The following is a 102,326-nucleotide window of genomic DNA, read 5'->3' as shown; positions in this document are numbered from 1 at the left end:
GATCCGGGTCCCGCGGCTCGAGCAGGCTGTCGGTCCGCGGCGCCGTGCGCGGTGCCGGGGCATCGAGATCGCGCAGTGCCGCGCGCGTGCCCGCCCCGTTGCCCAGCATCTGCCCCGGGTCGAGGCGCTGATGCAGCGCCTGCTGCACCAGATCTAGGTCGAACCGCCGCGCTCGCCCCTCGCCGGTGAAGCACCCGGCCAGCGTGCCCTGGGCGACGTATTGCGAAATGCGCGCTTTCGACACGCCAAGGCGCTGCGCGAGCGTCGTGGCATTCACCTGCACGCCGCAATCTCCCATGGTTGGCTGGTAAAGCCCGGTTGGACTTGTTAAGGCCCAGCAGGTTAAGGCTTGCCCGGTCGTTAAGCGGGCCGAAACTATCAGGGCCCGAATTACCCGTGCGACGAGGGGGGCCGGGAAGGACCCGGGCGGTTGGCGCCGACCGATCAGGAACCTTCGGCCTAGCCAAGCCGCTTGTAGAACATCTGGCTCAGCGTCCGGGACAGATGGCCCTGCAGCCGCGCCTCGAAAACCGCCATCGCCTCTTCGTGGAAGTCGAGCCGCGGCTCGTATCTCGGCACCTTGTCCGTGAGGATCGCGACGATGCCGATATTGCCCGAGGCGTCCTTGCGGTAGATCCCCGGATAGAGCCCCGACTGCGGCACGAAGTAGGTGGAGCGCTTGCGCTTGCGCCCGCTCAGGGTCGAGCGCGCCGTGGCATTCGCGGCATAGTCGCGCTGGATCTTCAGCGCCGACATCACCTGGTTGCGCTCGCCCGTCGACCAGTTTCCATAGGCATCGAGCCGCGCCTCGTCTGCCGGGATCACCGCCGAGATCAGCCCGTCATAGGCCAGCGCCCGCTGCATCTGGCCCTCGAACCCAGTCGTTCGGCGCGGCCCGCCGGCTTCCTCGACCTTCAGATAGTCGCGCGACGCCCGCGTCGGACGTTCCACCACCGCGGCCGTCAGGTCCTCGACCCGCGCCTTCTTCACGTAGAAGGCGTTCTCGGTGAACTTCGTCGGCCGGTCGAACACGACCGTCATCCGGTCCCGGATGTGGTCTTTGACTTCGTCTGCCGTGTCGTTCAGGGCCCAGGTCGCGGCGATGCGGATGTCCCGCTCGGCCATCACCGTCAGCGCAGCGACGAAGCCCGAGACGTCCAGAGCAATCTCGGCCATCTCCACCTCGCGAAACAGGAACGCCCGGTCGGGTCGTTCCCGCCGGGCGCTCGTGTAGATCATAGGAAGAGATATGCCTCCGGTGGTGATAAGCGTCAATCCCCTTTCTGCGGATACCCCCGCATCCGGTCGAGGGAGGCCACAAGCGCCGCGACAAGGCGCTTGCGATGCGTTCCGTCCACGTTCCAGCCATGCGCCGCCAGAATGCTGCTCAGGTCCATGTCTTCGAGGCAGACCGCATCCACGAGACGGCGGTCGAGGATGATCGAGGCCCCTGCCCCGCGCGCACTCGGCCGCAACCGGCGCACCACCATCGCCGCCCCGTCACCGATCCGCCGGCGCAGAAGCGCAATCTTGCGCGCGTCCTCGAGCCGCAGGTCGGTCACGTCGACGCCCCGGCCCGAGCCGCCCGTCCGGCCCTCGAGGCTCGAGAGCTTGATCGCCCCAGCCTCGTGCCGCTCGACCAGCGTCCGGTAAAGCCGCGCGATGGCGATCTGCCCGGGCGTGAAGGGCGCGGGCTTCTTCGCCGCCTGCGCCCGCGCTTCCATCCGGTCGAAGACATCGGCCGCCCGCACCGCCCTGCGCGGCTGCGCCTCGCCCGGGCCCTGATAGCCCGCATCCTCGATCGTGTTGCGCGTGCCCGGCCGGATCTGCCGCACGGTGAACACCCGGCACGCCCCGCGCGCCGGCGCCACCGGGATCTCGGGGCCGCAGACCTCGGGCGCCGTCGCTGCCTGCAGCAGTGCCGCCCGCCGCCCCGCCTCGCCCATCGTGAGCCAGCGCGTCACCGAGATCTCGGCCGGCCGCACCGCCAGCAGCTCGGCCGCCGCCAGACGCTGCGCCGCGCTCAGCCGCGCCCAGTCCTGCACCGACACCCCCACCGGCCGCGCCGCCTCCGCCATCGCGCTCATGCCGCACCTCCGGCCTGTACCAGCTCGGCAATGGCCTCGCAGCGCGTCACCGCCGCACCGCGCCGCTCCAGGAACTGCCGGTCGGCCTCGGACACGAACCGCCCCGCCGCATCCGCATCACGCACCATCCGCATGCGCCGGTCAGCGTCGCGCCCCCGCTCGCGCACCTGCTCGACGGCAAAGCCGCCCGGCCACAACCGCGTCTCGCGCAGGTGCCGCAGCAGCTCGGGCGCCCAGCCCTCGGCCAGCGCCCGCCGCCCGAGATCGGCCGCAAACACCGCCCGCATCAGGGGCGAGGCATCTTCCGGCGGCGCCTGGATCTTGCGCGCACGCTCAAGGATCTGGTTCGCAATCGGCATCCGGTCGCTGTCCTTGCGGGCGGCCTCCGCCGCCACCTCGTCGGCCAGCGCCTCGAGGTTCAGCGCCGTCATGTAGGCGAGCCGCGCGCAGAGGTCGCGGCACATCCCCGCATACTTCTCCAGCGTCAGCCTGGCCGGCCGCTCCAGCCCCAGCCGCTCCAGCGGCTCGATCAGCAATTCCCGCACCCGACGCTCGCCGGCTGCCTGTTCTGCACTGTCCATTCCACCTGCTCCGTTCTCATCGCATATTCAGAGTTATCCACAGGCGCCGTCGGTCGGATTGCGGTCCGTTCCGTGTGTTTCATTTCTTATATTTTCTTTTCTTTTCTTATAGATTGTAACAGTTACCGTTCAGTGCTGGAACGTTCCGGAACTGTTCATGAACAGTTCCGTTCTGTTACGTCACAGAATTTCAGTAGTGCGCAGGCCGGCCGAACCACCCTTCCTGCCGCGCCACCATCAGCACCCGTTCATAGGCGCTGACACGGCGCTGCCCGCTGACGTGATCGAGCAGCCACTTGTCCATCCGCTCGACCAGCACGGTGTCATCGAGGGTGCGATCGTTGACCCCGAGCGCCCGCAGCCCCTCACGCAGCCGCTTGAGCCGCATCGCCACCGCACGCTCGCCCGCCGCCCGTTCCCGTTCCTCGCGGCGTGCGAGCGCGTCCTGCAACACCTCGATCACCACCGGATGCGCCAGCCGCACCCGATCGCCACAGCGCACCCGGAACCAGCCCCGCAGCGGCCCGAAGTCCATCGCCCGCAGCTCCCGCCAACGGATGATGTCGAGCCGCAGCAGCCGCGACAGCTGCACGTCATCGTCAGGCAAAGTCCCGGTCGGCGACTGCATCTGCGCGATGTCGAAGAGCGCGCGGGCCACCCCCTGCACCTCATAGGTCGCGCACAGGTGCATCGCGCTGTTGAGCCAGCGCGAGAAGTGCCACGCCACGAAGAAGTGGTTCTCGAGACGGAGGTCGCCCAGCTCGTAGTCTGGCAGCTCTGCCGCCTCGACCAGGTTCACCTTGGGAACACCCATGATCACGCCTCCTTTGCCCGCGCGCCCTGCCCTAGATCCGCGCCGCTCGCGGCCCGATCGCCGCGCACACGGCATCAAGCCGCTTGCCCAGCACCGCCGCCCGCTCGGCGCAGTCCGCCTGAACTGCAGCGATCTCGGCCCGGATCGCCTCGATCTCCTCGTTGCCGCTGGTGGGACCAAAATCCCGCTCGCGGATCTCGGTCACCCAGCCCGGCAGGCACCAGGTGCCCACGGCCTCGGCAACCGTCTTGTCGGTGTCCGCCCCCTTGTAGCGCTTCGCCTTGCGGTCATAGGTCAGCACCAACATCTCGATGATGTCGCCGCGCTGCTCCTGCGACGGCTGCCGCAGCGCCTGTTTTGCCTCGGTCTTCTGGACCATCGTCTTCTCCTCGATCGGTTTGGGTTTTGGATCGGCGCCATGCCGGCGCCGCGTGCATCTCGGGCAGAGGTGCTTCGTTCCATCGAACTGAACCCAGCCCTTGGAACGTGCAAATCGTCCGAACGCCTTGCTGACGGTGAATGCCGCACGACCGTTGAACGCTCCTGCCTTTTTCTGGACATCAAAGGGCAATTCCGCGCAGCACTCGTCACAGGTAAGCAGCACGCGCATCCCCCCGGAATGCCACTTGACCCCGCGCATCGTCATAGCTGCCCCTCCTGCGCGCAAAGCCCCAAAGGGGCGCGGCGAGACCGGCCCGCCGCGCCAGTTGGCCGGCCTGCCGTGCGGCGCCCGTGGACAGGGTCGCAGGCCGGCGGGAAATCCGAGGCTCCGCTCGCCCGGGCGCGTTCCGCCCGCAGCTGCATGGCCCGCCGCACGATCACCTGTTGCATCGCCACGGATCGGCGGCGGCGGGCGAGGTAGATGTAGTTCACGCACAGACCCAGCTGCCGGCAGGCCTCTGCCTCAGACGGCCAGGACATGCCGCCAATCGAGAACTGCCGCCCCCGGTTGCGCACGGGCTCCCGAGGCAGGCCGAGCCTGTCTTCCCGCCCCTGCACGATCGCCTGGTAAACGGCGTTCGTCGTCACCCCAAGGGCACGCGCCGCCGCCTTCGCATCGGGGTAATCCTCGCCCCTGATGCGCACCGGCATCGGCTCACACCCATGCGGCATCCCCACACGGTCGAGCCGGCCGGCCCGTGCCGCCTGGCGGATCGCATCGGCGCCAACCCCGAACGCCTGCGCTGCGGCATTCACATCCTGATAGGTCACGCCGCGGATCGTGATCTCACCATACTTGCGCAGCCCCATCACGCACCGCCTTTCGGTGCGGTGGCCTGCGCCAGATCAAGCAGCGCCCCCCTCAGCTGCTCGTTCTCGGCGGTCAGGGCATCGTTCGCATGGCAGGCTTCGAGGAACGATTTCGTCAGATCGCGCAGCCGGAGAATTACAAAGTCGATATTTTCGTGGTGCCCTGCAAACCGCCTGTCAATCTCACCTGCAGCGCGGAGAAGGCGCGAGATGGCATCGTCCGTCGCTTCGGTGCAGGCAACCTCTGGCTCTGGTGGGTAGCAACCAGCCTCGACCTTTGCCCCGTCCTGTGCGGCGGGGAGAGTGATGGACATACGCACGAGACGGGCCAGAGCGATTGCCAGCTGACGGCGATACCATTCGGCCCGTTCCGCCCTCCATCTTTGACCGCTTCCATCACCCTCTAGGTCAAACGACTGATGGCCGATGACCAATCGCGGACACCCACACATGCCAGTCGTGGTGCAGCGGTCATACATCGCCTGCTCGTCATCCGTCAGTTCTCGCACCAGATAATCGCTGCTCATGCCTCACCCCCGATCAACTGGGGGGCAAGGCGGGCGCTCAGCGCCTCGACCTCGACCTCGCACCCAAGCTGCCACGCCTGCGCCACGACCTCGGCCAGCGTCTCGCGCCAGTCGAACCGTCCCAGAAGGTCAGGCCGGACATGCGCCACATGCGCATAGGCCGCCAGACGATCCGCCATCTTGAGCCAGCGCAGCTCAGTCTCGCTCAGGTTCGGCGGGCATCCCAGCTCCACCAGCCGCTGCGCCTCGCACGCCGCATGTGCCGCGGCGATCTTCGGGTGGGCCACCTTGAACGGCCCCGGCAGGTCCCCGCATTCCGGCTCGCCCGCATCATGGTGCAACGCCGCGTCGATCAGATGCCGCGACGGCGACGGGTGCAGCGCCAGCAGGATCTGCGCCACACGCGCATGATGCTCCGCCAGCGTCTCGCGCACATGCGCGAGGTCAGGGTTGGCGTGCCAGCGCGTGCAATATCCGCCGCGCAGGATCTCGTGCAGGTCACGCATGCAGCACCCTCCCGCCCCGCAGCGCCGCAATCCGTGCCGCCAGCGCCGCGCGCAGGTTCGCGTGCGCCTCGAGGCTCTCGTCGGTCTCGCGCAGCGCCCGCTCGCAATCCTTCAGCGACCCGCTCAGCGCCGCGCGGAATGCTGCCGCCTGCGCCTCTCCGCCTTCCTTCGCGACCACCTGACAATGCCCGCCGAGGTCCGAGACCTCCGCCTCGAGCGGCTGGAACACCCCACCGGCCAGCGCCGCGAAGTGCTCGCAGATCGCCCGCGCTGCGGCCTGGTTCATCCGCCCGAGCCGGTCGAGATAGTTCACCCCGAGCCCGCCCGGTCGGTCCTCGCGGATTTCGGTGCCATAGCTCAGCGACGAGGCCGTCACGCCGATCGCGGCGCTGACCTTGCGCAGGCCGCCCGCCGCCTCATAGGCCGCCGCAACCGCGTCCTGGATCGAGCCTGCCTCACAGGGGCGCATGTGAAACCTCCGGAAATCTGTTCGCTTGGGGATGGACCGCGCCCGTGCGAGGGTCGGAGCATGGGAAAGAGGAATTTGCAGAGAGAGGGACGGCGGGGATCATGCGGAGGCTTCCTTCCGCGTGCCGGCGTCGACCCAAGACGCGGTCGGGACCTCGCCGCAAGTTTCGCGCTCGATGGATACCGCGAGCACGAGACTGTGGCGCCGCTTCCCGCTCAGGATTTCCGACAGGTAAGACCGGCTGATGCCGATCCTCTCGGCAAATGCCGCTCTGCTCTTCCCGGACTTTGATATGAATTCTGCCAGCATAAGTTCGTTCTCTCATGGCGAACATTGCTTGGTCAAGGCAGAAGTTCGATGCCAGCGAACTGTTCGCTTCCAGCCCGTCGCGACCGAGATCGAATTCCGGCATAGTGCCGGCATGGAGATTGATCTCAAATCAGCGCTCAAGCGGCGGGGGATGTCGCAGCAACAGCTTGCCGACGCCATCGATGTAAGCAAAGGCTACATCTCTGAAATCGCGAGCGGGAAAAAGCGCCCGTCAATCGAAACGCTCGAGCAGATCCTCGATGCTATCGACGCGGATATTGCAGAGATCATCCCCACCCGCCACGTTATCGCCGTCCCTGGCTACGTCGGCGCCGGTGCTGAGGTTTACCTCTCTGACCCATACCCTAAGGGCGAAGGGATGTATAAGGTTGCCTGCCCGCCGCAGATCACGCCACACAGCGTGGTCGCCGTCGAGGTGCGCGGCGAGAGCATGGAGCCGGTGTTTTCCGAAGGCGACCTGCTGTTCTACACCCGCAACGGCGACCACGGCGTGCCGAGCGAGGCGATCGGCCGCAAATGCGTGGCCGAGACCGAAGACGGCAAGGTCTGGGTCAAGCAGTTGAAGATTGGCACCGCACCCGGCCTGTTCAACCTGCTCTCGATCAACCCCGCAGCGACGAACATGCTCGATGTCCGAGTCAAGTGGGCCGCGCCGGTGCGCCTGCACCTGCCGAAAGAGTTCGTGAAGAGAGTTGAATGATGATCCCTGAACCGGAACCCTTGGATGCGCCAGAACCAACTGGACACGTCGGCGAGAGGCATAGCCCGGAAGCGCTGAATACCATCCCCGAAGCGCGATCCTGTATCGCCGATACAATCGCCTATTTCTCAGCCGCGGAAGCGAACATCAGGATTTTCTTGCTTGGTGTTTTTGGAGACGACATCAACGCGGCCGATGCGCTGATCGAAAAAGCGAGGTCAGATCAATTTATCGATGTCCTATTACCCGTAGCCGTCTCGGTTCGAGATCGGCCGGACATGAGGCAAGCGACAGCATCATTCAGAATGGCGCGATCGAAGGTCAAACGGTATCGAGACACATTCGCACATGGGGTCTTCGCAACCAGAAGTGACCTGCCTGACAGGATCCTGCTTATGCGTGCGGATCCGTATAGGGCTGAGCATCGTGACCTATTTTCCGCGCTGAGCAGTAGTCAGATTAGCCTGCAGAATCTGAACTTTCGTTTTCAAGCATGGACATCCACGGATTTCCAACGTGCAAGTGCCATGGCAGTCGCACTCTTGAATGCATCTCATGCGATGTCAGTATGCTTCTCGCGATCTCCCGAGGAAGTCGGCGCGTGGCGTACAGCACTAGAGCTCCAGGGGCTTCTGGAAGAGCCTCCTCATTCGGAGATCTATCGTCGAGGGCAGCAGTGATCTCGTCATAGATCGCCAAGGCGACCATTACCGCGACAGAACCACAGTCAACAGCATTCTCTGCGCCGAGGGTATCCTCCGACGGTGAAACTGATCCATTCTTCATTCCAACCTCCCCGGCTGCGCCCCGACCTGATATTGCCACCACCAGCGCGGTGTTGCGACTAGGCCGGTTTGGCCGAACGCCAGCTTAAGGATCTCCCCTCGCTGCCGCCAACCGGCGCCCTTCACGGCGTCAGCTGTCGGCAGTGATTCTCGCAGATCGATGGCAGTGCCGCAAGGCAGGGTTCGCCTATAGTGAACTTTCATCTTGACTGGATGTTCTCTATTTGCGAACCATTACCCATCACCCGCCGCTGACACCCACCCCGGGCCGATCGCGGGATCACCGATGGAGGATCACATGGGCAAGCCCAACCTGCACGTCTCTGACCTGCTGCTCGCGGCGCTGATCTGCGCCGGCAGCCTGGTCATCGCCCGCGCCGCGCTCGACACCGCGCTGGCGCTGCCGCAGCTTTCCGCCGGGGCGCTGGTCTGATGGTGCTGCCCGTCTCTCCCCTCGCCCGCCTGCTCGACCGGCTCACGCCGCTCGAGCCTGAGGACCGCGTCGACGCGATCGTCGAAGAGCTGATCGCGACTGGCGACAGCAGCCTCGGCCTCGCGGAGATCGACGGGGCGCCCGCGCAGATCATTCTGCACGGCGTCCATGCCGAGGGGCCGAACCTGACGACGACCTGCGCGCGCTGGATCGCCGCGGCGGTCGATGCCGCCCCGCTGGCCGAGGCCCGTGCGCGCCTTGCGTTGACCGGCTGATTGCACAGCGCGGGCGCCGGGACCTCCCCGCCGCCGCCCGCGCAGCCGCGACCCCGGCGGTGCCACCACTCACGATGACCACAGCTGCCGCCGGGGCAGTGATCCGGGCATGTCGCCCGGTGCGGGCGGGATTTCGCTCGACTGGCACCCGCCCGCCAACCCTCGAAAGGAACCATCCCCCATGACCGACCACGTCGACAGTTCGTCGATGATCGCACGGCCAACAATGCCGTGCGCCACCAGTATCGCACCCTGAGCGAGGCCGAGAAGCAGCAGATGCAGCGCATCAAGGATCTCGGCGCTGAGTTCATCGACGCGCTTCACGAGATCGGCGGCACTGCCCCGGCCGGTGAGGCCATGGGCTCGCGCGACCTCTCGCTCGCCAAGACCCACGCCGAGGACGCGGTGATGCGCGCCGTCCGGCACATCACCGCCTGATCACCAAAGACAGAAAGGACCGACCATGTTCGGAAAACTGAAAGAGCGCCTCAGCGGCGGCAGCAAGAAGCTCTCGGGCAAGACTGACCTGCTCGAAGGGATCTGCGCCATGGCCGCGCTGGTGGCGATGGCCGATGGCGAGATCGAGGACAGTGAGGTCGAAGCGACCCTCGCCGCGCTTCAGGCGCATGCGACGCTGGGCGGCGCATTCGCGGCCTCCGAGATCGAGCGCGCCCTCGACAAGCAGCTCGCCCGGGCGAAGGGCGGCATGGCCGGCAAGCTCGCCCTCAAGCGCGAGATCGAGGAAGCCAAGGCAAAGAACGCGACCGACGAGCTCGAAATGGCGCTGATGGTGGCGATCGACGTCGCCATGGCTGATGGCGAGATGGAACCGCAGGAGCGCGTCGTGCTCGAGGACCTCGCCAAGCGTCTCGGCTTCAGCCTGTCGAGCTATCTGTGATGGCCGCGACCGGTCGCTCGGCCATCCTGATCACCACCGCCGCGGCGATCGTCGTCGCCCAGGTGATCCTGCCCGCGACGTTGGACCTGATCGGCTCGATCTGCCTGCTGGCGCTCGGTGCCTACGGCGGGTGGTCCGCAGCGAAAGCAGCCGCCTGACCTTCCGGTGACCGGCCCCGCGCGGGCCGGCATCCAGAGAGCCAGAGGAGATCGCCATGAATGCGATGATGCAGCACGAAGAACTTCAGGTCAGCATGGCCAGCCTCACTGCCATGCCGCCGGTCGACACGGGCGGGCGGATCCCGGTCAAGAACACGCCGGCCGACGTCGCAGTCAGCGACCATTCCTACAGCATCACCGCCGACGAGCTGCGCCAGTTCATCGAGCGCTTCGAGCACCTCGCGGCCGAGAAGCAGGACATCGCCGAGCAGCAGAAGGACGTGATGGCCGAGGCCAAGGCGCGCGGCTACAACACCAAGGTGCTGAAGATCATCATCGCGATGCGCAAGCGTGACCGCGACGATCTGGCCCAGGAAGAGGCCACCCTCGACATCTACAAGGCCGCCTTGGGGATGGCCTGATGGAACAGCCCCACCACCCCGCCCACGTCAGCCTCGCCCCACTCCCCGAGGCGCTGCGCCCGCGGCACAACGATCCGCGCGCCGAAACGGCGCCACCTCGTGACGTCATCTCGCCCCCACGCCGTCCGCGCCGCCGCGCTCCGGTCCTGATCGTGGCGCTGCGCGAGCTGCTTGCGGAAGAGCGCCAATGAGCACGATCACTGCGGCTGCTGACCGCTATCTCAACTACTTACATGGTCTCGCGCATTCCGTCGCAGCACAAGCATCAGAAAATATGGTGAGGGCGCTGGTGGCAGAGCGCGACGCGGTGGTGAAGCGCGCCGAGAAAGCTGAGGCCGAGGTCGCGCGATTGCGGGCGCAGGCTGAACCGATGGCGTGGCTCTGTGAAGACCAGACTTTCAAGGGGGAATACCACTTCGAGCGAAAGGCGGAGAGGGCCGCATTTTTCGAGAGCGAGGGGGACTGGGCGGTGACGCCGCTCTACGCCTCCGTCACCACCTGCCCGGAGACCGAGGTGCGCGCCTATGTGGCCACCGCCCGCGCGGCCCTCACCGAAATCGCCAGGATCAGCGGCGGTCCGATCCGCCGCATCGCGCTCGATGCACTCGACAAGATGGAGAAAAACTGATGGGAAAGCATGAGCAGATCACGATCACTCGCCCTCTGTGGGTCCGGGTGTCCGATGTCGCGCATTGGTTCGGGATTTCGCGGGCGACGGTCTACAGAGCCGCGGCGCGGGGCGAGATCACCATCCACCGGCAGCGCGGCAGCCGCGTGAACGCGGATGAGATGGATGCCTGGCTTCGGGGGGAGCCGCCTTCCAGCGCGTCGTGAGTGTGGGGCTAGATGTGGGGCCAATCAGCCCCACAAATCAAAAACAAAAACAATATCAATACACTAGGTTGACATTGTGGTGCCGACGGAGGGACTTGAACCCCCGACCCTCGACTTACAAGATCGCCGCTCTACCAACTGAGCTACGCCGGCACGCGGCCCTCGATACAGGGCGCGGCCCGATCGCGCAAGCCTCAGCGCCGGCGCAGGTTCGCCCGCGCCAGCACCACCACAGCGGCCAGCCCCACGGCGCTGACCAGCAGTGCGGGCGGCGCCGCGTCGCCGAGGTTCTCGAGGCTCGCCTTCTCGTGCACCCGCGTCGCCAGCGTCTCGTAGTTGAACGGGCGCAACAGCATCGTCGCCGGCAGCTCCTTCACGCAATCGACGAAGACCAGAAGCAGCGCCGATCCGATCGAGCCCTTCATCAGCGGCAGATAGACCGCGCGCAGCACGCCCCCCGCACTGCGGCCAAGCGAGCGCGCGGCCATCGGCAGCGAGGGCGGGATCCGGCCGAAGGCGGTCTCGGCCGAGCCCTCGGCCAGCGCGAAGAAGCGCACGACATAGGCCAGCACGATCGCGGTGGCCGAGCCGGTGAGGATCAGCCCCGGGTCATGGCCGGTCAGCGCCGCGATGGTATCGGCGATGCGGTGGTCGAGCGCCGCAAGCGGCAGCAGGATCCCCACCGCCAGCACCGCGCCGGGCGCCGCATAGCCCAGCACCGTGACCGGCAGCACCAGCCGCGGCAGCCGCCGCCCCGAGAGCCGCACGCCGTAGACGAGGAACAGCGCCGCCGCGACGGTCAGAACCGCCGCCGCGCCCCCCGTCGCCAGCGTGTGCCAGAAGGCGCGGGCAAGGCCGCGCCCGCCCCAGGCCTCGGGATGGGCGGCGGCCTGCGCGCCGAGCACCGCCACCGGCAGCACGAAGCCCGCGGCGAAGGGGATCGTGCAGGCCACCGTCGCCGCAAGCCCCGCAAGCCCCGGCAGCCGCGTCGCGATCACCGGGCGCGTGCCGCGCGCCGACTGGTAATGCCGTGCCCGCCGCCGCCCCGCCGCCTCGAGCGCGACGAGCAGCAGCACGACGCCGAGGATGACGCAGGCAATCTGCGCCGCCCCGCCCGCATTGCCGGCCTCGAGCCAGGTGGTGAAGATGCCGGTGGTCAGAGTCTGCACCCCGAAGTAGTCGACGACGCCGAAATCGGCCACGGTCTCCATCATCGCGATCGCCGCACCGGCGGCGATCGCCGGGCGCGCGAGCGGCAGGCCGACCCGCCAAAAGAGCGCCCAAGGCCCCGCGCCAAGTGCCCGCGCCACCTCGTAGCTCGCCCCCGACTGCTCTCGGAAGGCGGAGCGGGTCAGCAGGTAGGTATAGGGGTAAAGCGCCGCCGCAAGGACCAGCGTCGCCGCCCCGCGCGAGCGCACCTCGGGGAACCAGTAGTCGCGCGCCGTGGCCCAGCCCATGGCAGCGCGCAGCCCCGACTGCACCGGGCCGGAATAGTCGAGGAAATCGACCAGCGCATAGGCGCCGACATAGGCCGGCACCGCGAGCGGCAGCAGCAGCAGCCACTCGAGCAGCCGGCTGCCCGGGAAGCGATACATCACGACGAGCCAGGCCGCCCCCGTCCCCGCCGCGGCCGAAAGCGCCGCCACCCCGCCCGCGAGCGCCGCCGTATTCGCCAGATAGCGCGGCAGGGTCGAGGCCAGCATGTGCGGCCAGATGTTCTCGGTCGGGTTGAGCGCGATCCAGATCACCGCGACGAGCGGCGCGGCAATCAGCGCCGCAATCGCCAGCGCGCCCGCCGACCACAGGCCCGAGCCCGCCTGGCGCAGCGCGCCCGCCGCCGCGGGCCCTGCCGCGCAATTCCGAGTGTTCTTATCAGATTCCATGCGCTTCCTTATCCCAGAAGCGGTTTGCCTGTCCAGAAATCCGCAGCTATTCTCGCCGCCGAGCAGCAAAGGACAATTCCATGCAGGTCGTCTTTCACCTCGGCGCGCATTCCACCGACGAGGACCGGCTGATCACCACATTGGCGGCAAACCACGATGCCCTGGCCCGGGTCGGCGCGGTGGTGCCGGCACCGCGCGCCTATCGCGGCGCGCTGCGCGACGCGCTGATCGCGCTAAAGGGCCAGCCCGCCGATCCCGAGACCCAGGCGAGCCTGCTCGCCACCTGTCTGGGCGATGCCGCCCCCGAGGGCAGCCGGCTGATCTTCAGCCACCCGAACTTTCTCGGCCTTTACGACCGGGCGGTGACCGAGGCGGGGTTCTACGCCTCGGCCCCGGCCAAGCTCGAGCCGCTGGCGAATCTCTTTCCCGATGCGCAGGCCGAGTTCCACCTTGGCCTGATCAACCCCGCGACACTGGTCGCGGCGCTGGTCGCCCGCGCGCCCGAACGCAGCTACGACGACTTCATGGCGGGGCAGACGCCGGAAAGCCTCCACTGGGCGCCCGTCGTGCGCGAGATGGTCGCCGCCGCGCGCGGGCTGCGCTTTGTCGTGTGGTGCAACGAGGACCAGCCGCTGATCTTCCCCGAGGTGCTGCGCAGCCTTGGCGGCATCCCCGCCGGCGTGCCGCTGGTGGGCGAGGACAGCCTGCTCGAAGAGATCATGACGCACGAGGGAATGACGCGGCTGCGCGGCTATCTCGCACAGCACCCGCCGCAGTCGGTGGCGCAGCGGCGCAAGGTGGTCAGCGCCTTCCTCGACAAGTTCGTCCGTCCCGAGACGCTCGAGGTCGAGCTGTCGCTGCCGGGCTGGACCGAGGATCTGGTGGCGCAGATCACCCGCGGCTACGAGGCCGACGTGGCCGAAATCGCGGCGATGGAAGGCGTGACCTTCATCGCCCCCTGACCCCCGGCACCGGGCGGCCCCTCCCGCGCGGGAAGGGCCGGCCCGCATCCGTGCCCCGGTCAGGCCATGCCGAGCGCGGCCTTGTAGATGTCGAGGATCGCTTCCTCTTCAGCCAGATCATCGCGGTCGCGTTTGCGCATCGCGATGATCTTCTTCATCACCTTGGTGTCGTAGCCGCGCGCCTTCGCCTCGGACATCACGTCCTTCTGCTGTTCGGCGATATCCTTCTTCTCGGCTTCGAGATGCTCGAATTGCTCGATGAACTGGCGCAGTTCGTCGGCGGTCACATTATAGGCGGCATCATTCATGGCTCTGCTCCTGCTCGTCCTGCTCGGTCAGTGCGTCCTGACTAGCCCGCCGGCCCCCGCGCTTCAAGCGCCCGAAGGCACCCACCGGCCGGCCTTTGCTTGCCAAGCGCCGCCCACCGGGCTAGGCCGGTGGGAAAACGCGGGAGGAAGCAATGGACTATCTGATCTGGCCGGGCGCGATCATCGTCCTGGCGGGCCTTGCCGGCATCGTCTGGAGCGTGCTGACCGTTGGGCGCGCCCGCCGCGCAGGGCTCAGCGACGCCGCGCTGCGCGAGAGACTGCAACATGCGGTGCTGCTGAACATCGGCGCGCTGCTGGTCTCGGCGCTCGGGCTGATGATGGTGGTGGTGGGCGTGATCCTGCGCTGAGGCGCGGGCTCAGCCGTCAAGCTCGCCAAAGCGCCGGCCGTTGCGGATCAGCACATCGAGCAGCGTGACCGGTTCGGGCGCGCCTTCGTTCAGGAGCGCGCGCAGCCGCTTGCGCAGCGCGAGCAGCCCCATCCGGTCCGCCTGGAACAGCGGCCCGCCGCGGTGGCGCGGAAAGCCCGTCGCGGCGATCGCCACAAGGTCGACATCGCCTGCGCGATGCGCCGCGCCGGCCTGCAATGCCGCCGCCCCCGCACCGGCGATCTCGGCCAGCACCCGCGCCACGATCTCGGCCGCGCCAAGCCGGCGCACGGCGCCCCCGGCCTCGACCCGCAAGGCCTCGAGCACGGGCGCCTCGTCCGGCCAGGGCGCGGGCGGCTTGCCCGCCTCGTAAAGCCAGACGCCGCGCCCCGCGGCGCGGCCGGTGCGCCCCTCGAGCCCGAGCCAGGCGAGATAGGCGCCGCCGCTCCGCCCGGCCGCGGCAAGAAGCCCCTGCCCCGCCGCGAGCCCGATCCGGTCGAGCCGGGCGAAGGGCCCCTCGGCAAAGCCCCAGCCGGTCAGCGCCGCATCGACCACGGCCGGTGCCGCGCCGGCCATCACCGCGCGCTCGGCCGCCGCCAGAAACGCCGCCTCGAGCTGCCCCCCGAGCCCCCGCGCATGAACCACCGCACCGCCCTCGGCACGCAGCACCGCCGCGAGCCGGTGCAGCGCCGCCCCCGGCTCGGGCGCCGCCGCCCAGATCTCGGTCAGGCCCGGCCAGCGGGTGAAGGACAGCTCCGCCCCCGCCCCGCCGCCCTCGAGCGCCAGCACAACGCCTGCCGGCAGCGCCGCGCGCAGCCGCGCAAGCTCGCCCGCGCCCGGGGCCGCGAGGATCACGTCGGCGGGGCCAAAGGCTTCGGGCGCGGCCACCGGCTCGAGCCGGTCCCAATCGGCGTCACGCTTGGCGGCATTGACCCGGCCGGCCTGCAGCGCCGCCTCCTGCGCCTCGGCGATCAGCCGCACCGAGGCCTCGATCCGTGCCGGATCGGTGGCGCCGAGCTGCACCCTGAGCCCGCGCCCGAGCAGGGCGAGCGCCAGCCGGTCGGGCTGGTTCCAGAGCGCGACCGAGCCGACCCGCGCGACCTCGCCCACGACCGGCGCGCCGGCGATCTGCGCCGCCGCCCGCCGCGCCGCGGCGACATGGCGCAGCGCCGCCGAAAGCTCGGCACCGGCGAGGTCGGCATAGGCCACCGCCTCGAACTCGAGCGCCTCAGACAGCGGCAGGAGCGCTGCCGCCTCGATCACCTCGGCGGCGCGGGCGAAGACGGCAGCCAGCGGCCCCTCGGGCAGCCGCGCCCGCGCCGCCTCGAGCCCGTCGAGATAGCGTACCGGGTCCTCGACCGAACCCTCGCGCGGCGGCAGCGGCGCGGCGCCGCTGTCGGCCACCCGCAATGCCTCGGTCAGCGCGGCGGATTCGACCGCCCCCTCCGAGGCCACGGCATCGCACAGCCCGGCCCGCATCGCCGCCTGCGCATCAAGCCCCCGCCCGGCGGTCACGAAATCAAGTGCCGCAGCCGCCCCGGCCCGACGCGCGAGACGCACCAGCCCGCCGGCCGCGGGAATCAGCCCCATCCCGGCCTCGGGCGCGGCGAAACGGGTTCCCGACAGCGCCATGCGCAGCCCGGAGGCCTGGGCAAGCGCCAGCCCGCCGCCGGCAATCGTGCCGGTCAGCACCGCGACCACCGGCACCCGCGCCGTGGCGATCCGGTTTGCCAGCACGCCCAGCGTCGGCACTCCCGCGGTTTCGGCATAGTCCTCCGCGGCATCGGCCGCCACCGGCCAGCCGCCATCTCCGGCGCGCAAGACGATCGCGCGCAGATCGGGGTCCTGATCGCAGGCGGCCAGCGCCCCGGCCAGGGCCACACGCAGCCCCGCGTCGAAGCCCGCGCCCGCCGGCGCCTCGGCCGCCCCCGCCAGAGTGATGAGCGCCACGCCCTCGCGCCGCTGCAGCCTTGCCCGTTTCGTCATCGCCCGTCCGCTCCGCCGTTTCGCAGAGTTTACGGACAAGCCCTGCGCCTGCAAGGAAAAACCGTCCTTTTCCAGAGACTTGAACGCCAAGCCCCGCTCAGGCAGCGGTTTTGCGCTTCGGCGCGTGATTGCGACAGAAGGGGGTTGCCGGCAACAGATCGAGCCGTTCTTCCGAGATCTTCTCGCCACAGACGGTGCAATAGCCGTATTCGCCCTCGGCCATCCGCCGCTCGGCCGCCTCGATCATCCGCATCTCGTCCTGCGCCGAGACACCCAAGCCCCGCAGCACCTCGTCGGTCTCGTGCCAGGTCGCCTGTTCGGCCCAGTCCTTCTCGCCCTCGCTCTCCTCGAGGTCGTCGGAAATCTGGTCGACGCGCGCCAGAAGGAGCGCCTTGCGGGCTTCGAGTTCCGCCCGCCGGGTATCGAGGGATTTCATGGCTTTCTCCTCTGTTTCCGGTGTATTGTGGCCGGAAGTGTAAAAAGTGGCCTTGATGCAGGTCAATCCTGTCGGTTGGAAGGGATGAAGATGACGCGCACGATCGGTGCCTTGCTGGCGGCGGGGATCTCGCGCCGCTTCGGAGCCGAAGACAAGCTGCTTGCCCCCTTTCGTGGCCGACCGCTTGCCACCCATGCCGCCCACGCCCTGCTGGCGGTTCCGGTTGACGAACGGGTCGCGGTGATCTCCTCTCCCGCGCTGCGCCCGCTGCTGGCCGATTACGAAATCGTCGAGGTCGCACCGGGATGCCAGCAGTCGGACAGCCTGCGCGCCGCGATCGACCATGCCGAGGCGGTCGGCGCCGAGCTGCTGCTGATCGTGCTCGCTGACATGCCGCGGGTGCCGCCGTCGCTGATGCGTCAGGTGCTGGAACATGCCGCGGCCGACCGCCCGGCCTCGGCCTGGGCCGGCAGCCATGGCGCGCCGCCGGTCTGCCTGCCGGCCTCGATGTTCGACGAGCTGCGTGCGCTTGATGGCGACCGTGGCGCGGGCAGCCTGCTGCGCGGCGCGCCCGGCGTGGTGCGGGTGCCTTGCATGCCGCATCTGCTGGCTGATATCGACACGCCCGAGGATCTGGCCCGCCTGCAATAGGCCTAGCGGCGGTGGCGCTCGACCCCGTCGGTCCAGACCCGCGCGATGTTCGGCCGGCTTGCCCCGTGCAGGATCTTTTCCAGCAGCCGCTCGCCCGTCTGGCCAAAGACCCGGATCGTGCCGTCGCGCGCCGTGGTGTCGACCGCCATCGCGTCGAACTTCAGCCCCGGCATGAAGGCGCCCACCGGCAGGCCAAGCGCCTCGGCCCCGCCGCGGGTGGCCAGATGGAAGGCCGTGCGCATGTCGACGCGGGACGGCCCCGCGCCGCGCTCAGAGGGCGGCCGATCGGCATCGACGCCCCCCTCGCGCATCCGCGACGCGGCAACCGCCATCCGCGCCGCCTCGAAGATCGAGGGTGCGGGCCCGCCCGAGATGTCGGTGCCGAGCCCCACCCGCAACCCGCTCTCGAGCGCCCTGCGCAGCGGGAAGACGGCATTGGCGAAATAGGCGTTCGACAGCGGGCAATGCGCAACGCCCGCGCCACGCTCGCGCAGCAGATCCATGTCCGAGGGCGACAGATGCGTCGCATGGGCAAAGACCGAATGCGCCGGCATCAGGCCGAAATGGACCAGCGTCTCGGCATCCGAGCGGCCCATGCGGGTGCGCACGAAGCCATGTTCCCAATCGCTTTCGGACACATGCGACTGCACCCGCACCCCGGTTTCCGCGGCAAGCCGGCCCAGCCCCTCGAGGCAGGCATCGGTACACGACGGCACGAAGCGCGGGGTGATCGCGGCGGCGACCAGCCCGGCATTGTCCGGCAGCGCGGCGATATGGGCGATCACCGCGCGGCTGCCGTCGACCGCCGCCTCGGCCGAGGCGTCGCGGTAGAACTCGGGGCAGGTCTCGGGATGATCCATCGCCACCTTGCCGATCACCGCGCGCTGGCCGAGTTCAAGGCAGATCTCGGCCAACCGGTTCGTCGCCGGCACATGGATCGTGGCGAAATGCAGCGCCGAGGTGGTGCCGAGCGCCAGCATGTCGGCGATCAGCGCGCGATAGACCGTCTCGGCGAAATCCAGATCGGCAAAGCGCGCCTCGAGCGGGAAGGTGTATTCGTTCAACCAGTCCTCGAGCGGCAGGTCGAGCGCGGTGCCGAGCTGCGCATATTGCGGCGCGTGCACATGCAGGTCGACAAAACCCGGCAACAGCACCTGCCCCGCGGGCAGGCGCTCGGCGTCGGGCGCATGGCCGCCCGGTTCGACCGACAGGATCGTGCCGTCCGCGTCGAGGGTGAAGAGCGCGTCCCTCAGTTCCTCCAGCTCGCCCGAGCGGGGGGCATGGAAGGCATCGGCGATCAGCCGGCGCAGGCGCATCGCTCAGGCCGCCTTCGGGCCAAGGCTGGTGCCGTAAAGGCAGTTCTTCTCCTTCAGCCAGCGCCGATAGGCGATCGAGGAGGCATCGGCGCGGGTCGGCGTCTCGGCCCGCGGTTCGAGCGGCAACAGCACCGGGCGCTGGTTCTCGAGGATGATCTTGTCTTGCAGGAAGATCACCTGCTGGAAGGCGATCAGGTCCTGCGTCGTGCCCGTGTCATCGAGCAGGAACATCACCGGATGCGCGATCGAGACGCCGGGCTCGACCGGCTGCACGAAGAGGCAGATCACATCCCATCGCGTCGCCGAATTCGGGCAGGTCTTGTAGAGCAGCACGGTGAAGGGCGTGGTGACGCGATAGATGTAATCGGTGCGGATCGCCCCGGTCGCGGCCAGCGCCGCCTTCGGCTGGGTGAAGACGCAATCCGTCGCCCAGACCTCGTCCACGTCGCGGCGGATCTCGCAGCGGTATTTCTCGACCTCGGTCAGCGGTTCCGAGCCGAGGATGTCGGTGTGCACGAAGGGGAAATGCGCCATGTCGAGGAAGTTCTCGATCACCCGCGGCGCCGAGGCGCGCACCGGGATCGCGCCGCAGGGCACATAGCGGCGGTCGCGCTCGTCGGCCTCGGCGATCTCCGGCACCTCGCCCGCGGGCGTGCCGGTCGTCGTCCACAGATAGCCATAGCGCTCGCGCAGCGGCAGTTCCGCCTCGTCCATCCGCACCGTCAGCAGGTCACCGCGTTTCGTCACCACGAGGTCATGGCCCAGAAGCCGGGTGCCATGAGCGCCCTGCGGCATGTCCTGAATGCAGCCAAGGCAGAACCACTGGTCGTTGCTGCCATCCGTCACTTCGGGAACAAGAGCGTTCATCATCCTCTCCTCAGGCATAGATCCGCGCCATGGTCTGGCCATGTTCGGCAAGGGCGGCCTCGATGTCGAGCCGGGAGAAGCCCCGCCGCTCGATCACCGGGACACCGTTGATGAAGGAATAATCGACCGCGAAGGGACCGCACATGACGAGCGCGGCAAGCGGATCGCGCTGCGTGCCGGCAAGGCCGAGCTGGTCGCGGCGCACCGCGATCACGTCGGCGGCCTTGCCCGGCGCGAGCTGGCCGATGTCGTCACGGCCAAGCAGCTTCGCCCCGCCCCGCGTCGCCATCCACAGCGCCTCGCGCGCCGAGAGCGCCGCCGGCGTTCCGCCGAAACCGCCGCGCCCGCCGGGCTTGGCCGACAGGTATCTCGCCGGGGCGACGCGCTGCAGATACTGGGCCATGCGCGCCTCCTGGAACATGTTCGAGGTGTCGTTCGAGGCCGAACCGTCGACGCCGAGCCCCACCGTCACCCCGGCATCGAGCATCTCGCGCGCCCGCATGATGCCAAGGCCGCAACGCATGTGGGCCGAGGGGCAGAAGGTGGCGCCGGTGCCGGTCTCGGCAAACAGCCGGATCTCGGCATCGTCGAGGAAGATCGCATGCGCGAACCAGACATCAGGGCCGAGCCAGCCGACGCTTTCGGCATAGCCGACCGAGCGCATGCCATAGATCTCGTGGCAATAGAGCTCTTCGTCGAGCACTTCGGCGATGTGGGAATGCAGATGCACCCCCCGGTGCGACCGCGCCAGCTCGGCCGCCTCGCGCATCAGCCCGGGCGTCACCGAGAAGGCCGAGCAGGGCGCCAGAACGATGCGCGTCATCGCCCCCTCGCTCATGTCGTGATAGCGGTGGATCAGCCGCTCGGCGTCGCGCAGGATGTCCTCTTCCGCCTCGACGCAGCTGTCGGGCGGCAGGCCGCCCTTGCTTTCGCCGCGCGACATCGCACCCCGCGCCGCGTGAAAGCGCATCCCCATCTCCTGCGCGACACGGATCGGCGTGTCGAGGGTGCAGTCGTTGGGCATGATATACTGGTGATCCGACGAGGTGGTGCAGCCCGAGGCGATCAGCTCGGCCATCGCCATGCGCGCGGCGATCTCCATCGCCCGGTCGTCGATCCGCGCCCAGATCGGATAGAGCGTCTTCAGCCAGTCGAAGAGCGGATCGTCCTGCACCATCACCCGGGTCAGGTTCTGATAGAAATGGTGGTGGGTGTTCACCATCCCCGGCATCACGACGTGATTGCTCAGGTCGATCACCCGGTCGGCCGCGACATCCGCGAAGTCGGCCATCGGCCCGACCGCGGCGATGCGAGGCCCGTCGATCAGAAGCCCCGCATCGGTCAGCTCGCGCCCGGCCGGGCCGCCCGCATCGTCGAAGGTCGCAAGGACCGAGATGTTCTTCAGCAGGGTCTTCATCGCACGTCCCGGAAATAGGGCTCGGTCAGGCCTTCGGGCGCAGCCATCAGCCGGCGCATCCGCTGCCAGGCGAGCACCGGCACGATCATCAGCGCGATGGTGCCAAGGTAAGGCAGCATCGACAGGATCGAGGCGGCGACCGGCCAGTTCCGCGCCTGCCCGACAAAGCCGAGTGCGGTGACGAAGCCGAAAAGCAGCGCCGCAAGCACCGCGTTCACCGGCCGGAAGCCCGCAAAGATCACCAGCGCGACGGCGATCCAGCCGCGGCCCGAGACCACGCCTTCGGACCAGCTCGGCACGAAGGCAAGCGTCAGATAGGCCCCTGCCCCGGCCGCCAGCGCCGCGCCAAGCGCGGTGTACCAGAAGCGGAACTTCATCACCGGGATGCCTGCGGCATCGGCGGCGGCCGGGTTCTCGCCCACGGCGCGCATGTTCAGCCCGTGGCGGGTGTGGAACATCAGCCAGTGCAGCACCACCGGCAACACCAGAAAGATGATGTAGACGAGGATGTTGTGGCTGAAGAAGGCGCGCCCGACGAAGGGCAGGTCCGACAGGAACCCAAGGTCGAGCGGGCGGAAGGTGGCGGGCGACGGGCTGCCCGAGACGGGCTTGCCCAGCGTCGCCGCCATGCCGGTGCCGATATAGGTCAGTGCGAGCCCGCTCAGCACCTGATTGGCGCGGATCACCACGGTGGCGAAGGCATAGACCATGCCGACGCCCAGCCCGACGAGCAGCGCCGCGCCAAAGCCGAGCCAGGGATGGGGCGAGGCGACGACGGTGGTGATCGCGGTCATCGCGCCCAGTGCCATCAGCCCCTCGACACCGAGGTTGACGACGCCCACGCGCTCGGCCAGCACCTCGCCAAGCGCGGCCAACGCCAGCACCCCGCCGGCGAGGAAGGCGGTCTGGATCAGCCCTGCGAGAATATCCATCTCACGCTCCCTTCGCGAGTTTGACGATGCGGTATTTCGCGGCCTCGTCGCCGATTGCGGCATAGAGCAGGATCAGCCCGGTCAGCGCGAGCACGGTGTGGGTGGTCAGCCCCTGGGTCTGCAAGATGATGCCGCCGTTCAGGATCGTGGCCATCAGGAAGGCGGTGGCGATGGTGCCAAGCGGCGCGGCCCGGGCCAGCACCGCGACCATGATGCCGAGATAGCCGTAATTGTTCGAGATCCCGCCCTGCAGCCGGCCGACGGTGCCCGCGACCTCCATCATCCCGCCGAGCCCGGCGATGGCGCCCGAAAGCAGCATCACCGCGATCAGATGGCGCCGCACCGGCATGCCGGCATAGCGCGCCGCCCCCGGGTTCGAGCCGCCGATCCGCACCTCATAGCCCCAGCGGGTGAAGGCAAAGACCGCGGCCAGCCCCACGGCGAGGATCAGCGCGACCGGCAGCCCCCAATGCACGATGCCCCAGAATTCCGGCACCGCGACCGGCAGCCGCGCGGTGGTGGCCAGCGCATGCCCCGACGGGTCGAGCCACGGCCCGGTCGAGACCCAATAGACCAGCAGCAGCGCGACGAAGTTCAGCAGCAGCGTGGTAATGAGCTCGGACACGCCCGCATAGGCCCGCGCGAGCGTCGGCATCAGGATCCAGGCGGCTCCCGCCAGCGCCCCCGCGACCGCCATCGCCGGCAGCAGCGCCCAGTCCGGCCCCGGCACGAAGAGCGCGATCCCGGTCGCGGCAAAGGCGCCCAGATTGAACTGCCCCTCGGCGCCGATGTTCCACGCCCCGATCCGCAGCGCCACCGCCACAGCCAGCCCGCAATACAGGAGCGGCGTGAACAGAAGCGCCAGATCCTCGAGCCCGAAGCTCGAGCCGAAGGTCGATTTCAGCACCCGGCCAGCCAGCGCCAGCGGCTCCATGCCGACGAGTTTCAGCACCAGCCCCGCGGTCAGCAGTGCCAGCACCACCGAGGCGATGCGCGCCGCGAAGGCGACCGAGGGTTTCGCGACCGGCAGGCGTTGCAGACGATAGCTCATGCCGCGCGCCTCCCGCCCATCATCAGGCCGATCGCCTCGATATCCGCGCCCTCGGCAGGCACGACGCCCATGATCTCGCCATGAAACATCACGGCGATCCGGTCAGCGAGGGTCAACAGTTCCTCCAGTTCCTCGGACACCAGAACCACGGCGACGCCGGCGTCGCGCAGCTCGGTGAAATAGCGCATCATCGTGTTGATCGCGCCGACGTCGAGCCCGCGCGAGGGATAGGCCGCGACCAGCACCTTCGAGGCGATGCGCATCTCGCGCCGCGCCACAAGGCGCTGCTGGTTGCCCCCCGAGAGGTTGCGCGCCGGCATCTCGAAGCTCGGCACCATGACCTCGGCAGCGGCGGCGATCTCGCGCGCAAGCCGCGTCGCGCGCCAGGGCCGGAACAGCGGCCCGAGCGACAGCGGCGGTTTCGCGTATTCGCGCAGAACCGCGTTGTCGGTGATCGAGAGCGCCGGCGCCATGCCGGCGTGCAGCCGGTCCTCGGGGATATGGCCCACGCCCTGCGCCGCGATCCTGCGCGCGCCGGCACGGGTGACATCGGCGCCCTCCAGCCACACCCGGCCGGTCGTCGGCACCGCAAGCCCGGTCATCACCTGCGTCAGCTCGCGCTGACCATTGCCCGCGACCCCGGCGATGCCGAGGATCTCGCCCGCGCGCAGCTCGAGCGAGACGTTCTTGAGCAGTGTCACGCCCTCGGACATCAGGCTGACGCCCTCGAGCGCCAGCACCGACGCGCCGATGCGGCCCCGCTCGGTGCCGCGCATGTCGCTCAGCACGATCTCGCGGCCGACCATCTGCTGTGCGAGGCTCGTCTCGGTGCAGGCGTCGGTCCAGTCGGTCGCCACCTTGCGCCCCTGACGCAGGATGGTGACGCGATGCGCGATCTCCAGCACCTCGTCGAGCTTGTGACTGATGAAGATCACCGCATTGCCCTCGGCCACGAAGGCGCGCAGGGCGGCGAAAAGCTCGCGCGCCTCGGCAGGCGTCAGCACCGCCGTCGGCTCGTCGAGGATCAGCACCCGCGCCTTGCGGGCCAGCACCCGCAGGATCTCGACGCGCTGCTGCTCGCCGGTCGACAGCTCGGCCACCCGCGCCGCCGGATCGACGGCGAGACCGAGCCGCGCCGACAGCTCGGCCGTGCGCGTCTCGAGCGCGACGCGCGAGATCCGCCTTGGCGTCTCGCTCCAGCCCAGATGGATGTTCTCGGCCACGGTGAAGGCGCGCACCAGCTTGAAATGCTGGTGCACCATGCCGATGCCCGCGGCGATCGCATCGACCGGCGAGGCAAAGCTGACCGCGCGGCCGCCGACGATGATCTCGCCCTCGTCGGGCTGATAGATGCCCGTCAGGATGTTCATCAGCGTCGACTTGCCGGCGCCGTTCTCGCCCAGAAGCGCGTGGATCTCGCCCGGGAAGACGTCGAGATCGACATCGGCATTGGCGATCACGCCCGGAAAGACCTTGCCAACCCCGCGCAGCGAGACAAGCGGCGGCGTCCCGGGCACCAGCCCGAGACGCGACTGGATCGAAGGCGCTGCCATCGCCGCCTCAGGCGTCGAGGCCCGAGACGCCCTCGATCGACCAGTCCCAGTGATAGAGCTCTTCCTCGGTCATCTTCTGGCCTGCGGCGACCTTGATGGTGCCTTTCGAGTCCTTGATCTCGCCGACGAAGGGGCTCCAGCCCTCCTGCATCATCTTCGTGCGCGCGGCATCGGCCTTGGCGGCGACCTCGGGCGGCACCGTCTCGCCCCAGGCGTCGCGGTCGACGCCCTGCCCCATCGGCAGCAGCCCGTAGGTCGGCGTCCATTCGCCCGCAAGGCGGCGGCGCACCTGCTCGACGTAGAAGGGTTTGAAGTCGACCATGATCGAGGTGATGTAGGCCTTCGGGCCATAGCGGCGCAGATCGGTGTTCCACATCACCGCCTTCGCGCCCCGCGCCTCGGCAACCTGCAGATAGCCGGCCTCGTCCATGATCCCGAAGAGCACGTCGCAGCCATTGTCGAGAAGCGCGGTGCCGGCCTGGGTCGCCGCCTGCGGGTCGAACCAGGAGTTGATGACGATGCACTGCACGGTCGCGGCCGGGTTCACCGTGCGCGCGCCCATCAGGAAGGCGTTGGTGCCAGAATAGACCGAGGGCACCGGGAAGGAGGCGACATAGCCGAGCTTGCCGGTCTTCGACATCGCACCGGCGGCGATGCCCGCAACATAGGACGGATACCAGTGCTGCACGTAATAGGTGCCGAGGTTGTCCATGTGGGTGCGGCCGTCGCATTCGTAGAAGGCGACCTCGGGGGCGCGCCTGGCGACGTCATAGAGGAAATCGCCATAGTTCGAGGTGGCGAAGACCATGTTCGCCCCGTCGGCGACGAACTGGCGGAAGATGCGTGTGGCGTCTGCCGAATAGGGGACCGACTCGACGAAGGAGGTGCGGATGCCCGGGAAGGCCGCCTCGACCGCCTTCATCCCCTGGTCATGCGCCCAGGTCCAGCCCTCGTCCGAGACCGGGCCGGTGTGGCCGAAGGCGATCATCGCATCCTTGACGTCGACGGGGGCGAGCGGCGCCTCGGCAAAGGCGGGGCGCACGAGCCCGGTTTTCGGCAGCAGCAGGCCCGCGCCCGCGGCCGCGCCCATGTTCAGAAAGCCGCGGCGGGAAAGAGACTTGATAGAGATCATGAGGAGGCTCCCAGTGTCGGTCTGCGGCTCCGCTCTTGCCGGCGGAGGTCCGTTTCATCGGTTCTGTCGTGGCGGGGCGGCAAGACCGCGCACCGTTTGCATCTGCAGCGTGCCCCGATTCCAGCCGTTCTGGATAGCGCCAAATCCGAGACCTCAACGTTGCGCAAAACGCAACACTTGACGGGCCGGCCCGGGCTGGTCTTACTGACCCCGGACCGGCACCGGAGCGACGCCCCCCACCGTGCGTCCGGGCCCCGGCCAGACCAGTTTCCATCGCCTCAAAGGCCTGCCATGCCTGCTTCCCGGCGCCCTGCATCGCGCGCGACATTCACCTTCTTCGGGCAGATCCGCCCGGACAGCTTCGCCGAATTCGCCGCCCATCGCGCCGCGCGGCTGTCGATCGCGCTCGACACCATTGCAGTTGATGCAACGGCCGCACGGCTGCGTGTCGCCGGCGCTCCGGATCTGGTCGACGCCTTCGAGATGGCCTTGAGCCTCGGCCCGGCGGATTGCCTGGTGCGCGAGGTGGAGCGCAATGACAACGACTGAACGACCAACAGCGAGGATCGAAGAATGACTGGGACGCAATGGGTGCCGCTTGCGCTGGCCCGCGACATCGCGCCGGGCACCTCGGCGGGAACCATGGTGGAGGACGCCGAGATCGTGGTCTGGCGCGACACCGACGGGCGCGCCCATGCCTGGGAAGACCGCTGCCCGCACCGCGGCATGAAGCTGAGCTTCGGCTTCGTGCGCGGCGACCATATCGCCTGCCTCTATCATGGCTGGGAATTCGACGAGGGCGGCATCTGCCGCAAGATCCCCGCTCACCCCGATCTGGAGGTCCCGGGTTCGATCTGTGCGGCGCGCTATGGCTGCACCGAGACCGGCGGCATGATCTGGGCGGCGCTGCCGCTGGGCACCGATCCGATCGAAGTCCCTGCCCTGCCCGATGCGGTCCCGGTGCGCTCGATCACCCTCGAGGCCGGGTTGATCACCGTCGCAGACATGCTGCTGAACGAGGAAAACGCGGTGATCGAGGGGGCGCTGGCAACGCTCGACTGCGCGCACGGCCCGCTCGCCATTGGTGTGCAGCCGATCCGCCCCGGCACCGTCGCACTGCACATCACCACCCGCCCCGGCGCCTCGGCCGAGACCCTGCTGGCGATCTGTGACTGGGCGGAAACCCTGCGCCGCGCCGCCGAGAAGGAGATCGCCGCATGAGCGCACCGCTTCTGCACAATTACGACCTCGACGAGGATTGCTATCGCGCCCGGCTGGTCGCCGCCTGCACCGGGGTCGCGCTCGATCTGCGCAATGTCGACATGTTCCCGGGCGCCGAACACCGCTCGGATGCCTACATGCGACTGAACCCGCTCGGCACGCTGCCGATCCTTCAGGACGAGACGCTGGTGCTGACCCAGCCCGAGGCGATCCTGCGCCGGCTCGCGGCACTCGATCCCGAGCGGCGGCTGCTGCCCGAGGACGAGGTGATTGCCGCGCGGATCGACGACTGGCTCGCCTTCTGGGCCCAGCATCTCGCCGTGGCGAAGGCCGCGCGCGAGATTGCGCTGATGGCAACACCCGGCGACCTTGCCGCGCTCTCGGCGCGCACCGCCCGGATGCTGCGGGTGATGGAAGACCACATGACGCATCAGACGATCCGCGGCCTTGGCTTCTTCGCCGGGCCCGAGCTGACGCTGGCCGATCTGGCGCTGTTCCCGGCCTTCGCGCTCAGCCGCGACCACGGGCTCGACCACGATGCCTTCCCGGCGCTGCGGCTCTGGGCGCGGCGGGTGCGGCTGACCCCGGGCTTCATCACCATGCCGGGCATTCCGGATTATCACTGAGGGCACAGATGGACCTGCACCGGCTCGGGCTGATCTCCTCGCGCACGCATCACTTCATGCTGGTGGCGCGGCTCGGCTCGATCCGGCAGGCGGCGCTCGCGCTGAACGTCGCCCCCTCCTCGGTCAGCCGCACCATCAAGCAGCTGGAGGAGGACATCGGCACGCCGCTGTTCGAGCGCCAGAAGCAGCGGCTGAAGCTGACCTCGGCGGGCGAGCTTCTGCATTACCACCTGCGCCAGTCCGACCGCGAGCTGACCCGCGCGGTGACCGAGATCGGCGATCTTCAGGGGCTGCGGCGCGGCACCGTGACACTTGCGGTGATCGAGAGTGCGGCGCGCGCGCTGGTGCCCGACGTGCTCGCCGCCTTCTGGATCCGCCATCCCGAGATCTCGGTCGACGTGCATGTCTGCGGCTCGCAGGAGGCGGTGGATCTGGTGACGCAGGGCGAGGCCGACATCGCCATCGCCTTCGACATGCGCCTGCCGCGCGGCGCGCGCCGGATCACCGCGGTGCAGCTGCCGCTTGGGGTGATGGTCGCCCCCGGCACCCGGCTGACGCAGCAGAAGGGGCCGTTGCGCTCCTATGACCTGGCGGGCGAGCGGGTGATCCTGTCGGACCATTCGCTCACCCTCGACAGCTCGATCGAACAGGTGCTCTCGGGCAGCTTCGTCGAATTCTCGCGCCGGGCGCGGACAAACTCGATCGGGCTGATGATCGACCTGGCCAAGCGCGGCCTCGGCACGGTGTTGCAGACCCAGCTCGGCGTGCAGGCCGAGATCGCGCGCGGCGAGCTGGTGTTCATCCCGCTCTCCGATTCGCGCCTCAGCGCGCGGCGTCTGTCGCTCATTGCGCGGCCGAAGGGCGAGGCCTCGGAGGCGGCCGAGGCGCTTGGCTCCTCGCTCGGCCTCGCGCTCGAGCGACTGGCCTGACACCTGTTGCACCTTAAGCAACGACTGGTTCGAAAATCACCGTCTTTTCGGAACACCGGAAAGCTGGTTGGCTGAGCGGGAAGACAACGCAGGAAAGACTCTCCCATGCAGCAAAGCGCCGTCGACGCCGTGATCCGCGGCCTCAAGCGCGCAGGCGTCTCGATCGTCTGCTACCTGCCGGATTCGCTCTTCAAGGAGCTCTATCCGGCGCTTGATGCCGATCCCGACATCCGCACCATCCGCGTCACCAACGAGGGCGAGGGCGCGGCGATCTGCGGCGGCGTATTCCTGTCGGGCAAGCGCGCGGCGCTGGTGATGGAGAACTCGGGCCTGCGCGCCTCGGTCGAACCGCTCGCCCGGATGGGGCTCGGCGCCGGCATCCCGGTGGTGATGCTGATGAGCTATCGCGGCGACATGGGCGAGAACAACTGGTGGGCGGTGCCGCATGGGGTGACGATGGAGCCGGTGTTGCAGGCGCTGCGCATCCCCTATGTGGTCGAGCGCGAGGAAGCCCGGATTGAGCAGGCGATCGTCGACGCCTACGAGCTGGCCTATGCCAGCTATTACCACACCGCGGTGGCGCTGTCGGGGAGCATCGTGCGATGAAACGCTTTGACTGCATGACGAAACTGGCCGCGATGCTGTCGGACGAGCTGGTGATCCTGTCGCTCGGCGCCTCGGTCGACGAATGGTACAACGCCGCCCCGCACATGCGCGCGGCCAGCCTGTTCCAGCAGCAGCTGGGCTGTGTCACGCCGCAGGCCTTCGGTCTGGCGGCGGGGCTGCCGCATCGCCGCATCGTCTCGCTCGACACCGACGGCGGCATGATGTTCAACCTCGGCATCCTCGCCACGCTGGGCAACGAGCAGCCGAAGAACCTCTTCGTCGTGGTCTGGGACAACGAGTGTTACCAGTCGATCGGCGGCCCGCCGACCCACACCGCCTTCGGCCGGGTCGACATCGCGGCGATCGCGCGCGGCGCAGGCGTGCCCCATGCCTATACCGCCCGCACCCTCGAGGAGTTCGAGGACCATTGCCGCAAGGGCCTTGCCGCGGCCGAGCCCTATATCGTCGTCGCCAAGGTCGCGGGCGCCGTGCAACCCGACATCCGCCGCAAGCACTCCGACGGGCGCGAGGACAAGTACATCTTCGTGCGCCATGTCGAGGCGAGCGAGGGGATCACCATCATGGGCCCCTCGGAGCACAACTGAGACGGCACGCTGGACAGAAGGCATGGGGGCAGAAGGCACGAGGGCGATGCAGGACAGCTTCGATTTCATCGTCATCGGCTCGGGCTCGGGCGGCGCGCCGGTGGCGCGGCGTCTGGCCGAGGCGGGCGCCGAGGTGCTGGTGCTCGAGGCCGGGCGCGACCCGAAGGGCGTGCGCGAGATCGAGGACCCGTCGAGCTGGTTCGGGTTGCAGCGCAGCGCCTGGGACTGGGCGCACGACTATGCCCCCGTCCCCGAGGTGCTGGGCCGCACCATCGCCATTCCGCGCGGCAAGGCCGTGGGCGGCTCCTCGGCCACCAATGCGATGATGTGGTATCGCGGCACCCCCGCCGACTATGCCCGCTGGGACGCCGAGGCGCCGGGCTGGTCCTTCGACGAGGGCCTGCCCTTCCTGCGCCGCGCCGAGAACTGGGCGGGCGGCGCCACTGACCTGCGCGGCACCGGCGGCCCGCTGTCGATCGAGCGCTCGAGCACCGAGCACCCGCTGACCCGCGCGATGCTGGCGGGCGGGCGCGCGATGGGGCTGCCGGACCTCGCCGATCCGAACGGGCCCGAGCCCCTCGGCGTGGCGCTTGGCAATTTCAACCTGAAGGACGGGCGGCGCTGGACCTCGGCCGACGGCTATCTGCGGCCGATGCTGGGCCGCGGCGTGACGCTGATCCCCGAGACCCGGGCGCTGGACCTCGTCTTCACCGGCGACCGTGCGACCGGGGTCGAGACCACGGCCGGCCGTTTCACCGCGCGCCGCGGCGTGATCCTTGCCGCCGGCGCCTTCGAGACGCCGCGGCTGCTGACCCTTGCCGGCATCGGCCCCGAGGCCGAGCTCGCCCGCCTTGGCCTTGCCTGCCGGGTGCGGGCCGAGGGCGTGGGCCAGAACCTGCAGGACCACCCGTTGCTGCGCGCGCTGAATTTCCGCCTGACCGAACCCTTCGGCCCGATGCAGGGGAACGGCGGCGGCACGCTGACGATCTGGAAATCCGACGCCAGCCTTCCCGAGGCGGACCTGCTCGCCTTCCCGATCCAGGGCCGCTCGGGGGTGCCCGCGCTGATCGAGCACTACCGCCTGCCCGATCAGGGGCCGCTCTTCGCCATTGGCCTCGGCGTGATGCGGTCGTGGTCGCGCGGGCGGCTGCGGCTGACCGGCACCGGGGTCGACGACCCGCTCGACATCCGCCCCGGCCTGCTCACCGATCCGCGCGATCTCGTGGCGATGAAGCGCGGCGTCGAGGCGCTGCTCGACATGGTCACGGGCCCGGCCTTCGCCGGCCTCTTCGCGGGCTTTGCCGCGCCCGAGGGGCGGCTCACGGGCGACGCACTCGACACTTTCGTGCGGCGCGGCTGCTCGACCTTCTTTCACTGCTGCGGCACGGCGCGGATGGGGGCCTCGGACGAGGCCCCGGTCACCTCGCGCCTTGCCGTCCGGGGCACGCGCGGGCTGTGGGTGGCGGATGCCTCCGTCATCCCGGTGATCCCCGCCTGCCACACCCACGCCCCCGTGACCCTGATCGGCGAACGCGCGGCGACGTTCATTCTGGAGGACGCATGACCGACCTGATCCTGACCGCCGATGCCGTGGTGACGATGGATGCCGCGCTGCGGGTGATCGCCAGGGGCGCGGTCGTGGTGCGCGGCGACACCATCGCCGCCGTTGGCCCCGCCGACGAGATCCTTGCCGCCCACCCCGGCGCCAGGGTCAAGCCGATGGGCCGCGCCGTGCTGATGCCCGGGCTGATCAACGCCCATGCCCATTCGGGCTTCCTGCGCGGCACCGCCGAACACCTGCCGGTCTGGGACTGGCTGACGCTGCACATCAACCCGATGCACCGGATGCTGCGCCCCGAGGAGGCCGAGGCGGCAAGCTATCTGTGCTATGCCGAAAGCCTGCTCTCGGGCACCACCACCGTCGTCGACATGTGGCGCTTCATGGAGGGCTCGGCCAAGGCCGCCGAGGTGATGGGCAACCGGCTGATCGCCGTGCCCTATGTGGGCGAGCACCCCGATTACGACTATTTCGACCGGCTCGACATGAACGAGGCGCTGATCCAGCGCTGGAACGGTGGCGCGGAGGGCCGGGTCTCGGTCTGGGTCGGGCTCGAGCATCTCTTCTATGCCGACGAGGCCGGGCAGCAGCGCGCCATCGACATGGCGAAGAAATACGACGTGCCCTTCCACACCCACTGCTCGGAGGCCGAGATCGAGGTGGCCGAGTTCCACCGCCGCTATGGCCGCCGCCCGATGGAGGTGTTCCGCGATCTGGGCTTCTTCGAGACCCGCCACGCGATGTTCGCCCATGCCGTCTGGCTCGACCGCGACGAGGTCGGGATGATCGCGGGCCACAATGTCTCGGTGGCGCATAACCCGGTGTCGAACATGAAGCTCGCCTCGGGCATCGCGCCGGTGGCCGAGATGCTGGAGATGGGCGTGCCGGTCGGGCTTGGCACCGATGGCGAGAAGGAAAACAACAACTTCGACATGTTCGAGGAGCTGAAGACCGCCTCGCTTCTGGGCAAGCTGCGGCACCGCGACGCCGCGGCGATGGACAGCTGGACGGCGCTGCGCATGGGCACTTCGCTTGGCGCGAAGGCGGTGGGGCTCGGCGAGGTCACCGGCGCGCTTGAACCCGGCAAGAAGGCCGACATCATCGCGGTGCGCGCCGACACGCCGCGGATGACGCCCTTCCTGCCCGATGGCGAGTGGTTCAACCTGCAGCACAACCTTGTACATGCGGTGCGCGGCTCGGACGTGGCGATGACCATGGTCAATGGCGCGATCGTCGTCGAGGATGGCGAACTCAAGACCGGCGACATGGGCGAGATCATCGCCCGCATCGACCGCCTTGCCCCCGGCCTTTTCACCCGCCGCAAGGCGTGGCTCGCCGAGAATGCCTCGAAACAATGGACCGATGCCTGAGGAGGCCACGATGAGCGCCACGCAAGATCCCGTCGCCCTGAACGCCTGGTACGCGGTCGCCACGCTTGCCGACCTCGACCGGGTCGAGGACACGAAACTGCTGGGCCACCCAATCACCATCGGGCCGGGCCGGCAGGTGACATCAGGGGCGCGCGCCCTGCCGGTGCGCGAGAAATTCGGCTGTCTGTGGACCACGCTCGGCACCCCCGGGCGCGAGATCTTCGACATCGCCGAAGCCGGGGAACCCGACCGCCGCTTCGTCCCCTGCGGTTGGGTGACCATGCGGGCCTCGGGGCTGAGGGTGGTCGAGAACTTTCTCGACATGGCGCATTTTCCCTTCGTGCACACCGACATCCTCGGCTCCGAGCCGCACACCGAAGTGCCCGGCTACAAGTCCGAGATCCGCCGCGAGGTCGACGAGGTCTGGGCGACGAACTGCACCTTCTTCCAGCCGCAGATGACCAGCACCCGGCCCGAGGGCGAATTCGCCCGCCTGACCTATCGCGTGCCCGATCCCTTCGTCGTCATGCTCTATCGCGTCTGCCCCTCGGCCCCCGAGCGGCAGGATGCCATCGCGCTTTTCATCCACCCGATCGAGGCCGGGCTGTGTCGGGCGCAGCCGGTGATGTATCTGCTCGACCAGCAGGCGACGCAGACCCAGCTTCTGCGCTTCGAGCAGGTGATCTTCCTGCAAGACCGGATCATCGTCGAGAACCAGCGCCCGCTGCTGCTGCCGCTGGAACCGCGGGCCGAGATCCCGACCCGCGCCGACAGCTCCTCGATCGCCTATCGCCGCTGGCTGAAGGAGAAGGGGCTGACCTTCGGCACCACCGCCGAACCCGTCGCGATGGCCGCCGAATGAGCGTCACCCGCGCCGCGACGCTCGACGACGCGCTCGCCCGCATCGCCGCAGGGGCGCGCCCGGTCGCGGGCGGCACCGCCTTTCGTCTGGATGCGGCGGCGGGCAAACCTGTGCCCGCGGATCTGGTCGACATCGGCGCGCTGCTGCCGAAAGGCATCGCGAAAAACCGGATCGGCGCGGGAACCGATCTCGAAACCCTGCGTTGGGAGTCAGTGCCGCTTCTGAGCGCGGCGGCGGCCGATGTGGCCGCCCCGAACATTCGCCGTCTGGCGACGCTCGGCGGCACCATCGGCTGGCGGGCGGGGTGCCTTCTTCCTGCCCTTCTTGCGCTTGATGCGCAGGTCGGGACCACTCACGGCCCCCGCCCGCTCGCCGACTGGCTCGCCCGGCCCGAGGGGCTGGTGCTGTCCGTCACCGTCTTGCCGCTTGCCCGGCAGATCTGGCGCAAGACCGGGCTGAGGGCGGGCTTCTGCCCCTCGATCATCGCCGCGGCGGGCTCGTTCAGCATGGAAGACGGCCGCATCACCGCTGTGCGGCTTGCGGTCGGCGGCGGCGCGGTCGCCCCCGCGCGCCTGCCGGAAACCGAGGGCTGGCTGCTCGGCCGGCCGCTCGCCACGCTCGACCGCGCGGCGCTCGGCGCCCGGATCGAGGCCGAGATCGCCGCCCCCGACTGCGCCTTCCGCAGCGCCCGCTACCGCCGGCGCGTGGCGGCGAATGCACTGGTCGCGGGGCTGGTCGGGCTGGCGCCGCTGCGCCGCCCCGCGCGCCCGCGCCCTGCCCCGGCGCCGCTGCCAGACCTGACCGAGCTGAGCCGCACTGCCGGCGAAGACCGCTGGCACATGCGCGAGGACATGCCCGCCAAGGTGCGCGGCACGCTCGCCTACATGACCGACGTCCGGGCCGAGGGGATGCTGGTCGGCCGCATCCTGCGCGCCGCCCATCCCCATGCCGAGATCCTCGCGATCGACACCACGGCCGCCGAGACCCTGCCCGGCGTGCGCGCCGTCGTCACCCATCGCGACGTGCCCGGGCTGAATGCCTTCGGCATCCTGTTGCAGGACCAGCCGGCGCTCTGCGCCGACCGGGTGCGCTATCTCGGCGATGCGGTCGCCGCGGTGGCGGCGATCGATGCCGAGACCGCCGAGCGCGCGCTGTCGCTCATCCGCGTCGACTATCGCCCGCTGCCCTTGGTCGAGGACATGGAGGCGGCGCTTGCCCCCGGGGCGCCCGCCCTCCATGCCGCCGGCAATCTGGTGACCGAAGTCGGGCTGAGCCGCGGCGATCTGGCCGCGGGCTTTGCCGGCGCCGCGCATGTGGTCGAGGACACCTATGTCACACCGCGCCAGATGCACGGTTTCATGGAGACCGAAGGGGGCTGGGCCGCGCCCGAGGGCGAGGGCGTGATCGTCTGCGCGGGCGGTCAGCACGGCGCGCGCGACCGGATGCAGCTGGCCCGCATCCTCGCCCTGCCCGAGGACCGGATCCGCGTCGTCACCTCTCCGACCGGCGGCGCTTTCGGCGGCAAGGACGAGCTGACCGTGCAGCCGGCGCTCGCACTTCTGGCGCTGAAGGCCCGCGTCCCGGTGCGCCTGCATCTGAGCCGCGCCGAAAGCGTGCTTGCCGGGACCAAGCGCAACCCCTTCGTGATCCGCATGCGCACCGGCTGCGACGCAGAGGGGCGACTGGTGGCGCAAGAGGTCGAGGCGCTGGCCGACAGCGGCGCCTATGCCTCGCTCTCGCCGGGCGTTCTGGAAACCGCGATGGAGCACGCGGCCGGCCCCTATCGGGTCGAGAACATCCGCACTCATGGCCGGCTCGCCTATACCAACAACGGCACCGGCGGCGCCTTCCGCGGTTTCGGCGCGAACCAGATGAGCTATGCGATCGAGTGCCAGATTGACCGGCTTGCAGCACTGTGCGGGCTCGACCCGGTCGAGATCCGGCGCCGCAACCTGCGCCGGGCGGGCGAGCCGGGCTTCCTCGGCCAGAAAGTCGCGCCGACCGAGAAGCTGTCCGAGATGCTCGATGTCGCCGCGGCCTCCACTCTGTGGGCGCCCGCCGCGGTCCGCGCCGACGAGGTCACCGGCACCGGCATCGCGCTGAACTATCAGGGCAACGGTCTTGGCACGATCCCGACCGACGAGGCCCGTTTCGAGATCCGGCTCGAAGGCGGCAGGATCCGCGTCTTCACCGGGCTCGACGAGATCGGTCAGGGCATGGTGGCCTCGGTCCATGCCGCGGTGGCCGAACGGCTGCACTGCGCACGCGCGGACATCGAGGTGATCTTCGGCGACACCGGCACCGCGCCCGACAGCGGCTCGACCACCGCCTCGCGCGGCGGCTATGTCGTGTGGCGCGGCGTCGAGGAGACGGCGCCAGCGCTGGCCGAAAAGATCCTCGTGCAGGCCTCCCTGCGGCTTGGCCTGCCCGCGGACCGGCTGCGCATCGTGCCGGGCGGGGTCCAGGCCGAGGGCGGCAACCACAGCCCCACCCTCGCCTTTTCCGCGCTGGCGCCCGAGCGCGCCGAGACCTTCTTCGCCTTCCCGAAAAGCGACTACCGCGCCGGCAATGCGCGCTTCATCTTCGCCTATGGCGTCACCCTCGCCCGTGTCGCGATCAGCCGGGTGAGCGGCGCGGTGCGGGTGCTCGACCTCGAGATCCACACCGCCGCCGGCAAGGTGATCGACATGGCCTCGTATCTTGGCCAGATGGAGGGCGGGCTGGTGCAGGGCCTTGGCTTCACCCTGACCGAGGACATGCCGATGACGGGCGGGAGGCCGCTTGCGCGCAACTTCGACAGCTATCTGATGCCCACGGTGCGCGACGTGCCCGAGCGGATGCGGGCGACGGCACACGAACCGCTCGACCCCGCCGACCCCTTCGGCCCGCGCGGGGTGGGCGAGCTTGGCATCGGCGCGGTGACGCCGGCGATCGCGAATGCCGTCGCCGATGCGCTTGGCGCCTGGCCCGCGACCGCGCCCTTCCCGCCCGAAACCCTGCTTGCGATGCTGGAGGCCGCCCGATGAGCCCGCCCCTCGCCTTCACCCTGAACGGCGCCCCGGCGACGATCGACGCCGAGGAAACCCTGCTCGATGCGCTGCGCGAGCGGCTTGGCGCGACCGAGGTCAAGGCGGGTTGCGCCATCGGCCGCTGCGGCGCCTGCACGGTGCTTCTGGACGGCGCCGCGGTGAACGCCTGTCTGCTCTCGGGCTGGCAGGTTGCGGGCCGCGCGATCACCACCATCGCCGGGCTTGCCGCCCTGCCCGTGGGCGAGACGCTCGCCGCCGCGATGGAGGAGGAAAACGCCTTCCAGTGCGGCTATTGCGCGCCCGGCATGATGATGTCGCTGGCGGGGCTGCTCGCGGCCCGCCCTTTGCCCGATGACGCCCGCATTGCCGAGGCGCTCGAGGGCAACCTGTGCCGCTGCACCGGCTACCACTCGATCCTGCGCGGCGCGAGAACCGCCCGCGACCGCCTGAAAGACCTGCCATGACCCTGAGCCTCATCCCCCATGCCCCGAAGACCGAGGGCGCGCGCGCCTTTCTGCAGGGCGGCGCGAAGAAGATCCTGATCGACGGCGAATGGATCGCCACCGCCGCGACCTTCGAGACCACCGATCCGGCGACCGGAGCCCCCCTTGCCACGCTCGCCCGTGCCGGCGCGGCCGAGGCCGAGGCCGCCGTTGCCGCGGCCCAGGCGGCGCTTTCCCGCCCCGACTGGGCCCGGATGCTGCCGATGGCGCGCGGCGCGCTACTGTGGAAGATCGCAGATGCGATCGAGGCGCACGCCGACGAACTGGCCGAGCTTGAAAGCCTCGATCAGGGCAAGACCTTCGCCACCGCCCGCTTCGGCGAGATCCCGGGCGCCATCGCGCAGTTCCGCTATTATGCGGGCTATGCGAGCAAGATCCTCGGCACCGCGATCACCCCCTCGATCGGCTATGCGCCTGCCGGCAAGCAGGTGATGGCCTACACCCGGCGCGAGCCGATCGGCGTGGTGGCGGCGATCACGCCGTGGAACTCGCCCCTGCTGATGGCCGCGATGAAGCTGGCACCGGCGCTGTGCGCGGGCTGTACCGTGGTGCTGAAACCGGCCGAGGAGACCTCGCTCACCGCGATCCGGCTGTGCGAGCTGATGCTCGAGGCGGGGCTGCCCGCGGGCGTCGTCAACCTGCTGACCGGCTTTGGCGCCGAGGTGGGCGATGCGCTGGCCCGTCACCCCGGCGTCGCCAAGGTCGCCTTCACCGGCTCGACCGAGGTCGGGCGGATCCTGCTCGGCTCGGCCCGCGGCAATCTGAAGAAGCTGACGCTGGAGCTCGGCGGCAAGTCGCCCGCGATCGTGATGGCCGATGCCGACCTGTCGCTCGCCATCCCCGGCGTCGCACGCGGCATCTTCGCCAATTCCGGGCAGGTCTGCGTTGCCGGCTCGCGCGTCTATGTGCAGCGCAAGCTCTACGAGGCGATGGCCGAGGGGCTGGCGCGCGAGGCGGGGCGGCTGCGGCTTGGCCACGGGCTCGACCCGGCGTCGGACCTCGGGCCCCTCGTCAGCCCGGACCAGGCGGCGCGCGTCGCGGCCTATGTCGCGGGCGGGCGCGCCGCGGGGGCGGAGGTGCTGGCGGGCGGCACGGGCTTTGCCGAGGCACCGGCCTTCTTCGCGCCGACGGTCGTTGCCGGCGTCACCCCCGACATGGCGCTGATGCGCGAGGAGATCTTCGGCCCGGTCACCGCGATCACCCCCTTCGACGAGCCCGAGGAGGCACTGGCGCTCGCCAATGACACCGACTACGGCCTTGCCGCCTCGGTCTGGACCGAAAGCCTGAGCGCCGCGCACCGGATGGCGGCAGCGGTGCGGGCGGGCACGGTCTGGGTGAATTGCCACAGCTACTTCTCGCCCGAGCTGCCGAAGGGCGGGATGAAGACCTCGGGCTGGGGGGTGGAGAACGGGCCGAACGGGCTCGAGAACTACCTCGAGACGAAGACCGTCTGCATGGTGGTCTGAGCCCGGCTCAGGCCAAGGAGCCGCGCCGCGCCGGCGGTTTGGCCGGTGCCTCCCCGGCGTCGCCGTCCCAGTCCATGGCAAGACCGAGCGCCCCCGTGCCTGCGGTTGCGGGCGGGGCGGCGGAGCGGGCGGCAAAGGGGCTCGGCCCCGGCTCGAACGGCGGCGCGGAGGTCATCTTCAGCGGTTTCACCGCCTGTGGCGGCGCCGCCTCGTCCTCGTCGGAGGACAGCCGCAGCGCGCGGAAACCGCGGTGCTGGCCAAGTCGCGCCGGGGCAAGCCGCCGCCCCCCCGCCCCCTCGAGCGACAGCCGTTCGAGCGCATCCTCGGGCAACGGGATCTGGGTGCCGGAAGCGAAGGCCATCACCGCGGCAAGCGGCAGGGTGACGCGGTGCAGCACCGCCTCGAGCACCGCCTGCGTGCCCATCACCGTGCCCTCCATCCGCCGCGCCCAGTCGGCCGCCCCGGCCGCATCGCCGTCTGGCGCGGGGGCGACATGCGTCGCCGGCTCGGCCGCACGCCGCACCGGCTGCCGCCGGAACCGGCCCTGCGCCGGCACCGCCCACAAAAGCCCCGCCGGTCGCCCCGGGGGCGGGCCGAGCAGCAGATCAAGCTGCCACACCCGATAGCCCAGATCCTCGAGCAGCAGACCAAGCGGGCGCGGATCGTCAAGATGCGAGGCATAGCGATAGCCCCCCGCCCAGACCTGCTCCTCCATCCCCTCGAGTCCCTCCTCGACCCCTTCGAGGAAGGCATCGACGAACGCCGCGGCCATCGCCGCATCGACCCGGGTCGGGCGGCGCGGCGGTGCCGCGGCGCGCCCGACCCGACCGGTCATCTGCACCTCGATCAGCGTCGCGAGCGTCGCGGGCGGCAGGGCCAGCAGGCCGAGCGTCTCCTGCGGCCCCTCGATCAGCGCAAGCAGCGACAGCTCCTCAAGCAGTTCCGGCAGGTCGGCCAGCGTCATCCGCCGCTCGCGGATCGCGTGCACGGCGAGCGGCAAATCGAACATCTCGCCGGCCGCGCGCGACAGCGCCTGCGAGATCGCCCGCTCGGCCGTCATCGGCGGCGCGCCGGGCTCGCACCGCCCCGCCTCTGCCTTGCGCGCCAACAACGACCTGTCCTGCGCCTGCGCCGCCATCCGCCCGATCCGCCCCGCCTTTGCCCGCGCCGCACGGGCGCCTTCGCCGGCCAGAATGCGCCCCTCAGGGTTTACAAATCATTGAGAGACGACGGGATTTCGCCACCTCAGGCGGCATCGCCCTCACGCCGGCGCAGCGGCAGGGTGACGCGGAAGGCGGCCCCGCCCTGCCCCGGCAGATAGTCGATGCTGCCGCCCAGATTGGCCATGATCTCGCGGCAGATCGCCAGCCCCAGCCCCGCGCCGCCGGCCTTCGAGGTGTCGGTGAGGCGCGAAAACTTCTCGAAGATCAGCGCCTGGCTTGCCTTCGGGATGCCCGAGCCATTGTCGATGAAGTCGATCTGCACCTTCTGGCCGCGCCGCTTCACCTCGATGCGCAGCACCGCGCGCTCGGCATCGCAATACTTGCGGGCGTTCGAGACGAGGTTGATGAACACCTGCACCAGCCGGTCGGTGTCGGTGAAGATCGGCACGTGCTCGGCCGGGAAGTCGCGCTCGAGGCGGAGGTCGCGCTCGGGGCGGGTGTTCGAGGCGGCGGCGACGGCGCGGTCGATCAGGTCGTGCAGGTTGGCGACCGAGACGGTGAGCTGCGCCTTGCCATGCTCGAGCACGGAAAGGTCAAGCAGGTCGTCGAGCAGCCGGGTCAGCCGACGTGCCTCCTCGTGGATGATCTCGGCATATTGCGCGCGCAGCGCCTCGGGCAGATCCGGCTCCATCAGGATCTCGGAAAAGGCGCGGATCGAGGTCATCGGCGTACGCAGCTCGTGGCTGATCTGACCGAGGAAGGCGTCCTTCTGCACCGACAGCGAGGTCAGCTTCTCATTCGCCTCGCGCAGCGCGCGCGCGGTGCGGGCCAGCTCTTCGGACTTCGCCTCGAGGCGGGCCGAATATTCCTTGATGTCGGCGGCCTCGCCGGCCACGGCGATCAGGTCCTGCACGCTGACCGAGGCGCCGCCGATAAGCTGCGCGATCATCGCATGCGCCGTCGCCGCACCGACCGAGCCTGCCAGCTGGCGCTCGAGCCTTGCCAGAAACTCGGGCGTCGGGTCGGGCAGGAAGCCCGCCTTGCCCTGCGCTGCCGCCTGGGTCTGGAAGAACTGCTGTGCCTCCTCGGCGCCCAGGATGCGCTGCGCCATGCTGAGCAGATCCTCGGCCTCGGCCTGACCGCGCGACCAGCTGCGCGCGCCCTGGCCCTGATCGAAGACATTGACGAAGGCCACGCCCTGCAGCCGCTCCATCGGTCCCGGGAAGCTGGTCATCGAGAAGACGAGGAAGGCGAGCGTGTTCACCAGCAGCGACCAGAACAGCGCATGCAGCAGCGGGTCGAGCCCCTCGAGCCCGAAGAGCGCCTGCGGCCGCAGCCAGGAAATGCCGAAGGGCCCCTCTGCCAGCAGCCCCGCCGACATCAGCCCGCCGCCGCCGAAGGAGGGCAGGAAAAGCGCGTAAAGCCAGATCGCGAAACCGCTCACCAGCCCCACCGTCGCCCCGACATGGGTCGCGCCGCGCCAGAACAACCCGCCGATCAGCGCCGGCAGCACCTGTGCGGTGCCGACGAAGGCAATCAGCCCGATCGCCGCGAGCGCCTCGGCCCCGCCCGAAAGGTGATAATAGAGATACCCCATCGCCAGTACCGCGCCGATCGACAGTCGCCGGCTGGTCAGCACGAGGCCGCGCACGTCGCCCTGCTGCGCCCGGCCCGAGCGCAGCGCCAGCCACAGCGGCGTGACGATGTGGTTCGACACCATCGTGGCCAGCGCGATCGCCGCCACGATCACCATCGAGGTGGCCGAGGAAAAGCCACCGAGGAATGCCAGCAACGCGAGCCGCCCCTGCCCCTCGGCCAGCGGCAGCGTCAGAACGAACAGGTCTGGGTTCGCCCCCGCCGGCAGCCGCTCGAGCCCGAGGACCGCAATCGGCACGACGAAAAGGCTCATCAGCATCAGATAGGCCGGGAAGGCCCAGCTTGCAGTCGCCAGATGGCGTTCCTCGACATTCTCGACGACCAGCACCTGAAACATCCGCGGCAGGGTCAGCACGGCGGCGGCCGAGACGAAGGTCAGCCCGGCAAAGCGGCCCGGGCGCAGGTCCCAGCCGGCAATCGGCGAGGCGTCGATGCGGGCAAGCACATCGGCCGGCCCGTCGGCGATGCCCCAGACGACGAAGACGCCGACCGCGACCAGCGCCAGCAGCTTCACCACCGCCTCGAGCGCGATCGCCATGACGACGCCGTGGTGGCGCTCGTTCGCATCGAGGTTGCGGGTGCCGAAGAGGATGGTGAAAAGCGCGAGCCCCCCCGCGATCCACAGCGCCGTCGAGCCCTGATCGGGCAGCGCCCAGCCCTCGGGCGTCTCCGCGGCAAAGACCCCGAAGCTCAGCGTCACCGACTGCAGCTGCAGTGCGATATAGGGCGTGGCGGCGGCCACCGACATCAGCGTGACGATGACGCCGAGCAGGTTCGACTTGCCATAGCGGCTGGAGATCAGGTCGGCGATCGAGGTCACCCGCTGCGCCCGGCCGATCCGCACCAGCTTGCGCAGGAGCGCCCACCAGCCGACGAAGACCAGCGTCGGGCCAAGGTAGATGGTGGCAAATTCGAGCCCCGAGCGCGCCGCATAGCCCACCGCGCCATAGAAGGTCCAGGCGGTGCAATAGATCGACAGCGACAGGGTATAGACCCAGGGGCTGCGCAGGAACCGCAGCCGGCCAAGGCGCGCCCGCCGCTCGGCGACGAAGGCCACGGTGAAGAGGAGGATGACGTAACCAAGGCTGACCGCGACGAGACTGTCGAAGGGCATCTCAGCCGTCCTCGCCCGGCCCGGTGCCCAGCGGCGGCCCGCCCACCGCCTCTTCCTCGGCCTCGAGCGCCGGGCCAAGGCCGCGGGCCAGGCCGAAGGCCGCAAGGATCAGCCCGCTCCAGACGAGGAAGAGATAGATCCCGCCCGCGCCGGTGCCGGGCCAGTCGCTGCCGTCCGAATGCCACAGCCCGGGCAGCAGCAGCAGCACCGCACCGAGGAGCGGCAGCACGCGACCGCCGTCCATCATCCGCCGGCGGCGGTAGGACCGGCGGGCAAGGAACAACGGCTGGCCGGCGCCGCGCGGCATCAGCGCTGCCCCGGCCCGGCGACCGCGGCCGCGGCACCGCCCGGGGTGCCGGCCCCGGCGATCGCCTCGAGCGCGGCGACGACATCGGCATTGGCGAAGGGTTTCGCCAGAAAGGCGGTGGCGCCGGCCTGCTCGGCCGCCTCGCGGTCGCGCGCCTGACCGCGGGCGGTCAGCATCAGCACCGGCGTTGCGGCAAGGCGCGGATCGGCGCGCAGATCGGTCAGGATCTCGAGCCCTGAGCGGCCGGGCAGCATCAGATCGAGGATGACGGCCTCGGGTCGCAACTCGGCAATGCGCGCGAGCGCCTGCGCCCCGTTCGCCTCGAGCATGACCTGCCATCCCGCACGTCCGAGGATGAACCGGATCGCCTCGGCGATATGCGGCTCGTCCTCGATCAGCAGCACCTGACGTTGCGCCATCCTGTGCCTCCTCTCCCCCTCGGCCGACTATCGCGGGCCGGGGCCGTGCTGTCAAACGGCGCGCGGTCGGGGGGCTCAACGTTCGGGCAGGATCGAGGGCTCGCGTCGCCCCGGACAGCCCGCGCGCGGACAGATCCGGCACGAGCTGCCAACCGCGCGCTCGTTCCCCTCGCGCCCGGGCGGGGCGGGCAGAAGCAGCATCATCGCCTCGCGCAGCACCGGCCCGTCGAAGCCGCCGACCGGGTGCTGGGTGCACCAGGCATAGGCGAGGAAACGCGCCGGCAGCCGGCCGGCCATGTCGATCACCGCGCGCACCGGCTGCGCCGGGCGGGCCAGCGCCTCGTAGAGCGGCCAGAGCGGGCAGGCGGCGCCGAAGCGCGGCGGGGCAAAACCCGGCACCGGCCGGCGCAGGGTCAGCGTGCCCGAGCCGTCGCAGGCGACAAGCCCCGCCGGCACCCGCCCGGGCAGGCCGGGCGGCAGCGTGGCAAGGCGGCGAAAGACCATCCCGACCGGCACGCCAAAGCGCGCGGCCAGCAGCCCCGGTTCGGGCCCGAGCTCGGCCAGCGCATCGGAGAACGCCGCCAGCGGCAGCGCCCGCGCCTCGGCCGCCGCGCGGGCAACATGGGCGAGCGCCAGCTCGCGCGCCGCGGCCGAGGCGAGTTCCGGCACCCCCTCGATCAGCGCCTCGGGCGCCGGCGGGGCGTCGGTTTCGAGCTCGGCCAGATGCCAGTCGCGCCCGGCCAGCCAAGTCTCGAGCTGTTCGAGCGGCGCGGCAAGACCGGTCTCGGCAGTCTCCATTTCATCAAGATAGCCCACCAGCGATTCCGCCGTGCCCGACAGCCGCAGGCTTTCCTCGGCCATGGTGCGCAGGAAGCGGTTGCGCCATTCCGGCTCGATGTCCTCGGTCTCGGCCAGGATCGCCGCGGTCGAGCGCAGCGAGGTCACCGCCGAGAGCACCTCATGCAGATTGTCGAGCAGGAACGGGTCCTGCGCCATCCGCTCGGCATAGGCCTCGACCACGCGTTCCAGCGCGCCGACGCGGGCCTGACGATCGGCCAGGACCGCGGCCCAGCCCGGGAATCGGCCGACGAATTCCTCGATGCGTTCAAGCTCGGGCCCGGCCTTCTCGGCCCCCACCGCGGCCTCGCGCAGCCCGTCGAAGAGCACCGCCTCGGCCCCTTCCGAAAGCGCCACCGGCTCGACCCCGAGGGCGCGTGCAAGCGTCTCGAGCAGGTCATCGCCGACGCGGCGGCGGTTGTGCTCGATCAGGTTCAGATAGGCCGCGGAAATGCCGACGCTGCGGGCAAGGTCGGCCTGCTTCACATGCAGCGCCGTGCGCCGCTCGCGGATCCGCGTGCCGGTGAGGGCGGAACGGGCCACGGCCACCTCCCTTCGTGTCCATGCCCGGAATTTACAGGCAATAGACTGTCTGCAAAAGCATTTTACGCATGATGGCGGCGGTTTTCAGGCCTGCACGGGAAAATGCCGCGCCGTTGCTGGCAAGTGCAACGGAACCCCGCCCCGCCCTGCTGCGTTGCGGCGCAAAGGAGGGAACATGGGCAAGACAATGACGGCCGACCTAGAAACCCTGATCGCGCGGGCCGGGGTGTGGCTGCCCGGTTGGGCGGTCTCGGCGCTGGTGCTGGGCGCGGCGCTGATGCTGGCGCTGGCGGTCTGGCGGCTGGTCTTCGGGGCGCTGCACCGGCTGGTGGCGGGGCGGGATCTGTTCTGGCGCTCGCTCGTCGGACGGGGCGCAGCGCCCTTGCGGCTGGTCCTTGCCATCGCCGCGCTGCGCTTCGCGCTGTCGCTCGCACCACTCGGGGCAACCGTGGCGGCGGGGCTCGCGCAGCTTCTGCTGGTCGCCTTCATCCTGTGCCTCGCCTGGATCGCCTGGACCGCGCTTTCGATCTGGACGACGCTGCACCTGCGCCGCTTCAAGCTGGATGCCGAGGACAACCTGCTGGCCCGCAAGCATGTCACGCAGACCCGCATCCTGATGCGGGTCGCCAAGGTGGTGCTGATCCTGTTCGCCACCGCCGCGGCGCTGATGACCTTCGAGCCGGTGCGGCAATACGGCGTCTCGCTGCTGGCTGCGGGCGGCGCGGCGGGCATCGTCGTGGGCCTTGCGCTGCAACCCGTGCTGAAGAACCTGATCGCCGGCATCCAGCTTGCCATCACCCAGCCGATCCGCATCGACGACGCCCTCATCGTCGAGGGCGAATGGGGCAATGTCGAAGAGATTTCGTCGACTTACGTCGTGATCCGGTTGTGGGACTGGCGCCGCCTCATCGTGCCGCTGAGCTATTTCATCGAGCAGCCGTTCCAGAACTGGACCCGCGAGAGCGCCGAGCTGATCGGCACCGTGCTGCTCTATCTCGACCACCGCGCCCCGGTCGGGGAGATCCGCACCAAGGGGCGCGAGCTGGCCGCCGCCTCGCCCCTGTGGGATGGCAAGGTCTATGCGCTGCAGGTCACCGATTTCCGCGAGTGGGTGATGGAGGTGCGCGTGCTCGTCTCGGCCCGGACCGCGCCGCGCGCCTTCGACCTGCGCTGCGAGATACGCGAGAAGCTGATCGGCTGGCTGCAGGAGGACCATCCCGACGCCCTGCCCCGCACCCGCGAGGAGATCGCCGTCACCGCGGCCCGCCCGCCCTTCGCCGAAGAGCCGGGCTAATCCTCGAGGCTGCCGAACCGCGCGCCATAGTTCATCGCACGGCGGGTGCAGCGGTCGAGCGCATAATCGAACCAGGCGCGGTCCCGCTCGTGCGAAGCCTTCAGATCGGCGCCGAGCTTCGCCCGCCCGGCGACGATCGCGCGGCCCATGCCGTCGACGTCGAGCTTTCGCAGCCGGCCGATCCAGAATTGCGCCGCCTCGTCCTGCAAGCTACCGACCGGGGCGCCCGCGGGCAGGTATTCCTGAGCAACGGCCAGACAATAGCCCGCCTCGACCGCCTCGGTCGGGGTGTCGAAAAGATACCCCGGCGGCGCGGCGAACTGGCTTTTCCACACCGCCCAGAACAGCCCCGCCACGACGACGACAAGCAGCCCGCCCCCCGTCCAGAGCAGCGGCGCCGGCAGATCCTCGTCGGTCACATAGGTGCGGGTCATCGGCGATCCTCCGGCCCCGAGATCAGCACAGAGGGGTTAAGGAATCGGCCATGAAAAAAGGGCGCCCCGAAGGGCGCCCCAGATCCGCGCGGGCCGTGCTTACTTCAGCGCCGCGTCGGTGATCTCGAGCGTATAGGCCCCTTCCGGCGCCTTCGAGATGACCGGGTCCGAGCCGCCGGCCAGCAGGATCTTCACCGTGCGCTCGTAATCCGCCGGATCGAGCGCGCCGTTCGAGCCCATGGTCAGCTTGGCGATCTCGCCCATCATCCGCTTCTGGTGCTTTTCGGTCTGCGCGCCCGACTCGTCGTTCTCGAGCACAATCTCGGCCGCCTCGTCGGGGTTCGCCTCGGCGTATTTCCAGCCCTTCATCGAGGCGCGGACGAACTTGACCATCTTGTCCTTGAAGGCAGGGTCCTTGAGCTTGTCTTCCATGACATACAGCCCGTCCTCGAGCGTGGCGACGCCCTCGTCCTCGTACTTGAAGGTGACGAGATCCTCGGGGGTCAGCCCGGCGTCGATCACCTGCCAGTATTCGTTATAGGTCATCGTCGAGATGCAGGCGGCCTGCTTTTGCAGCAGCGGATCGACGTTGAAGCCCTGCTTGAGCACCTTCACGCCCTCGGCCGAACCGTCGGTCGGGATGCCGAGCGTCGCCATCCAGCTCAGGAACGGGTATTCGTTGCCGCCGAACCACACGCCCAGCGTCTTGCCCTTGAAGTCCTCGGGCCCCTTGATCCCGGTTTCCTTGAGGCAGGTCAGCATCATGCCCGAATGCTTGAAGGGCTGGGCGATGTTGACGAGCGCGAGCCCCTTCTCGCGCGCGGCCAGCGCCGAGGGCATCCAGTCGACGGTGACATCGGCGCCGCCGCCGGCCATCACCTGGGTGGGCGAGATGTCCGGGCCGCCCGGCATGATGTCGACGTCGAGCCCCTCTTCCTTGTAGAAGCCCTTGTCCTTGGCCACGTAATAGCCCGCGAACTGGGCCTGGGTGACCCATTTCAGCTGCAGTTTGACCTCTTCGGCCGACACGCCCCCCGCCATCAGGGCCAGCGCCGCCGCACCGATCAGAAATTTCTTCATCGTCGTCTCCACAGTTGAACCCGGGTGTTTCCCCGGTGTTGAAAAACTCATTTCACGCGCTGCGAGGGGTGCCAGAAGGTCACCGCCTTCTCGATCAGCACCATCATCCCGAAGAAGCCCGACCCGGCGAGGGCCGCCACCGCAATCTCCGACCAGACGAGCGGCATATCAAGCTGCCCCACCGCGGTCGAAATGCGGAAGCCCATGCCCCGCGTCGGGCTGCCGAAAAATTCGGCAACGATTGCGCCGATCAGCGCCAGCGTGGTGGCGATCTTCAGCCCGTTGAACAGGAAGGGCATCGCCGCCGGCAGGCGCATCTTCAGCAGGCTCTGCCGGTAGGTGGCGGAATAGGTCTGCATCAGGTCGCGCTGCAGCGCATCGGTGGCGGCAAGCCCCGCGACCATGTTCACCAGCACCGGGAAGAACACCATCACCACCACCACGGCCGCCTTCGACTGCCAGTCGAAGCCGAACCACATCACCAGGATCGGCGCGATGCCGACGATCGGCAGGGCGGCGACGAAATTGCCCACCGGCAGCAGCCCGCGCTGCAGGAAGGGCGAGCGGTCGACGGCGATCGCCACCAGCACCGCCGCGCCGCAGCCGATGACATAGCCCGCCAGCGCCCCCTTCAGGATGGTCTGGGCGAAATCGCCCCACAGCAGCGCAGTGCTTTCGGCAAAGCGCGCCGCGATCATCGAGGGCGGCGGCAGGATCACCGGGCTCACCCCCAGCCCGGTCACCACGCCCTGCCACAGCACGAGCAGGGTGATGCCGAAGAGGACCGGCACGAAGATCCGCGCCCAGCGGGCCCCGCCCCAGCGGTTGGCGATGGTCGCGTTCAGCGCCGAGGTCGCGATCCAGAAGGCGAGTGCCGCCCAGCCCTGCCAGCTCATCGTGCCATCCCCATGCGTTTGAGCGTCACCGCCTCGAGCGCGCCGACCACGGCCACCAGCGCCGCCGCGAGCAGCGCCGCGGCAAAGAGCGCGGCCCAGATCTGGATCGTCTGGCCGTAATAGCTGCCCGAGAGCAGCCGCGCGCCCAGACCCGCCGTCGCGCCCGCCGGCAGCTCGGCCACGATCGTGCCGACCAGCGCCGCCGCGACCCCGACCTTCAGCGAGGCGAAGAGATAGGGCATCGAGGACGGCAGCCGCAGCTTCCACAGCACCGCCGCGCGCGGCGTGTTGTAGGTGCGCAGCAAGTCGAGCTGCATCCCGTCGGGCGCGCGCAACCCCTTCACCATGCCGACAAGGATCGGGAAGAAGCTGAGATAGGCCGCGATGATCGCCTTCGGCACCAGCCCCTTGATGCCGAGCGAGGCGAGCACCACGATCACCATCGGCGCAATTGCCAGGATCGGGATGGTCTGGCTGGCGATCGCCCAAGGCATCACCGACATGTCCATGGCCCGGCTGTGCACGATGCCGATGGCCAGGATCAGCCCCGCCGCCGTGCCCAGCACGAAGCCCGCCATCGTCGCCGAGAGCGTGACCCAGCCATGATAGACGAGCGAGCGTTTCGAGGTGATCTTCTGCCCCGCGACGCCGTCCCACAGCCCGGCCAGCACCTGATGCGGCGCGGGCAGGACCGGGCGCTCCTGCGCCATGGTCTCTGAGATCAGCTGCGCGGTCGTCACCTCGGTGCCCGCCCGCGCCGCCTGGTCATAGACCCATTTCGAATTCAGCCAGACCGCCGCACCATACCACAGCACGACAATGGCGGCGACAACGGTCAGCACCGGCAGGATCCGGTTCATCGCATCTCTCCCCCTGCGCCGCGTTCAGACCTCATAGGCATGCCCCGCCCGCAGCCCCTCGCGCACCCGGTGCGCGATCTCGAGGAATTCGCGGCTGTCGCGGATCTCGAGCGGCCGCTCGCCGCGCGGCAACGGGCTGTCGATGACGTCGGTGATCCGGCCCGGACGCGGGCTCATCACCACGATCTTCGTCGACAGATAGACCGCCTCGGGGATCGAATGGGTGACGAAGCCGATGGTCTTGCCGGTGCGCGACCAGAGCTTGAGAAGCTCCTCGTTCAGCCGGTCGCGGACGATCTCATCGAGCGCGCCGAAGGGTTCGTCCATCAGCAGGATCTCGGCGTCAAAGGCGAGCGCGCGCGCGATCGAGGCACGCTGCTGCATGCCGCCCGAGAGCTGCCAGGGGAACTTCTTGCCAAAGCCCTTGAGGTCGACCAGCTCGAGCACCTTCTCGACCCGCGCCTCCTGATCGGGCTTCGGATAGCCCATGATCTCCAGCGGCAGGCGGATGTTGCCGGCGATGGTGCGCCACGGATAGAGCCCCGCCGCCTGGAACACATAGCCATAGCTGCGTTCGCGGCGCGCGTCGTCGGCGCTCATGCCGCGCACCTTCAGCGTGCCGCCGGTCGGCGTTTCCAGCGCCGCGATGCAGCGCAGGAAGGTGGTCTTGCCGCAGCCCGAGGGCCCGATGAAGGAGACGAACTCCCCCTTCGCAACCTCGAGGTTCACATCGCGCAGCGCCTGCACGGGGCCGTCGTTCGTCTGGAAGACGAGATCGACGCCCCGCGCCTCGATGATCGGGATCGCCGCCATCACACCCCCGAGGCCGGAATGCCGGCACGCGCGACCGGGCGCGGCGCGGTGAGCTCCTTCCAGGTCGAAAGCGCGCGGTTGACCGTGCCGTTCGGCGCGCGCGCCACGAATTCGCCATGCCCCTCGGGTGCCAGCACCTTGCCATCGGCATAGGCGAGCAGACCCCGCGACAGGGTGTAGCGCGGCAGGCCGTGCACCTCGATGCCCTCGAAGACGTTGTATTCGATCGCCGATTGCTGGGTCTTGGCAGAGATCACCTTCGACGCCTTCGGGTCCCAGACCACGAGATCAGCGTCCGAGCCGACCAGCACCGCGCCCTTCTTCGGATAGCAGTTCAGGATCTTGGCGATATTGGTCGAGGTCACGGCGACGAATTCGTTCATCGTGATCCGGCCGGTGTTCACGCCCTTCTCCCACAGCACCGGCATCCGGTCCTCAAGGCCCCCGGTGCCGTTCGGGATCTTGGTGAAATCGCCGACGCCATAGCGCTTCTGCTCCACGGTGAAGGCGCAATGGTCGGTGGCGACACAGCTCAGCGTGCCCGACGCAAGGCCCGCCCACAGGCTGTCCTGATGCTTCTTGTTGCGGAAGGGCGGCGACATCACCCGGCCCGCGGCGTGATCCCAGTCGGGGTTCGCATATTCGCTTTCATCAAGCGTCAGATGCTGGATCAGCGGCTCGCCCCAGACCCGCTTGCCGTTCATCTTGGCGCGGCGGATCGCCTCGTGCGCCTCCTCGCAGGAGGTGTGCACGACATAAAGCGGCACCCCCGCCATGTCGGCGATCATGATCGCGCGGTTCGTCGCCTCGCCCTCGACCTGGGAGGGGCGCGAATAGGCATGCGCCTCGGGCCCGGTGTTGCCCTCGGCCAGGAGCTTCGCCGACATCTCGGCGACGATATCGCCGTTCTCGGCATGGACGAGCGGGATCGCCCCCAGCTCGGCACAGCGCTTGAACGAGGCGAAGAGCTCGTCGTCATTCACCATCAGCGAGCCCTTGTAGGCCATGAAGTGCTTGAAGGTGGTGATGCCGAGGCCGACGACCTCCTTCATCTCCTCGAAGACCTGCTCGCCCCACCAGGTCACCGCCATGTGGAAGGAATAGTCACAGCGCGCCCGCGCCGACTTGTTGTGCCAGGCCTTGTAGGCATCAAGCAGGCTCTGCCCCGGCGCCGGCACCGCAAAATCGACGACCATCGTCGTGCCGCCCGCCAGCGCCGCGCGCGTGCCATAGTCGAAATCATCGGCCGAGAAAGTCCCCATGAAGGGGAATTCCAGATGGGTATGCGGGTCGATGCCGCCGGGCATGACATAGCAGCCCTCGGCCTCGAGCACCTCGTCGCCCGCCAGATCCGGCCCGATCCCGATGATCTTGCCGCCCTCGATCAGCACGTCGGCCTTATAGGTCAGATCGGCGGTGATGATGGTTCCGTTCTTGATGACTGTGGTGGTCATGGATAACTCCCTGAAAGCCGTTGCTTTCATCTTGGCCCAAATACCTCGGGGGTCCGGGGGCGGCGCCCCCGGCCGTTTTCTCAGGCGACGACTTCCGCCGTCTCGAGCACCGCATGCAGCAGCACATCCGCGCCGGCGGCGGCCCAGTCGGGGCTGATCTCCTCAGCCTCGTTGTGGCTCAGACCGTCGACGCAGGGGCACATGATCATCGTGGTCGGCGCCACCTTGGCGGCCCAGCAGGCGTCGTGGCCGGCGCCCGAGACGATGTCCATGTGGCTGTAACCAAGCTTTTCCGCCGCCGCGCGGACCCGGCCCACCAGCTCGGGGGTGAAGGTCACCGGGTCGAAATGGCCCACCGCCTCGACCGCGCAGCCCACGCCCAGCTCGGCGCAGATCGCCGCGGCGCGGGTCTCGATCGCGGCGCGCATGGCGTCGAGCTTTTCCTGGTCGACGGTGCGGATGTCGACGGTGAAGACCACCGTGCCGGGCAGCACGTTGCGCGAATTCGGCGAGAAGGTCACCTGCCCGACGCCGCCCACGGCGTTCGGCTGGGCGGCCATCGTCACCTCCTGCACCATCTCGAAGATCCGCGCCATCGCGAGGCCCGCGTTCACCCGCATCGCCATCGGGGTCGAGCCGGTGTGCGCCTCCTTGCCGGTCAGGGTGAACTCGAGCCACCACAGCCCCTGGCAATGGGTGACGACGCCGATCGTCTTCTCCTCGGCCTCGAGGATCGGGCCCTGTTCGATGTGATATTCGAAATAGGCGTGCATCTTGCGCGCGCCGACCTCTTCGCCGCCCTTCCAGCCGATCCGCTCGAGCTCGGCGCCATAGGTCTTGCCCTCGAGATCCTTGCGGCCATAGGCGTAGTCGAGCGTGTGCACGCCGGCGAAGACGCCCGAGGCGAGCATCGCCGGGGCGAAGCGCGCCCCCTCCTCGTTCGCCCAGTTCGTCAGCACGATCGGATGCTTCGTCCTGATCCCCAGATCGTTCATCGTGCGCAGCGTCTCGAGCCCGGCCAGAACGCCCAGCACGCCGTCATACTTGCCGCCCGTCGGCTGGGTGTCGAGATGCGAGCCGATATAGACCGGCAGCGCGTCGGGCTCGGTGCCCTCGCGGCGCATGAACATCGTGCCCATCTTGTCGACGCCCATCGTCAGGCCCGCGGCCTCGCACCAGCTCTGGAACAGCGCGCGGCCCTCGGCGTCGGCGTCGGTCAGGGTCTGGCGGTTGTTGCCGCCGGCCACGCCGGGGCCGATCTTCGCCATCTCCATCAGGCTGTCCCACAGGCGTGCGGAATTGATGCGGAGGTTTTCTCCGGGTGCAGACATCTTGCGAACTCCCTGTCGACTGTGGGGCGTCTTGCCCTCTTGCGACGAATCTTTTTCTGACCGTATGGTCAGGTTGAGGGAGCCACGTCCTGACCATCCGGTCAACAAGATTTCCGCCGCAGGGGGCGCCGTGAACGAAACGACAGCAGCAGGACGCCCAAAAAATGGGCGCCGCACCGCGAACCGCAAGGCGAACGAGGAAACCATCCTGAAGGCGGCCGAGACCGTCTTCGCCGAGGCGGGCTTCGGCGGCGCGACGATGCAGCTGATCGCCGACATGGCGGGGCTGCCGAAAGCCAACCTGCATTACTATTTCGCCACCAAGGAGGCGCTCTATCGCGCCGTGGTCGAGCGCATCTTCCGGATCTGGCTGGCCGCGGCGAATGTGATGGACGATGCCGCCGGCCCGGCCGAGGGCATCGGCGCCTATATCGATGCCAAGCTCGAAATCTCGCGCCGGCATGCGAACGGCTCGAAGGTCTGGGCGTCGGAGGTGATGCATGGCGCGCCGGTGATTCAGGACTATCTGGAGACCACGCTGCGCGACTGGACGGCGGGGCGCGCAGCGGTGATCCGGCGCTGGATCGCCGAGGGCAAGATGGCCGAGGTGAACCCGGAGCACCTGCTCTACATGCTCTGGGCCTCGACCCAGCATTACGCCGATTTCGGCCACCAGATCGAGGTGCTGAACGGCGGCCCGCTGAGCGAGGCGGACTGGGCCGCGGCCAAGACCTCGGTCAAGGAGATCATCCTGCGCGGCATCGGCGCCGATCCGGCGCCCTGCCGCCATGAGCCCGATCCGTTGAACCCCCCGGAAACCTGAAGTATACCGCGAGGATCCGGAGGAGAGAACTTGGCCGAGATCACGCCCCAGCGTCCGCGCACCCGCATTCAGCGCCGCAACATCGGGACCATCCTCGAGGCCGCGCTCGAGGTGTTCTCGGCGCAGGGCTTCCGCGGTGCAACGCTCGACCAGATCGCACAGGCGGCGGGTCTGTCGAAGCCGAACCTGCTCTACTATTTCCCCTCGAAGGAGGCGATCCATGTCGAGCTGCTGAGCGGGCTGCTCGACGACTGGCTGGCGCCGCTGCGGGCGATGGACCCGGCGGGCGAGCCCAAGGCCGAGATCATGGCCTACATGCACCGCAAGCTCGAGATGAGCCGCGAGATGCCGCGCGAAAGCCGCCTCTTCGCCAACGAGGTGCTGCAGGGCGCGCCGCGGATGAGCGCGCTTCTGGGCAGCGAGCTGAAGGAGCTTGTCGACGAGAAGGCCGCGGTGATCCGCGCCTGGTCCGAAGCCGGCCGCATCGCCCCGGTCGACCCCCATCACCTGATCTTCTCGATCTGGGCGCTGACCCAGCATTACGCCGATTTCGACGTGCAGGTGCGTGCCGTGCTCGGCCCCGGGCGCGACCCGCTCGACGAGGCCGGGCAGTTCCTCGACACGCTGTTCGAGCGGCTGCTCGCCCCCTGAGCGGCTGAGTTAACCAGTCCCTGAAATAAACCCTCCCGGATTTACCCCCGGATAACCCCGACGGCACAGAGTGAGCCCGTGGAGGAATCGGGCGAGGAGGATGGAAATGGACCGGATTTCCGGTGTGCTGCCCCAGATCGGCTGGTCGCCGCAGCTGGTTCCGGCTGCCCCGAAGGCCGCCCCCGCCACCACCGTCGAGCCGGTCCGCAGCAGCGCCGACACCGCGGGCGGGATGGAGGCGGATGTCGACACCGGCAGCGGCACCGGTTTCGTTGCCCGAATCCGCAGCCTGTTGCGACAGGACGGCGCCGGAGCCGATCCGGCCGGACCGGACGCCGCCAGGGCCATCGTGCCGCGGATCGAGGCTGCGCCGGACCCTGATGCGCCGACCGGACCGCCCCCCGCTTTCGAGGTGACGCCGCTCGAAGCGCATGTCGCGGCCCTGCGCCCGCGCCCGCTGCACGAGGTGTCTTCTCTTCGTGCCTCCGCCGGCAAAGACCTTGCGGCCACGGGCGCGGTGCAGGTCGCTCCGATGCGGCCCGCCGTCGCGCCGGAGCAAGCCAGCGCCACCGCCCCCGCGTCAGACGAACGCCCCGCGACCTTGCCGCGGGGCGCCTGGCCGCTCGGGGCCGAGGTCAGGGGCGCGGTCCCGCCGGGGCCAAGCCTCGACGTGACGCGCTGAGCGGGATCACTCCGCGGCGGTGATGCCGCAGGTGTAGTTCGACGAGCCCGGGTTGTTCGGATGGGTCGTCCAGTTCGCATAGGGCGCGACCTTGCGCCCGGTGCGCGGATCGACCGTGCCAAGCGGCAGGGTCTTCATGCTGATGCAATCGACCGGGCAGACATCGACACAGAGGTTGCACGCGACGCATTCCTCGTCCTTCACGGTGAAGATGCGGTCCTCGCCCATGGCGATCGCCTGGTGCGAGGTGTCCTCGCAGGCGGCATAGCAGCGCCCGCACTTGATGCAGTCCTCCTGGTCGATCACCGCCTTGGTGACGTGGTTCAGGTTCAGGTGCTGCCATTCCGAGAAATTCGGCACCGCGCGCCCGACGATCTCCTCGACCGAGGTGAAGCCCTTCCTGTCCATGTAGTCCGACAGGCCCGAGATCATCTCCTGCACCACCTTGAAGCCATAGGTCATCGCCGCGGTGCAGACCTGCACGTTGCCCGCCCCCATCGCCAGGAACTCGGTCGCGTCGCGCCAGGTGGTGACGCCGCCGATGCCCGAGATCGGGAGACCGCGGGTTTCGGCATAGCGCGCGATCTCGCCCACCATGTTCAGCGCGATCGGCTTCACCGCCGGGCCGCAATAGCCGCCATGCGTGCCCTTGCCGTCGATCATCGGCTCGGGGCAGAAATCGTCGAGATTGACCGAGGTCACCGATTTCACTGTGTTGATCAGGCTGACCGCATCCGCCCCGCCGCGCCTGGCGGCCAGCGCCGGCGGCAGGATCGAGGTCACGTTGGGCGTCAGCTTCACGATGCAGGGCATGCGCGAATATTGCTTCACCCAGCGGGTCACCATCTCGATATATTCGGGCACCTGCCCCACCGCCGAGCCCATGCCGCGTTCGGCCATGCCATGCGGGCAGCCGAAGTTCAGCTCGACCCCGTCGGCGCCGGTGTCCTCGACATGGGCGAGGATCGCCTTCCAGCTCTCCTCGTCGCAGGGCACCATCAGCGACACGACGAGCGCCCGGTCGGGATAGTCGCGCTTGACCGACTTGATCTCGCGCAGGTTGACCTCGAGCGGGCGGTCGGTGATCAGCTCGATGTTGTTGATCCCCATCACCCGCCGGTCGCCGCCATAGATCACGCCATAGCGCGGCCCAGAGACGTTGACGACGGGCGGCCCCTCGGCCCCGAGGGTCTTCCACACCACGCCGCCCCAGCCGGCCTCATAGGCACGGCGGACGTTGTATTCCTTGTCGGTCGGCGGCGCCGAGGCGAGCCAGAACGGGTTCGGCGACTTGATGCCGATGAAGTTGCTGCGCAGGTCCGCCATCTGTCAGGCCCCCATCAGGAAAGAGTGGATGTCTTCGGCCGCATCGCGCCCCTGCGCGACGGCAGTCACCGTCAGGTCCTCGCCCGCAGGCGCGCAGTCGCCGCCCGCCCAGACCCGCGCAAGGCTCGTCCGCCCCGCCCCGTCGGTGCCGATCTTCGGCCCGGCCGTCTTCACCCCCTCGGGCAGCGCGCCAAGCGTCTGGCCGATCGCCGAGAGCACCTGATCCGCCTTCAGCCGGAAGGTGTCATCAAGCATCCGCAGCCCGGCGCCGCCGGTCTCGGTGCGCGCGAACTCGACCTCGAGCCCGCCCGCGACGGCATGGATCGCCACCGGCGCGGCGTTGCAGATGATCCGCACGCCATGCGTCGCGGCGTGCTCCTGCTCGTGGACCGAGGCCGGCATCTCGGCCTGCGCGCGGCGATAGACGATGGTCGAGGTCTCGGCGCCGAGCAGCTTCGCCTGCACCGCTGCATCGACCGCCGTCATGCCGCCGCCGATCACCACCACCTTGCGCCCGACCGGCAGGGTGGCGAGGTCGTCGGCCTGCCGCAGCGCCGCGATGAACTCGGTCGCAGGCGTCGCAAGCTCGCCTCCCGGCAGGCTCAGCGCGTTCACGCCCGACAGCCCGATGCCGAGGAAGACGGCGTCGTGCTGGCCCAGAAGATCGTCGAGCGTGCCGTCGCCCGCCCGGCCGAGCGCCCAGTTCGTCACCACCTCGATGCCGCCCACCTGCAACAGCCAGGCGACCTCGCGCGCGGCGAAATCCTCGGGCGCCTTGTAGGCGGCGATGCCGTATTCATCGAGCCCGCCGAGCTTCGGCTTTGCCTCGTAGAGCGTCACCTTGTGGCCCTTGAGCGCGAGCCGGTGCGCACAGGCAAGCCCCGCGGGCCCGCCGCCCACCACCGCGACCGAGCGCCCGGTGGGGGCGCCGGCGGTGAAGGGATGGCCCTGCTTTTCCAGCAGCGTGTCGGTGGCAAAGCGCTGCAGCAGGCCGATCTCGACCGGCTTGCCCTCGGCCTCCATCCGCACGCAGGCGCCCTCGCACAGGTTTTCGGTCGGGCAGACGCGCGCGCACATGCCGCCGAGGATGTTCTGCGAGAAGATCGTCTTCGCCGCCGCCTCGGGCGTGCCGGTCGCGATCTGCCGGATGAAGAGCGGAATGTCGATCGTCGTCGGGCAGGCCGTGGCGCAGGGCGCGTCATGGCAGAAATAGCACCGATCCGCCGCCACCGCGGCCGCATGGGCGCTGAGCGGCGGCGCGACATCCTGGAAATTCGCCGCATAGCGCTCGGGCGAAAGCCGCCCGGGCACCACCCCGGGCGTGAACTGGCTGTTGGTCACCTTGGACCTCCCTGGCTTTGTTATTGTCCCCACGCTTGCACGGGCAAAAATTTTATCAAGTGGTAAAATACGCCGCGGCGCCGCATCCGGGCCGATTTGCCCGCGCGCAAGGCAGCCTACGCGTCATCGCCGAAAAATTGGGCAAAGTCGCCCGGCTCCGGCCTGCCGCCACGTCAGTCGTTCGCGCTTTCCTCCCCGGCCCGGCTGGCGTATAAGGCGGTCCTGATACCGGGGCGCCCGGCACCAAACGACCGGGCCGACCAGAACCTGACAGCATCCTTTGAGGACGGCATGACCAAACAATCCCATGAAAACGACGTGGCTTTCATTCAGGCGCTCGCCGAGCTCCTGAACAGCAACGACCTCACCGAAATCTCGGTTGTGCGGGAATACGGCGAGGATGACAGCCTCGAAGTGCGCGTGGTGAAGCAGGCGACGGTGATCGCCGCGGCCCCCGCCCCCGTCTATGCGGCCCCCGCCGCCGCGCCGGTTGCGGTTGCAGCCCCTGCCGCCGCAGCCCCCGTGGCCGATGCCGACCCGGCCTCGCTGCCCGGCGCCGTGACCTCGCCGATGGTCGGCACCGCCTATCTGGCGCCGGAACCAGGCGCCAATGCCTTCGTCAAGGTCGGCGACACGGTGACGGAGGGCCAGACCCTGCTGATCGTCGAGGCGATGAAGACGATGAACCACATCCCGGCACCGCATTCGGGCACGGTCAAGCGCATCCTCGTCGACGACGGCACGCCGGTCGAATACGGCTCGGCGCTGATGATCGTCGAGTGAGGGCATGCCCATGTTCGACAAGATCCTGATCGCCAACCGGGGCGAGATCGCCCTGCGGGTGATCCGCGCCTGCCGCGAGATGGGGATCGCCTCGGTCGCGGTGCACTCGACCGCCGACACCGACGCCATGCATGTGCGCATGGCCGACGAGAGCGTCTGCATCGGCCCGCCGCCGTCCTCCGAGAGCTATCTCTCGATCCCGGCGATCGTCGCCGCCTGCGAGATCACCGGCGCCCAGGCGATCCACCCGGGCTATGGCTTCCTTTCGGAAAACGCGAACTTCGTGCAGGTGCTCGAGGATCACGGCATCACCTTCATCGGCCCCTCGGCGGAACATATCCGCATCATGGGCGACAAGATCACCGCCAAGGAAACCGCGAAGAAGCTGGGCATCCCGGTGGTTCCGGGCTCGGCCGGTGGCGTGCATGACGTCGAGGAGGCGAAGCGCACCGCAGCCGAGATCGGCTATCCGGTGATCATCAAGGCCACCGCCGGCGGCGGCGGGCGCGGCATGAAGGTCGCCGAGACCGAGGCCGACCTCGAGATCGCCTTCCGCACCGCGCGCTCCGAGGCCAAGGCCGCCTTCGGCAATGACGAGGTCTACATGGAGAAATATCTCCAGAAGCCGCGTCACATCGAGATCCAGGTCTTCGGCGACGGCAAGGGCCGCGCCGTGCATCTGGGCGAGCGCGACTGCTCGCTGCAGCGCCGCCACCAGAAGGTGCTGGAAGAGGCGCCCGGCCCCTGCATCACCCCCGAACAGCGCACCAAGATCGGCAAGATCTGCGCCGACGCGATGGCCGAGCTCGGCTATTCCGGCGCCGGCACGATCGAATTCCTGTTCGAGGACGGCGAGTTCTACTTCATCGAGATGAACACCCGTCTGCAGGTGGAACATCCGGTGACCGAAGCGATCTTCGGCGTCGATCTCGTGCGCGAACAGATCCGCGTCGCGGCCGGCGAGAAGATGGAATTCCGTCAGGAAGACCTGAAGATCCGTGGCGCCGCGATCGAGGTCCGGATCAACGCCGAGCGGATGCCGAACTTCGCCCCCTGCCCCGGCCGCATCACCCAGTATCACGCCCCGGGCGGTCTGGGCGTGCGCGTCGACTCGGCACTCTATGACGGCTACAAGATCCCGCCCTATTACGACAGCCTGATCGGCAAGCTGATCGTGCACGGGCGTGACCGGCAGGAGGCGCTGGCGCGTCTCAGCCGCGCGCTGAGCGAGCTGATCGTCGACGGCGTCGACACCACCGTGCCGCTGTTCACCGCGCTGCTGCAGGAGCCCGACATTCTGAAGGGCGACTACTCGATCCACTGGCTCGAGAAGTGGCTGAAGAAGACCTACGGCTGAGCGATCCGCCAAAGACCATGAAACGCCCCCGCAAGGGGGCGTTTTTCTTTGCGCGAACCCGTTTGAACCCGCCCCGATTCCGGCCCATTGTGCGGGGGCAACGCGAGGGGATGCGATGGCGCAGGAACTGACGGCAGGGATGCTGCTTTCGGGCTATGCCCGGGGCATCTTCCCGATGGCACAAAGCCGCGACGATCCGGAGCTGTTCTGGTTCGAGCCCCGCGCCCGCGGCATCCTGCCGCTCGACGGCTTCCACGTCTCGCGCTCGCTTGCCCGCACAATCCGCCGCGGCGGCTTCGAGATCCGCATCGGCACCGCCTTTCGTGCGGTGGTCGAGGCCTGCGCGGCGCGCAAGGAAACCTGGATCAACGGCCCGCTCTTCACCCTTTACGATGCGCTCTTCGCGATGGGGCATGCGCATTCGCTCGAGGTCTGGCGCGGCGAGGCGCTGGTCGGCGGCGTGTTCGGCGTGACGCTGGGCGGTGCCTTCTTCGGCGAGAGCATGTTCTCGCGCGTGCCCGATGCCTCGAAGGTGGCACTGACCTACACCGTCGACCGGCTGCGGCAGAGCGGCTTCGTGCTGTTCGACACGCAATATCTGACATCGCATCTGGCAAGTCTGGGCGGGATCGAGATTCCGCGGCTCGAGTATCGGCGCCGACTGGCGGCAGCGCTGAGCCTGAGCGCCGATTTCACCGCGGCGCCAGTGCCCGATGCTCAGTCGGTCTTGCAGCGCATGACCCAGACGTCATAACGCTGGTGATCCAGCGCCGAGAGCGCCGGGCTGTCGGCAATCATCCAGCCGTCGAAGACCGGTTGCGCAACGTTCGGATCGGTGATGACGAGATAGGCATAGGCGTTCGACGAAGGGTCATCCGCCGGATAGCGGCATTCCTTCAGCGTCACCTGGAGATGGCCGAATTCGACGGTCTGGCCCACCGCCAGCACGATATCGGATGCGGTCGCCGACACCTTGTCGAGGCCGCGCAGCACCGCACCGGACGCCTCGGCCAGCCCGTCGCCGCCATCCTGCGCGACCGCCGCCGTCGCCCCGACTGCGAGCGCCAGCGCCGCGGCGCGCAGGGCCGCGATCATTGCGGCACCCCGGGTGTGGTGCCGGCATCGGTGCCGGTCGCATCCTTCGGCTTGTCCGCGCCACCGCCGACGAATTTCATCAGCAGCCCGAGCGTCGAGACCGCTCCCTGGGTGTCGAGGATCTCGTCGCCCGGAGCGAAATTGTCGACGCTGCCGCCCGGCAGGATCTCGATGAACGAGCCGCCCATCAGCCCCTCGGAGGCGACGATGATCTGCGAATCGTCGGGCAGCTCGACGCCCTTGTTGATCGCGATCGCGGTGTCGGCGAAGAAGGTCTTGGTATCGAGCCGGATGTCGGTGACGGTGCCGATCTTGACGCCTGCCATGCGCACGTCGGTGCCCGGCGTCACGCCCTCGACCGAGCGGAACGAGGCATGCAGCGGGTAGCTGCCCGCGGCGGTGCCGAAGCTGTGCCCCTTGCCGGCCCAGAACAGGAAGCCGGCGGCGACAGCCAGAACGACCGCCCCGGTCAGCACTTCAACGCGATTCTCGCTCATGATCTCTCCTGCGCAGGGACCCGGCGGGGCCCCGGCCTCATTCGGCCGGCTGCCAGGCCTCGTAGTCGCGCCGTTCGACCGGCGCGTCGCGACGAATCGAGCCCGCCGGCACATAGGCCGCGTCGGTGCCGGTGCGGTTCGCCAGATGCGGCAGCTCCCACGACTTGTGCGCGACGGCGACCTTGGTCGGCGGTTCATCCCAGGTGAAGTGGATCCAGCCGTGCCATTCCGGCGGAATCCGGCTCGCCTCGATCTCGCCGTTGTAGATCACCCAGCGGCGCTTGCCGTCGGCCGTCTGGTAATAGACGTTGCCTTCCGCATCCTCGCCCACCTTCACGCCCTTGCGGGCCGTGAACAGCCGGATCCCCGAGGTCTGGGACCGGTTCCACCAGGTAAAAATGCGAAGCAGAAAGTTCATGCCATCCTCCGCGGGCTTTTGCCCGTTTATAGCCTGTTGCGCGGCAAGGTCCAGAGCCGCTTGCGAAAAGGGCGGGCCCGCGCCCGCCCCGCGCTCAGCTGGCGCTTTTCGGCTCTTTCTTCGCGTTTTCCGCGTAGATCAGCAGCGGTTTCGCCTCGGCGGTCTCGACCGCCTCCTCGTTCACCACGACCTCCTGCACTCCGGTCATGCCCGGCAGTTCGAACATCGTGTCGAGCAGGATGTCCTCCATGATCGAGCGCAGGCCGCGCGCGCCGGTCTTGCGCTTGATCGCGCGCTTGGCGATGGCGCTCAGCGCATCCGGGGTGAAGCTCAGCTTCACGCCCTCGATGTCGAAGAGCCGCTGATACTGCTTCACCAGCGCGTTCTTCGGCTCGGTCAGGATGGTGACCAGCGCGTCCTCGTCCAGATCCTCGAGCGTCGCGATCACCGGCAGACGGCCGACGAATTCCGGGATCAGGCCGAACTTCAGCAGATCCTCGGGTTCCAGCTCCTTGAAGAGCTCGCCCGCCGAGCGTTCGTCGGGGCCCTTCACCGCGGCACCGAAGCCCATGGCCGAGCCCTTGCCGCGCTGCGCGATGATCCGGTCGAGGCCGGCGAAGGCGCCGCCACAGATGAACAGGATGTTCGTCGTGTCGACCTGCAGGAATTCCTGCTGCGGATGCTTGCGCCCGCCCTGCGGCGGCACGGAGGCGACGGTGCCTTCCATGATCTTCAGCAGCGCCTGCTGCACGCCCTCCCCCGAGACGTCGCGGGTGATCGAGGGGTTGTCCGACTTGCGGGTGATCTTGTCGACCTCGTCGATGTAGACGATGCCGCGCTGCGCCCGCTCGACGTTGTATTCGCTGGCCTGCAAGAGCTTCAGGATGATGTTCTCGACATCCTCGCCGACATAGCCGGCCTCGGTCAGCGTCGTCGCATCGGCCATGGTGAAGGGCACATCGAGGATGCGCGCCAGCGTCTGCGCCAGCAGCGTCTTGCCGCAGCCGGTCGGGCCGATCAGCAGGATGTTCGACTTCGACAGTTCGATGTCGGACTTCGCGCTGTTGTTCAGCCGTTTGTAATGGTTGTGCACCGCGACCGAGAGCACGCGTTTGGCATGCATCTGACCGATCACGTAATCGTCGAGCACCTTGCAGATGTCGCGCGGCGTGGGCACCCCGTCGGTCGACTTGAGCCCCGAGCTCTTCGTCTCCTCGCGGATGATGTCCATGCACAGCTCGACGCATTCGTCGCAGATGAACACGGTCGGGCCCGCGATCAGCTTGCGCACCTCGTGCTGGCTCTTGCCGCAGAACGAGCAATAGAGCGTGTTCTTGCTGTCGGAGCCGGAATTGTTCGCCATCGTCTTCCTCTGCTCTGGCCCGGAACGCGGGTCCCTGGTGGGCCGCCCCTGAAGTTTAGGGCAGCCCCATGGTCATCACAATGTCAAAAATCCTGCCCCGCCGCGGGGCAGGATCACTTCTCCGCCTCGGCCTTGCCGCGGCTTTCGAGGATGTCGTCGATCAGGCCCCAGGCCTTCGCATCCTCGGCCGACATGAAGTTGTCGCGCTCGAGCGCCGCCTCGACGGTCTCGTAATCGTTGCCGGTGTGCTTGACGTAGATCTCGTTCAGGCGGCGCTTCAGCTTCTGCGTCTCCTGGGCGTGGATCATGATGTCGGTGGCCTGGCCCTGATAACCGCCCGAGGGCTGGTGCACCATCACGCGCGAGTTCGGCAGCGAGAAGCGCATGCCCTTCTCGCCGGCCTGCAGCAGCAGCGAGCCCATCGAGGCCGCCTGGCCGATGACGAGCGTCGAGACCTTCGGCCGGATGTACTGCATCGTGTCGTAGATCGAGAGCCCCGAGGTCACCACGCCGCCCGGGCTGTTGATGTACATCGCGATTTCCTTGGTCGGGTTCTCCGCCTCGAGGAACAGCAGCTGCGCGCAGATCAGCGTCGACATGGCGTCATGCACCGGGCCCGCGAGGAAGATGATCCGCTCCTTCAGCAGGCGCGAGTAGATGTCATAGGCACGCTCGCCACGCGAGGTCTGTTCGACCACCATCGGCACCAGCGTGTTCATGTAGAGGTCGATCGGATCCTTCATTCCTCAGCCTTCCCTGCGGTCTTGCGTCACGATGAACGCGGAACTTTACCCGAGTCTTAGTGGCGCGGGCAGGACGCTGCAAGGGCAGCCGGCAACAGTTGATGCCGCAAGTGCGGCAAAGCGGGCCCGGCGCCGGGCATGGAAACGCCCGCCCCGGGCGGGAGCGGGCGCAGCCGACGGCCGGGCAGGACGGGCGCGGGCGTTCAGCCGCGGGTCGCGGCCTCGTACCAGTCGCGGATCGCCTTACGCTCCGAGGCTTCCATGAAGCTCAGGTTGCCCGGCGGCATGGCATGGGTCAGCCCCGCCTGCACATAGATCTGATGCGCGGCCCGCGCGATCTGGGCCGGGGTCTCCAGATGCACCCCCTTCGGCGCGCGGGTGATGGCGTCGAAGCCGCCCGGCTCGGTCGCGTGGCACATCGAGCAGCGGCCCAGAACGATGTCGGTCACCTGATCGAAGCCCGCGGCCTCGGCGAAACGCGCCTCGATCGGGCTCAGCGCCGCTTCCGTGTCGTCCCCCTCGCCGGTGCCGGTGAAGGTCGAAAGCCAGACGCAGATCAGGAACAGCACCACGGTCACGCCCCAGGTCCACCATGGCGCGCCCTTGTGCGCGTGATGGGTGTTGAAGAAGTGCCGGATCGTCACCCCCATCAGGAACACCAGCGAGGCGATCAGCCAGTTGTACTCGCTCGCGAAGGCCAGCGGGTAATGGTTCGACAGCATCAGGAACACCACCGGCAGCGTCAGGTAGTTGTTGTGCGTCGAGCGCTGCTTGGCGATCTTGCCGTATTTCGGATCGGGGGTGCGGCCGGCCTTCAGGTCGGCCACCACGATGCGCTGGTTCGGCATGATGATCAGGAACACGTTCGCGGTCATGATCGTCGCGGTGAAGGCGCCAAGGTGCAAAAGCGCCGCGCGGCCCGAGAACACCTGCGTATAGCCCCAGGCCATCGCCACCAGGATGACATAGAGCAGCACCATCAGCGTGGTGCTGTTCTCGCCGAGCTTCGACTTGCACAGCAGGTCATAGAGGATCCAGCCGATCGTCAGCGAGCCCGCCGAGATCGCGATCGCGCCCCAGGTCGGCAGGTCCATCACCCGCGGGTCGATCAGATAGAACTGCGACTGCGCCCAATAAAGCAGCATCAGCATGGCAAAGCCCGACACCCAGGTCATGTAGCTTTCCCATTTGAACCAGGTCAGCTCGTCGGGCATCCGCTCGGGCGCCACCATGTATTTCTGGATGTGGTAGAAGCCGCCGCCATGCACCTGCCAGGCGGCCCCGGTCACCCCCTTCGGCGCGCCCGGTTCGGGCCGCAGGCCAAGGTCGAGCGCGATGAAGTAGAAGGACGACCCGATCCAGGCGATGGCGGTGACGACATGCAGCCAGCGCACCGCGAACTGCGCCCACTCGAGCAGGAAGGTATAGTCGAACATCATGTCCCCGTGTTCTTTTTCCGACAGCATCGGCCTGCGCCCCCACCCACGCAAGCCTCGGCGGGCCTGAGCCCGCCCCCCCTCGGACGCGCGCCCCGCAAACGGGCGCCGGCGCCGGAAAATCAGGCAGATGTCAGATCAGCTGCCGCGATAGGTCGAATAGCCGAAGGGCGAAAGCAGCAGCGGCACATGGTAATGCGCCGCGGGCTCGGAAATGCCGAAGCGGATCGGCACATGGTCGAGGAACAGCGGCGCCGCCCCGGCCTGCCCGGTTTCGCGCAGATAGTCGCCGACCTCGAAGACCAGCTCGTAGACCCCGGTCGCGAAGGCCTGCACGGGCAGGATCGGCGCATCGGTGCGCCCGTCGGCGTTGGTCATCGCCTCGGCGATCTGCGCGCGCTCGCCCTCCTCGATGCGGTAGAGCGCGATGCGGATCCCCTCGGCCGGGCAGCCGCGCGCGGTGTCGAGAACATGGGTGGTCAGATATCCGGTCATCGCGGCTCTCCTTTGCGCCGACTATGGCGCGCGTCCCCGGCGCCGGCAAGCACCCCCTTGCGCCCGCCCGGCAATCGTCCTTTGATCGCGCCCGAAAAATTCCCGGAGGCTCAGATGATCCGTTATCCCCGCGACATGCGTGGCCACGGCCCCAATCCACCCGATGCGCAATGGCCCGGCGGCGCGCGCGTCGCGATCTCGCTGGTGCTGAACTACGAAGAAGGCGGCGAGAACTGCATCCTGCACGGCGATGCCGCGTCGGAAGCGTTCCTGTCGGACGTCGCCGGCGCCGCGATGTGGCCCGGCCAGCGCCACTGGAACATGGAATCGATCTACGAATACGGCGCCCGTGCCGGGTTCTGGCGGCTGCACCGGCTGTTCACCTCGATGCAGATCCCGGTGACGATCTATGGCGTCGCCACGGCGCTTGCGCGCAACCCCGAACAGCTTGCCGCGATGCAGGACGCCGGCTGGGAGATTGCCTCGCACGGGCTGAAATGGGTCGAGCACAAGGACATGCCCGAGGACGAGGAACGCCGGCAGATCGCCGAGGCGATCCGGCTTCACACCGAGGTCGTGGGCGAGCGGCCGCGCGGCTGGTACACCGGGCGCTGCTCGGCCAATACCGTTCGCCTGACCGCCGAGGAAGGCGGCTTCGACTGGATCTCGGACACCTATGACGACGACCTGCCCTATTGGCTCGAGCTGCCCGACCGCGACCAGTTGGTGATTCCCTACACGCTCGAGGCGAACGACATGCGTTTCGCCACCTCGCCCGGCTGGATCGAGGGCGAGATGTTCTTCCAGTATCTGAAGGACAGCTTCGACACGCTCTATGCCGAAGGGCTCGAGGGCCGCGCCAAGATGTTCTCGATCGGGCTGCACAACCGGCTGATCGGGCGCCCGGGCAAGATGGCCGGGCTGAAGCGCTTCCTCGACTACGCAAAGGCGCACGAGGGCGCGTGGTTCGCCCGCCGCGGCGACATCGCCCGGCACTGGGCCGAAGTGCACCCGCATCACCGCATCGAGCGCCCCTCGCAGATGGACCGCGCCCGCTTCGTCGAAGCCTGGGGCGGCATCTTCGAGCACAGCCCCTGGATCGCCGAGCGCGCCTATGACCTCGAACTCGGCCCGGCGCATGACAGCGCGGTGGGGCTCGCGAATGCGCTCGCCCGGGTGTTCCGCACCGCCACGCCCGCCGAGCGTCTCGGCGTGCTGACCGCCCACCCCGACTTGGCCGGCAAGCTCGCCCAGGCGAAGCGGCTCACCGCCGAAAGCACCGCCGAACAGGCCTCGGCCGGGCTCGACGCGCTGACCGACGCCGAGCGCGCCCGCTTCGAGGCGCTGAACACCGCCTATACCGCGAAATTCGGCTTCCCCTTCATCATCGCCGTGCGCGACCACACGAAGGACGGCATCCTCGCCGCCTTCGAGACCCGCCTCGCGCATGATGCCGAAACCGAATTCGCCGAGGCCTGCCACCAGGTCGAACGCATCGCCACCCTGCGCCTGAAGGAGTTGCTGCCGTGACCGGCTATTACGCCCCGAAAGGCGGCCTGCCGCCGCAAAGCGCGCTGATGACCGGCCGCGCGATCTTCACCGAGGCCTATGCGGTGATCCCGAAAGGCTGCTTCTCCGACATCGTCACCAGCTACCTTCCGGGCTGGACCGACACCCGGCTGTGGCTCATCGCCCGGCCGATGTCGGGCTTTTCCGAGACCTTCAGCCAATATGTGATGGAGGTCGGCGCCGATGGCGGCTCGGACGCGCCCGATGCCGAACCCGGCGCGGAGCATGTTCTCTTCGTCACCGAGGGCGAGATGTGGCTCTCGCTCGACGGGCAGGAATACGAACTCGCGGCGGGCGGCTACGCCTATATCCCGCCGGGCACCGAGTGGCGGGTGAAGAACGGCGCCGACCACCCGCTGCGCTTCCACTGGATCCGCAAGCTCTACGAGCGCGCGCCCGGCCTGCCCGCGCCCGAGGCCTTCGTGACGAACGAGCGCGAGATCGCCCCGGTCGCGATGCCCGACACCCAGGGCCGCTGGGCCACCACCCGCTTCGTCGACCCGACCGACCTGCGCCACGACATGCACGTGAACGTCGTCACCTTCCAGCCCGGCGGGCTCATCCCCTTCGAGGAAACCCATGTCATGGAGCACGGGCTCTACGTGCTCGAGGGCAAGGCGGTCTACAAGCTGAACCAGGACTGGGTCGAGGTCGAGGCAGGCGATTTCATGTGGCTGCGCGCCTATTGCCCGCAGGCCTGCTATGCCGCGGGGCCCGGCCCGTTCCGCTACCTGCTCTACAAGGACGTGAACCGCCACGCGCGCCTGCGCGGCCCGTTTTCGCGCTGACCGGGCCGGGGCCCACGGGCCCCGTTCCCCCTTTCATCTTGCCCGAAATACCTCGCGGGGGTCCGGGGGCGCGATGCCCCCGGCGGCCCGGACCGGAGCCCCGACATGCAGATCACGACCGAACCCCTCACCGCCGAGGCCTTCGCCCCCTTCGGCGAGGTGATGGAGGCCGAAGGCGCCCCCGACCGGATCATCAACGCCGGCATGTGCGGCCGCTTCCACGACCGCGCGACGCTCGATTTCGGCCCCGAGACCGGTGGCCGGCCGGGGATCTCGATCTTCAAGGCGATCCCGCGCGCCCTGCCCTACACGTTCGATCTGCTCGAGCGCCACCCCGAGGGCAGTCAGGCCTTCGTGCCGATGACGGCGGACCCGTTCCTCGTCATCGTCGCCCCCGACATGGGCGGCCGCCCGGGCCAGCCGCGCGCCTTCGTCACCTCGGGCGCGCAGGCGATCAACTTCCGCCGCGGCACCTGGCACGGGGTGCTGACGCCGCTCGCCGAGCCCGGGCTTTTCGCGGTGATCGACCGGATCGGCGCCACGGCGAACCTCGAGGAGGTGATCCTCGACACCCCGGTGACGGTCACCGCCCCCTGATCAGACGATCAGCACGGCGCGGAAATCGTTGACATTGGTCAGCGTCGGCCCGGTCACCACCTGCGCCCCCGCCGCGCCGAAGAAGCCATGCGCATCGTGGCGGGCAAGCGCCGCGCGCGCATCGAGCCCCCGCGCCGCCGCCGCGGCCAGCGTCGCCGGCCCGATCAGCGCACCCGCCACCTCCTCGGCGCCATCGACGCCATCGGTATCGCAGGCGATCGCCCAGATCCCCGGCGCGCCGTCCAGCGCCAGCAACGCCGCCAGCGTGAATTCCGCATTCGGCCCGCCGCGACCATCGGCGCCGGCCAGCGTCACCGTGCATTCGCCGCCCGAAAGCAGCACCACCGGCGGGTCTCCCGCCCGCCGCGTCGCGGCGATCTGGCGCGCCAGCGCCGCCTGCCCCGCGCCCTGCACCGCCGCCTCGCCCTCGATCGCGTCGCCGAGCAGCCGCACCTCGCAGCCCGCCGCCCGCGCGACCTCCGCCGCGGCGGCGAGCGACTGCGACGGCGCCGCGACGATCCGGGTCTCGGTCCGCGCGAGCCGCGCGTCCCCCGGCGCGAGCACCCCCGATCCCTGCGAGAGCGCCGCGCGCACCACCTCGGGCACCGCGATGCCATAGCGCGCCAGCACCGCTCGCGCCTCCTCGACGGTCGAGCCATCGCCCACCGTCGGCCCCGAGGCGATGAAGGCAAGGTCGTCGCCCGGCACGTCGGAAATGACGAGCGCCAGCATCCGCGCGGGCCAGGCGGCGGCCGCGAGCTGCCCGCCCTTCACCGCACTCAGATGCTTGCGCAGGGTGTTGATGCGGTCGATCGGCGCCCCCGAGGCCAGCAGCGCCGTCGTCACCGCCTGTTTCTCGGCCAGCGTCAGCCCTGGCACCGGCGCGCACAGCAGCGCCGAGCCGCCGCCCGAGATCAGCGCCAGGACGAAATCGTCCTCTCCCAGAGACGCAAGCAGATCGAGCATCCGCCGCGTCGCCGCGACGCCCGCCGCGTCGGGCACCGGATGCGCCGCCTCGACGATCTCGATGCCGCGGCAGGGCCGGCCATAGCCATAGCGGGTGATGACCAGCCCCTCGCAGGGGCCCCAGGCGGCCTCGACCGCCTCGGCCATCCGCGCCGAGGCCTTGCCGGCACCGACCACCACCACCCGCCCGCCCGGGCGCGGCGGCAGCGCGGCGGGGATCACCCGCATCGGATCGGCCGCGGCCACGGCCGCATCGAACATCGCGCGCAAAGCCGCGGGCGGGGTCAGCGCAGCCATGCGCGCGCCTTCCGGCACGATGTGGTCAGGCAGGTCTTCGCTCGGGTCATCGCATCCCTCCAGGGCCACAGGTTTGCCCTCAAGGCCCCCGCGCGCAAGAAGAAACGGGGGCCGAGACCCCCGTTTCCCGTCGTGCGCAGGCTCATTTCTGCGTGATGCGCCCGTCGAGCTTCGGCGTGTAAGGCCCGACTTTCGCAAGATATTCCGCCGTCACATCGGCCAGATCGGGGCCGAAGTCATAGGCCTTCATGCCCTCGGCCGCGAACATCTTGAACCCGTCGCCGCCGTTGCGGACATAGTTGTTCGTCACCACGCCATAGACCGTCCCGGGATCAAGCGGCACCCAGCCCCCGTCCTGCGCGACCTCGACCGACAGCACCCGGCTGCCCGCGGGCTTCTCGGCGCTCCAGCGGAATTTCAACCCGGCGACCTGCGGGAAGCGGCCCGCCCCCTCCTCGACCTGGCTCAGCCCGTTCTCGAGCGCCGCGCGGATCGTCGCGCCCTTCGCCTCGAAGGTCGAGAGCGTGTTCTGGAACGGCAGCACGGTCAGCACCTCGCCCATCGTCACCGGCCCGGCGTCGATCGAGGCGCGCACACCGCCGCCGTTCTGGATCGCGATGGTCACGCCCTGATCCTTCACCCGGTCGAGCATCGCCTCGGCGATCAGGTCGCCCATCTCGCATTCCTTCACCCGGCAACTGTCGCGGCCACCGTCGATCGCGGCCGCGGCCTCGGCCACCACCTTCGCCCGCACCGCCTCGAGCGGCTTCGCCATCTCGGCCACCTCGGCCGCGATCTTCGGATCGGGCACCACCGAGGCATCGAGCAGGATCGGCTCGCCCGAGGCGGCGGTCAGGTCGCCCGCATCGTCGAAGGTCAGCACCAAATGGCCCAGATATTTCGAATAGGCATAGGCCGAGACCACCGGCACATTGCCGACCATCGTCGGATAGGCCTCGCCGCCCGGGCCGAAGAGCGTGTGACTGTGGCCGCCGACGATCGCGTCGATGCCGGGCACCGCGGCCGCCAGCGCCTTGTCCTTGACGAAGCCGGTGTGGGTGAGCGCCACGATCTTCGTCACCCCCTCGGCCTCGAGCGCGGCGACATCGGCCTTCAGGCTCTCGGCCTCGTCCTGGAAGATCACGTTCGGCCCGGGCGAGGAGGTCTCGGGCGTGTCGACGGCCAGCGCCGAGACGATCCCCACCTTCTCGCCGCCGACATCGAACACCAGCGTCTTCTTGATCTTGCCCTTCAGCTCCTCCGAGCGGCTGAGATCGAGATTGCCCGAGACCATCGGAAACCCGATGCTGCCGGTGAAGGCCGCCAGCTGCGCCGGGCCGTCGTCGAATTCGTGGTTGCCGACCGCCATCGCCTGATAGCCGATGGCGTTCATGAAGGCGGCGGTGTCCTTGCCCTTGTAGGTGGTGTAGAACAGCGAGCCCTGGAACTGGTCGCCCGCATCCAGAAGCAGCACGTTCTGACCAGCCAGTTCGGCGCGCATCTCGGCCACCTTCGCCGCCACCCGCGCGATGCCGCCAAAGCACGTGCCCTCGCCCTCCTCCTCGGCGCTGCAGGTCGAATCGTATTTGTTGATCGATTCGATGCGGCTGTGCAGATCGTTGGTGTGCAGGATGTGCAGCGTGTACTCGGCCTGCGCGCTGCCCGCGCTGAGCGCGAGCGCGGCGGCCGTGGCAAGAAGACGGGCGTTCATGAAAACCTCCGGAGAAATGTCACGTGGGCGTCACTGTGGCGTCACACCGGCCCGCGTGTCAAAGCCGATGACGGCGCTCAGCCTGTTTCGGCCAGCTGACAGCCGCATGACAGTCCGCCCTGCGGCGCTGCGCGGGATTGACCGGCCCGCGGCCTGAGGGCATGAGAGGACATGCTGATTTACAAGATCTTCCGCCGCCCCGAATGGGATGCCTTCCGCGCCGCGGGCGAGACCGCCGGTGCCCCCGTCGACCTCGCCGACGGGTTCATCCATTTCTCGACCTCCGCCCAGGTCGTCGAGACCGCCGCGAAACACTTCGCCACCGAAAGCGACCTCGTCCTTGTCGCAGTCGCGGCCGAGCCGCTCGGCACGGCGCTGAAATGGGAGCCCTCGCGCGGCGGTGCGCTCTTCCCGCATCTCTATCGCCCGCTCACCCTTGCCGATGTCACCTGGGACACCTCCCTGCCGCTCGGCGTTTCCGGCCATATCTTCCCCGAGGTGCTGCTGTGAATTTCGTCGAACGCACGGGCCTTGCGCTGATGCACCGCTTCGATCCGGAAACCGCGCATGGGCTGTCGCTGATGGCGCTGCGCGCGGGGCTCGCCCCGCTGCCGGGCCCGGTGCGCTGCGCCCGGCTTGCCACCGATCTCGCCGGGCTGAAGCTGCCGAACCCGGTGGGCCTCGCCGCGGGCTTCGACAAGAACGCCGTCGCCCTGCCGCAGCTGATGCGCGCGGGCTTCGGCTTTCTCGAGGTCGGCGCCGCCACCCCGCGGCCGCAGCCCGGCAACCCCAAGCCCCGGCTGTGGCGGCTGACCGAGGACCGCGCCGTCATCAACCGCTTCGGCTTCAACAACGAGGGGATGGAGGCGATCGCCGCCCGTCTCGCCGCGCGCCCGGTGGGGATTCCAGTGGGCCTCAACCTCGGGGCGAACAAGGACAGCGCCGACCGCGCCGCCGATTTCGCCACCGTGCTGCGCACCGCGGGGCCGCATCTCGACTTCGCCACGGTGAACGTGAGTTCCCCCAACACCGAGAAGCTGCGCGATCTGCAGGGCAAGGAGGCGCTGGCCGCCCTGCTGAAAGGCGTCGTCGCGGCACGCGGCGCGCTGGAACGCCGGATCCCGGTGTTCCTGAAGATCGCCCCCGATCTCTCGCCTTCCGAGCTCGAAGAGATCGCCGAGGTCGCACTCACCTCCGGCATCGACGGCATCATCGCGACGAACACGACGCTCTCGCGCGAGGGGCTGAAAAGCCCGCAGGCCGAGGCGCCCGGCGGGTTGTCGGGCGCGCCGCTCTTCGAGAAATCGACCCGCGTGCTCGCCCGCCTGTCGCAGCTGACGCAGGGCCGGCTGCCGCTCGTCGGCGTCGGCGGCATCGGCTCGGCCGAACAGGCCTATGAGAAGATCCGCGCCGGCGCGAGTGCGGTGCAGGTCTATTCGGCGATGGTCTATGCCGGGCTGTCGCTGGTGCCCGAGATCGCCCGCGGCCTCGATGCGCTTCTGGCCCGCGACGGCTTCACCTCGGTCGCCGAGGCGGTCGGCACCGGGAGGGGCGCATGGCTCTGACGATCTGGCACAACCCGCGCTGCTCGAAATCGCGCGAGACGCTGGCGCTGCTGCAGGCCCGCGGTCTGGCGCCCACGGTGCGGCTTTACCTCGAAGACGCGCCGACCCGCGCGGAACTCGTTGCCGCGCTTGCAAAACTCGGCCGCCCGGCGGCGGATCTTCTGCGCTGGAAAGAGGCGGAGGTCCCCGCCGGGCTGACCAGGACCGCGCCCGAGGCCGAGATCCTCGACGCGCTTGCGGCCCATCCACGGCTGATCGAGCGCCCGCTCGTGCTCACCGACAGCGCGGCGCGGATCGGGCGCCCGCCGGAAGCGGTGCTCGAGATCCTCTGAGCGCGCGGGGGGCGCTGCCCCCCCGGCCTCGCGGCCTCCCCCCGGAGTATTTGCGCCAGGAAAAAACGCAAGGAGCCAGAGCCCCTGCTTTCTCCTTGCCCGAAATACCTCGGGGTGAATTTCCCGAAGGGAAAGAGGGGCAGCGCCCCTCAGCCGTTCAGGTCGCGCAGCAGCCGGCCGTGCTTGCGCACCTCGGCCACCACCTCGCCGAAGGTGGCGAGCCCCCGCGCCTTCAGCGCCGGCAAGAGCTTGAGAAAGGCATCGGCCGTCGCCACCGTGTCGCCAAGCGCGGTGTGGCGCGCCTCCTCGGGGATGGTGATGCCCAGCCGATGGGTCAGCGCATCGAGGCTGTGCGCCTCGCTCTGCCCGAAGACCACCGCCGACAGAAGCACGGTATCGAGCACCGGGTGATCGAAGCGCAGCCCGGTCGCGCCCTCCTTGCGGCGCAGGAATTCCATGTCGAAGGGCGCGTTATGGGCGACAAGCACCGCGCCCTCGGCAAAGCGGTGGAAGCGGCGCAGCACCTCGGCGACCGGCGGCGCCTCGGCCACCATCGCCTCGGTGATGCCATGCACCGCGGTCGAGGCGGCGGGGATCGGGCGGCCCGGGTTCACCAGCGTGTCGAAGACCTCGCCCTCGACCCGGCGGCCGTTGACGATGCGCACCGCGGCGATCTGCACGATCTCGTCCCCCTCCGACGGCAGAAGCCCCGTCGTCTCGGTGTCGAAGACAACGCAGGTCAGCCGGTCGAGCGGCGTCTGCGCCACCTCGGCCTCGCGCGCGCGGGTAAGGAGATCGAAGTCATAGACCACCTTGCGCGGCACCGGTGCCGGGCGGGCAAGCGCCCGGCGCGCCTCACGCAGCGGCAGGCACAGCCGCGCCCGGCCATCGGGCAGACGCTCGGGCCAGATCTCGCTTGCATGGGTCGCCAGCACCCGCCGTCCGGTGACCTCGGCCACGCCCTGAAGCGGCGCATCGAGCCAAGTCTCGAGCGCGCTCACCGAGACCGGCGCGCCCACCCATTCGAGCGCGACCAGCGCGCCCGCGCCCTCCTCGGTGATCTCGAGCCGCAGCGCACCGCGGTCGGCGAGATGGGAGGCAAGATCGGCGAGCAGCGCCACCATCTCGAAGCCCTCGCAGCGCAGAAGAAGCGGCGCCGCGACCGGCAGCAGCGTGCCCCCCGCGGCGGTCACCCGCACCCGCACCGCCTCGCCCAGGTCCGAGGCGCGGACAAGCGCGAGCGGCCACCAGTCGGCGCGGCTCGCCTCGTGACGCGCCGAGAGATCGTGGATCGCCCGGCCGAGCGTGCCCGCCGCCTCGAGCGCCGCAAGCCGCACCCGGTCACGCTCGGCCCCGGTCGGGCCGGCGTCTTCGGCCAGAAGGCCGATCAGCGATTGCAGCGCGGCGGCGGGGCGGCGGATCCGGTCGAAGAGCTCGTCGATCAGCTGCTCGCGCCGGGCGTGCGCAGCCAGATCGGCCGAAACGTCGCGCAGCGTCAGCACATAGCCCGCGCGCCCGGGATCCGAGGCATCGGCCAGAAGCCGCATCCGGGCCGCCAGCACCCGCCCGTCGGCGGAGGTCGCGCAGAGCAGATCCGAGGCCGCATCGGGGTCCTCGGTCGCCAGAAGCCGCTCGCGCGCATGGGCGAGCGGCGCGCCGTCGAGATAGTCGAAGACGCGGCGGTCAAGCCCCGGCGCATGGGCCCCGCCCAGCAAATCGACCGCCTGGCCGTTGTAAAAGACGAGCTGGTGATCTGCGGTGCACAGAAGCACCCCCACCGGCACGTCGGACAGAAGCGCCTCGAGCCGGCCCTTTTCCTGGGCAAGCCGCGTCGTCTCGCGCTGCACCGCCTCGGTCAGCGCCGAGCGGGTCTCGGCCAGATGCGCGGTGACCGCGGCCGCGGCGGGGGCCAGATCGCCGAGATAGCGGCCGGCGCTCTGGTCAAGGTCGGCCTCGACCTCGGCATGGGTGCGCGCCCGCATCCCGCCTGCCAGCCGCTCGATCGGTTTCGCGACATTCTCGTCGAACAGCATCCAGACCCCGGCGATCAGGCCGAGGATGACGAAGCCCGCCACCGTGCCGCCGATCACGAAACCATCGAGCGCGCCCGGGTCGCCCAGCTTGCGAAAACCGAAGACGAGGCCCGCCACCAGCGCGGCCAGATTGCCGCCCGCCAGCGCCGCGAAGAACAGGAAGACCCGCAGCCGAAGGCTGAGCCGGGCGAAGTCCATCACGTCCCTCCCGCCTCAAGCAACCTGTGAACTTCGCCCCTCAACTCTTTGAGTTCGAATGGTTTTGATATGAACCCGTCGGCCCCGAGAGCAAGCCCCTTGCGCCGTTCCATCGCCGAGCCACGCGCCGTCATCAAGAGGATCTTGACGTCCGAGAGGCCGGCGTCCGCCCGCACCTCCTGGCAGATCTCGTAGCCAGAGACATCGGGCAGCATCACGTCGAGAAGCACGAGGTCGGGATGTTCGCGCCGGATCCGGTCGAGCGCACCGGCGCCGGTGGCGAGGCGGTCGTGCTCATAGCCCTCGCGGCTCATCAGGAAGTCGAGCGCGAGGGCGATGTTGTCCTCGTCCTCGATGATCAGGACGCGCTGTCTCCTGCCCCCGTCAGCCATCTCATCCTCCGTTGCAGGCGGCCTTCAGCCCCGCGTCATCTGCCGCGAGCGGCTGCCAGGCGGGGCCGCTCGTCGTGCCGTCGGGGTTCACCATGGCGCCGCCGAAAAGATCGGCGCGCGCGCCCTTTGCGCAATCATAGGCGACCGGCACGCCCTGCAGCGGCTGCCAGCGGGCGATCAGCAGCAGGTCAGTCTGCACCACGCCCGGCGCCGGGCGGGTGATCTTGGCGCGGTCGAGCGCGACGAAGCGGGTGACGATCGGCGCCAGATAGGTCCAGGGCCGCCACGGCGCGCTTTCCGCGCTCTGCGCCACCACCACCACGCTCGCGGGCATCTGCGCGCGGAACTCGGGGAACCAGCGGTATTCGGCCCGCACTGCGGTGGCGAGCATCGCAAGCCCGGCGCAGACCGGCATCACCCATTTCGGCAGCACCCGGCCGGTCGCCTTCTTCAGCGCATGACGCGCCGCGAAAACGACGATCAGCGCGAATACGCCTGCCGCCATCATGGTGATGAAATCATTGATCATTCTTTATCCTCAGCTGACCACGGCCCGGTTGTGCGCCACCGCCGATTGCATGGTGCGCACCACCACGAAGGCGTCGCGCAGATGCGAGCGCTCGAAATCGCTCAGATCCGACGGGGCAAGGTAGTTGTCGGGTTTACGCCCGGCCCTGATCAGATGCGACTGGTTTTCCAGCCGGGTCATCGCGATCAGGTCATAGGCCTCGATCATGTCGCGCGCGCCCGAGGCCGAGATCACCCCCGCCGCCTCGGCGCCGAGCAGCCGGGCCCGGGTATTGACCTCGGGGATCCGGCCCTGCAGCGCATAGACGCGGGCAAGGTCGGCCACTGGCACAACGCCGTTGTGCTTGAGGTCGATGTGGTTGCGGTGCTCGCCCGAGCGGATCGTGGCGAAGCCGCGCAGCAGGCCGAGCGGCGGCGTGTGCTTGAGCGAATTGGCGATCATATGGGCGACGAAGATCGAGTTCTTCGCCGCGACCTCCAGCGTCTCGGCCTGCAGCGCCTGGAACACCCCCGCCGCCGCACCACCGATCGGGCGCAGGTCGAACATCACCGAGGCGAGCATCTGCGCCTCGGGGTTCGGCGTGTCGATCCAGCCCCTGAAATAGTCGCGCCAGACGCGCGCCGGCTGACACCAGCGCGGGGTCGTCGCCATCATCTCGCCAGGGCAATAGACATAGCCGCAGGCGTTCAGCCCGTCCGAGACGATCTTCGCCAGCGCTGCGAAATAGCCGCGGTCGTCCTCGGTCGCGCTGTCGTCATAGATCAGGCAATTGTCCTGATCGCTGACGCCGGTCTGCTCCTGCCGGCCCTGGCTGCCGCAGGCGAGCCACAGATAGGGCACCGGCGGGCGGCCAAGCTCGGCCTCGGCCATCACCAGCAGGCGGCGGGTGACGGCATCGGCGATGTCGGTGATGAGGCGCGTCACCACCTCGTGACTGAGGTGACTGCCAACCAGTTGCACCAGCAGTTGCGGGATGCGCGCGGTCACCGCCGCCATCTCCTCGACCGTGATCGAGGACACCACGTCGCGGATCAGCACCGCCGAGCTGACCGCCTGGAAACGGGTCAGGTCGGTCTGGGTGATCATGCCGACGAAGCGCCCCTCTTCGGTGATCGGCAGATGGCCGATGCGGCGCTCGAGCATGATGTGCAGGATGTCCGAGCCAAGCGCCGTGGGCGGCAGCGAGACCGGATCGGCGGTCATCACCTCGGTCACCGGGGTCGCCAGGTCGCGCCCCTCGGCCAGCACCTTGTTCGACAGGTCGCGCACGGTGACGATGCCCAGCAGCCGCTCCTCGGCGCCGATGACGCCCAGAGAGGAGACATGCGCGTCACGCATCCTCTGCGCGGCCTCGGTCACGGTGGCCTCGGGGCCGCAGGCGAGCGGCCGGCGGGCAATCAGGTCGGCGACCTTCTGGGTGGCCAGGTCCGCCCCCGTCCGCTCGCCCCGGCGGCGGTTGAAGAAGCGCTCGAAGGCCGGATAGGTCTGGATCAGCCGGGTGAAGGTGGTGCCGGGCAGCACCAGGATGATCGCATCCTCGGTGGCGCGGGCCTGGGTCACGGCGATACCGCCGCGCATCAGCCCGCGCTCACCAAAGGAGTTGCGCGGGCCCAGAAGCGAGACCAGCGCGCCGTTGCCGTCGGTGATCTCGACCCCGCCCTGCTTGATCAGGTAGAGCCCGCCGATCGGCGCGTCATAGACATAGATGAGCGCATTCGCCCGAAAGACCATGCGGCGGAAGGAACCGGCGACCGACGCCAGCTCGTCACGCGGCAGGGTATCGTAGGGGTGGACGCTTTCGAGAAACGCGGTAATGGCCTGGATATCGGCGTCCATGATCTTTCCTCCCCCGGGGTGGCCCGCCCCCTTGGGGGACAGGCCGGGTCGCGTGCCGGGCGGGACAGGCCCCGCCCGGGGTCGGGATCAGTGATGGGTCGCGGTGCCCGCGCCCTTCGGGATGCGGATCGACTCGACCAGTTCCTGCACCGTTTCCGGGGTCGGCTTGGTCGACATCGAGACGACATAGGCCACCGCGAAGTTGATCAGCGCCCCCACCGTGCCGAAGGCGGTCGACTTGATGCCGAAGAGCATCGGCGCCGAGTCGGAGTAGGAGGCGGTCGAGGCCACGAAGAACCAGCCCTTGTGCAGGAAGATATAGCCCACGGTGGTGATCAGGCCGGCCAGCATGCCCCAGATCGCGCCCTGCGAGTTGATGGACTTGGTGAAGATGCCCATCATCAGCGCCGGGAAGATCGTCGCAGCAGCCACACCGAAGGCAAGCGCCACGGTCTGCGCGGCGAAGCCCGGGGGGTTGAGGCCGAGCCAGGTGGCCACGGCGATCGCCACCGCCATCGAGATCCGGGCTGCGAGCAGCTCGCCCTTTTCCGAGATGCCGGGATTGAGCTGGCCCTTGATCAGGTCGTGCGACACCGCCGACGAGATCGCCATCAGCAGGCCCGCCGCGGTCGAGAGTGCGGCGGCAAGACCACCAGCGGCGACGAGGGCGATGACCCAGCCCGGAAGCTGCGCGATTTCCGGGTTGGCGAGCACGATGATGTCGTTGTTCACGGTGAGCTCGTTGCCCTTCCAGGTCGCGGCCTGCGGGTTCTTCTCGGCAAGCTTGGCGGTGCCGGCAGCGGCCGCGGTGTCGAAGGCGGCCTGCGCGCTGGCGATCGCCGCCTCGTCACCCGACTTCTTCGCATCGGCCAGCGCCTTCGCCTGAGCGGCGGCCCCGTCGTTGTAGTACTGGATCATGCCGTCGCCGTTCAGGTCATCGACCTTGAGCAGCCCGGTCTTCACCCAGTTGTCGACCCACTGCGGCGTGTCGGCCTGCGACAGCGCGGCATTCATCGGCCCGTTCGGGAAGAAGGTGTGGATCAGGTTCACCCGCGCCATCGCCGCAACCGCCGGGGCGGTGAGGTACAGAAGCGCGATGAAAACCAGCGCCCAGCCGGCCGAGGAGCGGGCATCAGCCACCTTCGGCACGGTGAAGAAGCGCACGATCACATGCGGCAGGCCCGCGGTGCCGATCATCAGCGACATCGTGAACAGGAACAGGTTCAGCGTGTTGTCCGACTGCGCCGTGTAGGACTTGAAGCCCAGGTCCGCGAGCAGGCCGTTCAGCGTGGTCAGCAGCGGCTCGCCGCTGGAGGTGGCATCCGAGAACAGACCGAGCGGCGGCACCGGGTTGCCAGTCAGGTTGAGCGAGATGAAGATCGCCGGGATGGTATAGGCGATGATCAGCACGACATACTGGGCGACCTGAGTGTAGGTGATGCCCTTCATGCCGCCGAGCACGGCATAGGCGAAGACCACCGCGGCACCGATGTAGAGGCCGGTGTCGTTCGACACTTCGAGGAAGCGCGAGAAGGCGACGCCCACACCCGACATCTGGCCGATCACATAGGTGATCGAGATGATGAGCAGGCAGATCACGCCGATGATGCGCGCCGTGCCCGAATAGAACCGGTCGCCGATGAATTCCGGCACGGTGAACTTGCCGAACTTGCGCAGATAGGGCGCGAGCAGCATGGCGAGCAGCACATAGCCGCCGGTCCAGCCCATCAGATAGGCCGAGGTGTCATAGCCGCCGAAGGCGATGATGCCGGCCATCGAGATGAACGAGGCGGCCGACATCCAGTCGGCGCCGGTGGCCATGCCGTTCGCGATCGGGTGAACGCCGCCGCCCGCCGCGTAGAATTCCGCGGTCGAGCCCGCGCGGGCCCAGATCGCGATCCCGAAGTAGAGGGCGAAGGTCGCGCCCACCACGATCAGGTTGAGGGTAAATTGATCCATTGTCCCCGCGCTCCCTTACTCTTCCACGCCGTGTTCGCGGTCCAGCCGGTTCATCCGCGCCACGTAGGCGAAGATGAGCACGAGGAACACGAGGATCGATCCCTGCTGGGCAAACCAGAACCCGAGATCGGTGCCGCCGACACCGATGCCCGAGAGCATCGGGCGCAGCAGGATGCCAAAGCCGAACGAACAGACGAACCAGATCACGAGGAAAAGCTGGATCGTGCGGATGTTCGCTTTCCAGTAGGCATTGGACGAAGACTTGTCCGCCATGAGCGTCACTCCCTGTTGAAACCTCCGGACGGGCCCCCTCCCCGGGGCCCACCCCCCCTTTTTTGGTGTCAGGTCGAGACGCGCTCGACGATCGACCCGAGCCCCGCGGCGATCTCGTCGATGGAGCCCATCGCGTCGATCTCCTCGAGGACGCCAAGCGCCCGGTAATGGGCGATCAGCGGCGCAGTCTGCGCGTGATAGGCCTGCAGCCGGGCACGCGCCGTTTCGGCAGTGTCGTCGGCCCGGCGCTTGAACTCCGTGCCGCCGCATTTGTCGCAGACCCCGGCCACCGCCGGCTGCTTGAAGGTATCGTGATAGCCCTCGCCGCATTTGGCGCAGGTGTAGCGGCCGGCGACGCGGGCGATCATCGCCTCGTCATCGACCTCGAGGCTGACCGCCGCGGTGACCTTCTGGCCGGCATCGGCCAGAAGCGTATCGAGCGCCTCGGCCTGCCCCGCGGTGCGGGGAAAGCCGTCGAGGATCACGCCCTTCGCCACGTCGGGCCCGGCCATGCGGTCCTTGAGGATGGCAAGGACGATCTCGTCCGAGACGAGCCCGCCCGCTTCCATCACCGCCTTGGCGGCGAGCCCCGCGGGCGTGCCCTGGGCGACGGCGGCGCGCAGCAGATCGCCGGTCGACAGCTGGACAAGGCCGAAGCGCTCTTCCAGCATCCGTGCCTGCGTGCCCTTGCCTGCACCGGGCGGGCCCAGCAGGATCAGCACCGCGGGGGTGGTCTCGACTGTGTTTTCGGTCTCTGCCATGCCTCAGCCCCGGTTCATGCGGTTGTCGATCAGTTCCTGCACCACCGAGGGGTCGGCCAGCGTCGAGATGTCGCCGAGGCTGCCATAATCGTTCTCGGCGATCTTGCGCAGGATGCGGCGCATGATCTTGCCCGAGCGGGTCTTCGGCAGGCCGGGCGCCCACTGGATCAGGTCGGGCTTGGCGATCGGGCCGATCTCGGTGCGCACCCACTTCTCGAGCTCCTTGCGCAGCGCGTCCGAGGGCTCCTGGTCGTTCATCAGCGTGACATAGGCATAGATGCCCTGGCCCTTGAGCTCGTGCGGGTAGCCCACGACCGCGGCCTCGGCCACCGCCGGGTGCGCCACCAGCGCCGACTCGACTTCCGCCGTGCCCATGCGGTGCCCCGAGACGTTGATTACGTCATCGACGCGGCCGGTGATCCAGTAATAGCCGTCCTTGTCGCGCCGGCAGCCGTCGCCGGTGAAGTAATAGCCGCGATACTGGGCGAAATAGGCCTCCTGGAAGCGTTCGTGATCGCCCCACAGGGTGCGCATCTGGCCCGGCCAGCTGTCCGAGATGCACAGCACGCCCTCGCATTCGGTCTCGCCGATGCGCACCGCGGTCTGCGGATCCAGAACCACCGGCTTCACGCCGAAGAACGGGTTGGTGGCCGAGCCCGGCTTCGTCGGCGTCGCGCCCGGCAGCGGGGTCAGCATGTGGCCGCCGGTCTCGGTCTGCCAGAAGGTGTCGACGATCGGGCAGCGGCCCTTGCCGATGTGCTGGTCATACCAGACCCAGGCCTCGGGGTTGATCGGCTCGCCGACCGAGCCCAGAACCTTGATCGAGCTGAGATCGTACTTGTCGACCCATTCCGTGCCCTGCCCCATCAGCGAGCGGATCGCCGTCGGCGCGGTGTAGAACTGGTTGACCTTGTGTTTCTCGCACACCGCCCAGAACCGGCCGGCATCGGGATAGGTCGGCACGCCCTCGAACATCACCGTGGTCGCGCCATTCGCGAGCGGACCATAGACGATGTAGCTGTGGCCGGTGACCCAGCCCACATCCGCGGTGCACCAGAACACGTCGCCGTCATGGTAGTCGAAGGTGTACTGATGCGTCATCGAGGCATAGACGAGATAGCCGCCGGTGGTATGCACCACGCCCTTCGGCTTGCCGGTCGAGCCCGAGGTGTAGAGGATGAAGAGCGGGTCCTCCGCGTTCATCGGCCGCGGCGGGCAGTCGGGCGAGACGTGATCCATCAGATAGAGCAGGTCGACGTCGCGGCCCTGCACCCAGGAGATCTGGTCGCCGGTGCGCTTGACGACGAGGCAGCGCACCTTGTCCGAGCAGTGCAGCAGCGCCGCATCGGTATTGGCCTTGAGCGGCGTCTTGCGGCCGCCGCGTGGGGCGGTGTCGGCGGTGATGACCAGCTTCGCGCCGCAATCGTTGATGCGGTTCGCCAGCGCGTCAGGCGAAAAGCCGGCGAAGACGATCGAATGGATCGCGCCGATGCGGGCGCAGGCGAGCATCGCATAGGCCGCTTCCGGGATCATCGGCAGGTAGATGACGACGCGGTCGCCGCGCATGATCCCCTGGCTGAGCAGCACGTTCGCCATCCGGTTCACCTTCTCGGACAGCTCCTTGTAGGTGATGTGCTCGGCCGGTTCGTTCGGATCATCGGGTTCGAAGATGATCGCGGTCTGCAGCGCGCGGTCCTTCAGGTGGCGGTCGATGCAGTTCACCGAGGCGTTCAGCACGCCGTCCTCGAACCACTTGATCGAGACCTTGCCGAAAGTGAAATCGGTGTTCTTGACCTTGGTGTAGGGGGTCATCCAGTCGAGGCGTTTGCCCTCGCGGCCCCAGAAGGCGTCGGGATTCTCGACCGATTCGCGATACATCTCGCGGTATTTCTGCGTGTTCGCGTGAGCGTTCTCAAAGCCCGGCGGAATCTCCCGCATCTCCGGCGCAACGACAGCCTGTTCCTGAGCGGCCATAGCCAATCCTCCCTGGAAATCGAGCGGCCCTGTGGCCGCACCCTCTGCCCGCGACAGCGGCCGCGGGCGTTCTACCCGCGGACACTGTAAACCAGAACGCACCTTTCCGTTAAGCCCTCATGATAATTGAATTTTTCTGTAAATTACTTCACAGTTCAGACGGTAAGTTTGTAAATGTGACGAAAAGTGACCAGAAATAGACATTTTGTTTCAACCGCTTGTCTGTTCACGGATGCGCGATCTGACGTCGCGTCTGAAAAGCCGCAACGCAGCGTCGCCATGCTGCGGCGCAGAAAAGGAACGGGCGCGGCAGTCGCCTGCCGCGCCCGTTCCGAGGGTGATTCGCTTGTTGCGACTCAGGGGGCAAGAAGCGCCCCCGCCGCCCCGGCATCGGCGGCATAGCGCAGTGCAGGCTCGGTCAGCCCCTGTGCCTTCAGCGCGGTTTCGACCGCAGGGCGCGCGCCGACGATCACCAGCGCCCCACCGCGCGAGGAAAGCTTCTGCGCCAGCTGCAGGATCATCCGCGCACCGGTCGAGTCGACGAAGGTCACCTCGGAAACATCGAGCAACACCGCCCGCGGCCGCTGCGCGATGCGGTCGAGCACCGTGCCAAGCCGCGCAACCGACCCGAAGAACACCGCCCCGTGCAGATGATAGGTGACGAGGTCGGCGCTCTGGGTGTCGGCGTCATGCACCGCCGGCTCGCCCTCGCGCAGGCCCGTCATCTCGGACATGCGGCGGATGAAGACCAGACCGCCAAGTGCGAAGCCCAGAACGATCCCCTCGGCAAGGTCGCGGAACACGACGACGAGGAAGGTCACCCACAGCACCAGCGCATCGCCCTTCGACACCCGGGTGAGCGCGGCGAATTCGTGCCGCTCGATCATGTTCCAGGCGACGATGCCCAGCAGCCCGGCGAGAGCGGCCAGCGGGATATAGCCCGCGAGCGGCGCCGCGATCAGCATGAAGCCCAGCACGAACAGCGCATGCAGCATCCCCGCCATCGGCGTGCGCCCGCCCGAGCGGACGTTGGTCGCGGTGCGGGCGATGGTGCCGGTGACACAGAACCCGCCGAAGATCGCCGCGCCCATGTTGGCAATGCCCTGCGCCACCAGCTCCATGTTCGAGCGGTGCAGCGTGCCCGACATGCCATCGGCCACCATCGCCGACAGCAGCGACTCGATCGCACCGAGCAGGGTGAAGGAGGCCGCCCAGGGCAGCGCCGCGCTCACTGCCTCAGCGCTGAGCGGCGGCAGATGCGGCGCCGGCAGAAGCCGCGGCAGGCCACCGAATTTCGAGGCGATGGTCTCAACCGGCAGGCCGAGGAGCGCCGAGGCGGCGGTGACCAGCGCGATGCCCAGAAGCAGGCTTGGCCAGCGCGGACGGAAGCGCTGGATCGCCAGGATCAGAACCACGGTCGCCAGCGCAACACCCACCGCGGCGGGGCTGAGCGTCGCGCGCGCAGCCCAGAGCGCCTCGACCTTCGGCACGATCGGCCCGGGCTCGGGCCCGTCCAGGCGCAGCCCGATCATGTCCTTGACCTGGCTGGCAAAGATGATGACGCCGATGCCCGAGGTGAAGCCCACCGTCACCGGATAGGGCATGAAGCGGATGGTCGAGCCAAGCCGCAGGAGCCCCAACACGGCCAGCATGATCCCCGACAGGAAGGTGGCCAGCATCAGCCCCTCGACGCCCGTTTGCATCACGCAGGCATTGACCAGCACGATGAAGGCGCCGGCCGGCCCGCCGATCTGGAAGCGCGAGCCGCCGAAGAGCGACACGAGAAAGCCGCCGACGATGGCGGTGAAGAGGCCGCGCTCGGGCCCGACGCCCGAGGCGATGGCGATCGCCATCGAGAGTGGCAGCGCGACAATCGCCACCGTCAGCCCGGCCACCGCATCGGCGCGCAGTGCCGCCGGGCCATAGCCCTCGCGCAGCGCCGTGATGGACATTGGAATCAGGGGGTCTCCCCCCGCTCGCGCCGTAAGGCTTGCGTTGGTTGTCATCGTTTCATACCGCTTGATGTGGCGCGAGCAGACGTCCGCCACAACCGATTGTCAAGAGAAAGCCAGATGACCGATATGCCCGCCGCTCCGCCCGCAGACCCGATCCGCCCGACCGATGACGAGGCCCGTGCCCTCGCCCGCAGCCTGATCTCGGGCGCGCGCTTCGGCGCACTCGGGGTGATCGACCCGGAAACGGGCTTTCCGGCAGTGACCCGCATCGCGCTCGGAGCGGGACCCGGGGGCGGGCTCTGGACGCTCGTCTCGGGGCTGTCGGCCCATGCCCGGGCGCTGCGCGCCGATCCGCGGGTCTCGGTGCTGGTGGGCGAGCCTGGCGCGAAGGGCGATCCGCTCACCCATCCGCGGCTGAGCCTGCAGGCCGAGGCGCTGCCGCTGGCACCGGACGATCCCCGCCGGGCCACAGCACGGGCGCGCTGGCTCGCCGATCATCCGAAGGCGAAGATCTATATCGACCTGAACGATTTCTTCTTCGTCGAGTTCCGCCTGATCGGCGGCGCGCTGAACGGCGGCTTTGGCCGCGCCTTCCGGCTGACCGCCGAAGACCTCGCCTGAAAACGGGCGCCCGAAGGCGCCCGCATCTCCCTCCTGACGGGGCGCCTCAGTTCGGGTTGTCCATCCGCAGCCGGATGTGCACCCGCCCCTTCACCGCCTCCTGCCAGGTCAGCGTGACCAGCTGCTTGGTCGCCCCCTGCTCGACCGTGACATAGGGCATGCCGTTGATCCGCCCGCCCGCGGCATTGGTGATCGGCCCTTCGGCGACGAGCGCGCCGACGTTCCGCGCCCACCCCCCGAAGGGCAGATAGCCCGCCGCCGCCACCGTCCAGACCGCCTGCGCGCTGGCCTGATCGACCTGCACGCTCACCGGGTTCACCGTCATCTGGGTAACGCCGTTGAAGGTGTTCGCCTCGAAGACGACATTGCGCATCCGGCTGTTGTCGAGCGCCGCGAAGGTAGTGTCGACGCCGTCGATCCGCGTCACCCCCCCGTCGATCGCCTTGAACACGTTGTTCGCGACGCTCAGCCCCTGGATGAAATGGCCGCTGCCATAGGGCTTGACCGAGAACCAGGTGAACCAGGGCGCGGCGTCGATGCTGACGAAGGTGTTGCCGCTGACCGTGAGCCCGCCGAAGGAATATTCGGTGCCGAAATCCGGGTTCGCCGAATATTCGTTCGTCCATTCGATCGTCGAATTGTCGATGTAATTGCCGGTCACCGCCGATTGCACGTTCGGCTGGCAGAAGATCAGCCCCGGCAGGCGCGGCGCGGCATCGAGATCGTCGCCCTGAAACCAGTGGTTGCCGACGATCAGATGCCCCGAGCCGTTCAGGATCATCGTGTGGCGGAAGCGCACGAAGCGGCTCTCGCGGATCTTCGTGTCATTGGCATTGACGTTCAGCGCGATCGAGCTGCGCTCGGTCGCCGCCATCGCCCCCTCGTTCGACAGGAACTGGCAGCGGTCGACCAGCAGGTCCTGACAGCCATGCCCGATCGAGGTGATGGCGCGGTCCTTCGGCTTCACCACATAGCTGTCGCGGATCTGGAACATCTCGCCCGCCGGAGCGAGCAGGATGCAGCTTGCCTTGCCGTTGCACAGGAACTCGATGTCGTCGATGTTGAACCTGTCGAGCTTTGCAAGACCTGAAAAATCAAGGACATACTTGTAGCGGGTGAAGGTGTAGCTGCGCGTGCCCGAGCCGCCGTAGAAGGGCTGCGACAGGGTCAGCGAGCCCGCCGCCACGTTCACCGCCCGCACATAGACCTCGCGGCCGACGCCCGCACCGCTGACCCGCGCGCCGACCGGAATATTGGCAATGTTGGCGACATTGGTCAGCACCAGCGGCGTCGCGGTCGCATAGCTCGCCTGCGAGGTGACGACGGTATCGTCCCAGGCGGGCCCCTCGATCACGTTGAACTGGCCGTTGCGCAACACCCGCCGGTTCGAGAACGAGCTGATGTCGGGTGACAGCGCCTTGACGTCGATCGGCTCGGTCACCTCGATCCGCCGTCCGCACAGATCGAGCGCGTTGTGGTCGGTATAGCCGAAAAGCGCCTGCAGCGCCTTTTTGAACCCGAGCATCTCATCGCCGAAAGCCTCGGCATAGGTCGGGAAGTCGAAGCTGCCGCGCAGGGCAAAGCGCGCCTCGGTCGGGGTGACGACGGTGCCGACGAAGCGGATCGGCGCGGTGATCGTGACCGAGCCGCCGATGAAATAGGTCCCCTCCGGCACCAGGATCGAGCGCCCCGCCGCGGCATCGTCGGCCGCCTCGAAGGCCGCCTTGTCATTCGTCACCCCGTCGCCCGCGGCGCCATAGTCGCGCACATCGACCCAGTCCATCATGTCGCGCAGGAAGGCCTCGGTGATATCCTCGATCACCATGTCCTCGATCCGCACCACGCCGCCGTTGAGCCCGGTCAGGTCGAGCCCGAAATGGCCATAGGCGGGCGCCAGCCCCCAGGGCATGTCGACCCCGCCGCGCGCGCCGGTGCCGACGATCGCCTCGACGGTGACGACCTGGCCATAGGTCGTCAGCGCCAGCTCCGGCCCGGTCTCGATCCGCCCCGCGACATGGCCCGCGGCGCTCATCGCATAGCCCGCGATCCGCACCGAGGGCAGGTTGCCGGCGACCGCCTTCACCCGCGCGCGGATCCGCAGATAGGCGCCCGGCACGATCGGCGTCTGTGCCATCGACCGCAGCTTCTGCACGGAAAACAGCTTGCTCAGCTCGAGGCAGGTGCCGAAATCCGCGTCCGCCGCCACCAGCGCCGCGTTCACCGCCCCCTCGTAGGTGTCAGAGCCTGCCGTGCCGTTCTCACTCGACCAGAGATCGAGCCCCTGCGCGAAAGCCGGCGGCATCAGCGCCAGCCCGTCGGTAATCGCCATGTTCATCTGCGCATCCTCCTTGTTCCGGCCCGCCCGCCGGGGCTGCAGCGGCCCTCGCAGCGGGCGCGACCAGAGCTAGATGGAAAGGGTTGACGAAGCCCGAGTGCTGCGCGCGCTGCGCCCTTTCCGCCGCATTGCCGCATTGCAGCATCTTGTCACCGAACGGCCATGGCCCCATGCTAGGTCGGAGTCGCTGCAAGGAGGCCCAGATGCCGTTCCAGTTCGACCCGAAAGAGCCCCGCATCGCGAAGACGGTGCGCCACATCGCCCGCGACGAGCTGCGCGGCGCTCTCGACAGGCTCGCCATCAGCCCAGGTGAAGGGTCGCTGTTGCACGGGCTGCGCAAGCACATCAAGAAGACCCGCGGGCTGCTGCGCCTGGTCGCGCCGGTGTTCCCCGAATTTCACCGCGAGAACGCCGTGCTGCGCGATGCCGCCGCAGCCATTTCCGAGCTGCGCGATGCCGAGGTGATGCGGCTCTCCCTCACCCGGCTCGGCGCGGCCGAGGATGCGGCCGGGGCGGCGGCGCGGCAGATGCTGGCCGCGGTGGCGCCCGTGCCCACCGCGCCGCCCGCTGCGGCCCTTTCGGCCTTCGGCGCGCGCATTGCCGAAGTGCATGACCGCGCCGCGCATTGGGCGTTCGAGAAGAAGGGCTGGGACGCGCTGGCCCCGGGGCTTGCCGCCACCTTCCACGACGCGCGCCGGCGCATGATCCGCGCCGCACGCGACAGCGATGACGAGCATTTCCACGCCTGGCGGTCGCGGGTGAAGCATCACTGGTATCAGGCGCGGTTGCTGCTGCCGATCTGGCCCGAGATGATGAGCGCACATGCCGACATCGCCGACCGGCTGGGCGAGGCGCTCGGACAGCATCACGACCTTGCGGTTCTGGCGCGCGCGATGCCCGACCATCTCTCGCCCGAAGCCGCGGTGGCGCTCTCGACCCGCATCGAGGACGAGAAGAAGCGCCTGGAAACGCTCAGCTTCTTTCTGGGAGAACGGCTGTTTGCCGAGGCGCCCGAGGCGCTCGTCGCCCGCTGGGGGGCGTGGTATGCGCTCTGGCGGCAGGAGGATCACGCCTGCGATCCGGCCCTGCCCGAGCTCGAGGAAGCGGAGGACTGACCGGCCCGCGGCCGGTCCGTCCCCCGCCCCGGATCAGGCGTTGGCGAGCCCGCCCGCGAGCGCGGTTTCCATCCGCGCGATGGTTTCCGTCACGCCGTAGAGCGCAATGAACCCGCCGAAGCGCGGCCCCTGGCTTTGCCCCAGAAGCACCTCGTACAGCGCGGTGAACCAGTCGCGCAGCGGCTCGAAACCGTGCTCCTTGCCGACCGCGAAGACGATGGTCTGCAGCCCCTCGGCCGGGTCCTCGTCCGGGAAGATCTCGTGCAGCTCCTGCGCCGGCAGCGCCTTCAGCCGGCCGATGAGGTCCTCCATCGCCGCCCGTTCCTTGTCGGAGGGCAGGCGGAAGGCTCGCGTCGGCGCAACGAAGTCCTGGAAGTAGCGCACCGCAAAGCCTGCCGCAGCGTCAAGATCGGGGTGGCTTTCCGGCGTCGCCTCGGGGGCATAGCGGCGGATGAAGCCCCACAGGGTTTCCTTGTCATGCGCCCCCGAGACCGAGGCGAGGTTGAGCAGCATGGCGAAGGGCACGACCAGCGTCGAGACCGGCGGCTTGCCGCCGTGGATGTGCCACACCGGGTTGTCGATCTGCTTCTCGACCGGCTGATCGGCGAAGGCGCGCAGTTGCTGGTGATACTCATCCACCGCCTTCGGGATCACGTCCCACCACAGCCGCTTTGCGGTCTTCGGCTTCTGATACATGAAATAGCTCAGGCTCTCGGTCGAGGCATAGGTCAGCCATTCGTCGATCGTCAGGCCGTTGCCTTTCGACTTCGAGATCTTCTCGCCATTCGCGTCGAGGAACAGCTCGTAGGTGAAATGCTCGGGCGCGCGGCCGCCCAGCACCTTGCAGATGTTGTCGTAGATCGGCGTGTTGGTGGCGTGGTCCTTGCCGTACATCTCGAAATCGACGCCAAGCGCAGCCCAGCGCATGCCGAAGTCGGGCTTCCACTGCAGCTTGACGTGGCCGCCGGTCACCGGCAGCGTCCATTCCCGCCCGTCCTCGTCGTCGAAGGTCACGGTGCCGGCCTTGGCGTCGACATTCTTCATCGGCACGTAAAGCACGCGGCCGGTTTCCGGGTGGATCGGCAGGAAGCACGAATAGGTCGAGGCACGTTCCTCGCGCAGCGACTTCAGCATGATCGCCATGATGTCATCGTATTTCTCGGCACAGCGCAGCAGCATGTCATCGAACTTGCCGGTCTTGTAATACTGCGTGGCCGAGGCGAATTCGTATTCGAACCCGAAGGTGTCGAGGAAGCGGCGCAGCATGGCGTTGTTGTGGTTGCCGAAGCTGTCGAACTCGCCGAACGGGTCGGGCACCGCGGTCAGCGGCTTCTGGATATTGGCCTTCAGCAGGTCCTGGTTCGGCACGTTCTCGGGCACCTTGCGCATGCCGTCCATGTCGTCCGAGAAGCACAGGAGCTTCGTCGGGATGTCCGAGATGATCTCGAAGGCGCGACGGATCATCGTGGTGCGCGCGACCTCGCCGAAGGTGCCGATATGCGGCAGACCCGAGGGGCCATAGCCGGTCTCGAACAGCACATAGCCCTTCTCGGGCGGCGCTTTCTCGTAGCGTTTGAGCACCCGGCGCGCTTCCTCGAAAGGCCAGGCTTTGGAGTTCATCGCAGCGTCGCGCAGGTTGGTCATCGTCATCCTCATCGGGGCGCCCCGTGCGCCCATCCGCGCATCACCTATTGAACGGGCGCGCCATCGTCAATAATTCATGGCGGAACCCATGAAAGGACAGACCGTGACCGACACCCTCCCCTCGCTTTCCCCGCAGGATGCGCTGATCGCCGTGATGGTCGCGGTCTCGGCCTCGGACGAGACGATCCGCACCGTCGAACTGATCGCGATCGAGCGCATGGTGAACCACATGCCGATCTTCGCCGATTACGACATCGACCGCATCCGCCCGGTGGCACAGACGGTCTATTCGCTCTTCGAGGAGGAAGAGGGAATCGAGGCGCTCTTCGGCCTGGTGCGCGAGGGCCTGCCCGAGAAGCTGTTCGAGACCGCCTATGCGCTCGCCTGCGATGTCGCCGCGGCCGATGGTGTTCTGCGCCAGCCCGAGCTGCGCATGCTCGAGGAGATCCGCGGCGAGCTGTCGATCGACCGGCTGCACGCAGTGGCGATCGAATGGGGCGCGCGGGTGCGCCACCTGACGCTCTGATCCGGACAGCCGGGATCTTTCGTCCCGGCCCCGGGCGGCCGCTCACGGTTCGCTCCACGAGACAGCCGAAGGCCTGTCTGGACAGGCGCGGCCAGCAGTCCTCCACATTCGAGGGCGCCGCGCCCGAAGGCCGCACGCTCGAGGAGTTCGTCCGCGATGGCGAGGGGCCGCTGCCACAGCCCGAGGATGTGGTGTGGTGCGACGTGAACCGCTGATCAGCCGCCGTAAAGTGCGCCCCAGCGTTCCAGAAGCGCGCTTTGCAGCACCTTCGAGCGGCTGATCCAGGCCCGCCCGCCCTGCGGTTGTTCGCTTGCCCCGGCGCGGGCGCGCCGCGCCACATCGCCGGTGAAGATCGCAAAGGCAAGCTCGCTGCCGTCAGGCGCAGTCATGTAGCCGGTCAGCGTCGAGACGAAGTTCAGCGTGCCGGTCTTCGCATCGACCCGCAGCGCCTGCCCCTGCTGCACCTTGCCGCCCGCATCGCGCAGCGCGAAGGGCTTCATCAGCCCGCGCAGCCCCGCCTTCGGGCCCAGGAGCGTCACCGCCCGCACCATCTCCATCGCCGAGATCCTTGTGTCGGCGCCAAGCCCGGAATGATCGACAAAGCGCGCGCGCCCGCCGCCAAGCCGGGCATGCAGCCACTCGCTCATCGCCGCCCCCGAGGCGCCACGGCCGGCCGGCGCGCCGCGCGCGACGCTCGTCGTCATCCCCACCGCCTCGGCGGTGACGTTGGTCGAATGCTTCATCATCGCCCGCAGGATCACCGGCAGCGGGTCCGAGACCTGCTCGACCAGCACCGTGCCGCCGGGCAAGGTCGAGACGGATTTCGGCGGCGGCAGCGGCACGCCCTGCGCGCGGGCCAGCGTCTGGAACACGTCGCCCGCATAGGCCACCGGGTCGCGCACCGGCAACCAGCGGCTGCCCGCCTTTCCAAGGCTGCCCGAGGCCACCGTCCAGTGTTCCTTGCCGCCCTGCCGCGCATAGGTGAAGAGCGGCGCCGCCCGGCTCGAAAGCCCGACATCGGCACTGTAGACCCGCGGCACGTTGCGCGCGCCGCGCGCATCCATCGTCAGCGCATAGCCGCCCGCGGCACGCTTCCATTCGAAATAGACGCGGTTGTAATTCAGGATCAGCCCGGAAATCCCGGGGTTGTAGCCCACCTGCACCGGCTGGTCGTCGGCGATCTGCTCGGCAGAAGGGATCGCGCCGCCCCAGACGAGGAAGCGCCCGGTGACACCGCGCACCCCGGCCGCCGCAAGCCGCGCCGCCATCTCGGCCAGCGCATCGGTCTCGAGCGTCGGATCGCCGCCCCCCGCCAGCACCAGATCGCCCTGGATCTTGCCGCCGGCAATCGGCCCGGTCGCGATCAGCCGGGTGCGAAAGCGATAGTCCGGCCCGAGCGTCTCGAGCGCATAAAGCGAGGTGATCGTCTTCGCGGTCGAAGCGGGTGGCATGCCGCGATCGGCGCCGCGCTGTTCAAGCACCAGCCCGCTGCGCGCATCGACAACGACATAGCTGACCTCGCCGCCGAGCTGCGCCGCCGCGATCACATCCTCGGCCGAGCCCGGCCGCAGCGCCGTGCCCTGGCCAAGCGCCGGCCCGCCACACAGACCAAGCGCCGCCAGGCCCGTCATCGCTTCCCGTCGTGAAATCTTCATCCTGCACCCGCCGTGATCGGGACTGTCGGCGGCATACTGCCCCCCGCCGCGCGCGGCTGCAAGGCTCAGTCCCGCCCGCGCCAAGCCCCCTGCGCGCGGATCGCCGAGGATGACAGATCCGACATCGGCATCTGCAGGAAGCACCAGGCCGGCGGCGCGGCGAAGGGTAGCCGCCGCGCCTCGGATTCGGGCAGCCGCATCGGCGCGTACAGGCGGGCGGCGCGGGCATGGCGCACCACGAACCGCGCCCCCGGCCGCGCCAGCACGCCCACCGGCATCAGCCCGAGGATGGCGCGCCAGGTGTCCCAGCGGTCGAACTGCAGCAGGTTGTCCGCCCCCATCAGCCAGACGAAATGCACGCCCGGATAGAGCGCCGTGACCCGGCGCAGGGTCTGCGCGGTGAAGCGGGTGCCAAGCCGGGCCTCGAGATCGGTGATGTCGACGCGCGGATCGGGCATCACCCGCCGCGCCTCGGCCATCCGCTGCGCGATCGGAGCCGGCCCGCGGGCCTTCAGCGGGTTGCCGGGGCTGACCAGCCACCACACCCGGTCAAGGCCGAAGCGGCGCAAAGCCTCGCGGGTGATATGCGCATGGCCTTCGTGGGCCGGATCGAAAGATCCGCCCAGAATGCCGATTCGCATCCCCGGTGACGCAATGGGAAAGCCCTGTCTCATGCAGCCCCCCTACCCGATCGCGGCCTGCAATGGGAAGCGGAATGTGACAGCAGGATGGCTCAGGCCACCGCCCCCGCGGCATGGATCGAACAGCGCCCCCGGCCGCTGCGCTTCGCCTCGTAGAGCGCCGCGTCGGCATCGGCGAGCATCCGGTCCACCTCGGGCTCCGGATAGTCGCGCGAGAAGGCGATGCCGATCGAGGCCGAGATCCGGCAGGGGGTGCCGTCGACCACGCAGGGTTCCTCGAGCCGTGCGATCATCCGCCGGCCCAGCGTCTGCAGCGCCGCGCGGTCGATCGCGCCGCGCAGCAGCAGCACGAATTCGTCGCCGCCGGCACGCGCCACCACATCGCCGCGCCGCACCTCCTGGGCCAGGATCGCCGAGGCCCAGTTCAGCACCTGATCGCCCGCGGCATGGCCCATGTGGTCGTTGACCTGCTTGAAATGGTCGAGGTCGACCAGCACCAGGGCGAAGGGCGCGCCGCCATGCGCCTGCGCCCGCACCGCCTTTTGCAGTGCCGCGTCGAAGGCGCGCCGGTTCGCCAGCCCGGTGAGCGGGTCGGTCAGCGCCTGCCGTTCGGCGGCGCGCCGCGCCTCCTCAAGCCGGCCGTTCAGCGCCCGCAGCTCATCCATCACCGCGGCCTTCGCCTCGCGCAGATAGAGCAGCTCGATCGCCAGGTCAGAGGTGGCGAAATCGCCCTCGGTCAGGCCGAATTCGCGCACCGCATCGGCCAGATGGATGCCGAAGGTGAGATTCAGAAGCATCCCCTCTGCCCCTTCCGGCCCGACCTCGACCGCGGTGCCGCGCAGGCCGATCTCGGGATGGGAGAGCAGCATCAGGATCAGCTTGCGCCCGCCCGGGTGCGCCTCGTCCTGCTCGTGCCGCCGCGCCCGCGCCCGACGCAGATGGAAATGCGTCTCGAAGGCGGTGCCGACCACCGGACCGGGGCCGAGAATTTTCATCAGCGTGGGGCCGGCCGCGCAGATCACCCCGTGCCGGTCGAGCCACAGGAACATCGGCATCAGCTCGCCAAGCGCCGCCGGGCTCAGACCGCCCTGCAGCACTGCCTTGCAGGGAGAAAGACTGCTGTTCATGCCACCGCCTCGGCCGAGGGCAGCGCCAGATCGAAACGGCGGCCGCTGGCATAGGCCGCCTCGAGCAGCATCACCTGCACCCGTTCGAGCCGACCGCAGGGCGGCACCGCCTCGATCAGCACCAGCGCGCCATAATCATCCGCCATCGCGCGCAAGAGCCCGGCCATCACCGCGCCCCAGCCAGCGATCGGGCCCCGCACCTCGATCACGAAGCGCCCCCCGCTTTCCGAACGCAGCGACAGCTCGGGCAGTTCGAGGTCGGGCAGGGTCATCAGCCCGCGCCCCTGCAACTCGTCGAGCGAGAACAGGAACTCCCAGTAGTCCGACCCGCCGAAGCGCAGCAGCCGGCGCAGCGGCTCGATCGTGGTCAGGAAGGCGCCGACATCCTCGAGCAGCGCGGCGCGCGGCTTATCGAGCGTGCGCGCGGCGATGTCGATCAGCTCTTCGGTGAGTCGGTCCTCATAGCGCAACATCGCCTCGAAGCCCTCGGGTCCGACACCCAGGGCGTGCGCCACCCGCGACCACAGCGCGGGTCCGTAGTTTTCCACCAAGAACGCCTGCAAGGCTTTGTTGATCAGACCGTACATGATCCCTCCGTTCGGGAGGAACCATAGCCCGGCAGCCTTAACAAAATCCCAATCGGCGCGCCCTAGGGCAGGACCGTCAGCTGCTGGCCGCCAAGCGGCAGCGCCCGCAACTCGGTGGCGACCGGCGCCCCGCCGGCGGCATAGAGCGAATCGATCATCGCCGCACCGCCGGCCGGCGCCCCGGCGCCCAGCCAGACCGCCCGCGCGACGCTCCAGCTCTCGCCGGTCTCGTGCAACGCCAGAACCCCGTCGAGACGCAGCAAAAGCGCCTCGCGCCCGGGCTGGGCCGGCACGAAATCGTCGATCACCAGCACGCAACCCGGATGCCCTTCGGGCGTGCGCGCAGCACAGCCCGCTGCCCAGTCGTCGGCGGCAACCCGGGCGATCTCGTTCAGCAGCGCCGTCGGCATCGTCTCGCCCTCGGGCAGCACGGTGATCGCGTCACGCAGCGCCACCGCACGGCCGGCGACGTCGGGCCGGGCATAGCGCTCGAAGTCCCAGCGATTCTCCGCCCGGTCGAGCTGTGCAAGCCAGTCGGCCAGCAGCTCCTGTCCCGGCTCCGCCGCCTGCGCGCGCAGGCTTGCGAGCGCGCGCTGCCCGGGCAGGCCCCACTCATGCGACATCTCCCACAGCGGCAACTGCTCGACGGCGATCTTGCCTTCGGCGAAACGGCCGAGCTGCGCCCGCGCCGAGATCGCCTCGGGCGAGATCAGCGGCGTCAGCCACAGCACAGCAAGCACCAGCGTGGCCAGTGCCATCGCGACATTGGCGCGCCGGATCCGACGCATCCAGCCGCGCCCGCTCAGCACCGCGCCCGCATAGCACAGCGCATAGCCCGCGATCACCGCGGCAAGCGCCGCCCCGGTCACGCGCACGGGCGTCCAGCCGTATTCCCGAACGCGCAGCACCAGCCCCCAGATCACCAGCCCCGCAAGCACCGAAAGCAGCAGCGCGAGCCCGCGCCCGGCCCAGGCCAGCAGCGGGCCATGCACCGCCTCCTCGTCGTCCTGATCGACGGCGATGGTGACGAGCGAGATCGAGGCGAGCGCGGTCGAGATCAGGATGCCCACCACCGAGAACTGCCCGAAGAGATGGGCGAGCCCGCGCAGCGGCAGCACCGCGACGAAGACGATCTCGACCAGCAGCACCAGCGGCAAGAGCAGCCGCAGCAGGCGCAGCAGCAGATAGGGCGAGACCATGTCCGACATCTCGGTGACCACGGCCAGCGCCAGCCCCAGCACCGCGCCCGACAGGATCCACACCACCGGCGCGCGGCCCAGAAGCACCGAGAGCGCGTCGATGCCGACAAGATCGAGAAGGGCCGCAAGCAGCCACAGCACCAGCCAGACCACGGCGACGAAAAGCCAGGCCCCGGCATAGCGCACGACGATGTTCCAGCTTTCGAGGAACAGCACCCGGTAATTTGACCAGCCAGCGCGCCCGCCAAGGCCGATGGCGATCGCGAAGGGCACCGGCAGGAGCCCGGCCACCGCCAGCGCGACCGGCACGTGGCTGCTGTCGAGCATCTGCCCGACATCGGTGAAGCCCAGCGATTTCAGTGTCGACAGCCCGGCAAGCGGCACCGCGATCGCGGCCGCCGACAACAGGGCGCGGCGCAGGCCGAGCTCGCCCAGCATGGCAAGCGCGCCACCGAAGAAGCTCAGCGAGAGCACCGCGACAGCCAGGAACCCGCGGCTCTGGCGCAGCTCGAGCGGCAGGTCGGAGAGCAGCCAGAAGGCCAGCCCCGCCAGCGTTCCGAGAAGGATGAATTGCACGCGCCTGACCATGAAGTCCTCCCTGTCGCCGCGCCCGCGGCATCCGGCGGAGACTAGCCCCGCCCGCGGCCGAAGGCCAGAGTGGCAGGGCTCAGGGCGCACCGGCGTCGAGCCAGTCGGGCAGCTCGGCAATGGTGTCCAGCACGACATCGGCCGCCCCGGCCAGATCGGCGCGCGTCGCAGGCCCGCTCAGCACCGCCACCGCGCGCATTCCCGCCGCCCGCGCCGCGGCCATGTCGTGCAGACTGTCGCCCACCATCGCCACACTCGCCGGGGCAAGCGCGAAGGCCGTGGCAAAGGCAAGGAGCGGCCCCGCCCCGGGCTTGGCGCCATGGCCGCTGTCATAGCCCGCGACATAGTCGAAGAACGCGCCGACCCCGGCCTTTTGCAGATGCACCCGCGCCGAGGCCTCGGCATCGTTCGTCGCCACCCCAAGCCGCATCCCGCGCGCCTTCAGCCCGCCAAGGCAGGCCGGCAGATCCGCCGCCGGCACCTGCGGCGCGCGCTGCGCGCCAAGGTCGAGCGTGGCGACGAGGCTTTGCAGATCGTGGCGCGGCAACAGCGGCAGCATCAGCTCGGCCACCTCGGCCACGGTGCCCGCGATCACCGGCGAGGCACGCTCGAACCGCGCGGCCCGCAGGTCGAAGCCGATCGCCGCGGCGAGCCGGCCGGCGAGCGCCGGATCGCCCTCGGCCAGCTCGAAGGCCATGCCCTGCGCCCAGGCGCCCCAGGTCGCGTCGAAATCGAAGAGGGTTCCGTCCTTGTCGAACAGCAGTCCGGTGATCGTGCCCATCATGCCCTCAGGTCCAGTGCATCCCGCCGCGCCCGCCCAGCACCGCGCGTGCCAGGCCGATCTCTTGCGGCGCCACGCCCAGCGCCGCAGCGCAGTCGAGCACCCAGTCGTCACGTTGCGACAGAAAGTCAAGCACTGCACAGAGGAAGGCCGGATCGGCGGCGGCGGCGCGCACCTGCGCCACATCCGCCCCGGAAGATGCGAGAAAAGCGTCGAAAAGTTCGTCCTGGGCGGCGAGCCAGCCGAGTGCCCGAATCCCCGTGACCTGTGCTGCGTCGTGCTGCATGATGAACCGATCCATCCCTTAAAAAGGGTTTGTTAACCTTTTTGTCCGAAATCAGGCAGACAGTCGAGCATAGCTGAAGGAGCGCACGGGGCCATGGCAGGACGCATCCTGATCGTGGACGATGTAGCGACCAACCGGATCGTTCTCAAGGTGAAGCTCTCCGCAGCGCGCTACGAGACGATGCAAGCCGGTTCGGGCGCCGAGGCTTTGCGCCTTGTGGGTCAATACGCGCCCGATCTGATCTTGCTTGACGTGCAGCTGCCGGACATGAGCGGGCTCGAGGTGCTGAGGCGGCTGAAGGCCGACCCGGCCACCGCCGGGATCCCGGTGCTGATGATCACCGCCTTTCCCGACCCGCGCACCCGCCTCGAGGCGCTGAGGGCCGGCGCCGCCGACCACCTGATGAAACCGCTCGACGAGCAGCTCCTCCTCGCCCGGCTGCGCAGCCTGCTGCGCCTGCGCGAGACCGAGCAGGAGCTGACGCTGCGCGAGCGCACCTTTCGCGATCTCGGCTTTGCCGAGGGCCCCGCCCTCTTCGAGACCCGTTCCCGCATCGCCCTGATCGGCTGCACCCGGGACGAGGCGCGCAGCTGGAAGCGCTGTCTTGCGCATCATCTGGGCACCGGCAGCGCCGTGGTGGTGGCGCGCGAAGATGCGCTCGGCAATGGCGCTGTGGCACAGGGCTATGACGCCTATGTGATCTCGGCCGATCTCGGTCGTCCGGGCGACGGGCTGCGACTGATGTCGGAGCTGCACTCCCGCGCCCGCTCGCGCGATGCGGTGATCTGCATCGCGCTGCCCGAAGGCGCCAGCGACAGCGCGGCAATGGCGCTTGACCTTGGCGCCGCGGACCTTCTGCCCGAAGTGATGGGGGCCCCCTTCGCCGCGCAGGAGGCGGCCCTGCGGCTGGACCGCGCGCTTGCCCGCAAGCACCGGCACGAACGGCTGCGCGACCACCTGACCGACGGTCTGCGCCTGGCGATGACCGATCCGCTGACCGGGCTGCACAACCGCCGCTACGCGATGTCGCAGCTGGCGCGGCTGGCCGAACGGGCGCGCAGCACCGGCCGGCCCTTCGCGGTGATGGCGCTCGACCTCGACCGCTTCAAGTCGGTGAACGACACCTGGGGCCATGCGGCGGGGGATGCGGTTCTGGTCGAGGTGGCGCAGCGGCTGCGCGCCCAGCTGCGCCAGGTCGACCTGCTTGCCCGCATCGGCGGCGAGGAATTTCTGGTGGCGCTGCCCGAAACCGGGCCGGAGGCGGCACAGGCTTCGGCCGAACGGCTGTGCCAGGCGATTTCCGAAGCGCCGATCGAACTGCCCGAGGGCGAAACCGAGCCGCGGGCGATCCAGATCACCGCCTCGATCGGCCTGGCACTGTGCGACCCGCTTGCCGACAGCGCGCCCGTCGAGGCGCTGATCGCCCGCGCAGACCGGGCGCTGCTCGGCTCAAAAGCCGGCGGGCGCAACCAGGTGCGCGTCTTCCGCCACGATGCCGCGGCCTGAGAGGCCCGGCCGCGGATCCCGCCCGGCCGCTGCGCTCACTCCTCCGGAGGCGGCGGCATCCGCCGGTCGTCCCCCGGCGGGCCGATGCGGCGGTCCATCCGCTCGGTGCGCTCGCGCAGCCGTTCGGCATAGGCACGACGGTCCGCGGGCGTCATCGTCTCGAGCCGGTCGAGCATCACCTGCTCGCCGAGTTCCATCCGCCGCAGCGTGCGCGCCCGCATCCCGGCGAGCTCCTCGCGTACCGCCGCCTCGTCCCAGGGATCGGCACTCAGCGCCGCGATCAGCCTGTCCATGTCGGCGCGAAAGGCCTTGCGCATGGTGCTGAAATCGGTCCCCGAACGCTCGGCCGCGCGGCGCATCGCGTCACGATCTTCGCGCGAGAAGGCATCGCCCAGCGGGCCGAGGGTCACATCGCCCGCGGACGGCCGCGGCGGATGCCGCTCAGTGGCCAGGAAGCCGCCGACGACAACTCCGGCCACCAGCAGGTTCAGCGTGACCGAGAGGATGAAGACCGCCTTGAGCCAGCCCTTCATCGCCGGCTTCTGGCCGCCCACAGAGGTATTCGCTTCCGTCATCGTGCCCTCCTCGCCCTTCATTCCGCCGCCAGGGCAAGGATATCGCCATCGGCAAGCAGCGCGCTCGCCGTCGCGGTCTCGGTCGTCATCGCATAGCCCGCGACCTGGGCGACCGTGTCCGAGCCCGCAAAGCCGATCCAGACGCCCGCCACCGCCGCCGTCGCCATGCCGCCGATCCCGCCCCAGCCCCCGAGCAGTGCAAGCAGCATGCCCAGCCCGCCGGCCCGCACGCCACGCCGCACCGCGGGCTGCACCGGTGTGGCGCAAAAGCCCGCCTGCACCCCCTCGGCCTGTGCGAGAATCCGGCCCAGGAACACCGCCGACGGTTCGGGCGCGCTCTGTCGCGCCTCGGCGAAGAAGAGATCCAGCGCCGTGTCATCGTCCTTGCGCATCTCAGTCATGGCCATACCCCAGTTCCTCTCGCCGGCCGGCCAGGATCGCCGCCAGCGCCCGCTTTCCACGGGCCGTCAAGCTTTCTACGGCCTCCACGCCGATTTCCATCGCTGCCGAGATCTCGGGATTCGACAGCCCTTCGAGATGGCGCAGCACCACCGCCTGGCGCTGCCGCGCCGGCAGCTGCGCGAGCGCCGCCTCGAGCGCCGCCGCGCGATCCCCGTCGATCATCTGCTCGACCGCCGAAGCGGCGCCGTCGGGCAGCTCGGGCGCCTCGTCGAGGCCGATGCCCCGGCGCCGGCGCAGCCGGTCGGTCGCCAGATTCGTCACCACCCGGTAAAGCCAGGTCGTGACCTTCGCCTCGCCCGTCCGCCACTCGGGGGCAATCTTCCAAAGCCGCAGCAGGGCTTCCTGCGCCAGATCCTCGGCCTCGGCCCGGTCGCCCAGCATCCGCTGCGCGACCCGGAAGGCCAGTGGTCCCATCCGCAGCGTCAGCATGCGCGCCGCCGCCCGGTCCCCGTTGCCATAGAGGACCAGCAAGGTCTCGTCCGAGACGTCATCCAGCGCGTCGAGTGCCATGTTCATGCTTCCCCACGCCTAGCGTGAAACCATGACCTGCGCAATTTCCGTCAGGCCTCCGGCCCCGGGGATGTGCCCGGGGCCGGGGTTTCGTGCCACTCAGTTGTCCTGCTGCTGCATCCAGCGCGGGCCGCTGCCGTCGCGCGGGCCGTTCTGCCCGCCCATCATGCCGCCCCGGCCGCCCCAGTCGCCGCGACCGCCGCGCAGGTCACAGTCATAGCCGCCATAGCCGCCGCGCCCCATGCGGTCGCCCCGCGGCCCGATCCGGCCCTGCCCCGGCTGCATCATCGGCCGCCCCGCCGCAAGCTCGTCGTCGCTCAGCACGCCGTCATTATTGGCATCGAAGCGCTCGAACATCCGGCTGGGTGCCGGCGGCATCGCCAGTTCCGCGGCCGAGAGCATGCCATCGCCATCAGTGTCGAGCGCCTCGATCCGCGCCTTCACCCGGGCCTCGACGCGGGTCTGGATCCGGCGCATCTCGCCCGCCACCAGCTCGT

General features: G+C 68.9%; 109 protein-coding genes, 1 tRNA gene and 1 pseudogene (1 of these 111 running past the window's edge). 43 read left to right on the top strand and 68 right to left on the bottom strand.

Features of this window, described 5'->3' with window-relative positions; translation table 11 throughout:
• From EOW65_RS09175 to EOW65_RS20430, 11 genes and pseudogenes are all read right to left on the bottom strand, one after another.
• Window positions 1-283 (bottom strand): annotated as a pseudogene (locus EOW65_RS09175) (hypothetical protein); the annotation flags it as partial.
• 176 nt (window positions 284-459) lie between these two features.
• On the bottom strand, window positions 460-1,239 hold the full coding sequence (locus tag EOW65_RS09170; RefSeq protein ID WP_240664601.1) for a hypothetical protein: 780 nt from the start codon (window positions 1,237-1,239) through the stop codon (window positions 460-462).
• Window positions 1,240-1,271: 32 nt separating this feature from the next.
• A complete protein-coding gene (locus EOW65_RS09165) occupies window positions 1,272-2,087 on the bottom strand; it encodes a hypothetical protein (protein WP_128148719.1) in 816 nt (271 codons plus the stop codon).
• Window positions 2,084-2,668 (bottom strand): hypothetical protein, encoded by a 585-nt coding sequence (locus EOW65_RS09160; protein ID WP_128148717.1) that lies wholly within the window; start codon window positions 2,666-2,668, stop codon window positions 2,084-2,086. The genes EOW65_RS09165 and EOW65_RS09160 overlap by 4 nt, the downstream gene beginning before the upstream one ends.
• A gap of 190 nt (window positions 2,669-2,858) precedes the next feature.
• A complete protein-coding gene (locus EOW65_RS09155; RefSeq protein WP_128148715.1) occupies window positions 2,859-3,482 on the bottom strand; it encodes a hypothetical protein in 624 nt (207 codons plus the stop codon).
• A gap of 31 nt (window positions 3,483-3,513) precedes the next feature.
• On the bottom strand, window positions 3,514-4,128 hold the full coding sequence (locus EOW65_RS09150; protein WP_128148713.1) for a hypothetical protein: 615 nt from the start codon (window positions 4,126-4,128) through the stop codon (window positions 3,514-3,516).
• Window positions 4,125-4,733, bottom strand: a complete 609-nt coding sequence (locus EOW65_RS09145; protein WP_128148711.1) for a hypothetical protein — start codon at window positions 4,731-4,733, stop codon at window positions 4,125-4,127. The genes EOW65_RS09150 and EOW65_RS09145 overlap by 4 nt, the downstream gene beginning before the upstream one ends.
• A complete protein-coding gene (locus EOW65_RS09140) occupies window positions 4,733-5,260 on the bottom strand; it encodes a hypothetical protein (protein ID WP_128148709.1) in 528 nt (175 codons plus the stop codon). The genes EOW65_RS09145 and EOW65_RS09140 overlap by 1 nt, the downstream gene beginning before the upstream one ends.
• The gene (locus EOW65_RS09135) at window positions 5,257-5,766 is read right to left on the bottom strand and encodes an HD domain-containing protein (protein ID WP_128148707.1); all 510 of its coding nucleotides are present in this window, start codon (window positions 5,764-5,766) and stop codon (window positions 5,257-5,259) included. The genes EOW65_RS09140 and EOW65_RS09135 overlap by 4 nt, the downstream gene beginning before the upstream one ends.
• The gene (locus EOW65_RS09130; protein WP_128148705.1) at window positions 5,759-6,235 is read right to left on the bottom strand and encodes a hypothetical protein; all 477 of its coding nucleotides are present in this window, start codon (window positions 6,233-6,235) and stop codon (window positions 5,759-5,761) included. Before EOW65_RS09130 ends, EOW65_RS09135 begins: the two co-directional genes overlap by 8 nt.
• Window positions 6,236-6,334: 99 nt before the next feature.
• Window positions 6,335-6,544: a helix-turn-helix transcriptional regulator gene (locus EOW65_RS20430; protein ID WP_128148703.1), complete on the bottom strand. Its 210-nt coding sequence runs from the start codon at window positions 6,542-6,544 to the stop codon at window positions 6,335-6,337.
• Between EOW65_RS20430 and EOW65_RS09120 the strand changes: the two genes are divergently transcribed.
• From EOW65_RS09120 to EOW65_RS09080, 11 genes are all read left to right on the top strand, one after another.
• A complete protein-coding gene (locus EOW65_RS09120; RefSeq protein ID WP_128148701.1) occupies window positions 6,480-7,265 on the top strand; it encodes an XRE family transcriptional regulator in 786 nt (261 codons plus the stop codon). The two genes, EOW65_RS20430 and EOW65_RS09120, sit on opposite strands and share 65 nt — an antisense overlap.
• On the top strand, window positions 7,262-7,945 hold the full coding sequence (locus EOW65_RS09115) for a hypothetical protein (RefSeq protein ID WP_128148699.1): 684 nt from the start codon (window positions 7,262-7,264) through the stop codon (window positions 7,943-7,945). Before EOW65_RS09120 ends, EOW65_RS09115 begins: the two co-directional genes overlap by 4 nt.
• Before the next feature lie 403 nt (window positions 7,946-8,348).
• Window positions 8,349-8,483: a hypothetical protein gene (locus tag EOW65_RS20375; protein ID WP_276319599.1), complete on the top strand. Its 135-nt coding sequence runs from the start codon at window positions 8,349-8,351 to the stop codon at window positions 8,481-8,483.
• Window positions 8,483-8,758, top strand: a complete 276-nt coding sequence (locus tag EOW65_RS09110) for a hypothetical protein (protein WP_128148697.1) — start codon at window positions 8,483-8,485, stop codon at window positions 8,756-8,758. The genes EOW65_RS20375 and EOW65_RS09110 overlap by 1 nt, the downstream gene beginning before the upstream one ends.
• 231 nt (window positions 8,759-8,989) lie before the next feature.
• On the top strand, window positions 8,990-9,196 hold the full coding sequence (locus EOW65_RS09105) for an Acb2/Tad1 domain-containing protein (protein ID WP_206364043.1): 207 nt from the start codon (window positions 8,990-8,992) through the stop codon (window positions 9,194-9,196).
• Window positions 9,197-9,221: 25 nt separating this feature from the next.
• A complete protein-coding gene (locus tag EOW65_RS09100) occupies window positions 9,222-9,656 on the top strand; it encodes a tellurite resistance TerB family protein (RefSeq protein ID WP_128148693.1) in 435 nt (144 codons plus the stop codon).
• The gene (locus EOW65_RS19955) at window positions 9,656-9,814 is read left to right on the top strand and encodes a hypothetical protein (RefSeq protein ID WP_164880048.1); all 159 of its coding nucleotides are present in this window, start codon (window positions 9,656-9,658) and stop codon (window positions 9,812-9,814) included. Before EOW65_RS09100 ends, EOW65_RS19955 begins: the two co-directional genes overlap by 1 nt.
• Before the next feature lie 56 nt (window positions 9,815-9,870).
• Complete coding sequence (locus EOW65_RS09095; RefSeq protein WP_164880047.1) at window positions 9,871-10,236, top strand: DUF2312 domain-containing protein; 366 nt, start codon at window positions 9,871-9,873, stop codon at window positions 10,234-10,236.
• Complete coding sequence (locus tag EOW65_RS09090; RefSeq protein WP_128148691.1) at window positions 10,236-10,427, top strand: hypothetical protein; 192 nt, start codon at window positions 10,236-10,238, stop codon at window positions 10,425-10,427. The genes EOW65_RS09095 and EOW65_RS09090 overlap by 1 nt, the downstream gene beginning before the upstream one ends.
• Complete coding sequence (locus EOW65_RS09085) at window positions 10,424-10,864, top strand: hypothetical protein (protein WP_128148690.1); 441 nt, start codon at window positions 10,424-10,426, stop codon at window positions 10,862-10,864. The genes EOW65_RS09090 and EOW65_RS09085 overlap by 4 nt, the downstream gene beginning before the upstream one ends.
• Window positions 10,864-11,070, top strand: a complete 207-nt coding sequence (locus EOW65_RS09080; protein ID WP_128148688.1) for a helix-turn-helix domain-containing protein — start codon at window positions 10,864-10,866, stop codon at window positions 11,068-11,070. The genes EOW65_RS09085 and EOW65_RS09080 overlap by 1 nt, the downstream gene beginning before the upstream one ends.
• Before the next feature lie 77 nt (window positions 11,071-11,147).
• Here the strand turns inward: EOW65_RS09080 and EOW65_RS09075 are convergent.
• A tRNA-Thr gene (locus EOW65_RS09075) sits at window positions 11,148-11,223 on the bottom strand.
• 41 nt (window positions 11,224-11,264) lie between these two features.
• Window positions 11,265-12,953 (bottom strand): ABC transporter permease, encoded by a 1,689-nt coding sequence (locus EOW65_RS09070; RefSeq protein ID WP_128148686.1) that lies wholly within the window; start codon window positions 12,951-12,953, stop codon window positions 11,265-11,267.
• An 80-nt stretch (window positions 12,954-13,033) separates the two neighbouring features.
• Between EOW65_RS09070 and EOW65_RS09065 the strand changes: the two genes are divergently transcribed.
• Window positions 13,034-13,915, top strand: coding sequence for a hypothetical protein (locus EOW65_RS09065; RefSeq protein WP_128148684.1), 882 nt, complete (start codon window positions 13,034-13,036; stop codon window positions 13,913-13,915).
• A 59-nt stretch (window positions 13,916-13,974) separates the two neighbouring features.
• On the opposite strand, the gene EOW65_RS09060 is transcribed toward EOW65_RS09065, so the two are convergent.
• Complete coding sequence (locus tag EOW65_RS09060) at window positions 13,975-14,223, bottom strand: DUF2312 domain-containing protein (protein WP_113900967.1); 249 nt, start codon at window positions 14,221-14,223, stop codon at window positions 13,975-13,977.
• 152 nt (window positions 14,224-14,375) lie between these two features.
• Here EOW65_RS09060 and EOW65_RS09055 point away from each other — a divergent pair, with 152 nt between their 5' ends.
• Window positions 14,376-14,591, top strand: a complete 216-nt coding sequence (locus EOW65_RS09055) for a hypothetical protein (protein ID WP_128148682.1) — start codon at window positions 14,376-14,378, stop codon at window positions 14,589-14,591.
• A 9-nt stretch (window positions 14,592-14,600) separates the two neighbouring features.
• Here the strand turns inward: EOW65_RS09055 and EOW65_RS09050 are convergent, their stop codons facing one another.
• Window positions 14,601-16,595, bottom strand: coding sequence for an enoyl-CoA hydratase/isomerase family protein (locus EOW65_RS09050; protein WP_128148680.1), 1,995 nt, complete (start codon window positions 16,593-16,595; stop codon window positions 14,601-14,603).
• Between the two features lie 97 nt (window positions 16,596-16,692).
• Window positions 16,693-17,031 carry a TraR/DksA family transcriptional regulator gene (locus EOW65_RS09045; protein ID WP_128148678.1) on the bottom strand — a complete coding sequence of 113 codons (339 nt, stop codon included), beginning with the start codon at window positions 17,029-17,031 and terminating at the stop codon, window positions 16,693-16,695.
• A 90-nt stretch (window positions 17,032-17,121) separates the two neighbouring features.
• Here EOW65_RS09045 and EOW65_RS09040 point away from each other — a divergent pair, with 90 nt between their 5' ends.
• Entirely contained in the window at window positions 17,122-17,682 is a 561-nt protein-coding gene (locus EOW65_RS09040) for a nucleotidyltransferase family protein (protein ID WP_164880046.1), read from the top strand.
• 2 nt (window positions 17,683-17,684) lie between these two features.
• Here the strand turns inward: EOW65_RS09040 and EOW65_RS09035 are convergent, their stop codons facing one another.
• The 7 genes from EOW65_RS09035 to EOW65_RS09005 are packed head-to-tail and all read right to left on the bottom strand — an operon-like array spanning window position 17,685 to window position 25,950.
• Complete coding sequence (locus tag EOW65_RS09035) at window positions 17,685-18,998, bottom strand: amidohydrolase family protein (protein ID WP_128148675.1); 1,314 nt, start codon at window positions 18,996-18,998, stop codon at window positions 17,685-17,687.
• A 3-nt stretch (window positions 18,999-19,001) separates the two neighbouring features.
• Window positions 19,002-19,865 (bottom strand): aromatic ring-hydroxylating dioxygenase subunit alpha, encoded by an 864-nt coding sequence (locus EOW65_RS09030; protein ID WP_240664599.1) that lies wholly within the window; start codon window positions 19,863-19,865, stop codon window positions 19,002-19,004.
• A gap of 10 nt (window positions 19,866-19,875) precedes the next feature.
• A complete protein-coding gene (locus tag EOW65_RS09025) occupies window positions 19,876-21,282 on the bottom strand; it encodes an 8-oxoguanine deaminase (protein WP_128148671.1) in 1,407 nt (468 codons plus the stop codon).
• Entirely contained in the window at window positions 21,279-22,214 is a 936-nt protein-coding gene (locus EOW65_RS09020; RefSeq protein ID WP_128148669.1) for an ABC transporter permease, read from the bottom strand. The genes EOW65_RS09025 and EOW65_RS09020 overlap by 4 nt, the downstream gene beginning before the upstream one ends.
• A gap of 1 nt (window position 22,215) precedes the next feature.
• Entirely contained in the window at window positions 22,216-23,265 is a 1,050-nt protein-coding gene (locus tag EOW65_RS20120) for an ABC transporter permease (RefSeq protein WP_206364041.1), read from the bottom strand.
• Window positions 23,262-24,818 (bottom strand): ABC transporter ATP-binding protein, encoded by a 1,557-nt coding sequence (locus tag EOW65_RS09010; protein WP_128148665.1) that lies wholly within the window; start codon window positions 24,816-24,818, stop codon window positions 23,262-23,264. The genes EOW65_RS20120 and EOW65_RS09010 overlap by 4 nt, the downstream gene beginning before the upstream one ends.
• Window positions 24,819-24,825: 7 nt before the next feature.
• Window positions 24,826-25,950, bottom strand: a complete 1,125-nt coding sequence (locus tag EOW65_RS09005; protein WP_128148663.1) for a BMP family ABC transporter substrate-binding protein — start codon at window positions 25,948-25,950, stop codon at window positions 24,826-24,828.
• Window positions 25,951-26,241: 291 nt separating this feature from the next.
• Between EOW65_RS09005 and EOW65_RS09000 the strand changes: the two genes are divergently transcribed.
• The 12 genes from EOW65_RS09000 to EOW65_RS08945 all read left to right on the top strand — a co-directional run bounded on the left by EOW65_RS09000 (window position 26,242) and on the right by EOW65_RS08945 (window position 38,725).
• Entirely contained in the window at window positions 26,242-26,499 is a 258-nt protein-coding gene (locus EOW65_RS09000; protein ID WP_206364040.1) for a hypothetical protein, read from the top strand.
• A gap of 24 nt (window positions 26,500-26,523) precedes the next feature.
• Window positions 26,524-27,171: a Rieske (2Fe-2S) protein gene (locus EOW65_RS08995; protein ID WP_128148661.1), complete on the top strand. Its 648-nt coding sequence runs from the start codon at window positions 26,524-26,526 to the stop codon at window positions 27,169-27,171.
• Complete coding sequence (locus EOW65_RS08990) at window positions 27,168-27,797, top strand: glutathione S-transferase family protein (protein WP_128148659.1); 630 nt, start codon at window positions 27,168-27,170, stop codon at window positions 27,795-27,797. Before EOW65_RS08995 ends, EOW65_RS08990 begins: the two co-directional genes overlap by 4 nt.
• Window positions 27,798-27,805: 8 nt before the next feature.
• Window positions 27,806-28,726 carry a LysR family transcriptional regulator gene (locus tag EOW65_RS08985; protein ID WP_128148657.1) on the top strand — a complete coding sequence of 307 codons (921 nt, stop codon included), beginning with the start codon at window positions 27,806-27,808 and terminating at the stop codon, window positions 28,724-28,726.
• A 105-nt stretch (window positions 28,727-28,831) separates the two neighbouring features.
• Window positions 28,832-29,332, top strand: a complete 501-nt coding sequence (locus EOW65_RS08980) for a thiamine pyrophosphate-binding protein (RefSeq protein WP_113900952.1) — start codon at window positions 28,832-28,834, stop codon at window positions 29,330-29,332.
• Window positions 29,329-29,937 carry a thiamine pyrophosphate-dependent enzyme gene (locus EOW65_RS08975; RefSeq protein WP_128148655.1) on the top strand — a complete coding sequence of 203 codons (609 nt, stop codon included), beginning with the start codon at window positions 29,329-29,331 and terminating at the stop codon, window positions 29,935-29,937. The genes EOW65_RS08980 and EOW65_RS08975 overlap by 4 nt, the downstream gene beginning before the upstream one ends.
• Before the next feature lie 46 nt (window positions 29,938-29,983).
• The gene (locus EOW65_RS08970; protein ID WP_164880045.1) at window positions 29,984-31,501 is read left to right on the top strand and encodes a GMC family oxidoreductase; all 1,518 of its coding nucleotides are present in this window, start codon (window positions 29,984-29,986) and stop codon (window positions 31,499-31,501) included.
• Window positions 31,498-32,865, top strand: coding sequence for an amidohydrolase family protein (locus EOW65_RS08965; RefSeq protein ID WP_128148651.1), 1,368 nt, complete (start codon window positions 31,498-31,500; stop codon window positions 32,863-32,865). Before EOW65_RS08970 ends, EOW65_RS08965 begins: the two co-directional genes overlap by 4 nt.
• A gap of 10 nt (window positions 32,866-32,875) precedes the next feature.
• Window positions 32,876-33,727 (top strand): aromatic ring-hydroxylating oxygenase subunit alpha, encoded by an 852-nt coding sequence (locus EOW65_RS08960; RefSeq protein WP_128148649.1) that lies wholly within the window; start codon window positions 32,876-32,878, stop codon window positions 33,725-33,727.
• Window positions 33,724-36,753 carry a molybdopterin cofactor-binding domain-containing protein gene (locus EOW65_RS08955; RefSeq protein WP_128148648.1) on the top strand — a complete coding sequence of 1,010 codons (3,030 nt, stop codon included), beginning with the start codon at window positions 33,724-33,726 and terminating at the stop codon, window positions 36,751-36,753. Before EOW65_RS08960 ends, EOW65_RS08955 begins: the two co-directional genes overlap by 4 nt.
• Window positions 36,750-37,220 carry a (2Fe-2S)-binding protein gene (locus EOW65_RS08950; protein ID WP_128148646.1) on the top strand — a complete coding sequence of 157 codons (471 nt, stop codon included), beginning with the start codon at window positions 36,750-36,752 and terminating at the stop codon, window positions 37,218-37,220. Before EOW65_RS08955 ends, EOW65_RS08950 begins: the two co-directional genes overlap by 4 nt.
• Window positions 37,217-38,725 carry an aldehyde dehydrogenase family protein gene (locus tag EOW65_RS08945; RefSeq protein ID WP_128148644.1) on the top strand — a complete coding sequence of 503 codons (1,509 nt, stop codon included), beginning with the start codon at window positions 37,217-37,219 and terminating at the stop codon, window positions 38,723-38,725. The genes EOW65_RS08950 and EOW65_RS08945 overlap by 4 nt, the downstream gene beginning before the upstream one ends.
• Window positions 38,726-38,732: 7 nt before the next feature.
• Here the strand turns inward: EOW65_RS08945 and EOW65_RS08940 are convergent, their stop codons facing one another.
• The 5 genes from EOW65_RS08940 to EOW65_RS08920 all read right to left on the bottom strand — a co-directional run bounded on the left by EOW65_RS08940 (window position 38,733) and on the right by EOW65_RS08920 (window position 44,764).
• A complete protein-coding gene (locus EOW65_RS08940; protein ID WP_164880044.1) occupies window positions 38,733-39,833 on the bottom strand; it encodes a FliM/FliN family flagellar motor C-terminal domain-containing protein in 1,101 nt (366 codons plus the stop codon).
• A gap of 137 nt (window positions 39,834-39,970) precedes the next feature.
• The gene (locus tag EOW65_RS08935) at window positions 39,971-42,658 is read right to left on the bottom strand and encodes an ATP-binding protein (RefSeq protein WP_128148640.1); all 2,688 of its coding nucleotides are present in this window, start codon (window positions 42,656-42,658) and stop codon (window positions 39,971-39,973) included.
• Window position 42,659: 1 nt separating this feature from the next.
• Window positions 42,660-42,965 (bottom strand): hypothetical protein, encoded by a 306-nt coding sequence (locus EOW65_RS08930; RefSeq protein WP_128148638.1) that lies wholly within the window; start codon window positions 42,963-42,965, stop codon window positions 42,660-42,662.
• On the bottom strand, window positions 42,965-43,384 hold the full coding sequence (locus EOW65_RS08925; protein ID WP_128148636.1) for a response regulator transcription factor: 420 nt from the start codon (window positions 43,382-43,384) through the stop codon (window positions 42,965-42,967). Before EOW65_RS08925 ends, EOW65_RS08930 begins: the two co-directional genes overlap by 1 nt.
• A gap of 75 nt (window positions 43,385-43,459) precedes the next feature.
• Window positions 43,460-44,764: a helix-turn-helix transcriptional regulator gene (locus EOW65_RS08920; protein WP_128148634.1), complete on the bottom strand. Its 1,305-nt coding sequence runs from the start codon at window positions 44,762-44,764 to the stop codon at window positions 43,460-43,462.
• 175 nt (window positions 44,765-44,939) lie between these two features.
• Between EOW65_RS08920 and EOW65_RS08915 the strand changes: the two genes are divergently transcribed.
• Window positions 44,940-46,058: a mechanosensitive ion channel family protein gene (locus EOW65_RS08915; protein WP_206364039.1), complete on the top strand. Its 1,119-nt coding sequence runs from the start codon at window positions 44,940-44,942 to the stop codon at window positions 46,056-46,058.
• Here the strand turns inward: EOW65_RS08915 and EOW65_RS08910 are convergent.
• The 7 genes from EOW65_RS08910 to EOW65_RS08880 all read right to left on the bottom strand — a co-directional run bounded on the left by EOW65_RS08910 (window position 46,055) and on the right by EOW65_RS08880 (window position 52,926).
• A complete protein-coding gene (locus EOW65_RS08910) occupies window positions 46,055-46,492 on the bottom strand; it encodes a hypothetical protein (RefSeq protein ID WP_128148632.1) in 438 nt (145 codons plus the stop codon). The two genes, EOW65_RS08915 and EOW65_RS08910, sit on opposite strands and share 4 nt — an antisense overlap.
• A 99-nt stretch (window positions 46,493-46,591) precedes the next feature.
• On the bottom strand, window positions 46,592-47,572 hold the full coding sequence (locus EOW65_RS08905; protein ID WP_128148630.1) for an ABC transporter substrate-binding protein: 981 nt from the start codon (window positions 47,570-47,572) through the stop codon (window positions 46,592-46,594).
• A 47-nt stretch (window positions 47,573-47,619) separates the two neighbouring features.
• Window positions 47,620-48,468, bottom strand: a complete 849-nt coding sequence (locus EOW65_RS08900) for an ABC transporter permease (RefSeq protein ID WP_128148628.1) — start codon at window positions 48,466-48,468, stop codon at window positions 47,620-47,622.
• On the bottom strand, window positions 48,465-49,328 hold the full coding sequence (locus EOW65_RS08895; RefSeq protein WP_128148626.1) for an ABC transporter permease: 864 nt from the start codon (window positions 49,326-49,328) through the stop codon (window positions 48,465-48,467). The genes EOW65_RS08900 and EOW65_RS08895 overlap by 4 nt, the downstream gene beginning before the upstream one ends.
• 24 nt (window positions 49,329-49,352) lie before the next feature.
• Window positions 49,353-50,141, bottom strand: a complete 789-nt coding sequence (locus tag EOW65_RS08890; RefSeq protein ID WP_121533172.1) for an ABC transporter ATP-binding protein — start codon at window positions 50,139-50,141, stop codon at window positions 49,353-49,355.
• Window positions 50,141-51,595: a dihydropyrimidinase gene (hydA, locus tag EOW65_RS08885; protein ID WP_128148624.1), complete on the bottom strand. Its 1,455-nt coding sequence runs from the start codon at window positions 51,593-51,595 to the stop codon at window positions 50,141-50,143. Before hydA ends, EOW65_RS08890 begins: the two co-directional genes overlap by 1 nt.
• 80 nt (window positions 51,596-51,675) lie before the next feature.
• Complete coding sequence (locus EOW65_RS08880) at window positions 51,676-52,926, bottom strand: Zn-dependent hydrolase (protein ID WP_128148622.1); 1,251 nt, start codon at window positions 52,924-52,926, stop codon at window positions 51,676-51,678.
• Between the two features lie 205 nt (window positions 52,927-53,131).
• On the opposite strand from EOW65_RS08880, the gene EOW65_RS08875 reads away from it, so the two are divergent.
• From EOW65_RS08875 to EOW65_RS08865, 3 genes are all read left to right on the top strand, one after another.
• Window positions 53,132-53,749, top strand: coding sequence for a TetR/AcrR family transcriptional regulator (locus EOW65_RS08875; RefSeq protein WP_240664602.1), 618 nt, complete (start codon window positions 53,132-53,134; stop codon window positions 53,747-53,749).
• Between the two features lie 39 nt (window positions 53,750-53,788).
• Window positions 53,789-54,400 (top strand): TetR family transcriptional regulator C-terminal domain-containing protein, encoded by a 612-nt coding sequence (locus tag EOW65_RS08870; protein WP_128148735.1) that lies wholly within the window; start codon window positions 53,789-53,791, stop codon window positions 54,398-54,400.
• A gap of 106 nt (window positions 54,401-54,506) precedes the next feature.
• Complete coding sequence (locus tag EOW65_RS08865) at window positions 54,507-55,082, top strand: hypothetical protein (protein ID WP_128148618.1); 576 nt, start codon at window positions 54,507-54,509, stop codon at window positions 55,080-55,082.
• 6 nt (window positions 55,083-55,088) lie between these two features.
• On the opposite strand, the gene preA is transcribed toward EOW65_RS08865, so the two are convergent.
• Window positions 55,089-56,408 (bottom strand): NAD-dependent dihydropyrimidine dehydrogenase subunit PreA, encoded by a 1,320-nt coding sequence (gene preA, locus EOW65_RS08860; protein ID WP_128148616.1) that lies wholly within the window; start codon window positions 56,406-56,408, stop codon window positions 55,089-55,091.
• A 3-nt stretch (window positions 56,409-56,411) separates the two neighbouring features.
• The gene (locus EOW65_RS08855; protein WP_128148614.1) at window positions 56,412-57,749 is read right to left on the bottom strand and encodes an NAD(P)-dependent oxidoreductase; all 1,338 of its coding nucleotides are present in this window, start codon (window positions 57,747-57,749) and stop codon (window positions 56,412-56,414) included.
• A gap of 291 nt (window positions 57,750-58,040) precedes the next feature.
• On the opposite strand from EOW65_RS08855, the gene accB reads away from it, so the two are divergent.
• The 3 genes from accB to aat all read left to right on the top strand — a co-directional run bounded on the left by accB (window position 58,041) and on the right by aat (window position 60,643).
• On the top strand, window positions 58,041-58,532 hold the full coding sequence (accB, locus tag EOW65_RS08850; protein WP_128148612.1) for an acetyl-CoA carboxylase biotin carboxyl carrier protein: 492 nt from the start codon (window positions 58,041-58,043) through the stop codon (window positions 58,530-58,532).
• 10 nt (window positions 58,533-58,542) lie between these two features.
• Entirely contained in the window at window positions 58,543-59,889 is a 1,347-nt protein-coding gene (gene accC, locus EOW65_RS08845) for an acetyl-CoA carboxylase biotin carboxylase subunit (RefSeq protein WP_128148610.1), read from the top strand.
• Window positions 59,890-60,004: 115 nt separating this feature from the next.
• Entirely contained in the window at window positions 60,005-60,643 is a 639-nt protein-coding gene (gene aat / locus EOW65_RS08840) for a leucyl/phenylalanyl-tRNA--protein transferase (protein ID WP_128148608.1), read from the top strand.
• Here aat and EOW65_RS08835 read toward each other — a convergent pair.
• From EOW65_RS08835 to uraH, 7 genes are all read right to left on the bottom strand, one after another.
• The gene (locus tag EOW65_RS08835; protein WP_128148607.1) at window positions 60,607-60,984 is read right to left on the bottom strand and encodes a DUF2155 domain-containing protein; all 378 of its coding nucleotides are present in this window, start codon (window positions 60,982-60,984) and stop codon (window positions 60,607-60,609) included. The two genes, aat and EOW65_RS08835, sit on opposite strands and share 37 nt — an antisense overlap.
• Complete coding sequence (mlaD, locus tag EOW65_RS08830; protein WP_128148605.1) at window positions 60,981-61,481, bottom strand: outer membrane lipid asymmetry maintenance protein MlaD; 501 nt, start codon at window positions 61,479-61,481, stop codon at window positions 60,981-60,983. The genes EOW65_RS08835 and mlaD overlap by 4 nt, the downstream gene beginning before the upstream one ends.
• 37 nt (window positions 61,482-61,518) lie before the next feature.
• Window positions 61,519-61,899 carry an NADH:ubiquinone oxidoreductase subunit NDUFA12 gene (locus tag EOW65_RS08825; RefSeq protein WP_128148603.1) on the bottom strand — a complete coding sequence of 127 codons (381 nt, stop codon included), beginning with the start codon at window positions 61,897-61,899 and terminating at the stop codon, window positions 61,519-61,521.
• 94 nt (window positions 61,900-61,993) lie between these two features.
• On the bottom strand, window positions 61,994-63,262 hold the full coding sequence (gene clpX / locus EOW65_RS08820; protein WP_128148601.1) for an ATP-dependent Clp protease ATP-binding subunit ClpX: 1,269 nt from the start codon (window positions 63,260-63,262) through the stop codon (window positions 61,994-61,996).
• A 113-nt stretch (window positions 63,263-63,375) separates the two neighbouring features.
• Complete coding sequence (locus tag EOW65_RS08815) at window positions 63,376-64,005, bottom strand: ATP-dependent Clp protease proteolytic subunit (RefSeq protein WP_121533142.1); 630 nt, start codon at window positions 64,003-64,005, stop codon at window positions 63,376-63,378.
• Between the two features lie 203 nt (window positions 64,006-64,208).
• Window positions 64,209-65,441 carry a urate hydroxylase PuuD gene (locus tag EOW65_RS08810; RefSeq protein WP_128148733.1) on the bottom strand — a complete coding sequence of 411 codons (1,233 nt, stop codon included), beginning with the start codon at window positions 65,439-65,441 and terminating at the stop codon, window positions 64,209-64,211.
• 138 nt (window positions 65,442-65,579) lie between these two features.
• Window positions 65,580-65,936 (bottom strand): hydroxyisourate hydrolase, encoded by a 357-nt coding sequence (gene uraH, locus EOW65_RS08805; RefSeq protein ID WP_128148599.1) that lies wholly within the window; start codon window positions 65,934-65,936, stop codon window positions 65,580-65,582.
• Window positions 65,937-66,050: 114 nt separating this feature from the next.
• Between uraH and puuE the strand changes: the two genes are divergently transcribed.
• The 3 genes from puuE to EOW65_RS08790 all read left to right on the top strand — a co-directional run bounded on the left by puuE (window position 66,051) and on the right by EOW65_RS08790 (window position 68,890).
• Window positions 66,051-67,466 carry an allantoinase PuuE gene (gene puuE, locus EOW65_RS08800; protein WP_128148597.1) on the top strand — a complete coding sequence of 472 codons (1,416 nt, stop codon included), beginning with the start codon at window positions 66,051-66,053 and terminating at the stop codon, window positions 67,464-67,466.
• Window positions 67,463-68,293, top strand: coding sequence for a bifunctional allantoicase/(S)-ureidoglycine aminohydrolase (locus EOW65_RS08795; RefSeq protein ID WP_128148595.1), 831 nt, complete (start codon window positions 67,463-67,465; stop codon window positions 68,291-68,293). The genes puuE and EOW65_RS08795 overlap by 4 nt, the downstream gene beginning before the upstream one ends.
• A 105-nt stretch (window positions 68,294-68,398) precedes the next feature.
• Window positions 68,399-68,890, top strand: a complete 492-nt coding sequence (locus EOW65_RS08790; protein WP_128148594.1) for an ureidoglycolate lyase — start codon at window positions 68,399-68,401, stop codon at window positions 68,888-68,890.
• On the opposite strand, the gene EOW65_RS08785 is transcribed toward EOW65_RS08790, so the two are convergent.
• Window positions 68,891-70,153 (bottom strand): glycerate kinase type-2 family protein, encoded by a 1,263-nt coding sequence (locus EOW65_RS08785; protein ID WP_128148592.1) that lies wholly within the window; start codon window positions 70,151-70,153, stop codon window positions 68,891-68,893.
• A gap of 142 nt (window positions 70,154-70,295) precedes the next feature.
• Window positions 70,296-71,864, bottom strand: coding sequence for a bifunctional metallophosphatase/5'-nucleotidase (locus EOW65_RS08780; protein WP_128148590.1), 1,569 nt, complete (start codon window positions 71,862-71,864; stop codon window positions 70,296-70,298).
• Window positions 71,865-72,035: 171 nt separating this feature from the next.
• On the opposite strand from EOW65_RS08780, the gene EOW65_RS08775 reads away from it, so the two are divergent.
• The 3 genes from EOW65_RS08775 to arsC are packed head-to-tail and all read left to right on the top strand — an operon-like array spanning window position 72,036 to window position 73,761.
• Window positions 72,036-72,374 carry a DUF952 domain-containing protein gene (locus tag EOW65_RS08775; RefSeq protein WP_128148589.1) on the top strand — a complete coding sequence of 113 codons (339 nt, stop codon included), beginning with the start codon at window positions 72,036-72,038 and terminating at the stop codon, window positions 72,372-72,374.
• A complete protein-coding gene (locus EOW65_RS08770) occupies window positions 72,371-73,429 on the top strand; it encodes a quinone-dependent dihydroorotate dehydrogenase (protein WP_128148587.1) in 1,059 nt (352 codons plus the stop codon). Before EOW65_RS08775 ends, EOW65_RS08770 begins: the two co-directional genes overlap by 4 nt.
• On the top strand, window positions 73,420-73,761 hold the full coding sequence (gene arsC, locus EOW65_RS08765) for an arsenate reductase (glutaredoxin) (protein ID WP_128148585.1): 342 nt from the start codon (window positions 73,420-73,422) through the stop codon (window positions 73,759-73,761). The genes EOW65_RS08770 and arsC overlap by 10 nt, the downstream gene beginning before the upstream one ends.
• A gap of 149 nt (window positions 73,762-73,910) precedes the next feature.
• On the opposite strand, the gene EOW65_RS08760 is transcribed toward arsC, so the two are convergent.
• The 9 genes from EOW65_RS08760 to EOW65_RS08720 form a co-directional block, all read right to left on the bottom strand.
• The gene (locus EOW65_RS08760) at window positions 73,911-75,992 is read right to left on the bottom strand and encodes a 3'-5' exonuclease (protein WP_128148583.1); all 2,082 of its coding nucleotides are present in this window, start codon (window positions 75,990-75,992) and stop codon (window positions 73,911-73,913) included.
• Entirely contained in the window at window positions 75,992-76,384 is a 393-nt protein-coding gene (locus tag EOW65_RS08755; protein ID WP_128148581.1) for a response regulator transcription factor, read from the bottom strand. Before EOW65_RS08755 ends, EOW65_RS08760 begins: the two co-directional genes overlap by 1 nt.
• A 1-nt stretch (window position 76,385) precedes the next feature.
• Entirely contained in the window at window positions 76,386-76,913 is a 528-nt protein-coding gene (locus EOW65_RS08750) for a hypothetical protein (protein ID WP_128148579.1), read from the bottom strand.
• A 9-nt stretch (window positions 76,914-76,922) separates the two neighbouring features.
• A complete protein-coding gene (locus tag EOW65_RS08745; RefSeq protein WP_128148577.1) occupies window positions 76,923-78,749 on the bottom strand; it encodes a DUF294 nucleotidyltransferase-like domain-containing protein in 1,827 nt (608 codons plus the stop codon).
• An 87-nt stretch (window positions 78,750-78,836) separates the two neighbouring features.
• Window positions 78,837-80,708, bottom strand: coding sequence for a sodium:solute symporter family protein (locus EOW65_RS08740; protein ID WP_128148575.1), 1,872 nt, complete (start codon window positions 80,706-80,708; stop codon window positions 78,837-78,839).
• Between the two features lie 15 nt (window positions 80,709-80,723).
• A complete protein-coding gene (locus EOW65_RS08735) occupies window positions 80,724-80,981 on the bottom strand; it encodes a DUF4212 domain-containing protein (protein WP_113900686.1) in 258 nt (85 codons plus the stop codon).
• 68 nt (window positions 80,982-81,049) lie between these two features.
• A complete protein-coding gene (locus EOW65_RS08730) occupies window positions 81,050-81,742 on the bottom strand; it encodes an adenylate kinase (RefSeq protein ID WP_128148573.1) in 693 nt (230 codons plus the stop codon).
• A 3-nt stretch (window positions 81,743-81,745) separates the two neighbouring features.
• Window positions 81,746-83,680: an acetate--CoA ligase gene (gene acs, locus EOW65_RS08725; protein ID WP_240664597.1), complete on the bottom strand. Its 1,935-nt coding sequence runs from the start codon at window positions 83,678-83,680 to the stop codon at window positions 81,746-81,748.
• Window positions 83,681-84,072: 392 nt separating this feature from the next.
• Window positions 84,073-85,668 (bottom strand): SulP family inorganic anion transporter, encoded by a 1,596-nt coding sequence (locus EOW65_RS08720; protein WP_164880042.1) that lies wholly within the window; start codon window positions 85,666-85,668, stop codon window positions 84,073-84,075.
• 120 nt (window positions 85,669-85,788) lie between these two features.
• On the opposite strand from EOW65_RS08720, the gene EOW65_RS08715 reads away from it, so the two are divergent.
• Window positions 85,789-86,292 carry a HugZ family pyridoxamine 5'-phosphate oxidase gene (locus EOW65_RS08715; RefSeq protein ID WP_394342740.1) on the top strand — a complete coding sequence of 168 codons (504 nt, stop codon included), beginning with the start codon at window positions 85,789-85,791 and terminating at the stop codon, window positions 86,290-86,292.
• Window positions 86,293-86,338: 46 nt separating this feature from the next.
• On the opposite strand, the gene EOW65_RS08710 is transcribed toward EOW65_RS08715, so the two are convergent.
• Window positions 86,339-88,627, bottom strand: a complete 2,289-nt coding sequence (locus tag EOW65_RS08710) for a glycosyl hydrolase family 28-related protein (RefSeq protein ID WP_128148571.1) — start codon at window positions 88,625-88,627, stop codon at window positions 86,339-86,341.
• 203 nt (window positions 88,628-88,830) lie between these two features.
• Here EOW65_RS08710 and EOW65_RS08705 point away from each other — a divergent pair, with 203 nt between their 5' ends.
• A complete protein-coding gene (locus EOW65_RS08705) occupies window positions 88,831-89,742 on the top strand; it encodes a CHAD domain-containing protein (protein WP_164880041.1) in 912 nt (303 codons plus the stop codon).
• 33 nt (window positions 89,743-89,775) lie between these two features.
• On the opposite strand, the gene EOW65_RS08700 is transcribed toward EOW65_RS08705, so the two are convergent.
• On the bottom strand, window positions 89,776-91,386 hold the full coding sequence (locus EOW65_RS08700) for a lysine--tRNA ligase (protein WP_128148729.1): 1,611 nt from the start codon (window positions 91,384-91,386) through the stop codon (window positions 89,776-89,778).
• A 103-nt stretch (window positions 91,387-91,489) separates the two neighbouring features.
• On the opposite strand from EOW65_RS08700, the gene EOW65_RS08695 reads away from it, so the two are divergent.
• The gene (locus EOW65_RS08695) at window positions 91,490-91,912 is read left to right on the top strand and encodes a tellurite resistance TerB family protein (protein WP_128148569.1); all 423 of its coding nucleotides are present in this window, start codon (window positions 91,490-91,492) and stop codon (window positions 91,910-91,912) included.
• 215 nt (window positions 91,913-92,127) lie between these two features.
• On the opposite strand, the gene dacB is transcribed toward EOW65_RS08695, so the two are convergent.
• From dacB to EOW65_RS08660, 7 genes are all read right to left on the bottom strand, one after another.
• Window positions 92,128-93,567 carry a D-alanyl-D-alanine carboxypeptidase/D-alanyl-D-alanine endopeptidase gene (gene dacB, locus EOW65_RS08690; RefSeq protein ID WP_128148568.1) on the bottom strand — a complete coding sequence of 480 codons (1,440 nt, stop codon included), beginning with the start codon at window positions 93,565-93,567 and terminating at the stop codon, window positions 92,128-92,130.
• Between the two features lie 65 nt (window positions 93,568-93,632).
• The gene (locus EOW65_RS08685; protein WP_128148567.1) at window positions 93,633-94,241 is read right to left on the bottom strand and encodes a nicotinate-nucleotide adenylyltransferase; all 609 of its coding nucleotides are present in this window, start codon (window positions 94,239-94,241) and stop codon (window positions 93,633-93,635) included.
• A gap of 59 nt (window positions 94,242-94,300) precedes the next feature.
• Window positions 94,301-95,335, bottom strand: a complete 1,035-nt coding sequence (locus tag EOW65_RS08680) for a GGDEF domain-containing protein (protein WP_240664595.1) — start codon at window positions 95,333-95,335, stop codon at window positions 94,301-94,303.
• The gene (locus EOW65_RS08675; RefSeq protein WP_128148566.1) at window positions 95,332-95,922 is read right to left on the bottom strand and encodes a heme NO-binding domain-containing protein; all 591 of its coding nucleotides are present in this window, start codon (window positions 95,920-95,922) and stop codon (window positions 95,332-95,334) included. Before EOW65_RS08675 ends, EOW65_RS08680 begins: the two co-directional genes overlap by 4 nt.
• 62 nt (window positions 95,923-95,984) lie before the next feature.
• Window positions 95,985-97,709: a DUF4153 domain-containing protein gene (locus EOW65_RS08670; RefSeq protein WP_164880040.1), complete on the bottom strand. Its 1,725-nt coding sequence runs from the start codon at window positions 97,707-97,709 to the stop codon at window positions 95,985-95,987.
• A 79-nt stretch (window positions 97,710-97,788) separates the two neighbouring features.
• A complete protein-coding gene (locus tag EOW65_RS08665; RefSeq protein ID WP_128148564.1) occupies window positions 97,789-98,490 on the bottom strand; it encodes an HAD family hydrolase in 702 nt (233 codons plus the stop codon).
• A 7-nt stretch (window positions 98,491-98,497) separates the two neighbouring features.
• Window positions 98,498-98,791, bottom strand: a complete 294-nt coding sequence (locus EOW65_RS08660) for a DUF3572 domain-containing protein (RefSeq protein ID WP_113900673.1) — start codon at window positions 98,789-98,791, stop codon at window positions 98,498-98,500.
• A gap of 78 nt (window positions 98,792-98,869) precedes the next feature.
• Here EOW65_RS08660 and EOW65_RS08655 point away from each other — a divergent pair, with 78 nt between their 5' ends.
• Window positions 98,870-100,282, top strand: coding sequence for a diguanylate cyclase (locus tag EOW65_RS08655; RefSeq protein WP_128148563.1), 1,413 nt, complete (start codon window positions 98,870-98,872; stop codon window positions 100,280-100,282).
• A 35-nt stretch (window positions 100,283-100,317) separates the two neighbouring features.
• On the opposite strand, the gene EOW65_RS08650 is transcribed toward EOW65_RS08655, so the two are convergent.
• The 4 genes from EOW65_RS08650 to EOW65_RS08635 all read right to left on the bottom strand — a co-directional run.
• Window positions 100,318-100,857 carry a periplasmic heavy metal sensor gene (locus EOW65_RS08650; RefSeq protein ID WP_164880039.1) on the bottom strand — a complete coding sequence of 180 codons (540 nt, stop codon included), beginning with the start codon at window positions 100,855-100,857 and terminating at the stop codon, window positions 100,318-100,320.
• A gap of 17 nt (window positions 100,858-100,874) precedes the next feature.
• Window positions 100,875-101,264, bottom strand: a complete 390-nt coding sequence (locus EOW65_RS08645; RefSeq protein WP_164880038.1) for a dihydroorotate dehydrogenase — start codon at window positions 101,262-101,264, stop codon at window positions 100,875-100,877.
• Window positions 101,251-101,835 (bottom strand): RNA polymerase sigma factor, encoded by a 585-nt coding sequence (locus EOW65_RS08640; protein WP_128148560.1) that lies wholly within the window; start codon window positions 101,833-101,835, stop codon window positions 101,251-101,253. The genes EOW65_RS08645 and EOW65_RS08640 overlap by 14 nt, the downstream gene beginning before the upstream one ends.
• Before the next feature lie 93 nt (window positions 101,836-101,928).
• Window positions 101,929-102,326: the 3' end of an EF-hand domain-containing protein gene (locus tag EOW65_RS08635; protein ID WP_128148559.1), read on the bottom strand. It continues 409 nt past the right edge of the window; only the last 398 of its 807 coding nucleotides appear in the window; its start codon lies off the right edge, out of view — the gene reads right to left on this strand; the stop codon is at window positions 101,929-101,931.

The sequence above is a fragment of the Paenirhodobacter ferrireducens genome, assembly GCF_004022265.1.
GTDB lineage: Bacteria > Pseudomonadota > Alphaproteobacteria > Rhodobacterales > Rhodobacteraceae > Rhodobacter > Rhodobacter ferrireducens.
Note: the sequence above shows the minus strand (reverse complement) of the source record. Positions and strands in the feature narration are given on the sequence as shown.

Coding starts and splice junctions, on each gene's coding strand:
- EOW65_RS09170 (WP_240664601.1), bottom strand. CDS start 1,239: ATGATCTACACGAGCGCCCGGCGGGAACGACCCGACCGGGCGTTCCTG.
- EOW65_RS09165 (WP_128148719.1), bottom strand. CDS start 2,087: ATGAGCGCGATGGCGGAGGCGGCGCGGCCGGTGGGGGTGTCGGTGCAG.
- EOW65_RS09160 (WP_128148717.1), bottom strand. CDS start 2,668: ATGGACAGTGCAGAACAGGCAGCCGGCGAGCGTCGGGTGCGGGAATTG.
- EOW65_RS09155 (WP_128148715.1), bottom strand. CDS start 3,482: ATGGGTGTTCCCAAGGTGAACCTGGTCGAGGCGGCAGAGCTGCCAGAC.
- EOW65_RS09150 (WP_128148713.1), bottom strand. CDS start 4,128: ATGACGATGCGCGGGGTCAAGTGGCATTCCGGGGGGATGCGCGTGCTG.
- EOW65_RS09145 (WP_128148711.1), bottom strand. CDS start 4,733: ATGGGGCTGCGCAAGTATGGTGAGATCACGATCCGCGGCGTGACCTAT.
- EOW65_RS09140 (WP_128148709.1), bottom strand. CDS start 5,260: ATGAGCAGCGATTATCTGGTGCGAGAACTGACGGATGACGAGCAGGCG.
- EOW65_RS09135 (WP_128148707.1), bottom strand. CDS start 5,766: ATGCGTGACCTGCACGAGATCCTGCGCGGCGGATATTGCACGCGCTGG.
- EOW65_RS09130 (WP_128148705.1), bottom strand. CDS start 6,235: ATGCGCCCCTGTGAGGCAGGCTCGATCCAGGACGCGGTTGCGGCGGCC.
- EOW65_RS09120 (WP_128148701.1), top strand. CDS start 6,480: ATGCCGATCCTCTCGGCAAATGCCGCTCTGCTCTTCCCGGACTTTGAT.
- EOW65_RS20430 (WP_128148703.1), bottom strand. CDS start 6,544: ATGCTGGCAGAATTCATATCAAAGTCCGGGAAGAGCAGAGCGGCATTT.
- EOW65_RS09115 (WP_128148699.1), top strand. CDS start 7,262: ATGATGATCCCTGAACCGGAACCCTTGGATGCGCCAGAACCAACTGGA.
- EOW65_RS20375 (WP_276319599.1), top strand. CDS start 8,349: ATGGGCAAGCCCAACCTGCACGTCTCTGACCTGCTGCTCGCGGCGCTG.
- EOW65_RS09110 (WP_128148697.1), top strand. CDS start 8,483: ATGGTGCTGCCCGTCTCTCCCCTCGCCCGCCTGCTCGACCGGCTCACG.
- EOW65_RS09100 (WP_128148693.1), top strand. CDS start 9,222: ATGTTCGGAAAACTGAAAGAGCGCCTCAGCGGCGGCAGCAAGAAGCTC.
- EOW65_RS19955 (WP_164880048.1), top strand. CDS start 9,656: ATGGCCGCGACCGGTCGCTCGGCCATCCTGATCACCACCGCCGCGGCG.
- EOW65_RS09095 (WP_164880047.1), top strand. CDS start 9,871: ATGAATGCGATGATGCAGCACGAAGAACTTCAGGTCAGCATGGCCAGC.
- EOW65_RS09090 (WP_128148691.1), top strand. CDS start 10,236: ATGGAACAGCCCCACCACCCCGCCCACGTCAGCCTCGCCCCACTCCCC.
- EOW65_RS09085 (WP_128148690.1), top strand. CDS start 10,424: ATGAGCACGATCACTGCGGCTGCTGACCGCTATCTCAACTACTTACAT.
- EOW65_RS09080 (WP_128148688.1), top strand. CDS start 10,864: ATGGGAAAGCATGAGCAGATCACGATCACTCGCCCTCTGTGGGTCCGG.
- EOW65_RS09070 (WP_128148686.1), bottom strand. CDS start 12,953: ATGGAATCTGATAAGAACACTCGGAATTGCGCGGCAGGGCCCGCGGCG.
- EOW65_RS09065 (WP_128148684.1), top strand. CDS start 13,034: ATGCAGGTCGTCTTTCACCTCGGCGCGCATTCCACCGACGAGGACCGG.
- EOW65_RS09060 (WP_113900967.1), bottom strand. CDS start 14,223: ATGAATGATGCCGCCTATAATGTGACCGCCGACGAACTGCGCCAGTTC.
- EOW65_RS09055 (WP_128148682.1), top strand. CDS start 14,376: ATGGACTATCTGATCTGGCCGGGCGCGATCATCGTCCTGGCGGGCCTT.
- EOW65_RS09050 (WP_128148680.1), bottom strand. CDS start 16,595: ATGACGAAACGGGCAAGGCTGCAGCGGCGCGAGGGCGTGGCGCTCATC.
- EOW65_RS09045 (WP_128148678.1), bottom strand. CDS start 17,031: ATGAAATCCCTCGATACCCGGCGGGCGGAACTCGAAGCCCGCAAGGCG.
- EOW65_RS09040 (WP_164880046.1), top strand. CDS start 17,122: ATGACGCGCACGATCGGTGCCTTGCTGGCGGCGGGGATCTCGCGCCGC.
- EOW65_RS09035 (WP_128148675.1), bottom strand. CDS start 18,998: ATGCGCCTGCGCCGGCTGATCGCCGATGCCTTCCATGCCCCCCGCTCG.
- EOW65_RS09030 (WP_240664599.1), bottom strand. CDS start 19,865: ATGAACGCTCTTGTTCCCGAAGTGACGGATGGCAGCAACGACCAGTGG.
- EOW65_RS09025 (WP_128148671.1), bottom strand. CDS start 21,282: ATGAAGACCCTGCTGAAGAACATCTCGGTCCTTGCGACCTTCGACGAT.
- EOW65_RS09020 (WP_128148669.1), bottom strand. CDS start 22,214: ATGGATATTCTCGCAGGGCTGATCCAGACCGCCTTCCTCGCCGGCGGG.
- EOW65_RS20120 (WP_206364041.1), bottom strand. CDS start 23,265: ATGAGCTATCGTCTGCAACGCCTGCCGGTCGCGAAACCCTCGGTCGCC.
- EOW65_RS09010 (WP_128148665.1), bottom strand. CDS start 24,818: ATGGCAGCGCCTTCGATCCAGTCGCGTCTCGGGCTGGTGCCCGGGACG.
- EOW65_RS09005 (WP_128148663.1), bottom strand. CDS start 25,950: ATGATCTCTATCAAGTCTCTTTCCCGCCGCGGCTTTCTGAACATGGGC.
- EOW65_RS09000 (WP_206364040.1), top strand. CDS start 26,242: ATGCCTGCTTCCCGGCGCCCTGCATCGCGCGCGACATTCACCTTCTTC.
- EOW65_RS08995 (WP_128148661.1), top strand. CDS start 26,524: ATGACTGGGACGCAATGGGTGCCGCTTGCGCTGGCCCGCGACATCGCG.
- EOW65_RS08990 (WP_128148659.1), top strand. CDS start 27,168: ATGAGCGCACCGCTTCTGCACAATTACGACCTCGACGAGGATTGCTAT.
- EOW65_RS08985 (WP_128148657.1), top strand. CDS start 27,806: ATGGACCTGCACCGGCTCGGGCTGATCTCCTCGCGCACGCATCACTTC.
- EOW65_RS08980 (WP_113900952.1), top strand. CDS start 28,832: ATGCAGCAAAGCGCCGTCGACGCCGTGATCCGCGGCCTCAAGCGCGCA.
- EOW65_RS08975 (WP_128148655.1), top strand. CDS start 29,329: ATGAAACGCTTTGACTGCATGACGAAACTGGCCGCGATGCTGTCGGAC.
- EOW65_RS08970 (WP_164880045.1), top strand. CDS start 29,984: ATGCAGGACAGCTTCGATTTCATCGTCATCGGCTCGGGCTCGGGCGGC.
- EOW65_RS08965 (WP_128148651.1), top strand. CDS start 31,498: ATGACCGACCTGATCCTGACCGCCGATGCCGTGGTGACGATGGATGCC.
- EOW65_RS08960 (WP_128148649.1), top strand. CDS start 32,876: ATGAGCGCCACGCAAGATCCCGTCGCCCTGAACGCCTGGTACGCGGTC.
- EOW65_RS08955 (WP_128148648.1), top strand. CDS start 33,724: ATGAGCGTCACCCGCGCCGCGACGCTCGACGACGCGCTCGCCCGCATC.
- EOW65_RS08950 (WP_128148646.1), top strand. CDS start 36,750: ATGAGCCCGCCCCTCGCCTTCACCCTGAACGGCGCCCCGGCGACGATC.
- EOW65_RS08945 (WP_128148644.1), top strand. CDS start 37,217: ATGACCCTGAGCCTCATCCCCCATGCCCCGAAGACCGAGGGCGCGCGC.
- EOW65_RS08935 (WP_128148640.1), bottom strand. CDS start 42,658: ATGCCCTTCGACAGTCTCGTCGCGGTCAGCCTTGGTTACGTCATCCTC.
- EOW65_RS08930 (WP_128148638.1), bottom strand. CDS start 42,965: ATGCCGCGCGGCGCCGGCCAGCCGTTGTTCCTTGCCCGCCGGTCCTAC.
- EOW65_RS08925 (WP_128148636.1), bottom strand. CDS start 43,384: ATGGCGCAACGTCAGGTGCTGCTGATCGAGGACGAGCCGCATATCGCC.
- EOW65_RS08915 (WP_206364039.1), top strand. CDS start 44,940: ATGGGCAAGACAATGACGGCCGACCTAGAAACCCTGATCGCGCGGGCC.
- EOW65_RS08910 (WP_128148632.1), bottom strand. CDS start 46,492: ATGACCCGCACCTATGTGACCGACGAGGATCTGCCGGCGCCGCTGCTC.
- EOW65_RS08905 (WP_128148630.1), bottom strand. CDS start 47,572: ATGAAGAAATTTCTGATCGGTGCGGCGGCGCTGGCCCTGATGGCGGGG.
- EOW65_RS08900 (WP_128148628.1), bottom strand. CDS start 48,468: ATGAGCTGGCAGGGCTGGGCGGCACTCGCCTTCTGGATCGCGACCTCG.
- EOW65_RS08895 (WP_128148626.1), bottom strand. CDS start 49,328: ATGAACCGGATCCTGCCGGTGCTGACCGTTGTCGCCGCCATTGTCGTG.
- EOW65_RS08890 (WP_121533172.1), bottom strand. CDS start 50,141: ATGGCGGCGATCCCGATCATCGAGGCGCGGGGCGTCGATCTCGTCTTC.
- hydA (WP_128148624.1), bottom strand. CDS start 51,595: ATGACCACCACAGTCATCAAGAACGGAACCATCATCACCGCCGATCTG.
- EOW65_RS08880 (WP_128148622.1), bottom strand. CDS start 52,926: ATGTCTGCACCCGGAGAAAACCTCCGCATCAATTCCGCACGCCTGTGG.
- EOW65_RS08865 (WP_128148618.1), top strand. CDS start 54,507: ATGGACCGGATTTCCGGTGTGCTGCCCCAGATCGGCTGGTCGCCGCAG.
- preA (WP_128148616.1), bottom strand. CDS start 56,408: ATGGCGGACCTGCGCAGCAACTTCATCGGCATCAAGTCGCCGAACCCG.
- accB (WP_128148612.1), top strand. CDS start 58,041: ATGACCAAACAATCCCATGAAAACGACGTGGCTTTCATTCAGGCGCTC.
- accC (WP_128148610.1), top strand. CDS start 58,543: ATGTTCGACAAGATCCTGATCGCCAACCGGGGCGAGATCGCCCTGCGG.
- aat (WP_128148608.1), top strand. CDS start 60,005: ATGGCGCAGGAACTGACGGCAGGGATGCTGCTTTCGGGCTATGCCCGG.
- EOW65_RS08835 (WP_128148607.1), bottom strand. CDS start 60,984: ATGATCGCGGCCCTGCGCGCCGCGGCGCTGGCGCTCGCAGTCGGGGCG.
- mlaD (WP_128148605.1), bottom strand. CDS start 61,481: ATGAGCGAGAATCGCGTTGAAGTGCTGACCGGGGCGGTCGTTCTGGCT.
- EOW65_RS08825 (WP_128148603.1), bottom strand. CDS start 61,899: ATGAACTTTCTGCTTCGCATTTTTACCTGGTGGAACCGGTCCCAGACC.
- clpX (WP_128148601.1), bottom strand. CDS start 63,262: ATGGCGAACAATTCCGGCTCCGACAGCAAGAACACGCTCTATTGCTCG.
- EOW65_RS08815 (WP_121533142.1), bottom strand. CDS start 64,005: ATGAAGGATCCGATCGACCTCTACATGAACACGCTGGTGCCGATGGTG.
- EOW65_RS08810 (WP_128148733.1), bottom strand. CDS start 65,441: ATGTTCGACTATACCTTCCTGCTCGAGTGGGCGCAGTTCGCGGTGCGC.
- uraH (WP_128148599.1), bottom strand. CDS start 65,936: ATGACCGGATATCTGACCACCCATGTTCTCGACACCGCGCGCGGCTGC.
- puuE (WP_128148597.1), top strand. CDS start 66,051: ATGATCCGTTATCCCCGCGACATGCGTGGCCACGGCCCCAATCCACCC.
- EOW65_RS08790 (WP_128148594.1), top strand. CDS start 68,399: ATGCAGATCACGACCGAACCCCTCACCGCCGAGGCCTTCGCCCCCTTC.
- EOW65_RS08785 (WP_128148592.1), bottom strand. CDS start 70,153: ATGGCTGCGCTGACCCCGCCCGCGGCTTTGCGCGCGATGTTCGATGCG.
- EOW65_RS08780 (WP_128148590.1), bottom strand. CDS start 71,864: ATGAACGCCCGTCTTCTTGCCACGGCCGCCGCGCTCGCGCTCAGCGCG.
- EOW65_RS08775 (WP_128148589.1), top strand. CDS start 72,036: ATGCTGATTTACAAGATCTTCCGCCGCCCCGAATGGGATGCCTTCCGC.
- arsC (WP_128148585.1), top strand. CDS start 73,420: ATGGCTCTGACGATCTGGCACAACCCGCGCTGCTCGAAATCGCGCGAG.
- EOW65_RS08760 (WP_128148583.1), bottom strand. CDS start 75,992: ATGGACTTCGCCCGGCTCAGCCTTCGGCTGCGGGTCTTCCTGTTCTTC.
- EOW65_RS08755 (WP_128148581.1), bottom strand. CDS start 76,384: ATGGCTGACGGGGGCAGGAGACAGCGCGTCCTGATCATCGAGGACGAG.
- EOW65_RS08750 (WP_128148579.1), bottom strand. CDS start 76,913: ATGATCAATGATTTCATCACCATGATGGCGGCAGGCGTATTCGCGCTG.
- EOW65_RS08745 (WP_128148577.1), bottom strand. CDS start 78,749: ATGGACGCCGATATCCAGGCCATTACCGCGTTTCTCGAAAGCGTCCAC.
- EOW65_RS08740 (WP_128148575.1), bottom strand. CDS start 80,708: ATGGATCAATTTACCCTCAACCTGATCGTGGTGGGCGCGACCTTCGCC.
- EOW65_RS08735 (WP_113900686.1), bottom strand. CDS start 80,981: ATGGCGGACAAGTCTTCGTCCAATGCCTACTGGAAAGCGAACATCCGC.
- EOW65_RS08730 (WP_128148573.1), bottom strand. CDS start 81,742: ATGGCAGAGACCGAAAACACAGTCGAGACCACCCCCGCGGTGCTGATC.
- acs (WP_240664597.1), bottom strand. CDS start 83,680: ATGCGGGAGATTCCGCCGGGCTTTGAGAACGCTCACGCGAACACGCAG.
- EOW65_RS08720 (WP_164880042.1), bottom strand. CDS start 85,668: ATGTCCATCACGGCGCTGCGCGAGGGCTATGGCCCGGCGGCACTGCGC.
- EOW65_RS08715 (WP_394342740.1), top strand. CDS start 85,789: ATGACCGATATGCCCGCCGCTCCGCCCGCAGACCCGATCCGCCCGACC.
- EOW65_RS08710 (WP_128148571.1), bottom strand. CDS start 88,627: ATGAACATGGCGATTACCGACGGGCTGGCGCTGATGCCGCCGGCTTTC.
- EOW65_RS08705 (WP_164880041.1), top strand. CDS start 88,831: ATGCCGTTCCAGTTCGACCCGAAAGAGCCCCGCATCGCGAAGACGGTG.
- EOW65_RS08700 (WP_128148729.1), bottom strand. CDS start 91,386: ATGACCAACCTGCGCGACGCTGCGATGAACTCCAAAGCCTGGCCTTTC.
- dacB (WP_128148568.1), bottom strand. CDS start 93,567: ATGAAGATTTCACGACGGGAAGCGATGACGGGCCTGGCGGCGCTTGGT.
- EOW65_RS08685 (WP_128148567.1), bottom strand. CDS start 94,241: ATGAGACAGGGCTTTCCCATTGCGTCACCGGGGATGCGAATCGGCATT.
- EOW65_RS08680 (WP_240664595.1), bottom strand. CDS start 95,335: ATGAACAGCAGTCTTTCTCCCTGCAAGGCAGTGCTGCAGGGCGGTCTG.
- EOW65_RS08675 (WP_128148566.1), bottom strand. CDS start 95,922: ATGTACGGTCTGATCAACAAAGCCTTGCAGGCGTTCTTGGTGGAAAAC.
- EOW65_RS08670 (WP_164880040.1), bottom strand. CDS start 97,709: ATGGTCAGGCGCGTGCAATTCATCCTTCTCGGAACGCTGGCGGGGCTG.
- EOW65_RS08665 (WP_128148564.1), bottom strand. CDS start 98,490: ATGGGCACGATCACCGGACTGCTGTTCGACAAGGACGGAACCCTCTTC.
- EOW65_RS08660 (WP_113900673.1), bottom strand. CDS start 98,791: ATGGATCGGTTCATCATGCAGCACGACGCAGCACAGGTCACGGGGATT.
- EOW65_RS08655 (WP_128148563.1), top strand. CDS start 98,870: ATGGCAGGACGCATCCTGATCGTGGACGATGTAGCGACCAACCGGATC.
- EOW65_RS08650 (WP_164880039.1), bottom strand. CDS start 100,857: ATGACGGAAGCGAATACCTCTGTGGGCGGCCAGAAGCCGGCGATGAAG.
- EOW65_RS08645 (WP_164880038.1), bottom strand. CDS start 101,264: ATGGCCATGACTGAGATGCGCAAGGACGATGACACGGCGCTGGATCTC.
- EOW65_RS08640 (WP_128148560.1), bottom strand. CDS start 101,835: ATGAACATGGCACTCGACGCGCTGGATGACGTCTCGGACGAGACCTTG.